Source organism: Listeria kieliensis (assembly GCF_003369925.1).
In the GTDB taxonomy this organism is placed as follows: domain Bacteria; phylum Bacillota; class Bacilli; order Lactobacillales; family Listeriaceae; genus Listeria; species Listeria kieliensis_A.
Genome location: NZ_LARY01000001.1, coordinates 173014 through 288356, shown reverse-complemented (window position 1 = coordinate 288356; position 115343 = coordinate 173014). Strand labels below are relative to the sequence as shown.

The 115343-nt window shown below is 40.3% G+C and carries 113 protein-coding genes, 3 tRNA genes and 1 riboswitch (2 of these 117 only partly in view); of the genes, 25 read left to right on the top strand and 91 right to left on the bottom strand.

What is annotated here, in order from left to right; genetic code table 11:
• The 11 genes from UR08_RS01480 to UR08_RS01430 form a co-directional block, all read right to left on the bottom strand.
• On the bottom strand, positions 1–421 hold the 5' portion of the coding sequence (locus tag UR08_RS01480; RefSeq protein ID WP_205757215.1) for a WecB/TagA/CpsF family glycosyltransferase. It extends 356 nt beyond the left edge of the window; only the first 421 of its 777 coding nucleotides appear in the window; the start codon lies at positions 419–421; its stop codon lies beyond the left edge, outside the window.
• Between the two features lie 2 nt (positions 422–423).
• The gene (locus tag UR08_RS01475; RefSeq protein ID WP_115751898.1) at positions 424–1074 is read right to left on the bottom strand and encodes a sugar transferase; all 651 of its coding nucleotides are present in this window, start codon (positions 1072–1074) and stop codon (positions 424–426) included.
• Between the two features lie 12 nt (positions 1075–1086).
• Complete coding sequence (locus UR08_RS01470; protein WP_115751897.1) at positions 1087–1752, bottom strand: CpsD/CapB family tyrosine-protein kinase; 666 nt, start codon at positions 1750–1752, stop codon at positions 1087–1089.
• Between the two features lie 6 nt (positions 1753–1758).
• Complete coding sequence (locus UR08_RS01465) at positions 1759–2475, bottom strand: YveK family protein (protein WP_115751896.1); 717 nt, start codon at positions 2473–2475, stop codon at positions 1759–1761.
• Positions 2476–2510: 35 nt separating this feature from the next.
• A complete protein-coding gene (locus UR08_RS01460) occupies positions 2511–3761 on the bottom strand; it encodes a nucleotide sugar dehydrogenase (protein WP_115752679.1) in 1251 nt (416 codons plus the stop codon).
• Positions 3762–3822: 61 nt separating this feature from the next.
• Entirely contained in the window at positions 3823–4305 is a 483-nt protein-coding gene (locus UR08_RS01455) for a DUF4354 family protein (RefSeq protein WP_115751895.1), read from the bottom strand.
• A 74-nt stretch (positions 4306–4379) separates the two neighbouring features.
• Positions 4380–6842, bottom strand: coding sequence for an immunoglobulin-like domain-containing protein (locus tag UR08_RS01450; RefSeq protein WP_115751894.1), 2463 nt, complete (start codon positions 6840–6842; stop codon positions 4380–4382).
• A 103-nt stretch (positions 6843–6945) separates the two neighbouring features.
• Positions 6946–8910 (bottom strand): immunoglobulin-like domain-containing protein, encoded by a 1965-nt coding sequence (locus UR08_RS01445; RefSeq protein WP_115751893.1) that lies wholly within the window; start codon positions 8908–8910, stop codon positions 6946–6948.
• A gap of 445 nt (positions 8911–9355) precedes the next feature.
• Positions 9356–9958: a cyclic nucleotide-binding domain-containing protein gene (locus UR08_RS01440; RefSeq protein WP_115751892.1), complete on the bottom strand. Its 603-nt coding sequence runs from the start codon at positions 9956–9958 to the stop codon at positions 9356–9358.
• Positions 9959–10549: 591 nt separating this feature from the next.
• The gene (locus UR08_RS01435) at positions 10550–10852 is read right to left on the bottom strand and encodes a HesB/YadR/YfhF family protein (RefSeq protein WP_115751891.1); all 303 of its coding nucleotides are present in this window, start codon (positions 10850–10852) and stop codon (positions 10550–10552) included.
• Positions 10853–11018: 166 nt separating this feature from the next.
• The gene (locus UR08_RS01430) at positions 11019–11492 is read right to left on the bottom strand and encodes a Dps family protein (protein ID WP_115751890.1); all 474 of its coding nucleotides are present in this window, start codon (positions 11490–11492) and stop codon (positions 11019–11021) included.
• 184 nt (positions 11493–11676) lie between these two features.
• Here UR08_RS01430 and UR08_RS01425 point away from each other — a divergent pair, with 184 nt between their 5' ends.
• The 3 genes from UR08_RS01425 to UR08_RS01415 all read left to right on the top strand — a co-directional run bounded on the left by UR08_RS01425 (position 11677) and on the right by UR08_RS01415 (position 13116).
• Positions 11677–12399 (top strand): SMI1/KNR4 family protein, encoded by a 723-nt coding sequence (locus UR08_RS01425; RefSeq protein ID WP_115751889.1) that lies wholly within the window; start codon positions 11677–11679, stop codon positions 12397–12399.
• 14 nt (positions 12400–12413) lie between these two features.
• The gene (locus tag UR08_RS01420; RefSeq protein WP_115751888.1) at positions 12414–12884 is read left to right on the top strand and encodes a low molecular weight protein-tyrosine-phosphatase; all 471 of its coding nucleotides are present in this window, start codon (positions 12414–12416) and stop codon (positions 12882–12884) included.
• A 70-nt stretch (positions 12885–12954) separates the two neighbouring features.
• Complete coding sequence (locus UR08_RS01415) at positions 12955–13116, top strand: lmo0937 family membrane protein (protein WP_115751887.1); 162 nt, start codon at positions 12955–12957, stop codon at positions 13114–13116.
• 30 nt (positions 13117–13146) lie between these two features.
• On the opposite strand, the gene nfsA is transcribed toward UR08_RS01415, so the two are convergent.
• From nfsA to UR08_RS01370, 9 genes are all read right to left on the bottom strand, one after another.
• Positions 13147–13884: an oxygen-insensitive NADPH nitroreductase gene (nfsA, locus tag UR08_RS01410; RefSeq protein ID WP_115751886.1), complete on the bottom strand. Its 738-nt coding sequence runs from the start codon at positions 13882–13884 to the stop codon at positions 13147–13149.
• Between the two features lie 15 nt (positions 13885–13899).
• Positions 13900–14409, bottom strand: a complete 510-nt coding sequence (gene trmL / locus UR08_RS01405; protein WP_115751885.1) for a tRNA (uridine(34)/cytosine(34)/5-carboxymethylaminomethyluridine(34)-2'-O)-methyltransferase TrmL — start codon at positions 14407–14409, stop codon at positions 13900–13902.
• A 10-nt stretch (positions 14410–14419) separates the two neighbouring features.
• On the bottom strand, positions 14420–15556 hold the full coding sequence (gene queG, locus UR08_RS01400) for a tRNA epoxyqueuosine(34) reductase QueG (protein ID WP_115751884.1): 1137 nt from the start codon (positions 15554–15556) through the stop codon (positions 14420–14422).
• A 94-nt stretch (positions 15557–15650) separates the two neighbouring features.
• Positions 15651–15721, bottom strand: a tRNA-Gly gene (locus UR08_RS01395).
• A 142-nt stretch (positions 15722–15863) separates the two neighbouring features.
• Entirely contained in the window at positions 15864–17345 is a 1482-nt protein-coding gene (putP, locus tag UR08_RS01390; RefSeq protein WP_115751883.1) for a sodium/proline symporter PutP, read from the bottom strand.
• A 257-nt stretch (positions 17346–17602) separates the two neighbouring features.
• The gene (locus UR08_RS01385; RefSeq protein ID WP_115751882.1) at positions 17603–18598 is read right to left on the bottom strand and encodes a lipoate--protein ligase; all 996 of its coding nucleotides are present in this window, start codon (positions 18596–18598) and stop codon (positions 17603–17605) included.
• A gap of 17 nt (positions 18599–18615) precedes the next feature.
• Positions 18616–19347 carry an MBL fold metallo-hydrolase gene (locus UR08_RS01380; protein WP_115751881.1) on the bottom strand — a complete coding sequence of 244 codons (732 nt, stop codon included), beginning with the start codon at positions 19345–19347 and terminating at the stop codon, positions 18616–18618.
• 116 nt (positions 19348–19463) lie between these two features.
• A complete protein-coding gene (locus UR08_RS01375) occupies positions 19464–20135 on the bottom strand; it encodes a class A sortase (RefSeq protein WP_115751880.1) in 672 nt (223 codons plus the stop codon).
• Between the two features lie 54 nt (positions 20136–20189).
• A complete protein-coding gene (locus UR08_RS01370; RefSeq protein ID WP_115751879.1) occupies positions 20190–20801 on the bottom strand; it encodes a DNA-3-methyladenine glycosylase in 612 nt (203 codons plus the stop codon).
• A gap of 195 nt (positions 20802–20996) precedes the next feature.
• On the opposite strand from UR08_RS01370, the gene ltaS reads away from it, so the two are divergent.
• The 4 genes from ltaS (at position 20997) to kdpDN (ending at position 26522) form a co-directional block, all read left to right on the top strand.
• Positions 20997–22997, top strand: coding sequence for a lipoteichoic acid synthase (ltaS, locus tag UR08_RS01365; RefSeq protein WP_115751878.1), 2001 nt, complete (start codon positions 20997–20999; stop codon positions 22995–22997).
• 115 nt (positions 22998–23112) lie between these two features.
• Positions 23113–24354, top strand: a complete 1242-nt coding sequence (locus UR08_RS01360; RefSeq protein ID WP_115751877.1) for a dicarboxylate/amino acid:cation symporter — start codon at positions 23113–23115, stop codon at positions 24352–24354.
• Positions 24355–24457: 103 nt separating this feature from the next.
• Positions 24458–25207 carry an SDR family NAD(P)-dependent oxidoreductase gene (locus UR08_RS01355; protein WP_115751876.1) on the top strand — a complete coding sequence of 250 codons (750 nt, stop codon included), beginning with the start codon at positions 24458–24460 and terminating at the stop codon, positions 25205–25207.
• Positions 25208–25373: 166 nt separating this feature from the next.
• Positions 25374–26522 carry a KdpD-like non-kinase potassium sensor gene (kdpDN, locus tag UR08_RS01350; RefSeq protein ID WP_115751875.1) on the top strand — a complete coding sequence of 383 codons (1149 nt, stop codon included), beginning with the start codon at positions 25374–25376 and terminating at the stop codon, positions 26520–26522.
• A gap of 37 nt (positions 26523–26559) precedes the next feature.
• Here kdpDN and UR08_RS01345 read toward each other — a convergent pair whose 3' ends face one another.
• From UR08_RS01345 to UR08_RS01320, 6 genes are all read right to left on the bottom strand, one after another.
• The gene (locus UR08_RS01345) at positions 26560–27156 is read right to left on the bottom strand and encodes a TetR/AcrR family transcriptional regulator (protein ID WP_115752678.1); all 597 of its coding nucleotides are present in this window, start codon (positions 27154–27156) and stop codon (positions 26560–26562) included.
• A gap of 80 nt (positions 27157–27236) precedes the next feature.
• Positions 27237–28367 carry an ABC transporter permease gene (locus UR08_RS01340; RefSeq protein ID WP_115751874.1) on the bottom strand — a complete coding sequence of 377 codons (1131 nt, stop codon included), beginning with the start codon at positions 28365–28367 and terminating at the stop codon, positions 27237–27239.
• Positions 28364–29086, bottom strand: a complete 723-nt coding sequence (locus UR08_RS01335; RefSeq protein ID WP_115751873.1) for an ABC transporter ATP-binding protein — start codon at positions 29084–29086, stop codon at positions 28364–28366. Before UR08_RS01335 ends, UR08_RS01340 begins: the two co-directional genes overlap by 4 nt.
• A gap of 100 nt (positions 29087–29186) precedes the next feature.
• On the bottom strand, positions 29187–30107 hold the full coding sequence (coaA, locus tag UR08_RS01330; protein ID WP_115751872.1) for a type I pantothenate kinase: 921 nt from the start codon (positions 30105–30107) through the stop codon (positions 29187–29189).
• Between the two features lie 92 nt (positions 30108–30199).
• Positions 30200–31039 (bottom strand): TIGR03943 family putative permease subunit, encoded by an 840-nt coding sequence (locus UR08_RS01325; RefSeq protein WP_115751871.1) that lies wholly within the window; start codon positions 31037–31039, stop codon positions 30200–30202.
• A 15-nt stretch (positions 31040–31054) separates the two neighbouring features.
• Complete coding sequence (locus tag UR08_RS01320) at positions 31055–32140, bottom strand: permease (protein WP_115751870.1); 1086 nt, start codon at positions 32138–32140, stop codon at positions 31055–31057.
• On the opposite strand from UR08_RS01320, the gene UR08_RS12980 reads away from it, so the two are divergent.
• Positions 32129–32302, top strand: a complete 174-nt coding sequence (locus tag UR08_RS12980; protein ID WP_165849931.1) for a hypothetical protein — start codon at positions 32129–32131, stop codon at positions 32300–32302. The genes UR08_RS01320 and UR08_RS12980 overlap by 12 nt on opposite strands.
• 11 nt (positions 32303–32313) lie before the next feature.
• On the opposite strand, the gene abc-f is transcribed toward UR08_RS12980, so the two are convergent.
• On the bottom strand, positions 32314–33909 hold the full coding sequence (abc-f, locus tag UR08_RS01315; RefSeq protein WP_115751869.1) for a ribosomal protection-like ABC-F family protein: 1596 nt from the start codon (positions 33907–33909) through the stop codon (positions 32314–32316).
• 417 nt (positions 33910–34326) lie between these two features.
• On the opposite strand from abc-f, the gene UR08_RS13155 reads away from it, so the two are divergent.
• Complete coding sequence (locus tag UR08_RS13155; RefSeq protein ID WP_276309255.1) at positions 34327–34440, top strand: type I toxin-antitoxin system Fst family toxin; 114 nt, start codon at positions 34327–34329, stop codon at positions 34438–34440.
• 146 nt (positions 34441–34586) lie between these two features.
• Here the strand turns inward: UR08_RS13155 and UR08_RS01305 are convergent, their stop codons facing one another.
• The 6 genes from UR08_RS01305 to UR08_RS01280 all read right to left on the bottom strand — a co-directional run bounded on the left by UR08_RS01305 (position 34587) and on the right by UR08_RS01280 (position 39800).
• A complete protein-coding gene (locus UR08_RS01305; protein ID WP_115752676.1) occupies positions 34587–36023 on the bottom strand; it encodes an NAD-dependent succinate-semialdehyde dehydrogenase in 1437 nt (478 codons plus the stop codon).
• Between the two features lie 84 nt (positions 36024–36107).
• Complete coding sequence (locus UR08_RS01300) at positions 36108–36527, bottom strand: GNAT family N-acetyltransferase (protein ID WP_165849930.1); 420 nt, start codon at positions 36525–36527, stop codon at positions 36108–36110.
• Positions 36528–36588: 61 nt separating this feature from the next.
• Complete coding sequence (locus UR08_RS01295; protein ID WP_115751867.1) at positions 36589–37410, bottom strand: formate/nitrite transporter family protein; 822 nt, start codon at positions 37408–37410, stop codon at positions 36589–36591.
• A gap of 92 nt (positions 37411–37502) precedes the next feature.
• On the bottom strand, positions 37503–38261 hold the full coding sequence (locus tag UR08_RS01290; protein WP_115751866.1) for a flavodoxin family protein: 759 nt from the start codon (positions 38259–38261) through the stop codon (positions 37503–37505).
• 70 nt (positions 38262–38331) lie between these two features.
• The gene (locus UR08_RS01285) at positions 38332–39399 is read right to left on the bottom strand and encodes a DUF5808 domain-containing protein (RefSeq protein ID WP_115751865.1); all 1068 of its coding nucleotides are present in this window, start codon (positions 39397–39399) and stop codon (positions 38332–38334) included.
• Positions 39396–39800 (bottom strand): GntR family transcriptional regulator, encoded by a 405-nt coding sequence (locus UR08_RS01280; RefSeq protein ID WP_115751864.1) that lies wholly within the window; start codon positions 39798–39800, stop codon positions 39396–39398. Before UR08_RS01280 ends, UR08_RS01285 begins: the two co-directional genes overlap by 4 nt.
• A 121-nt stretch (positions 39801–39921) precedes the next feature.
• Here UR08_RS01280 and UR08_RS01275 point away from each other — a divergent pair, with 121 nt between their 5' ends.
• On the top strand, positions 39922–41094 hold the full coding sequence (locus tag UR08_RS01275) for an AI-2E family transporter (protein ID WP_115751863.1): 1173 nt from the start codon (positions 39922–39924) through the stop codon (positions 41092–41094).
• Between the two features lie 25 nt (positions 41095–41119).
• Here UR08_RS01275 and UR08_RS01270 read toward each other — a convergent pair whose 3' ends face one another.
• The 37 genes from UR08_RS01270 to UR08_RS01090 form a co-directional block, all read right to left on the bottom strand.
• A complete protein-coding gene (locus UR08_RS01270; protein ID WP_115751862.1) occupies positions 41120–41794 on the bottom strand; it encodes a histidine phosphatase family protein in 675 nt (224 codons plus the stop codon).
• Between the two features lie 34 nt (positions 41795–41828).
• On the bottom strand, positions 41829–43178 hold the full coding sequence (gorA, locus tag UR08_RS01265) for a glutathione-disulfide reductase (protein WP_115751861.1): 1350 nt from the start codon (positions 43176–43178) through the stop codon (positions 41829–41831).
• 103 nt (positions 43179–43281) lie between these two features.
• On the bottom strand, positions 43282–44781 hold the full coding sequence (gene yjeM / locus UR08_RS01260) for a glutamate/gamma-aminobutyrate family transporter YjeM (protein WP_115751860.1): 1500 nt from the start codon (positions 44779–44781) through the stop codon (positions 43282–43284).
• A gap of 229 nt (positions 44782–45010) precedes the next feature.
• A complete protein-coding gene (locus UR08_RS01255; RefSeq protein WP_115751859.1) occupies positions 45011–45517 on the bottom strand; it encodes a dual specificity protein phosphatase family protein in 507 nt (168 codons plus the stop codon).
• Positions 45518–45576: 59 nt separating this feature from the next.
• Positions 45577–46674 carry an FtsW/RodA/SpoVE family cell cycle protein gene (locus tag UR08_RS01250; RefSeq protein WP_115751858.1) on the bottom strand — a complete coding sequence of 366 codons (1098 nt, stop codon included), beginning with the start codon at positions 46672–46674 and terminating at the stop codon, positions 45577–45579.
• Positions 46675–46867: 193 nt separating this feature from the next.
• On the bottom strand, positions 46868–47941 hold the full coding sequence (locus tag UR08_RS01245) for a Glu/Leu/Phe/Val dehydrogenase dimerization domain-containing protein (protein ID WP_115751857.1): 1074 nt from the start codon (positions 47939–47941) through the stop codon (positions 46868–46870).
• A 277-nt stretch (positions 47942–48218) separates the two neighbouring features.
• Positions 48219–48602, bottom strand: a complete 384-nt coding sequence (locus UR08_RS01240) for an OsmC family protein (protein ID WP_115751856.1) — start codon at positions 48600–48602, stop codon at positions 48219–48221.
• A gap of 25 nt (positions 48603–48627) precedes the next feature.
• The gene (locus tag UR08_RS01235) at positions 48628–49422 is read right to left on the bottom strand and encodes a DUF2653 family protein (RefSeq protein ID WP_115751855.1); all 795 of its coding nucleotides are present in this window, start codon (positions 49420–49422) and stop codon (positions 48628–48630) included.
• A gap of 199 nt (positions 49423–49621) precedes the next feature.
• On the bottom strand, positions 49622–50074 hold the full coding sequence (locus UR08_RS01230; RefSeq protein ID WP_115751854.1) for a hypothetical protein: 453 nt from the start codon (positions 50072–50074) through the stop codon (positions 49622–49624).
• A gap of 17 nt (positions 50075–50091) precedes the next feature.
• Positions 50092–51048 (bottom strand): flotillin-like protein FloA, encoded by a 957-nt coding sequence (gene floA, locus UR08_RS01225; protein ID WP_115751853.1) that lies wholly within the window; start codon positions 51046–51048, stop codon positions 50092–50094.
• Complete coding sequence (locus tag UR08_RS01220; RefSeq protein ID WP_115751852.1) at positions 51049–51345, bottom strand: NfeD family protein; 297 nt, start codon at positions 51343–51345, stop codon at positions 51049–51051.
• Positions 51346–51558: 213 nt separating this feature from the next.
• Positions 51559–51834: an HU family DNA-binding protein gene (locus UR08_RS01215; RefSeq protein ID WP_036072540.1), complete on the bottom strand. Its 276-nt coding sequence runs from the start codon at positions 51832–51834 to the stop codon at positions 51559–51561.
• A 403-nt stretch (positions 51835–52237) separates the two neighbouring features.
• The gene (locus UR08_RS01210; protein ID WP_115751851.1) at positions 52238–53224 is read right to left on the bottom strand and encodes a tyrosine-protein phosphatase; all 987 of its coding nucleotides are present in this window, start codon (positions 53222–53224) and stop codon (positions 52238–52240) included.
• Positions 53225–53399: 175 nt separating this feature from the next.
• Positions 53400–54416 carry an NAD(P)H-dependent glycerol-3-phosphate dehydrogenase gene (locus UR08_RS01205; RefSeq protein ID WP_115751850.1) on the bottom strand — a complete coding sequence of 339 codons (1017 nt, stop codon included), beginning with the start codon at positions 54414–54416 and terminating at the stop codon, positions 53400–53402.
• Positions 54417–54437: 21 nt separating this feature from the next.
• The gene (der, locus tag UR08_RS01200) at positions 54438–55748 is read right to left on the bottom strand and encodes a ribosome biogenesis GTPase Der (protein WP_115751849.1); all 1311 of its coding nucleotides are present in this window, start codon (positions 55746–55748) and stop codon (positions 54438–54440) included.
• A 150-nt stretch (positions 55749–55898) separates the two neighbouring features.
• A tRNA-Ser gene (locus UR08_RS01195) sits at positions 55899–55989 on the bottom strand.
• 10 nt (positions 55990–55999) lie between these two features.
• A tRNA-Asn gene (locus UR08_RS01190) sits at positions 56000–56071 on the bottom strand.
• Between the two features lie 104 nt (positions 56072–56175).
• Complete coding sequence (locus UR08_RS01185; RefSeq protein ID WP_115751848.1) at positions 56176–56652, bottom strand: SprT family protein; 477 nt, start codon at positions 56650–56652, stop codon at positions 56176–56178.
• A gap of 1 nt (position 56653) precedes the next feature.
• Complete coding sequence (locus tag UR08_RS01180; RefSeq protein WP_276309254.1) at positions 56654–58828, bottom strand: Tex family protein; 2175 nt, start codon at positions 58826–58828, stop codon at positions 56654–56656.
• A 59-nt stretch (positions 58829–58887) separates the two neighbouring features.
• Positions 58888–59493, bottom strand: a complete 606-nt coding sequence (locus tag UR08_RS01175; protein ID WP_115751846.1) for a PP2C family serine/threonine-protein phosphatase — start codon at positions 59491–59493, stop codon at positions 58888–58890.
• 2 nt (positions 59494–59495) lie between these two features.
• On the bottom strand, positions 59496–60266 hold the full coding sequence (sigB, locus tag UR08_RS01170) for an RNA polymerase sigma factor SigB (RefSeq protein WP_115751845.1): 771 nt from the start codon (positions 60264–60266) through the stop codon (positions 59496–59498).
• On the bottom strand, positions 60244–60714 hold the full coding sequence (gene rsbW / locus UR08_RS01165; protein ID WP_115751844.1) for an anti-sigma B factor RsbW: 471 nt from the start codon (positions 60712–60714) through the stop codon (positions 60244–60246). The genes sigB and rsbW overlap by 23 nt, the downstream gene beginning before the upstream one ends.
• Positions 60701–61042 carry an STAS domain-containing protein gene (locus tag UR08_RS01160; RefSeq protein WP_115751843.1) on the bottom strand — a complete coding sequence of 114 codons (342 nt, stop codon included), beginning with the start codon at positions 61040–61042 and terminating at the stop codon, positions 60701–60703. Before UR08_RS01160 ends, rsbW begins: the two co-directional genes overlap by 14 nt.
• A 58-nt stretch (positions 61043–61100) precedes the next feature.
• Positions 61101–62117 (bottom strand): PP2C family protein-serine/threonine phosphatase, encoded by a 1017-nt coding sequence (locus UR08_RS01155; RefSeq protein WP_115751842.1) that lies wholly within the window; start codon positions 62115–62117, stop codon positions 61101–61103.
• A gap of 19 nt (positions 62118–62136) precedes the next feature.
• Complete coding sequence (locus UR08_RS01150) at positions 62137–62547, bottom strand: anti-sigma regulatory factor (protein ID WP_115751841.1); 411 nt, start codon at positions 62545–62547, stop codon at positions 62137–62139.
• A gap of 2 nt (positions 62548–62549) precedes the next feature.
• A complete protein-coding gene (locus UR08_RS01145) occupies positions 62550–62906 on the bottom strand; it encodes an STAS domain-containing protein (protein ID WP_115751840.1) in 357 nt (118 codons plus the stop codon).
• A 4-nt stretch (positions 62907–62910) separates the two neighbouring features.
• Positions 62911–63753, bottom strand: coding sequence for an RsbT co-antagonist protein RsbRA (locus tag UR08_RS01140; RefSeq protein WP_115751839.1), 843 nt, complete (start codon positions 63751–63753; stop codon positions 62911–62913).
• A gap of 265 nt (positions 63754–64018) precedes the next feature.
• Positions 64019–64363, bottom strand: a complete 345-nt coding sequence (locus tag UR08_RS01135) for a type II toxin-antitoxin system PemK/MazF family toxin (protein WP_115751838.1) — start codon at positions 64361–64363, stop codon at positions 64019–64021.
• A 4-nt stretch (positions 64364–64367) separates the two neighbouring features.
• Positions 64368–64646, bottom strand: a complete 279-nt coding sequence (locus UR08_RS01130) for a CopG family ribbon-helix-helix protein (RefSeq protein WP_115751837.1) — start codon at positions 64644–64646, stop codon at positions 64368–64370.
• Positions 64647–64862: 216 nt separating this feature from the next.
• Positions 64863–65984 carry an alanine racemase gene (gene alr / locus UR08_RS01125; RefSeq protein WP_115751836.1) on the bottom strand — a complete coding sequence of 374 codons (1122 nt, stop codon included), beginning with the start codon at positions 65982–65984 and terminating at the stop codon, positions 64863–64865.
• A gap of 4 nt (positions 65985–65988) precedes the next feature.
• On the bottom strand, positions 65989–66360 hold the full coding sequence (gene acpS / locus UR08_RS01120; RefSeq protein ID WP_115751835.1) for a holo-ACP synthase: 372 nt from the start codon (positions 66358–66360) through the stop codon (positions 65989–65991).
• The gene (gene hemG, locus UR08_RS01115; RefSeq protein WP_115752675.1) at positions 66353–67747 is read right to left on the bottom strand and encodes a protoporphyrinogen oxidase; all 1395 of its coding nucleotides are present in this window, start codon (positions 67745–67747) and stop codon (positions 66353–66355) included. Before hemG ends, acpS begins: the two co-directional genes overlap by 8 nt.
• A 112-nt stretch (positions 67748–67859) precedes the next feature.
• Positions 67860–68606 (bottom strand): amino acid ABC transporter ATP-binding protein, encoded by a 747-nt coding sequence (locus UR08_RS01110; protein ID WP_115751834.1) that lies wholly within the window; start codon positions 68604–68606, stop codon positions 67860–67862.
• A gap of 12 nt (positions 68607–68618) precedes the next feature.
• Positions 68619–69323, bottom strand: a complete 705-nt coding sequence (locus tag UR08_RS01105) for an amino acid ABC transporter permease (RefSeq protein WP_115751833.1) — start codon at positions 69321–69323, stop codon at positions 68619–68621.
• Positions 69310–70101 (bottom strand): amino acid ABC transporter substrate-binding protein, encoded by a 792-nt coding sequence (locus UR08_RS01100; RefSeq protein ID WP_115751832.1) that lies wholly within the window; start codon positions 70099–70101, stop codon positions 69310–69312. The genes UR08_RS01105 and UR08_RS01100 overlap by 14 nt, the downstream gene beginning before the upstream one ends.
• Positions 70102–70311: 210 nt before the next feature.
• The gene (locus tag UR08_RS01095; protein WP_115751831.1) at positions 70312–71781 is read right to left on the bottom strand and encodes a PH domain-containing protein; all 1470 of its coding nucleotides are present in this window, start codon (positions 71779–71781) and stop codon (positions 70312–70314) included.
• Complete coding sequence (locus UR08_RS01090; protein ID WP_115751830.1) at positions 71774–72256, bottom strand: PH domain-containing protein; 483 nt, start codon at positions 72254–72256, stop codon at positions 71774–71776. Before UR08_RS01090 ends, UR08_RS01095 begins: the two co-directional genes overlap by 8 nt.
• Before the next feature lie 125 nt (positions 72257–72381).
• On the opposite strand from UR08_RS01090, the gene UR08_RS01085 reads away from it, so the two are divergent.
• The gene (locus UR08_RS01085; protein ID WP_115751829.1) at positions 72382–72852 is read left to right on the top strand and encodes a hypothetical protein; all 471 of its coding nucleotides are present in this window, start codon (positions 72382–72384) and stop codon (positions 72850–72852) included.
• Between the two features lie 23 nt (positions 72853–72875).
• On the opposite strand, the gene UR08_RS01080 is transcribed toward UR08_RS01085, so the two are convergent.
• Entirely contained in the window at positions 72876–73355 is a 480-nt protein-coding gene (locus UR08_RS01080) for a QueT transporter family protein (RefSeq protein WP_115751828.1), read from the bottom strand.
• A 7-nt stretch (positions 73356–73362) separates the two neighbouring features.
• Positions 73363–73407: riboswitch (PreQ1 riboswitch) on the bottom strand.
• Positions 73408–73579: 172 nt separating this feature from the next.
• Here UR08_RS01080 and UR08_RS01075 point away from each other — a divergent pair.
• The 4 genes from UR08_RS01075 (at position 73580) to UR08_RS01060 (ending at position 78500) form a co-directional block, all read left to right on the top strand.
• Positions 73580–74068 carry an RrF2 family transcriptional regulator gene (locus tag UR08_RS01075; RefSeq protein WP_115751827.1) on the top strand — a complete coding sequence of 163 codons (489 nt, stop codon included), beginning with the start codon at positions 73580–73582 and terminating at the stop codon, positions 74066–74068.
• Between the two features lie 24 nt (positions 74069–74092).
• The gene (locus UR08_RS01070; protein ID WP_115751826.1) at positions 74093–76693 is read left to right on the top strand and encodes a YhgE/Pip domain-containing protein; all 2601 of its coding nucleotides are present in this window, start codon (positions 74093–74095) and stop codon (positions 76691–76693) included.
• 307 nt (positions 76694–77000) lie between these two features.
• Positions 77001–77729, top strand: a complete 729-nt coding sequence (locus UR08_RS01065) for a DUF981 family protein (RefSeq protein ID WP_115751825.1) — start codon at positions 77001–77003, stop codon at positions 77727–77729.
• Between the two features lie 126 nt (positions 77730–77855).
• The gene (locus tag UR08_RS01060; RefSeq protein ID WP_115751824.1) at positions 77856–78500 is read left to right on the top strand and encodes a DUF1295 domain-containing protein; all 645 of its coding nucleotides are present in this window, start codon (positions 77856–77858) and stop codon (positions 78498–78500) included.
• 80 nt (positions 78501–78580) lie between these two features.
• Here the strand turns inward: UR08_RS01060 and cshA are convergent, their stop codons facing one another.
• Positions 78581–80071 (bottom strand): degradosome RNA helicase CshA, encoded by a 1491-nt coding sequence (gene cshA, locus UR08_RS01055; RefSeq protein WP_115751823.1) that lies wholly within the window; start codon positions 80069–80071, stop codon positions 78581–78583.
• A 530-nt stretch (positions 80072–80601) separates the two neighbouring features.
• On the opposite strand from cshA, the gene UR08_RS01050 reads away from it, so the two are divergent.
• Both UR08_RS01050 and UR08_RS01045 read left to right on the top strand, forming a co-directional pair.
• Positions 80602–82059 (top strand): glycoside hydrolase family 1 protein, encoded by a 1458-nt coding sequence (locus UR08_RS01050; RefSeq protein ID WP_115751822.1) that lies wholly within the window; start codon positions 80602–80604, stop codon positions 82057–82059.
• Positions 82059–83408 (top strand): PTS sugar transporter subunit IIC, encoded by a 1350-nt coding sequence (locus UR08_RS01045; protein ID WP_115751821.1) that lies wholly within the window; start codon positions 82059–82061, stop codon positions 83406–83408. The genes UR08_RS01050 and UR08_RS01045 overlap by 1 nt, the downstream gene beginning before the upstream one ends.
• Here the strand turns inward: UR08_RS01045 and UR08_RS01040 are convergent.
• Positions 83405–84151 (bottom strand): MurR/RpiR family transcriptional regulator, encoded by a 747-nt coding sequence (locus tag UR08_RS01040; protein ID WP_115751820.1) that lies wholly within the window; start codon positions 84149–84151, stop codon positions 83405–83407. The genes UR08_RS01045 and UR08_RS01040 overlap by 4 nt on opposite strands.
• 83 nt (positions 84152–84234) lie before the next feature.
• Here UR08_RS01040 and UR08_RS01035 point away from each other — a divergent pair, with 83 nt between their 5' ends.
• Positions 84235–85140 carry an ROK family protein gene (locus UR08_RS01035; RefSeq protein WP_115751819.1) on the top strand — a complete coding sequence of 302 codons (906 nt, stop codon included), beginning with the start codon at positions 84235–84237 and terminating at the stop codon, positions 85138–85140.
• A 36-nt stretch (positions 85141–85176) separates the two neighbouring features.
• Here the strand turns inward: UR08_RS01035 and UR08_RS01030 are convergent, their stop codons facing one another.
• From UR08_RS01030 to UR08_RS01005, 6 genes are all read right to left on the bottom strand, one after another.
• Entirely contained in the window at positions 85177–85869 is a 693-nt protein-coding gene (locus UR08_RS01030) for an alpha/beta hydrolase (protein ID WP_115751818.1), read from the bottom strand.
• A gap of 37 nt (positions 85870–85906) precedes the next feature.
• Positions 85907–87280 (bottom strand): UDP-N-acetylmuramoyl-tripeptide--D-alanyl-D-alanine ligase, encoded by a 1374-nt coding sequence (locus UR08_RS01025; protein WP_115751817.1) that lies wholly within the window; start codon positions 87278–87280, stop codon positions 85907–85909.
• Positions 87281–87344: 64 nt separating this feature from the next.
• The gene (locus UR08_RS01020) at positions 87345–88457 is read right to left on the bottom strand and encodes a D-alanine--D-alanine ligase (protein ID WP_115751816.1); all 1113 of its coding nucleotides are present in this window, start codon (positions 88455–88457) and stop codon (positions 87345–87347) included.
• Positions 88458–88628: 171 nt separating this feature from the next.
• A complete protein-coding gene (locus UR08_RS01015) occupies positions 88629–88949 on the bottom strand; it encodes a DMT family transporter (protein WP_115751815.1) in 321 nt (106 codons plus the stop codon).
• On the bottom strand, positions 88949–89290 hold the full coding sequence (locus tag UR08_RS01010; protein WP_115751814.1) for a DMT family transporter: 342 nt from the start codon (positions 89288–89290) through the stop codon (positions 88949–88951). The genes UR08_RS01015 and UR08_RS01010 overlap by 1 nt, the downstream gene beginning before the upstream one ends.
• Before the next feature lie 14 nt (positions 89291–89304).
• Positions 89305–89862 (bottom strand): TetR/AcrR family transcriptional regulator, encoded by a 558-nt coding sequence (locus UR08_RS01005; protein ID WP_115751813.1) that lies wholly within the window; start codon positions 89860–89862, stop codon positions 89305–89307.
• A gap of 206 nt (positions 89863–90068) precedes the next feature.
• Between UR08_RS01005 and UR08_RS01000 the strand changes: the two genes are divergently transcribed.
• The 4 genes from UR08_RS01000 (at position 90069) to UR08_RS13180 (ending at position 94506) form a co-directional block, all read left to right on the top strand.
• Positions 90069–90914 (top strand): AraC family transcriptional regulator, encoded by an 846-nt coding sequence (locus UR08_RS01000; RefSeq protein ID WP_205757213.1) that lies wholly within the window; start codon positions 90069–90071, stop codon positions 90912–90914.
• A gap of 94 nt (positions 90915–91008) precedes the next feature.
• Positions 91009–92289, top strand: a complete 1281-nt coding sequence (locus UR08_RS00995; RefSeq protein ID WP_115751812.1) for a PTS sugar transporter subunit IIC — start codon at positions 91009–91011, stop codon at positions 92287–92289.
• On the top strand, positions 92290–93096 hold the full coding sequence (locus UR08_RS13185) for a glycoside hydrolase family 3 protein (RefSeq protein ID WP_338067031.1): 807 nt from the start codon (positions 92290–92292) through the stop codon (positions 93094–93096).
• A 54-nt stretch (positions 93097–93150) separates the two neighbouring features.
• Positions 93151–94506 (top strand): glycoside hydrolase family 3 C-terminal domain-containing protein, encoded by a 1356-nt coding sequence (locus UR08_RS13180; protein ID WP_338067030.1) that lies wholly within the window; start codon positions 93151–93153, stop codon positions 94504–94506.
• 49 nt (positions 94507–94555) lie between these two features.
• On the opposite strand, the gene UR08_RS00985 is transcribed toward UR08_RS13180, so the two are convergent.
• The 7 genes from UR08_RS00985 to UR08_RS00960 all read right to left on the bottom strand — a co-directional run bounded on the left by UR08_RS00985 (position 94556) and on the right by UR08_RS00960 (position 102589).
• A complete protein-coding gene (locus UR08_RS00985; protein ID WP_115751811.1) occupies positions 94556–95326 on the bottom strand; it encodes a hypothetical protein in 771 nt (256 codons plus the stop codon).
• Positions 95327–95493: 167 nt separating this feature from the next.
• Positions 95494–95640: an Lmo0850 family protein gene (locus UR08_RS12975; RefSeq protein WP_165849929.1), complete on the bottom strand. Its 147-nt coding sequence runs from the start codon at positions 95638–95640 to the stop codon at positions 95494–95496.
• 174 nt (positions 95641–95814) lie between these two features.
• Entirely contained in the window at positions 95815–96543 is a 729-nt protein-coding gene (locus UR08_RS00980; RefSeq protein WP_115751810.1) for an amino acid ABC transporter ATP-binding protein, read from the bottom strand.
• Positions 96540–97925 carry an amino acid ABC transporter substrate-binding protein/permease gene (locus UR08_RS00975; RefSeq protein WP_115752673.1) on the bottom strand — a complete coding sequence of 462 codons (1386 nt, stop codon included), beginning with the start codon at positions 97923–97925 and terminating at the stop codon, positions 96540–96542. Before UR08_RS00975 ends, UR08_RS00980 begins: the two co-directional genes overlap by 4 nt.
• Positions 97926–98174: 249 nt before the next feature.
• Positions 98175–98534 carry a hypothetical protein gene (locus tag UR08_RS00970; protein WP_115751809.1) on the bottom strand — a complete coding sequence of 120 codons (360 nt, stop codon included), beginning with the start codon at positions 98532–98534 and terminating at the stop codon, positions 98175–98177.
• Between the two features lie 293 nt (positions 98535–98827).
• Entirely contained in the window at positions 98828–101473 is a 2646-nt protein-coding gene (locus UR08_RS00965) for a cation-translocating P-type ATPase (RefSeq protein ID WP_115751808.1), read from the bottom strand.
• 144 nt (positions 101474–101617) lie between these two features.
• Entirely contained in the window at positions 101618–102589 is a 972-nt protein-coding gene (locus tag UR08_RS00960) for a DMT family transporter (protein WP_115751807.1), read from the bottom strand.
• 120 nt (positions 102590–102709) lie between these two features.
• Between UR08_RS00960 and UR08_RS00955 the strand changes: the two genes are divergently transcribed.
• Positions 102710–103570 carry a LysR family transcriptional regulator gene (locus tag UR08_RS00955; protein WP_165849928.1) on the top strand — a complete coding sequence of 287 codons (861 nt, stop codon included), beginning with the start codon at positions 102710–102712 and terminating at the stop codon, positions 103568–103570.
• 40 nt (positions 103571–103610) lie between these two features.
• Here the strand turns inward: UR08_RS00955 and ygjK are convergent, their stop codons facing one another.
• From ygjK to UR08_RS00940, 3 genes are all read right to left on the bottom strand, one after another.
• Positions 103611–105980 (bottom strand): alpha-glucosidase, encoded by a 2370-nt coding sequence (ygjK, locus tag UR08_RS00950; RefSeq protein ID WP_240616006.1) that lies wholly within the window; start codon positions 105978–105980, stop codon positions 103611–103613.
• Between the two features lie 169 nt (positions 105981–106149).
• Positions 106150–107877, bottom strand: a complete 1728-nt coding sequence (locus UR08_RS00945; RefSeq protein WP_115751805.1) for a pyruvate oxidase — start codon at positions 107875–107877, stop codon at positions 106150–106152.
• Positions 107878–108000: 123 nt separating this feature from the next.
• On the bottom strand, positions 108001–109719 hold the full coding sequence (locus tag UR08_RS00940; protein ID WP_115752671.1) for an ABC transporter ATP-binding protein: 1719 nt from the start codon (positions 109717–109719) through the stop codon (positions 108001–108003).
• Between the two features lie 133 nt (positions 109720–109852).
• Between UR08_RS00940 and psiE the strand changes: the two genes are divergently transcribed.
• Together psiE and UR08_RS00930 are read left to right on the top strand one after the other, a co-directional pair.
• Entirely contained in the window at positions 109853–110263 is a 411-nt protein-coding gene (gene psiE / locus UR08_RS00935; RefSeq protein ID WP_115751804.1) for a phosphate-starvation-inducible protein PsiE, read from the top strand.
• A gap of 172 nt (positions 110264–110435) precedes the next feature.
• Positions 110436–112394, top strand: coding sequence for a fructose-1,6-bisphosphatase (locus UR08_RS00930; protein ID WP_115751803.1), 1959 nt, complete (start codon positions 110436–110438; stop codon positions 112392–112394).
• Positions 112395–112650: 256 nt separating this feature from the next.
• Here the strand turns inward: UR08_RS00930 and UR08_RS00925 are convergent, their stop codons facing one another.
• Together UR08_RS00925 and nifJ are read right to left on the bottom strand one after the other, a co-directional pair.
• The gene (locus UR08_RS00925; protein ID WP_240616005.1) at positions 112651–114993 is read right to left on the bottom strand and encodes a cation-translocating P-type ATPase; all 2343 of its coding nucleotides are present in this window, start codon (positions 114991–114993) and stop codon (positions 112651–112653) included.
• A gap of 155 nt (positions 114994–115148) precedes the next feature.
• Positions 115149–115343: the 3' end of a pyruvate:ferredoxin (flavodoxin) oxidoreductase gene (gene nifJ / locus UR08_RS00920; RefSeq protein ID WP_115751801.1), read on the bottom strand. The gene runs 3540 nt beyond the window's last position; 195 of the gene's 3735 nt are visible here — the last part of the coding sequence; its start codon lies beyond the right edge, outside the window; the stop codon is at positions 115149–115151.

Sequence of the window (115343 nt, the reverse complement as noted above, 5' to 3'; positions counted from 1 at the left end):
CAAAATAGCCATTTCGATATCCTGCAATGACTAAATTGGGATACTCCATTTGATGTTTTTCCACAACAGTTTGGACAATTCCTTCTGCTGCACCAAAATAGTAAACTCGCCATCCTTTTTCAGCTGCTCGAGTAACCAAGCTTTCAAATAAATCGATCCCAGTCACGCGTTCAGGAACCGGGTATCCTAAAAACCTTGCCGCCCAGACAATAGACTGCCCATCGGCATTTACAAGTGGGCTTTCTTCGATAATCGCTTGTAGCTCTTCATTTTCCGCCATCAAATTGATTTTGCTTGCATTAATGACCACGTGTTGACTTGGCTTTTGATTTAAAATCAGCTTTTCAATTTGTAAAAGAGTTTCAGCCATTGTCAGCAAATCTAAAGGACTTCCAAGCAAATGGATACGTTTTCCCTGCATTGTTAGTAAGCACCTCTTGGAATCAGTAGGACGACAAACGTCTTACACAAAATTTTAAAATCGAGTTTCCAAGAAAGATTAGCGATATAGCACAAATCGAGTTCTACCATTTCTTCAAAGCTCAATTCATTTCGACCACTGACTTGCCACAACCCCGTACAACCGGGTGTAATGAGTAAGCGTTGCTTATCGTAAGCGGAGTAAATAGCCACTTCTCGTGGTAAAGGTGGCCTAGGACCAACCAAACTCATATCTCCTTTTACGACATTCCAAATTTGCGGTAATTCATCTAAACTCGTTTTTCTAAGCAAACGTCCCATTTTTGTGACACGTGGATCTTTTTTCATCTTAAACATCGCACCCGCAATTTCATTTTGGCTTAAATATTTTTCAAGCTGTTCTTCGGCATCTGTATGCATCGTTCGAAACTTATACATATAAAAGGTTTGTCCATTTTTCCCAACACGTTCTTGTTTGAAAAAAACAGGTGCCTTCCAGTCTGTGATTTTTATGCTCAAAGCAATCAGAAGAAACAAGGGGGAAAGCAGTAGCAATGCTAGCAAACTTAGAATTTTGCCGACACGCGTTTTCCATTTTATATAGTCTGTACTTTCCTTTTCTTGAAACAATAAATTAGCCTTACTTTGTTCCACGAATCCCACTCCCTAGTAATCATATTTTTTTGCATTCTTTGTACCGTTTAAAATAATGCCCAACAATTTTGTTTTCGAGCGTTGCAATTGAATCACGGCTCGTTTGGCATTTTCTCTTAGCGTTTTGTGATACCTGCACACCAGTATCACCCCGTCTAGCGAATCGATTAAAACGAGCGCATCTGAAACAACTGTGACAGGCGGCGTATCAATAATAATCTTGTCGAATGATCCTCTTAACTTTGTGATTAAATCCTTCATTTTTGTGGAAGCAAGTAAATCATTTGGATTCGGCGGAATGGAGCCACTTGTCAAAATCGAAAGCGATGAATTTTTTAATACTACTTTTTGCAAACTTTCTTCCAAACTGATCGCGCCAGTTATGACATTTGATAATCCCGTGTATAGATTCTTAGAAAAACGTTTGTGCTGTGTAGGTTTTCTTAAATCTGCATCAATTAAAAGGGTCCGCACGCCTTTTTCTGCGTAGGCGACTGCTAAATGAGAAGCAATTGTCGACTTTCCCGTGCCACTTTCTGGTGAAGTAATTAGAATCACTTGTTTTTTTGTGTCAATCTCCGAAAAATCAATGCCCGTTCGAATTAATTTAAACTGCTCACTAATTATCGAATAGTCTTCTTTTAGTTGTTTCTTGCCAGTTTGGTTTGATCGAAGCATGAGTATTTATTCGCCTCCCTTTATGTTTTTAGAAGGAAGATCGTCATTTTGAAATGCACAAACTTCTCCTAACACTGTTAATCCCAAAAACTCTTCAACTTCATCGGATGAAGTAAACGTCCGGTCCAGCAATAATTTGATAAAAACGAAACCGAACGAAAAGAGAATCCCGACAAAAAATGCCAGTGTCATCATTAAAGTCTTCCTTGGAGCGACAGGCTTCTCTCTACCTGAAATTTTTGCTTCTGATAAAGTCGTGACATTATCGATTTTCATAATTTTCGGCAGCTCTTCTGTAAAAATTTGAGCAGTGGAATTCGCAATTTGAGCCGCAATCTGAGGATCTGGATCTTCTACAGCTATATTAATAACCTGCGAATTAGTAGCATTTTTAACTTGTATTTTCTCTGCGAGTTCTTGTGCGTCATACTGATTTCCTAAGTCATGTTCAACTGCATTTAAAATACGCGGGCTTAAAATAATCGCGCTATACGTGTTGACGAGTTGTAAGTCCGCTTCTACAGTTTGTGAATCAAGGCTATTCTTTTTTTCTCTTTCAGACTGATTCACTAAAATTTGGGTGTTTTCTTGATAAATCGGTGCGGCAATATATTCCAGATAGATGAGCATGCCAAGCACTGTAACTCCAATGATTCCAACAAGCCACCAAATGTTTTTTTGTATCGCAAGTATCATTTTTTTCAAACTAATTTGTTCATTCATGTCGTTCTCCTAATTTATCTATCATTCAAATAAATTTATTTAAAAATAGAAATATTCCCAAGATTATAACTTTTATTAAAGGCATCAGTCTCTTTTACACAATTTTTTGTATCAAATAAAATTGAAGTGCGCATACGTGCAATTATTTTTTGCGGTATTTTTTCAAATACATCATGATCTGTTAAAACAAGTGCTAAATCACTCTCATCAAGCGCCGATTCTAAGCTATTCGCACTAGAACTGGCTACAAAAGGATCAAATGTGCGAATCTGATAATTAGTCAAGGCCTTTAGCTTATCTGCAATTTGAATCGCTGGGCTTTCCCGCGTATCGTCCACATTTCCTTTATAGGCAAGACCCAAGATAGTGATCGTTTCACCTTGATTTTCAGCCATAATTGCGAGCACTTTTTGAATGACAAAATCTGGCATCTGTCGATTAATTTGTCTGGCTCTCAAAATGAGCTTTGCCTCTTCCGGCACTTCTGCAGCAATAAAATATGGATCGACTGCTAAACAGTGCCCTCCGACTCCTGGCCCCGGTTGATGAATGTTTACACGCGGATGCTTATTAGCCATTTCGATTACGCTTAGTGCATCAATATCTAGCCGCGCTCCAATTTGAACGAGTTCGTTTGCAAGAGCAATATTGACATCACGGTAAGTGTTTTCCATCAATTTTGATAGTTCCGCAACACTTGCAGCTGTGCCTAGCAACTCCCCTTTCACAAAAGTTCCATACACTTCTTTCCCCTTTGCCGTACATTTTCCCGTCACGCCACCAATGATCCGATTATTATAAACAAGCTCATATAAAATATTTCCTGGTAAAACACGTTCTGGGCAGTGAACTAAAAAGATGTCTTCTCCCACTTGAAAGCCTTCTTTTTCAATCAAAGGCTTGATCACATCTTCTGTTGTACGCGGAGAAATGGTAGATTCAATGATGACAATATTTCCTTTTTCTAAAAGCGGCAATATCCCGTTTACAGCTTTCTTCACATACGTCAAATCACATCCAAATTCACCTGCTACATTAGGCGTTGGGACTGCGATAATAAACACATCTCCAGCTTCTGGCGTGAGACTTGCTTTAAATTTATGCGCCGAAAGAGCTTTGTTTAAATAAGCTTCAAGTCCAGGCTCTTCAATTGGTACGTTGCCGCTATTCAAAAAATCTACTGTTCGCTCAGAAATATCCACACCAACTACATCTGCTCCGTGTTTGGCAAACATAAGTGAAGTTGGTAACCCGATATAGCCGAGGCCAATGGTCGTTATCTTCAACAAAAACACTTCTTCCATATATAAATTAGCCTAATTTCTCCATTAGGAACTTTGCTCTCCGTTATTTGACTTCCCAAGAAGCTAGCACTTTATCTTCTGGTTTATATTCAATTTTTTGTACATTCAATTTTTCAGCTACTGAAAAATAGACTGGTCCACTAATTGCTTTTCCTTTAGAAATTTCATTCCCAAAATTTTCTAATGAATCATCGATTTGAATTTCTTTGTCATCTTTTGTTTTTAAAACAAAATCAATCGATCCTAATCCCGACTTGGTATTCCCAACATTTCTCCCCTTCACGGTAAAACTATAGAGTTTTTTGGTTTGTTCTCCTTTTTTCATCTCACTGCTTTTATTTTGCTTCACCGTAAGTTCGAGTCCATTCACAACAATGGCTTTATTTAAATCACTATTGTTACTTTCCGAGCCACTTTTTACGGTTTGTTTTGATTCAGTTTTATCATTTTTTGTTTCCGCACTATTTGAGCAAGCCGCTAAAAATACTAGAAAAAGCGCACTCAAAGTCATTATCCATTTCTTCAATTTATTTCCTCCAGTCTTTTAAAGGCTAAGCATCAAGTAAAATCCTTGATGCTTAGCTCCATAGCAACATTTCTTTAAGGTAGAATTGTTACATTTTTTGTCGTTAGCAATTGATTGTTTTTGTCATAGCCTTCAATCGTCACATTGTCGTATGCTCGGATTTTATCTCTTCCGATGTAATAGCTAAATGAGCCACCACCAAAAGTACCACCCCACGCTTGTGGTTGACCGTTAACGTAAACCTTCGCAATACTAATGCCTCCACTAAAAGTTCCTTTGATTGTTGTGTCTCCTAGTTTATAAGTTGCTAAAGTAAATGCCCCTGTCAAATTAGAATGAACTGGGACCAATTTGCTATCTAATTTTTTACCATTCTTGTCATAAGCTTCTAATGTAACAATATCGCCTGGTTTAATTTGATCCGATTTTACATAGTAAGAGAATTGACCATTAGCGAAATTGCCGCCCCAAGAAATTGACCTACCATTTACAAAAAGACGAGCCGAACTGATATCACCTGTATAAGAACCTGAGATCATCGAAGTTCCTACCGTATAAGTTACCGGATAGATGGTTCCAGAAGTGCTAGCTGCTGCAACTTGAACATTCTTGCGGTCGAGTTCTTTCCCATTTTTATCAAGCGCAATGATATATACACTATCGCCTGCTTTAATTTTGTTTCCTACATAGTAAGAGAATGAACCATTACTGTTGAAAGTTCCACCAACAGACACATTAGAGCCGTTCACATAAAGCTTAGCCAAAGACACATCGCCTGTATAATAACCCGTTAAAGTAGCTTCTCCAGGTGTATAGACAACCGGATTAATTGTTCCGCGTGTTGATTCTTGAGTAATTTGAACCGGAACATTTTCTTGAAGAAGATTGTTATCTTTATCATAGGCGTTGAACGTTACACGATCACTTGGATGAATGTTTAATCCACCTGCATAGAAAGTAAATTGGCCATTATTAAAAGCGCCACCACTACGAATTGAAGTCCCGTTAATATACAAACGTACCCAAGAAACGTCGCCTGTATAGGCTCCTGTCATGTTAGCTTCACCGATTTTATATGCATTCGGGAAAATGTTACCTTTTGAAGAAGAAGAATTAGAATTATTGGTTACACTCAAGCGGTTAGGGATTAAAGCTCTCTTTTCTCCATTCAAATAACTGACTTCCCCTGAATAAGTAACATTGGTCTTGCCATCCGGCACTCTAGAAGGAGTATGAGAAACTCTCACATCATTGACTTCGCCAATATGCCCTTCTGTAATGTCTTGTTTCGTGAAATAGTTGATAACTCGATCAAATCTTTTTGGTGCGAAATCGTTGAAGTTTTCTCCTTTTTTCACGGTTAATTGGCGATTAAAGATTGAATCTCCAGGTAACGCATTTCTTTGTCCCGGAACCAAATCTTCTTCTGACATGTTCGTATTGTAAGTTCCTTCATTATCCCAGATTGACAAATAGCTATCCCAAGTAGAAATTCCATTTGAAGTTTGCGGATTATCATGTTCATGGCCTTGTTTGACAACCGCATGACGAATATCACCTGTGCCGCCAACTCCAGCCATTAATGAATTCTGATCTAAAAGATTGATTGTAAACTTAGCATGACGTGATTTGTCTGGGAACAAGCGCTTAGCAGTAAGCTCTTTGTTTTTTGTAATATCATCTGTATTCCCACTATATTTTGCCATATCAAATTTTAGTTTTCCTTCAGCCCAGCCATCCATGTTTCCAAGGATACCGCCACCAGGAATTGCGCCAACTAAAGCTAATGCACCTTCTGTTACGAGTGGATTATATTTGTTCCATTCTGCATTTGTTACTTCTGAGCGTTTGATCCCTCTAAGTAAGATTGAAAATTCATTTGGAGCATTTGGATTTAACTGAATCGAAGAGCGATCCCAAGTCAATCCCCAATTCAAATGAATCGGTGTAGGAATCCCAATTGCTTTAATATAAAAGTCGTCTTTTGTACTTGCTTGGGAAGCTGGCCAATCAATTGTGTCAATCATCGCTCTAGCGTCTACCCCTTTAGGGAAAACAAGATTGACCCGTGCGCCATAGTTTCCTTCACGGAAATTTTTGATATGTTCTGCTCCGTTTGTTGGTAAAATACTTCTGTTTAATACATTCCCTTGTAAAGGTACTCTTCCATAAGCAGTCAACGTCCCTGCTTCATATGGACTAGTTTGATTAACTGAAGGCGTGTAAGCAAATTCAGTTTTTTCATTATATGAAGTATTTCGTCGCTGAAGCATCAAAGTTGTAATACTCGTGTCAGCTGTAGAATGCAGAATTCTTGCATTCGCTTGAGCTTCTCTTTTTTGTCCTTCAGTTAACTGAATTTGGGCTGCTTTTGCTTTTCCTTCATCCAAAATTTGTTTTTCAGAAGCCATACTTGGTTGTGAGTGCTTAACTTCTTGTGCAAACCCTGTTGCAGGTAAGAAAGTGCTTCCAACTGTCACAGCAGCAAGTAGAGCTACTGCGCCCTTTTTCACATTGTCCTTATACTTTTTGTGCATAATTTTGACTTCTCCTTTTATTTTGATTTTTGTTATTGAGACTAAACGAATTTTTTGTCTTGATTTATTTTATCTTTTAACCGTTCCTTTACTTGTCATACTTTTACTTTACAAGTCCAGCAGAAGTAAGGACTCCCGATCTGCTTGAATTAACCAGAACTAATTTGCTATCTAATTTCTTACCGCTCTTGTCATAAGCTTCTAGTGCCACAAAATCGCCTAACTTAATCGAGCCTGGTTTTACGTAGTAAGAAAATTGGCCATTAGAGAAGCTGCCGCCCCAAGAAATCGAACGACCGTTAACAAGAAGATGAGCTAAGCTAACGTCCCCAGTATAAGAACCCAAAATCCCAGAACTTCCAACTGTGTATGCTCCTGGATAAATAGCTCCCCCAGTTACGCCTTGTACAATTTGAACCGAAACATTTCCTTGCAGAAGTTTATTGTTTTTGTCATACACATTAAATGTTACTCGATCACTTGGACGAACATTTAGGCCACCTGCGTAGAAAGTAAATTGTCCATTGTTAAATGTACCGCCACTTCGAACTGGAGTTCCATTAACATACAAACGTGCCCAAGAAACGTCGCCTGTATAAGCTCCTGTCATGTTAAGTTCCCCTACTCGATAAGCATTCGGAGAAATATTTCCTTGGGTATTCGAAGAAGAAGAACCATTCGTTACATTTAAATGGTTAGGGATTAATTCCCTTGTTTGCCCATCTGTATACCTTACATTTCCTGTATATTTAACCTCTGTTGTTCCATTGCCTACTTTTGTAGGAGTATGGGAAACTGAAACACTATCAATCAACCCTATATAGCCATTTGTTACATTTTCTTTTGTAAAGTAGTTGATAACCCGGTCGAAACGATTCTTTTTAAAATCATTAAAGTTATCGCCATTTTTCATAGCAATATTTCGGTTGAAAATAGAATTCCCAGGAAGCGCATTTTTCTCACCCGGCACTAGATCTTCCTCTATGGTATTCGTATTATATCCTTGTTCGTTATCCCAAATTGAAAGATAGCTATCCCAAGTAGGAACACCATTTGATGTTTGCGGATTGTCATATTCATGTCCTCCGCGAACTTCCGCTTTACTAATGTTACCTTTTCCAGAAGTTGAAGCAATCAAAGCATTTTGATCTAAAACATTCATTGTATATTTAGCCATGTGATTCTCATCTGGAAAGAGCCGTTTAGCTGTTAATTCTTTATTTTTAGTAACATCATCTGTATTCCCGAGATATTTTGACATATCAAATTTAATTGCACCTTCTACCCAGCCATCCATGTTTCCTAAAATTCCGCCGCCTGGAAGGGCTCCGATAAAGGCTAAAGCACCATAAGTGACAGCAGGATTATATTTTTCCCACTCCGCGTCACTAACTTCTGCTTTTTTAATCCCTCTAACGACGATAGAAAATTCATTAGGTTTTTGATTATTCACAATAACACTTGTTTGGTCAAATTTTATTCCCCAGGTTAAATGCACCGGAGTAGGAATTCCAATTGCTTTGATATAAAAATCATTTTTAGTTGTTTTTTGAGTTGCTTGCCAGTCGATTGTTTCAACCATAGCCTTGGCATCTACACCTTTAGGAAATACAAACTTAACTCGTGCCCCGTAGTTTCCTTCTTCAAAATTTTTGATATGCTCTATTCCGTTTGTTGGTAGTATACTTCTGTTGAATACATTCCCTTGCATTGGAATTCTCGCATAAAGATTTAAAGTTCCCCCATCATACGGACTAGCTGCATTAGCTTTTGGAGTATACGTAAATTCAGTTTTCAAATTAGCCGTTGTATTTCTCTTTTTCAACATTAATGATGTAATTGTATTATCTGCCGTAACTATCGCTCTTGTGTTTTCTTTAACTGCTTTTTCCTCTTTAGCTGACAATTCAAATTTTGCAGCTTTTTGTTTTCCTTCTTCAATGATTTCTTGCTTTGTTAAATTATTTCCCTCAGCTGCTTGAACAGGATATGCGGTGCTAAATCCCACAGAGGCCATTAATAAAGCAATAGCCGTAATCTTACTTGCATGTTTTAATCTACTTTTCAACCTTGTCTCACCTTTTCCATTTTAATTGATATGTGTACTTTTTTAGCATCAAAGTTGTCATGCTTTCATCTGTTGAAAGGCACAACTCATACTCTTTACTGTCAGTTTCTTTAGCTAACTTAGATACTTTTTCTAAAGTTATCTCTCGAAAAGCAAATCGTAGAGGCAAATTGCAACATTCTTTCTAAGGTTCTCAACAGTGTAAGCATGTAGGCTAAGTGGCATTAACTAAGTAAATAGGATTGACTGCGCTTTTTCTTACGATCCCCTTCCTCTACAATCCTTTGTGTATAGTTTTGTGTGTACCTCCTTTCTCCTGTTTTACTACTTTGAATGGATGCTACTTTTTTATCGCCTTAATCAACCACTCCCAATCACAGATATTTAGGTTTTTGGGGCTGGGATATACCTATAAACCCAAAAATTCTTTTCTATCTCTTAGAATTTAAGGTTTTTTCTTCTCCAAACGGTAAATATTAGAACTGATAAAATTTTCATCCACGTTTAAAATCTTTCCAAGTGCTCGATGTGTGAGGCCATGATTATCTTGGTCACCCGTTAAATTCAACACGCCCCACTGCAACCTTTGCAAGCGCGTTCCTTGAAGAACCTGACCTCGTTCCTCATAGTAAACATATTTTTGTACAATATATTTCAGAATAACTTCCGCAAACTCAGAATAATTAGCGCAAAAATTTAATAAATACTCTTTGTCGATCGAAATAATCTCTGTATCTTCCACAGCTGTCATTTTAAATGAAAAGTTCATCCCTATATCAGAAAGATTTTCGATTGCGACTAATTCATTCTCAGAAAAGGACTCATAAATCTCGTTATCCACTTTTCGAGGTGTTTTCATTATTGTCGAGTGCATGATTTTTCGAACTAATACTTGCCCGCTCTCAACAAAATAAACTCTAGTCGGATCTTGAACATAAAAGCTTCTTTTTTTCTTCAGTTGCATTTTCATCATCCAATGCGGCTCAACGCTATTACTCTCTAGGACTGCCATCATTTCTTTGATTTTTGATCCAAGATTTTGTGCCACCTTCTGTCCCCCTTTGCTCCAACTTCCCTTTTGACTGCGTACCCTCAGTATAATTCTTCTTTTTGGTTTAAAAATCCATAAATATAAAGTATCTTTGACGAAATTATGTATAAATTATGAACTAGGTCTTATGTTTCCTTTGTTAGAGCTCATTTTTCAAAAAAGACACTAAAAAAAGAAGCCCCCAAAAACCCAATTCTGATCTTTGTAAGCTAATTTCGCTTATAAAAAAAAAGATTTTGTCTGAACATCGCTGAAATTAAGTCATTTCTTCCTTTATCACTGCAGCTAATCGTATAAAGTTAATCATGCCAACTTCCCTTCGTGTAGCTTTCAATCAAATCCCCCTGGACATGCCCACTCCCCCCTCATATTGTACTCTATTCGCTCAAATTCAAGTATAGATTCTTTTAAAGGGTTTGTATAGCTCACTCGGAAACATTGAGATACTATTTAAAAAACAAATTCTTCATTAATAGATCCTTTTCCGATCTTTCATTCTCTCGATCATAAAAAAGACCCCTTTGATAAAAAATCAAAGGGGTCTTCATTTCATCGCCATCTAGCAAAAAACTAGATAATCCAATAAATTTATTTTACTTTTTCGCGGTGAGAAAATTTCACTTCTTCCGTTTTCGGATCATAATCAATTGCCCAGTCATGATCCTTGAAAAACCAAAAATCATGATCTTCAATAAAAAACTTAAGGTCGCCTTCATTAACAGTCACAACTGCCTCAACAGGTGGTTCAGCAGCTATTCCGATTGAAAAACCGGGATGCAAGGAACTATTGGAACCGCCGTATTTTGCAAATAGACGAATACCATTTTCACCAGAAACATCAAATTCGTCCTTAAACCAGTTGCGCGCTTTTTCCGTCACTTTAATTTCCATATCCTCACTCCTTCAGTTTAATGTAAGATTAGCAGATTCTCGCATAAAAAGCACATTATCTGCTTCCTCAAGTATCCTACATTTTACCACGAAAAAAGATTTTAAAACACGAGGCAAGAAAAAAAGACCCCGATGCCTTTTTGACATCCGAGTCTCTCTTGTCATTTTATTTTTCAAGCGGAGCTTTTCCAAGGAAAGCTTTAAACATCCAAATATGTTTATCAATGCTTGTTTTAAATCCAATTAGCATATCGTTTGAAACATCGTCGCCTTCTTTTTCAGTCAGCTTAATGCCTTGTTGATATTCATCACGAAGCAATTCAAGCGTAGCAACCAAGTCTTCCATCATTTCGTCCATCGTTTTTGGTTTTGTATAAGGTGCTTCTTCTACACTTGCGTTTTCCAAAAATTCTTTAAGTGTGCTGAATGGACTTCCACCAATTGCAAGTAAGCGTTCCGCCACTTCATCCATTTGTTCCCCAAATTCACTGTACAAATCGTCCATTTTTTCATGCATCGTGAAGAAATTGCGACCGCGCATGTACCAGTGAATTTGATGGATCTTCACCGTAAAGACATTTAAATTAGCTACTTGGTGGTTCAAGAATTCTTTCGTGTCTACTGAATTAATGGTTTTCATGTTTATTAGCTCCTTTTAAATTATAATTATTATCATTTAATAATTATTATAGTATATTTTTTCACAGATGTCTAGCCACGATGCCTCACTAGTTCCTTTATACCACATTTTGGATAAATAAAACGTCAATTTGAATTGCATCTTCTGAGAAACTTCGGCATAATAAAAGCGGAGGTGTTACAACATGTGGCCTGACGCAAGTAAAGTAGCGGCAAAAGAAAAATCTATTTTGCAATTTGAAGCGCAAGAAAATATTCACTTACCTAAAAGCTATAAAGAACTCATCCGCCTACAAAATGGCGGCTTACTGCGGAAAAACCTTCTAAAAACGAGTGAACCCACTTCTTACGGTTTTGACTTTTTAGAAATTTACCGGCTTTTCGGGCTTCATGAGCTCATCACAGCAATCCTGTTTCAAGACCAAAATCCACTTCCCGGCAAGAAAATTTATTTTTCTCAAGATAATAATCGTTTTCTTGGATTTGACTATCAAACAAGCGACCCAAGCATTCTTTATGTCGACTTCGAAACGCTACAAGTTTTACCAGTAGCAGAGAATTTCAAGGATTTTCTGGATAAACTTTATGACGCCGAATTTGCAAATGGCGAGCTTTCCACTTATAGCCATGATAAGCTTGAAATCATGCTTCAGAGTCGCTCAGTAATCGCACAGGAAGCCATTCTAGCAGAACTTGAAGACGACGCAGATAAAGAATGGTATTTTTATCAATTAAAGAAACTGATAGCAGCAGGAAACGAAGAGAGTGCTTATCGGCTTTTTGAAAATCAAATTTTGTATTTCAAGCGGAAACTACCAAAAGAAACCGTGGATGCTTTCTTTCCGCTTTTCCATAACCAAACAGAAAAATGGGCATCCTTAAAAAAAGAATGGGAAGATAATTATTAACAGGAGGTTGAAGCATGATTAAAGTCATTTTTGTTTGTCTAGGCAACATCTGCCGTTCACCAATGGCAGAAGGACTATTTAAAAAATTAGTTCAAGATGAAGGACTTGCGGATCAATTTACCGTAGATTCCGCCGCAACGGGTTCTTGGAATTTGGGGAATCCTCCTCACCGAGGAACGCAACAAGTTCTAAAAAAATATCACGTAGATACAAGCGGCATGCGAGCGCGAAAAATTAATCGTGATGATTATTTGACTGCCGACTACATTATCGGCATGGATGAGAATAATCTGGCAGATATTGAAGCTTTACGTGATCCAGCATCGCAGGCTTTTGTAAGTAAACTCATGGATTTCGTTTCAAATCCTGAAAAAACAAACATTCCTGATCCTTACTACACAGGAGACTTTGAGGAAACCGAGCGCCTGATAACCGCTGGCGTAAAAGGACTCCTTGCCACCATTCGACGTGAAAAACAGCTTTAATGTTTCAAAAACCCGGCTTACGGGAAAAAGAAGTGAGCGAATCAAAAGAAGTAAGAATTGAGGGAATCACATGCTTGGAATCATTTGGGGAATCATTGTCATTTTGTTTGTATTTTGGTTGATCGGAATCATCTTCCATATTGCGGGCGGCTTAATTAACATTCTTCTAGTCGTTATCTTAATTTTGATTATCTGGAATTTGATCCAATCCGCCCGTAATAAAAGAAAATAAAAAAAGGTTTGCCGCACTCGGCAAACCTTTTTATTTAAGTCCTAGTCTTTGTTTTTCAATAAAAGCTTTCATATCCATCCGGACGGGTTTTTTCATACCCTCTGCAATTTGATCGGTCCATGTTTCATTTCGAACGCCACCTGTTCGATTCGTGTAGTAATCACTGATCGTCGTATCATAAGCTTCATAAAGCGCTGTTTCTTTCGTTTGATACTCATTTTCATGATAAACAAGTTGATACGGCATCCGTGGCTTCGGTGCTGAATTTTGCTCTGGATAGCCAATTGTAAGTCCAAAAAGTGGAATAGCATATTCTGGGATATTTAAAAGCGCTGAGACGCGCTCAATGTCATTTCGAATGGCACCGATATAACAGATTCCAAGTCCCATTGCTTCGGCAGCAACCGCCATGTTTTGTGCCGCAAGGGCTGCATCGATGACAGCTACGAGCATTTTTTCTGTTGTTTCAAGAGAAGCTGGATTTTCTCTTTTGCTTTCTGCAATTTGTTTGTTTCGGTTTAAGTCGGCTACAAAAACGAAAAGTTGCCCTGTTTTTTCCACATAGCTCATCCCGCCGGAGATTCTTGCCAGTTCCTTGCGAATTTTCGGATCACTGACACCAATAATGGAATAAGCTTGGACAAAATTGGACGTTGAAGCAGCCTGAGCACTTTCGACAAGCAAACGGATTTGGTCTTCTGAAAGTGGCTTATCTAAAAAAGCCCGAACTGAATAATGGCTGAGTAATTGTTCAACAGTTTGATTCATTGTACACGCTCTCCTTTAATCCTCAAATATTTTTCGATCGTAGTGCGGCATCTGATCGAGATCAAGAAACGCTTGCTGTCTTAAAGCTTCGTATACTAAAATGGCCGCTGTATTCGACAAATTTAGCGAGCGAATTTTATCTGTCATCGGAATTCGAAGGGCTGTCTCTTCATGTTTTCGTAAAAGTTCATCTGGAAGTCCTGTCGTTTCTTTTCCAAAAATAAAATAATGATGCTCATTTGCATCGCTATAATCAACGTCACTATAAAGATGGCGTCCAAATTTGGTAATCATATAATAATGCCCATCTGGATTTTTTGCAAAGAATTCATCTAGCGAGTCATAATAAGTCAAGTGAACATGGTCCCAGTAATCCAGTCCCGCTCGTTTCAACATTTTGTCATCCGTGCTGAATCCAAGTGGGCGAATTAAATGCAGATGCGTATCTGTTCCGGCACAAGTTCGCGAAATGTTCCCTGTATTGGCAGGGATTTCTGGTTGATAAAGTACAACATGATTTGGCATAGTTTCTTCCTCACTTTGTCTCTATGATTTTTTTGGCATTTTCAAGTTCCATAAGGACTTCTTCCTCTTCTTCTACCGTAAGCGCCTTGTGGATAGCTTGTTCCGCTTTTTCGCCGCCAATTTTAGCAAGCGCCCAGGCTGAGGTTCCACGGATAACGGGCCGAGGATCGTTTGTTAGGCAATCAATCAATGGCTCTATCGCCGTTTTATCTTTGTAGCGCGCTAGTACGATAATGGCATTTCGTTGAATCGGCTTTTTACCACGCCATGATCCAGCCATATCGCCAAATTTTTCTTTAAATTCACGATTAGAAATTTTGAGCAACGGCTTGAGCTCTGGGCGGACAAGTTCAGGATCCGGCTCCATAGCTTCATGAAAATGGAAATCTTTGCCGCGATTATACGGGCACACTACTTGGCAAGTATCACAGCCATAAAGGCGATTATGTAAAACTTCGCGATACTCTTCTTCAAGAAAGTCTTTAGTTTGCGTTAAATAGCTTAGACAGATTTTGGGATTCATTTTCCCTTCTCCAAGCAGTGAACCCGTTGGACAAGCTTTGACGCACTGATTGCAATCCCCACACAAATCCCCGATCGGCTCATCTGGTGGAAAAGCTAAATTCGTGATCATTTCGCCAAGGTAAACCCAAGAACCATATTCTTTAGTTATAAGTAGTGTATTTTTACCTCGAGCACCAATCCCCGCTCGCTCTGCAACAGCTACATCCGAAAGTTCACCGGTATCGACCATTGATTTCATGACAGCATCCGGAACGCGTTCCTTGATAAATGCCTCAAGGAGCGCTAGTTTTTCTCGCAAAATCGTGTGGTAGTCGATTCCCCATGAAGCCCGCGCAAATACGCCCCGCCTCGCCTCTTTTCGGCTAACTGGACTCATCTTTAATTTGGACGGGTAGCTGAGTGCAATCGCGATGATCGATTTAGGCTCGTTAAAAATACGATCTGGGTAGACACGCTCTTCAAGCACCGGATGTTCAAAGCCGGTTAGCACATCTTCTTTTTCCGCTATTTCAAGGCGCTCTTTCAAAAAGAGAAAGGGATCCGCTGTTGTAAAACCGATTTTTTGGATGCCGATTTCTGTGGCGTATGCCTGAATGTCTGCTTTTAATTGCTCTAAATCCACTGCGCTTCCTCCACCTTTCTTGCCTAGAAAATAAATAAACGCAATGCTTCGCTTAAAAAGGTCGAAACACTGCGTTAGTAACAGTTTTATAAAGAGCGGGTGAGGAGAATCGAACTCCCGACAACAGCTTGGAAGGCTGTGGTTTTACCACTAAACTACACCCGCATCATGACTAGGTTATAAGAGTTGTCCGTAACAACTTTTATATCATATCACCGAATTTTCATTTTGACAAGACTTTTTTATAAATTTCTTCTCATTTTTATTCAAATTTTTAGATGGATGGCTAAAGCCATCCATCTATTTATTATCTTGAAGAACTTTCTAGTATTTCATTTTGATCTTGATGTTGACGTAATACCCCTTTTTGTGGCGCTTTGGTTAACTTGCTGACAATGATAATCGCAAGGCAAGATAATAAGAATCCTGGTACCATTTCATACAGCCAATTCGATAGTCCAGTCGCAATCCAAATTACGACGACGAGACCGCCTGTTAGCATTCCAGCTACGGCTCCTTCTTTTGTCATTCGCTTCCAGTACAAACTGAAAATAATCATTGGGCCAAATGCTGATCCAAAACCTGCCCAAGCGTAGCCAACAATTTCTAAAATCGTTTTATTAGGCATAAAAGCAAGGATTGTCGCTGCGAGGGATACAAGAAGAACTGCTAAGCGACTATATAGCACTTTCTGTGAACTCGATGCTTTTTTCTTGAATAATAGAAGAAACAAGTCATTCACAAGCGAGCTCGATGCAACAAGAATCTGTGATGAGATGGTGCTCATAATAGCCGCAAGCGCACCTGCTAAGATAAATCCAGTTATGTATGGATTAAATAAAATATCTGCAAGCTTTAAGAAAATAGTTTCAGGATCAGCTAGTGTCATGCCTTGCTGTTTAAAATAAAACAGACCCGTCAGGCCGGCTCCCATTGAGCCTAGCATGTTGACAATCATCCAAGAAACACCGTATCTTCTTGCCGATTTCATTTGTTTATGACTCTTGATCGCCATGAAGCGAACGATGATATGTGGCTGTCCTGCGTAACCGAGTCCCCAAGCTAAGTAGCCAATAATGGTCAGAATCGAAACATCTGTTACGATATTAAAGAAATCTGGGTTGGTTCCTACTATTTGATGATAAATTTTGACGCCTTCTCCTTCTCCAATATGTGTTAGGGTCACAATAGGTACAATCACAAGCGCGAGTAAAAGCAATGCGCCTTGTACGAAATCTGTTAAACTGACTGCAAGAAATCCGCCAATAAAGGTATAGATGACGACAATTCCCATCGTAATCAAAACACCTGTTAAATACTGTGATCCGAAGGTGGATTCAAATAGCTTTCCACCTGAGACAATTCCGCTTGTGACATAAAGAGTTGAAAAAACAATCAAAATGAGGCCTGAGGTGACACGTAGAACATTGCTTTTATCTTGAAAGCGATTTTTAAAAAAGTCTGGAAGGGTGAGTGAATCTTTTGCCACTTCTGTATAAACGCGAAGTCGCGGGGCTACAATGATGTAATTTAAGTAACAGCCTAACACAAGTCCAAGTGCAAGCCATGCTGTTGCAAGTCCTGTGCTATAAATCGCGCCTGGAAGCCCCATAATCATCCAGCCACTCATATCTGCAGCTCCTGCTGAAAGAGCCGTTACTGCTGGTCCGAGTGAACGCCCCCCAAGCATATAGTCAGACATATCGTTCGTTTTCCGATACGCATAAATTCCAATTGCGACCATTAATAGCAAATAGACGCCAACTGAAAAATATACTCCAAATTCCATGAAATAAGCCACTCCTTTTTAATAAGCGAAAATTCAAAATGTTCCAATTTCTAATTTTGCTAAGTGATATGTTTTTTACCTTAACATACTGAAAACGGATTGCAAATTGAAAATAGTCCCATAGAATCGGCTCGCTCCCTCTTAGAACTACCTGCAAGTTACAATCGTTGACAATGAAAAATAAGACAAAAGACCTATAACCCTTTCAAAAAAAGCAGCGAGAAGAACTTGCCCTCGCTGCGTTAAAATGATTTTATTCAATAAAGAAGTTCCAAAAATTCTTCTTTCGTAATGTTTCCAAAATAACTTTGAATATCCACATCAGAAAGCGCTTCTTCAAGATCTTCTTTTTTATATGTGATACCTGTTAGTTTTTGTTCAAGTTCAGTCACGTCAGCTACACCAAAGAAATCACCGAAAATTTTAATCTCAGAAATTTGTCCTTTATTCACATTTAAACGAATATCAATCGAACCAACTGGGAATCGCTTCGTGCGTTCTAAATCAAATTTAGGTGATTTTCCGTAATTCCAATCCCAGTTCGCATAACGAGCTTTCGAGATCTCATGAATTCTTTCCCAGTCCGCATCTGTAAGCTTGTATTCCTTCACATCCGCCACGTCATTCACATCAAAAATGTAAAGCAACAATAAATCACGAAATTCTTCTGTTGTCATTTCTTTATCCATAAAGTCAGCAATGTTCGCTACCCGGCTACGAACCGATTTAATTCCTTTTGATTCAAGCTTGTCTTTACGTGGCTTAAGAGAAGCTGCGACATGTTCTAAGTTTAAATCATACATTAGCGTCCCATGCGAGAACATTTTACCTTTTGTTGCAAACTGCGCGTTCCCAGAAACTTTATAACCATCAATTAGTAGATCATTCCGCCCTTTTAGTTCGGCATTTACCCCTAATTTACGAAGCGCTTCCACGATTGGTTGCGTGAATTTCGCAAAATTATGGAAGGAATCGCCATCATCTTTTGTGATAAAGCTGAAATTCAAGTTCCCTTCATCATGGTAAACTGCGCCACCACCAGAAAGGCGACGCACAACGATAATGTTGTTTTTGTCAACGTAATCTGTATTAATTTCTTCTATTGTATTTTGGTTACGTCCAATGATGATTGAAGGCTTATTAATGTAAAACAAAAGAACTGGTTCATCAAGGTTTAACTCAGTTAAAATAAATTCTTCTACTGCTAAATTGATTCGTGGATCTTTTTCGTTGTTATTGTCGACAAAATACATCTGCTTTTCCCCTTTTTCTATATATTTTTTGTAAAGCCTTTTGTTGCAAGTTCAATCGGTCCAGCATAAGTTTCACTTGCTTCTTGCTTCAACTTTTCTAGATCTCCTACTTGCGGTAAGTGACTGAGAAGAAGTGATTTGACATTTGCTTGTTGTGCTAGTTTTCCGACTTCAACGCTCGCCATGTGCACTTTGGATTTACCTGCCATCTCTTTAAAAAAGTTGGTATCCGTAACGAGTAAATCAGCTTGTTTAGCAAATGGAATGAAGCTGTCTTGATAAGCACTGTCAGCCGTATAAACAAATACTTTTCCATTCGCTTCAATCCGCATCGCATAGCAAGGCACGGGATGAATCGTTTTCAAAAATGAAATGGTGAACGGGCCAAGCGTAAGGATATCGCCTTCACGGTATTCATGGGCTTTTGTCACGCCTTCCATTTCGAGATAAGAAAAACCACGCTCATCTTCTTTATGGCCATATACGGGAAGAACAGGCGGTTTTTCTTGACTTGGCGATAACAACCGGACATGTTGTAAAATTCCTAAATCAGCAACATGATCTGGATGGTAATGTGAAATAATCGCCGCATCAATTGTATTTGGATCCACGTAGTTTTGCATGATCGAAACTGCGCTTGCCCCAACGTCAACTAAGAGCTTAAAACCGTCTTCTTCAAGTAAATAACTGGAAGTGCCATCGTTTGCTTTCGGATAGCCACCCCAATGTCCAAAAACCGTTAATTTCATTTAATTTGTCACCCTCTCTTCACCTTCTTATCATACAACAAATTTGCCTCTAAGCCAAAACACAACGTTTCGCCAAACAAAAAACCTTTCTGGATCACTCCAGAAAGGTTTGACGCTTATTTCGCAAAGTATTTAGATTGTAATTTTTTCGTTAGTTTCTCGGTTTTCACAAGTTTCCCGACCACAACAAGCCGTTTACTCGTTTCCGTCGCCTTATCACAGGTAATTAAAGTAATCCGATCATCTCCTGCATCTGCTAAGACACTAACTTCCGTTTCATTCACAATTTTTGTTTCAGAAACCTTATACTCATAAACATTCTTCAAATCTGTCGTATAAATTTTAGCATCTTTTTTCACGTCCATAAGTGGACCGAATAAAACAGATTGATTCCGCATGTGATGCCCTGCAAGTGGGTAATTACCTTTTCCCATTGTTTGGTCAGGAAGCATAGTGGTTGCTCCAGCGATTAAGTTTGCCGTATTGGTTCCCTTTAAAATCATCAAATTAATATCAACCGAAGGCACTGCGATGGAACCTACGACAGCATTTTTATCATAATTGGTCGCGCCTTTAAGGACACTCGACATGGATGGAAGTTCAACGCTATCATAATCAAAAGTAGCTTTCTTTTTATTATTTTTATCGAGATCCGATGCAGAATAACTTGTCAGATCCCCGTGGCTACTCATATATTTGACGATAGCCGTCTTAATAAATGGTGAAAAAATAAGTAACAATCCGATGATCAAAATAATAATGGCAATAATTTTCTTTGTTCGACTCATAGTTTTCCTCCTTAATGCTTTTTCATTATAGCTTAGAGCTTATCTAACTTCAAATCAAAATCCATGATCGCTTCTAATAATTTGCTTTTTCCCAGACAAATAGGGATTCCCATGAACCGTAAATCGCAGTGGGTAATGAGTAGCTAGTCCTTTACCGGGAACACCAATCCTTGGAGACGCATCAATTTGCTTAGGGGTTTCCCCCGTTTCTAGCCAGATATTACTGTCAAAAAGCGTTTTTCCGTAGTCCGAAATTTTCAGTTCAAACGCTTGAGTGAGCTTCCCGGGGCCGTTTGTCAGTTCAAGCCCTTCTTTTCCAGAGCGATTTTCTTGCATGGCTCGCAGTTCCGTGAGTGGCTCGATCGCGCGAATTAAAACGGCTTCTGGCACCCCTTCTTCCATCGTAATGAAATTAAGCAGCACTTGTCTATGCATCTGATACATATAAACCGCACCCGATTTACCAAACATGATCTCCGTCCGCTTCGTTCGCCTATTTGTATAGCTGTGCGCAGCCTGATCTAGAGCTCCTAAGTACGCTTCCGTTTCTACGATGATCCCTTTATAAAGATGTTTTCCCGTATCGTGCACAAGAATCGTTCCCAGCAAATCGCGTGCAACTTCAATTGTATTCTTGTTTTCAAAAAAAGTGGCTGACTGTTTCATTTCGACTACCTCTTTATCTTTTTCTTTTATCATACAAAAAACGATTTCTTTTTTCCAACTTGAGACGCATGTGTTATCATTTCCCTTATGTTAAAATTGTGTTAAAATGTTAGACGTATAGTTTTAACATTTTATGAATTTTTACGACGTATTAAAAAACAATAACTATTAAATAGAGTGTAGGAGAGGTGTAACATGAAGGATGGAAAAGGAAAAATCCAAGCATTCCTCAGCAAGAATTATGGATTTTTTATTCTAGCCGTCATTTTATTCTGGCTAAAATCAGTAATTGCTTATGAAACGCAGTTTAAACTCGGTATAGAAAATGCAATGCAACAATTTTTACTTATTATTAACCCCTTGAGTACCGCTGTATTTTTCATGGGGCTTGCCTTATTTGCAAAAGGGCGTCGTTCCTTTATTTGGATTATTATCATTGACTTTTTACTTACCTTTGTACTGTATGCGAATATGGTCTATTATCGGTTCTTCTCGGATTTCATCACACTTCCGAATTTAAATCCAAAACAAATGCAAAATATGGGCGATATGGGCGGTAGTGTCCTCGCACTCATGCACTGGACAGATGTTTTATTCTTTGTAGATATCTTGTTCTTGATTGGTTTGCTCATTTTTAAATTTGCTAAACCAGATCGTACGGCAAGAATTCGTGCAAGAAAAGTGGTTGGGGTTTTAACACTTGGTGTGGCTATGTTCCTTGCCAATTTGGGGATGGCTGAAATTGATCGTCCGGAACTTTTAACAAGAACGTTTGACCGTAACTATATTGTGAAATATCTCGGTATGACGAACTATCAAATTTATGATGCTGTAAAAAGCACAGAATCGCAAACACAACGGGCGCTTGCTGACAGCAGTGACGTAAATGAAGTTTTAAACTATACAAAATCAAAATATGCAGCCCCTAATATGGAATATTTTGGAAAAGCTAAAGGGAAGAATGTCATCTACATCCATCTTGAAAGCTTCCAACAATTTTTGGTGAACTACAAATTAAACGGACAAGAAGTCACGCCGTTTATCAATTCATTCTTTAAAGATAAAAATACGTTAAGCTTCACAAATTTCTTCCATCAAACTGGGCAAGGAAAAACAGCGGATGCGGAAATGATGCTTGAGAATTCGCTTTACGGGCTTCCACAAGGATCCGCCTTTACAACGAAAGGTTCGAATACCTTCCAATCTGCACCTGCCATTCTTGGACAACAGGGCTATGATTCAGCTGTTTTCCATGGTAACTATAAGAGTTTCTGGAATCGTGACGAAGTTTATAAACACTTTGGTTATAAAAACTTCTTTGATGCAAGCTACTATGATATGAATGACAATGACGTTTCGAACTACGGGCTAAAAGACAAACCATTCTTTACTGAATCTGAGCCTTATATCGAATCGCTGAAACAACCATTTTATGCGAAATTCATTACACTAACGAACCATTTCCCTTATCCAATTAGTGATGAGGATGCAACGATTGAACCTGCAAATACTGGGGATTCATCCGTGGATACGTATTTCCAAACCGCTCATTATTTAGATGAGTCTGTAAAAGCTTTCGTTGATTTCTTGAAGCAAAAAGGTTTGTATGACAATTCCGTGATTATCATGTATGGTGACCACTACGGAATTTCAGATAACCATGCTGCAGCAATGACGAAAATTCTTGGTAAAGATTATAATTCGTTTGAAAATGCCCAAGCGCAACGTGTTCCTCTAATGATTCACGTTCCAGGCGTTGAAGGCGGTATTCAAGAACAGTATGGTGGCGAAATTGATGTTCTACCAACGGTTCTTAGCTTGCTAGGTATTGATACGAAAAACTATCTTCAAATGGGATCAGACTTACTTTCGAAGGAACATAAACAACTTGTACCATTTAGAAATGGCGACTTTATCAGTCCAACTTACTCTTTAATTGGTGGTAAGTACTATAACCAAAAAACAGGTGAAGTCATTGAAACAGAAACACCTGAAATGAAAGAAACAAAAGAAACGGTATCAAAAGAACTTCAACTTTCGGATTCTGTTCTACAAGGTGATCTCTTACGATTCTATACGCCCGAAGGCTTTAAAAAGACGGATCCAAACGATTACAATTACAACAAGAAAACAAAAAAGAAAAAAACAGATGATAAGTCAACATCAAACGGCGCGACAAGCGAAAGTAGTAAATAACGAAAAGCTTCCTAGACCAATTGGTTTAGGAAGCTTTTTATTCTCTTCTTTTCTTTCTTGCTTAATTTTGCTATATTCTTAAGAGGGGTTTTTAATTGAGAAAGGAACGGTTAACATGAAAATTTTACGAAATTATGCTTTTACGATCTGTCTACTATCGGGGATCATTCTTGGAGGGATCGCTGGTGCTATTTTCGGTGAAGCAACGACAGTTGTAAAGCCAATCGGAGACATTTTTCTAAACTTAATGTTTGTCGTCATTGTCCCACTTGTGTTTTTGAGTGTTTCTTCTGCTATTGCAAATATGCGTCAAATGGCGCGGCTTGGAAAAATTATTGGTACGATTTTTATCGTATTTTTCTCAACGGCAATGATTGCCGGTATTGTCGCGCTGATCGGCGTTAAACTATTTAATCCTTTACATAATGTCGATACCTCTTCCCTGCTTGCAAATTTGCCAAAGGTCGATGCTGAAAGCGGCAAAGGAATTGGTCAAGTGATTGTTGACACCTTCACGGTTCCTGATTTCCTAGATTTATTTACGAAATCAAACTTACTGCCACTCATTATCTTTTCTATTTTGTTCGGCCTTGCAACCACTATGTCTGGCGAAAAAGGACGCCCTGTAGCCGATCTACTTCATTCAGCAACAGAAGTCGTTTTAAAAATCGTCCAAGTGATTATGTACGCAGCTCCGATCGGACTCGGCTGTTACTTTGCAGTGACAGTTGGTGAACTTGGACCACAAATCATTAGTGGCTATCTAAATGCCTTCCTGCTCTATCTTGCGCTAACTGTCGTAAGTTTCTTCGGTTTAAATACACTTTACGCTTTTATCGCAGGTGGGAAAACAGGTATCCGCACTTTCTGGAAAAATGTGCTTACACCTGCCATCACAGCCATCGCTACTTCATCAAGTGCTGCTTGTATTCCTGTGAACCTCGTTGCTACTAAAAAAATGGGTGTTCCAGACGACATTGCTGAAACGGTTATTCCGCTTGGTGCCAATACCCATAAAGACGGTTCCGTTATCGGTGGAATGCTCAAAATTGCCTTTTTGTTTACGTTATTTGGAAAAGATATGTCTAGTATTGGAAGCATTCTTACCATGCTTGGCGTTGCTTTCCTTGTCGGTGCTGTCATGGGTGCTATTCCAAGTGGAGGAATGACAGGAGAACTCTTAATTTGTGCGGTATTTGGCTTCCCTGCTGAGCTTGTTGCTACCATCATGATCATCAGTACAATTATTGATGTACCCGCTACTTTACTCAATTCAACAGGAAATACCGTATGTGCTATGCTCGTCGCTCGCTTTGTTGAAGGAAAAAATTGGTTGAAGAAAAAGTTGACTACTTAATCAAGTTTACTCAAATTTGAGCAGTTTAATGGAACTGCTCTTTTTTGTGGTTTATAATAAAAATGTAAGCGCTACACTGAATTTTAGAAGGAGGAAATTCAAGATGAGATTACAAGACAAAGTTGCGATTATTACTGGTGCAGCAGGCGGACAAGGAAAAGAAGAAGCCCTTTTATTTGCAAAAGAAGGAGCCATCGTTGTAGCTACAGATATGCAAAAAGATTTACTTGAAAAAACTGGGGAAGAAATCAAAGCTATCAGTCCTAAATCTGAAGTAATGGTGCACAATGTTGCAAAAGATGAAGATTGGAAAAAAGTAGTGGATCTGGCTATCGAGAAATTTGGGAAGGTTGATATTCTCGTTAATAACGCCGGAATTAGCACTGATCTTAATATTGTAGAAACGAGTCTTGAAAAGTGGGATCAAGTCATTGATGTTAATTTAAAAGGGACATTTCTTGGCATGCGCCACGTTATTCCACACATGGAAAAATCAGGTGGCGGTTCTATTGTAAATATCTCGTCAATCGCTGGACTAACAGGAGGCTCGGGAGCAAGTGCTTATACAGCTTCTAAAGGTGCTGTTCGTTTACTTACGAAAGCCGTTGCAGTTGACTTCTCAAAGAAAAACATCCGTTGTAACTCGGTTCACCCAGGATATATTGAAACTCCAATGACGAAAGAACTCTTTGAAAACGAACAAACACACGATTGGTTCCAATCACTTACTCCTCTCCCACGACTTGGAAAGTCAATTGATATTGCTTACGGCGTCCTTTATCTCGCAAGCGACGAAGCCAATTTCGTTACTGGGATCGAGCTACCTGTTGATGGGGGTTACTACGCACAATAATTCCAGAAAAAGTCTAAAGAAGAGTGGCAATTTGCTGCTCTTCTTTTTTATTCTTCCCCCCTTCTTTCTAAATTGAGATTGTGCTACAATGAATGAAGTGTGAAAAGATGAAACTTCAATCAAGTTTTTAACATCTTCGATCCGATTATTTCTGGAGGTGTATGAGATGAGCAACCATAATATTTCCTTTCATAGAAAAAGTCCGGAAGAGTTGCTGAAACAAATTGAAAAATTAAAGCGAGGAAAGCTGAAAATTTATATTGGCTCAGCTCCAGGTGTAGGCAAAACTTACCGCATGTTAACAGAAGCCCATGAACTGCAAAAGGAAAATATTGATGTTGTCATTGGACTAGTGGAAACACATGGTCGTGAAGAAACAGCAGCGCTTATTCCAGGTCTTGAACAGCTTCCACTTCGTGAAGTCACGTACAACGAAAAAATCTATAATGATTTAGATGTTGATGCGATTATCGAACGTAATCCAGAAGTAGTTATCATCGATGAGCTGGCACATTCAAACATGCCGGGCTCATTCAACGAAAAGCGCTATCAAGATGTCCAAAAAATTCTTGAACACCGTATAAACGTAATCACAGCTGTCAATATCCAACATTTAGAGAGTCTTCGTGGTGTAGTTAGAGAACTTACAGGTGTTTCGGTTCGCGAACGGGTTCCTGATAGTATTCTTGATGCGGCTGACGAAGTGATTTTGATTGATGTCACGGCTGAAACCTTACAAAAACGGTTAAAAGAAGGGAAAATCTACCAAAAAGATAAGATTGAACAATCCCTTGAAAACTTCTTTACAACAAAAAATTTATCAGCGCTCCGCGAAATTGCCCTTCGTGAAGTAGCAGATGATGTGGATGATAAAGCCGATAAAAAAGCAGCGCGCTTACGAGCAGCGATGATGAACGAAAAAATTCTCGTTTGTATTAAAAATGACGCGAATGCAGAAAAACTGATTCGTCGTGGCTTTCGAATTGCCGATCGATTGCGAAGTGAACTTTTTATTTTAACTGCAATTGATAAAGACCTATCGGAGCTACCAGAACAGACACAAAAAGAATATAAAGAATGGCAAGAACTTGCTGAGAAGTTCCATGCCCACTTTTTAGTGGAACCGATTCAAGAACGCAAGATTTCGCAAGTTATTACGGATGTAGCTAATCAAAAACACATTACACAAATCATTTTAGGTCAGTCCGTTAAGTCACGTGTTGAAGAACTTGCCAAAGGTTCCATTGTTAATGCCATCATGAGGCAAACAGATGGTGTTGATATTCATATCGTCGCTAATTCTAGAAAAAGTTAAAAAAGGTGAGAAAAACGATTGTTTTTCTCACCTTTTTTCATTTTAAAATTCCATTCAAAATATAATCGATCGTAAATTCAATTTCTTGCTCATCTTCCCATCTAGCATCTGGCATCACTACAAAACGAGTAATCATGAAACCCACAATATTCGTAATTAAAGCTCGCATAATCGTGCTATTCGGGAAGTCTTTCAACTCCCCCTTTCTTTTATAATAGTCAATCACATGCTCAAATTTATCCTTTACATGCGTCATAAAAACCTCGGAAAACTGCGCGCGAAGCTCATTATGATACATCAGCTCCATAAAATAAATCTTAAGTAATTTCCCATTTTCGCGGGCAAATTCAAAGCGATTTCGAATCAATTGTTCAATAAACGCTCGAAAATCTGGATATTCCTTTTCAAAAACCTCTTCTGTAAATTCTTTTGCTAAAAATGGGATAACCCCGTCAACGAGTGTTGGCATCGTAATCGCCATAAGCAACTCTTTTTTTGTTTTATAGTGCCTGAAAATAGTACCTTCTGCAACGCCCGCTCGCTTAGCAATTTCATTCGTACTAGTTGCGGAAAAACCTTTCTCTGCGAAAAGCTCGGTTGCGGCTTGTAAAATTTTCTTTTGTTTCTCACTCATATGCTGGTCTTTCTCCGTCACATTGAGAATTTGTTTTAATAAATCCGGTTGTTTATTTTCCACTTATTTTCGCTCCTCAATCAAATTTTACGATATTTTTTCAGTGCGAAGATATTTAAAATCAAAAATACGGCTGCAAAGCCAAGCAAGATATAAAAGTTGCTAGCAAACCCAGTGAAGCCTTCCCCGCGAATCATAATATCTTTAAGTGCCTCTGCTCCGTAATACATAGGCATGATATGGGCTAGCCACTGCAACCAGTCCGCCATCCCTTCAAGTGGAAAAATACCACAAAATAAAACTTGAGGGACAATGACGATCGGGATAAATTGAATGATTTGAAACTCATTATTCGCAAATGTAGATAGCAGCATTCCAAGCGCAAGAGAAACCATCGCAAGTGTGAGTGTAATCAAAAGAACATACCAGATTGACCCATTTTGCATCATTCCTAAAATATGGATGGAATATAAGGCGACAAGGACAGACTGGATCAGCGCAAAAATCCCAAAACCAATCATGTAGCCTAGCTCAATTTCAAAACGCCGAATGGGAGTTGTGAGTAGCCGTTCAAGCGTTCCTGTGGTCCGCTCACGCAAGAAAGAAATCCCTGCAATCAAAAAGACAAAGAAAAAGACGAAAAAGCCAATGAAAATCGGGCCGATTGTATCGAAATAGCTTGTATTTTTATCACCGATCACGTAGCTCGCTTTCATTTCCATGTGCGGAGCTTCGCCAGTTAAATTCGCGGCTTTTGATACTTCCACTCCTGCCCCACTTTTTTCCAGTTGTTTCATCGTTTGCTTTAGTAACTGAGCGGCTTGCTTCATTTCTGCTGATTGTTCGGCCATAAATGCTCCCTGTAGCTTCGCATTAATTTGTGTCGTAACGGAGGGGTCGCTATTTTCATAGGTGATCGCAAGCTTTTGGCCCTCTAAATCTAAAAAAGCATCCAGATCATCATGTTTGATCTTTTTCGTGGGCTTTTCTGCAGATTGATATTTTTTAACATCTAGATCTTTATCTTCTAGCGCCGTAATCATACTTTCACTCAGACCACTTACGCCAATTTTGGGGTCAACGCTACTTCCGTTAAACATATAATTAAGGAGCGTGATCAAAAGGAGCGGCGCGAGCATCATCAGCGCAAGCGTTCGTTTGTCTCGTTTAAACTGGTTCACAATTCGCTTTACAATCGCTAAAACTCTCATTCCGTCTTCCTCCCAAATTTAAGAAATACCGCCTCCAAGTTTTGACTGCCTGTTTCTTGTTTCAATTCATCTGGAGTTCCCGCTGCAATCACGCGTCCATCCCGAATCATTGCTAGTCGATCACATTTTTCTGCTTCATCCATCACATGTGTCGTGACAAGGATCGCCTTGCCGCTTTTTTTGAGCGTTTGTAATTCTTCCCAGATGGAAAGGCGCAATTCTGGATCGATTCCAACCGTCGGCTCGTCCAAAATCAATACTTCAGGATCTGGCAATACGGCAATAGCAAGTGACAATCTTCGTTTCATTCCACCAGAAAAAGCCGCTACTTTTTTTCCAAGTTCAGCCGTGAGATTAACAAGACTTGCCGCATATTCGATTCGTTTTTCTTTCTTTTTCCCTTTTAGCCGATAAAGCGAAGCAAAAAAGTCGAGATTCTCTCTAGCCGTGAGGTCCACGTAAAGAGCATCGGATTGTGCCATATAACCGATGTCTTCCATCACAGCGAGACTAGGCATGGAATGCGCTAACACTTGAACACTTCCACTTTGCGCTTTTTCCATACCAATAAGCGTTTTTACAAGAGTAGTTTTCCCAGCTCCTGATGGACCAATCAAACCATAAATTTCACCGCGCTTCACAGTTAGCGATAAATCAAACAGGACTTGCTTGTGCTTAAAACCTACATTTAATTCACTTGCTTCAATTATAGCTTCCATTTTTTTCACTCCTTTAAGTAAAAATGAGTGAGTACTCACTATCATCTTAAAAGAATGCCGATCTTTTGTAAAGCAAAAACCATTTCAAAATCGAAATGGTTTAACGCCGCAAGTAAACATCGCTGATTAGATGATTGCTGCCCTTATGGAGGAGCAAGTCAGCTCGATATTTTGTATGCTCAATATTTTCTTTTAAGTTGGGACCATTGATCGTATCCCAAACTTCGCGCGCATAGGCATCTGCTTTTTGATCGCTATAAGCACTATATTTGTGGAAATAAGAACTTTCATCTTGAAAAGCCGTTTCGCGAAGCATAAAGAAGCGTTCTAAATACCAACGTTTAATATCTTCTTCCGCAGCATCTAGATAAATCGAGAAGTCAAAAAAATCACTTGGGAAAAAGATTTGATCGGAATCCGCTTGTAACACATTGATTCCTTCAACGATAACAATATCTGGATTCGCTAGCTTGCGCGTTTCTTTGAGCACATCATAAGTAAGATGCGAATAAAGTGGTACCTCAACGTTCTTTTTATTGTTTTTCAAATCAATCAGAAAATCCATAAATTTTTTCTTATCGTAACTTTCTGGAAAGCCCTTTTTATTCATGATGCCTCGCCTCTCAAGCTCCACATTAGGATATAAGAAGCCATCTGTTGTGACGAGCTCTACTTCACGCGTCTTTGAAAACCAGCGATCAAGCATCAATTTTAAAACACGTGCAGTCGTACTTTTCCCCACCGCAACACTTCCAGCAAGAGCGATGATAAAGGGTGGCCGATCTTCTTTTTTCTTCAGATATTCCATTTTTTCACCATGGATAAAAATAGCCTCATGATATTGAATCGCAATTAATTTCACGAGTGGCAAATAAATCTCAGCAATATCAGAAAGCGAAATCCGGTCGTTCAAACCGCGAATTCGTTCGAGTTCTTCTTGCGTCAATATTTGGTCTTTGCTAATTTCAAGTTCCCGCCAATTTTCGCGTGGAAAGTGATAATACTGCTTATATTGGTTCATGATCTTAAGCCGTCCTTTTTCCTTTTAGGTAGCGTATGAATTCGTTTACTGAATAAGCATACCTTAAGCCGCCTCAATCTGCAAGAACGAACTTAATATTTTCGGTAGACATAAACATCTTTTGGCTTATCAATTTGTTGATACTTGGAAACTTCGAGTGACGGGATTTTCATCTTAAACGGCGCATAGTATTCTTCTGTGATTGTGCCTGATACGGAAAGCCAAGTGTCATTTTTATAATTTGTTTTCTCAGGCATATCGACGAGCATCCCGAATACACCAGAATCTGCCACACAGTGGATAATCCCAAATCTAAATAAAAACAAATGGGCATCTTTTAAAACGGGATCATTATACACAAAACCAGTAAAACTCATCTCGCGTCCTGTAAATTCACCTGGATAATTATATAAAATTTCCATGGTCATCAAATAGTTGCTATCATCCACTATAATAGGATTTTGTTTTAGCAATCCTTTTTTCTCTCGCTCCATCATCTTTTCATAATCCGATTTTCCAAAATAGCCGCTTGTATCAGGACGTAAAAATTGATTTTGCGCATAAGGATCGTCCCCGGCCGCATTGTTTTTAGGAAAATGAAAGCCTTTTGCACTCACAATTGTCGAATCAAGAGTTGCAATCGGAAACATGAAGCCCGCGATAAGTGGGTAAGTCAGTAAACCATAAACAAAAATTTTCTTCAAAATCGTATTTTCCCCACTATGTGAGTGTCCAAAATGATCGTGCTCTTCTACCTTATCTTCATCTCGGAAAACGATGATGAGCTGAATAAGAGCTAAAAGAAAAGCAGCTATCATCGCTGAAAAAGACAAATAAGAATATTTCATATTAATATATTTGCTAATTTCTCCAGATATATGGAGATACATTAAGTAAAAACCGAATCCAAATAAAATAAAAGCGCGTAGCATGATTTTCCCTCCCGTCTAAATAAGAATCGAATAAAGAAAGACAACAACGGTAACGCTGATAACGATAAAGAATACAAACTTAGCTTTAAAAGAAGCAAGCATCATCATCAGATTTTTAATATCAAGCATTGGACCAAATACGAGAAAGGCCACAATCGACTGTGTCGAAAATAAGCTACGGAACGAAGCACCGATAAACGCATCCGCTTCTGAGCAAAGCGAGAGAATAAAGGCTAGAACCATCATGAGTAAAATCGATAAAATCGGGCCATGACCAATTGACATCAAAGTAGAGGTTTTAATATACGTTTGCATAGCAGAAGCGATCAGTGCCCCAAAAACTAAGTACTTTCCTACCGAAAAAAATTCGTCTACAGCGTGTTTAGCCGTATGCCAAATTTTATCCATAAACGAAAGCTCAGCATGACTATGTTCGCTGTGATGAGCATCATGATGCTCATGGTGGTGCGAGTGCTCATGGACCGGTAACGTTTCTGCACTTCCAAGCCCACTTGAAGCGTATCTAGCTTGTTCGAAACGCACTTTTTCAGGTACGCCTTGTTGAATAGAAGCCGTACTTTGAGAAGCCTGTAAAGCAAGCCCGCCTTGTGTGTCAACTTTTCCTTCCCCGGTAGCAGGCGCGAGCAATTTTTCCTTCAAGCCTTCTCCTTTATAGAAAAAAGCAATCAAATTTCCCACGACAAGTGCGACGACTAAACTACCAACTACTCGCAAAATCGGAATTTCCCAATTGCTTCCAAAAGCCACGTAAGTTGAAAATAAAACAACTGGATTTATAATAGGTGCCGTTAACATGAAGGCAATTCCTGCATGAAGCGGCACACCCTTTTTCAGTAAATTACGCACAATCGGCACGATCCCGCATTCACACGACGGGAAAAGCACACCGATAAAAGAACCGACAACAACCGCCCAAAATCGATTTTTCGGAATCACACGTGCAATAAATTTCTCAGAAACATACATTTGAATGAAGCTCGCAATAAACACACCAATCAGTACAAAAGGAAGTGCTTCAATCAAAATCGAGATAAAAATCGTATTCATTTGCAAAAAAGAGTCCGGTAAATGATTGAACAAAAAAAGAACCTTCTTTCCTTCCAAATCTCCGTTTATTCTATCTCTCTTCCTGCAAGAAATCAAGTTTCATCTCCATCTAAAAAAGCGCCATCTCGCAAGATGACGCTTTTTTACGAAGCCAAATTTCGCTACAACCCGCTAAATTCAGCCTTAACCATTTGATGATTCTACCGTTAATTTTCTTTTAACTTCCGAAGCTTGCGACTGTTTTCAAGATACGCTTCATCAAGACTAGCCTTCTCCGCTTGACTAAGCTTCGGATCCGCAAGCTTAGAAGCAATCTCAGAAAGCCTAAGCTCAATGAGTAAACTATCCTCTTCCACAACTTGTTCCGCAGATTCCTTTTCCTGCGCCACTTGCTGCATTGATTTTCGTTCAAGCTTCATTTTCCCATTTTCAATTTGAAGCACTTCAAGCGCAATATTTCGTACAAAAGCCGTATCATGGGAAACGAATAGCACTGCACCATCAAAAGATGAAATTAGCCCTTCGAGCGCTTCTAAAGCTGCGATATCCAAATAATTAGTTGGCTCATCCAGAACTAAAAAGTTGGCATCACTGAGCAGAATCATGGCCAGATAAAGCTTCACTCGCTCGCCACCAGATAAAACAGAAACGCACTTTTTCAAATCGCTTTGCTCAAAATGTAAACTCCCAAGGACATCCATCGCCATTTGCATGTCATGAGCATTCACTCGGTTCACATTTTCAAGCATCGTTTCATCCACATTTAATCCCTTTAACTCCTGATCGAAATAGGCGATCCTTGTGCTGCCTAAAATCCGGATCGGCGCCTCGTTTTTTAATAGCCACTTTAGAAAAGTCGTTTTCCCCGAAGCATTTTGCCCGATTAAAGCCATTTTATCTCCGATCTTCACTGAAAACGGCTCGATTTCAAACAATTTCTTTTCAGGAACGCTGATTTCTCCTTTTTGAACTTGTACGAGAGTGGTTCCGAGTTTTAATTTGCGTGACTCAGGGAGCGTAATTTTAACAGGCTTAAACAAGAATGGCTTCTCCACATCCGGCAAACGCTCAAGCCTTTTTTGCGTCGCTTTAATCGTTTTATGTTGGCTTTTCTGTTGAGTGCCTTTATACATGTTCCCATAAGCAATTTCTTTTCTGCTCATTCCTTTTTTAAACAATTTTGCCTGACTGGTTTCCATACTCGCCGCAATTTGCTTCCGGTGATTCATCGCTGATTGAAGCTTCCGCTTCTCTGCAACATTGTCATCGTAGGCTTTTTGCTCCTGTTCGCGTTGCTTCTTTTTTTGCGCTGCATAATCCGAATAATTCCCTTTGTAAACAGTGATCGTCTCACGTTCTAACTCCCAAATCTCATCAACAATCGCATCCAAAAAATCACGATCATGCGAAATAATGAGTAACGTGCCAGAAAACCGTTTAAAGTCGCGAATAACATGTTGCGTGCTTGCGACATCTAAATTAGAAGTTGGTTCATCAGCAAAAAGAATAGCAGGCCGTTCCTGCAGCGCGCGCTGAACTTCCTTGCGCGTTTTCTCGCCTCCACTTAATTTTTCTGCTTCGGCTGGGATTTGCTCAATGACACCGACCGTTCCGCTTCGGATAACACTTCCAGTTGTTGCTTCGCGCTTTCCTGAAAGAACTTCAAGTAAAGTCGTTTTTCCCGTTCCATTTTGACCGATAATCCCAATTCGTGCATTTGGCTTAACACGTAATTCCGGGATGTTAAATAAGTTTCGCGCTCCGATTTCCATTGTTAAATCATGAATTTCAATACTAAACATAAAAAAACCTCCTTATCCATTTTCGGATAGGAGTACACAAAAAAGCGTTAATTCTGCTAGGTGTTATCAAGCAAAATAAACATACTGATCCTGTCCGAAAAAAATGGTTTTGCACACTTGCATTCATTTTTTCTTTATCAAACAGGATTAGAATTTCATTGGCCTAAAAAAACACCTCTTTCATTTATTAGCAACAGTATAACAAAAACACATTCTTTTTGGCAAGTTTCAAACAATCGAATCTTTTTTTTAGCACTTCTCTAAGAAAAGCATTTTCACTTGAGTTCAGACGATTACTGGGAAAAAAACGAGATTTTAAGCATCTAAAACCACCGAAAAACGTTGACGCACCAACTCTTCAAACATGTTATACTAAAGAAGTCGTCTATCCCTTTTGCAAAACTCTGCAGATGGGAGGTGCTGCGATTGATTCTTCTTTTTTCCAGTGTTATTGCCCCTCTCCTTGTTGGCATTTGCTTATCGCTTTTCAGGTACTGGCTAGAAACAAGGGGGAATAACAAACGGAAGTAGACGACAAGTTCTAGCCACATAAAAAATCCCGAGATCTTTAGCCCGACTCGGGATTTTTTATGTGCTACAATCGATTCTTTTTTCCTGCGTTCATTATAACAAAGAAAAAGACGAAAGTAAATATCTGGAGTTCACGAGACTTATTTTTATGTCCGGTATTTTAGCGCCACAAATTTCACATTCAAATATTCTTCTATTCCAAAATGTCCATTTTCTCTTCCAAATCCCGAATGCTTTACACCACCAAAAGGTGTTTCAGGATGGGAAATTGCAATATCATTCACACCAACCATGCCATATTCCAGTGCATTACTAATTTCCTCTACTCGTTCTAGACTTTCTGTATAAAAATAAGAAGCTAATCCAAATTCGCTATCATTTGCTAATTTTACTACCTCGTCATCCGAAACAAAGGAGATGATTGGAATAACCGGACCAAATGTTTCTTCATGAAAAATCCGCATTTGCTCTGTAACGCCTGTTAGAACTGTTGGTGCATAGAAGTTCCCTTTTTCATTACCTTCGCCGTCAAGAAGCCGTTCTCCACCAATCAGAATATCTGCACCCTTCTCAGCCGCATCTTTTAGCTGGCGATTAATTTTGTGAATAGCATCTTCTCGAATTAACGGCCCCACATTCACACCTTCCCGAAGACCATTCCCAACCTGCAAATTTCGCACACGTTCAAGTACAAGTTTTGTAAATTCTTGTTCAATTTCTTTGGCTACAAAAATTCGATTGGGCGAAACACAAACTTGACCATTATTCCGAAATTTTGCAGCAACAAGTCCATCTGCTGCGCTTTCAAGATTAGCATCGGAAAATACGATGAAGGGCGCATGCCCGCCGAGCTCCAGCGAAATTTTCTTCAAGGTTTCTCCCGATTCTTGGTATAGTTTCTGACCGACTGCTGTTGATCCAGTAAACGTCAATTTACGTACTATATCGCTCGCTGTTAGTGCTTTCCCAATTTCAGAAGAATTTCCCAGCAATAAATTCACAACGCCTCTTGGAAAACCAGCTTCTTCAAAAATTTCAAAGAGCGCTAACGCCGAAAGTGGTGTTTCACTGGAAGGTTTCAAAATCACTGTATTCCCTGCAGCAAGGGCTGGTGCGAGTTTTCGAGTCGCCATCCCCATTGGAAAATTCCATGGCGTAATGGCTGCCACAACTCCAATAGGTTCTTTTTTTACAATATAGACATGTTTATTGGGTGCCGGAATCGTTTCGCCGTAAATTCGCCGTGCCTCTTCCGCATTAAAACGAAAATTTTCTGCTCCTGTCAAAATTTCCGATTTGGCTTCTGCAAGCGGTTTTCCTTGTTCAATGGTCATAATTTTAGCTAATTTATCTGCCTTTTCTTCCAATAAATGAGCTACACGGTGTAACAGTTCGACACGACTTTGTAGTTCCAACTCACGCCAACGAGGAAAAGCAGTTTGTGCCGCTTCAATAGCTCGCGTAGTATCTTCTGTTTCTGCTTGTGCAACCTGTGCAACGCTTTCACCTGTTGCAGGATTTTCTACTTTTTTTGTTTTTTGTAGTGATCCATCCTGCCAGTTCCCGTCAATGAAAAGCTGCATTTTTACTTTGGGTAGTTCGGTATTCAAAGTTATCACTCCTAAAAAGTTTTGACACTTCTCTTTTCCACGAATCCTATTTTTTAATCATAATAAATATTTCACCAAATAAAAGCGCGTTACTCCATGTTGCATGAAGTTAGCTAATTCCCCAAAAACTTTAAACCCATTTTTTTCGTAAAAACGAGGCGCCTGATAGCTCATTGTTTCCAGGTGAATTTGCGTACACTGATTTTGTTTGGCATATTCTTCCACCTGTTTTAATAATGTTGTGCCTATGCCTTTCCCTTTTTGAGTTGGGTCAACTGCCAGAAGCGAAACATGCATGGTATTCCATAAAATTTCGCCAGTAATTCCGCCCACATATTCCCCGCTTTCATAGGCAGCAAAAGAAAAAATGGACTTCTGATACGGCAAAATAGTCGCTTCTAAACTGGCAGCATCTGCCTCAAGCAACTCAATTAGCCGCTCCTGATTGACTTCCCAATCTATTTCATGAATATCCATTTTGACTTCCTCCTTTATAAAAAAAGATGAACTAAGCATTTCCTCGTTCATCTTTTTCCTTTTATTCGCCAGAAGTTACTGGTTCTTGCACTTCCTTTTCTTTTACTTTAACTGCTTGCGTTGTTCGTTTATAAGCTAAGAAGTAAAACAAACTAACAAAAATGGCGCCACCAACTGTGTTTCCAAGATAAACTGGAATCACGTTCATCCAAAAGTCCATCCAACTATAGCTTCCTGCAAAAATCGCAGCTGGAATGATAAACATGTTGGCGACAACGTGTTGAAAGCCAATCGCAACGAAAGCCATGACCGGGAACCAAATCCCCCAAATTTTTCCAGCAAAATCTTTAGCCGCATATGAAAGCCAGACAGCTAACCCAACAAACCAGTTACAGCCAATGCCAGAAACGAAAGCCACCCAAAATGAGTCTTTGATTTTCGCACCCGCTGTGGCAACAGTTTTCGCTAAAAAGTCCCCTTCAGTTAAGCCAACAAAATGGCCAAAAAAGTAAGCAACAAATAACGCACCGACTAGATTCATGACCGTAACAATCACAAAGTTACGTAGCAGTTTCACAAATGTTATTTTTCGATCGAACCAAGCAAGCGAAACAGCCATCATATTCCCGGTAATCAGTTCCCCACCACCGAGTAAGATACAAATCAACCCTACTGGAAATACAGAAGCGCCGATAAATGTCGCAAAACTTCCCCACTCATGCGGTGCAGTTCCAATTACGCGAATATAAAGCAAATAGCCAAGCGAAATGAATGCACCGCCCAAAAAACCTAACACGGTGAGCGCAAGTGCATTTGAATTTGCTTTTTGAATACCCTTTTCAATCGTTACGTCTGTGACTTCTTGAGGCGTATAATAAGACATTCCTTTCCCTTCTTCCTAATTGTTAACTTCATCACAAAAATGCGCTTTCATTATAGCATAACGAGCATCTATTCACAATATAAATTCGAATTTTATCGTCGTTTATGGTTATGAATCGTGACTAATCGTAGCATTCCCGAAAGAAATAGGAAAAAGATGATCACAAATACCAAATAATTAACCCAAAAGCCATCAGCTGGAATAAAATGAACGACTTGAAGGGCTTTTTGGATGCCCATGACGATGAGTGTTGAAATGGCGAGCATTCCAAATAGTTGTAAATAGCGTTTCAATGTAAATCCTCCTCTTTCTACTCGTTCTACAAGTTTTTCCCCTAAAGCTTTCGCTTCTTCCCGCTTTTTCTGGGGAAGTTCGTCCATTTGAAAGGTCCCAGTCAAAACAAGTTCGGAAGCCCGGTGCATACCGGCTTGCGACATCACCGTATCAATTTGATTAAAAGTTGCATCCGTGATTCCCGCAAGCATATTCTCAAAAGCACTTTTATAACAGGATGTAATCGATACGTAGCTCTTCCCTTTGAATAGGTGAGGAATATTTTCTCCTTTACTTGTAAGGTGCACGAAATAATCACGTAAATGATCAAAAAATTGTTTCATACTGCCACTTACATTGCCAAAATAAGTAGGCGTCGCAAAAATCATACAATCCGCTTGTTTTAACTCTTTTCCGAGCTTCCTGACTTCATCTTGCCTAGTTGGATCAAAACTCTCTTCAAGAACGATGAGACTAGTTTCAGCGCCAGCTCGTTCTGCTCCTCGTAAAACCTCATCTAGTAACTGGGCGGTTAGTCCTTTTCGGTTTTGTGTTCCAAGAATTCCGATAATCTTCATTTTGTTCCCTTCCTTTTGTTGATTCTACTTGTATTTTACTTGTTCGTATCCTTTTTCACAAACAAAATCCTCATGAAAAGAAAAATTGTTTGATTCCAGCTATAACTAACACAATAAGCAATATTAGCCAGATAATTGGTCTTGCTAAATTGACGGTCCACCCAATCCCAAATCTTTTTTCAATAAATAAAGCCGGATCTAAACGGTTAAAGTAAAATATCCCTAGTTTCCAGTAGTGATCATCTTTTTGCACCATTTTTCGTTCTCGTCGAATCCCCATCACTTTGAGCCTACTTCCGCCCTGCCCCACAAAAAAAGTCAGCCAAAAAAACGCGATCAAAAGAAAGAGCCAAAGTAAAATAGACCCTACTCGAACTGTGGTCCAACTCCAATTTAGCAAAAAGGAGCATTGCAAAAAGCCAAAAAAGGAGACCATTAAAAGACTTATCCCAAACATAAACCTGCTATATAAGGCATTCGCACGTTTCATACGTTCTAGCGAAATATCAGGATCATCTAAGTCAATGATTCGTTTGCTTTTCCGAATCGTCAGGTGGATCCCAAGAAAAGTAAGAATTGTAAAGAACTGGGAAGCTGGCCAGATTGATGCACTAACAGGCGTTTTGTCCTTTTCAATTTCAAATACACCATTTAGCTTCCAGTAAGCAGGGAATTTAGCAGGTGCCTGTTTATAAAGCATAAACGTTAAAAAAAGAGTTAGCAAAAAAAGGAAAAAGAGAACGAAATAATACCAACTGGGGAGAATACTTTCCTCTTTGTCACCAGAAGCTTCTACAATAACGGTAGCTTGCTCCTTCAAGTTTCCATTTGCTATTTGCTTCTTTTTCCAAGATTTCGTTCGAAAATGATAAATTAAGTAAAGGCCAAAACTAAAAACGAGATAAAAAATTAATATACCTAAAAACCAAGGAATTATCCATGCAAATAAAAAGAAAACGGCGGCAAATGAGCCCATCAAAAGTAGATATTGTCGCTTCCATCTAAGTAATTGATTGGAATAACTTAATTTGGTTCCTACATTGACACCAAAACATTCTGACCTTCTTGTCACAAAAGGCACAGCACTTAAAATAATGGCTAGTAACCCCAAATTAAAGCTGAAGGTAACAAAATTCATTGGGCTTCATTCTCCCGCTCGCTTGCTTGGAATTCTTCGTAAAGCTCATGACATGTCTGCCTAAAAGTTTGTTCGGAAACAGAACGAGCGATCGCCTCAGCGACAATCGGACGCAATTTTTGGTTTAGGGTTTGTAAACGAGTTACATCTGCTATTTCAACACCTTGTGAAGGAATCGATACTCCTTGTTTACGATGAATTTCAATAAACCCTTCTCGTTCAAGCCGTTGATAGGCCTTGTTAACAGTATGAAAATTAATGCCAATATCAGCCGCAAGTTTGCGCACGGAAGGAAGTTTTTCACCTGGAGAATATCCACCTTTTGCAATTCCTTCAATAATTTGGTTGCAAATCTGCATGTAAATCGGTTCTTCACTTTCTAAATGAATTTGAAGCAACACCGTGCAACACCTTCTTTCTTATTATAATAACGATATAACAGTTCGAAAAAGAAGTCAATTTGAAATAGCCAAACCCCTTAAATCATGCTAAACTAGAATAAAAATAAGAAGGGAGAATGGAATGAAGAATTCACGTTTTCGCGAGAGTAAATTATTCTTTTGGACCGTTGAAATTTTGGCCATTGTAGCGATCGTCTTTTTACTCTTACAAATGAAATACATATTCTCGCCCATTGGGGTGATTATCTCGACGCTATTCTTGCCAATTTTAGTTTCTGGATTTTTGTTTTACATGTTTAATCCGCTTGTTGAATTTCTTGAAAAACGAAAAGTCCCGCGTGTCCTTGGCATTATTTTAATTTTTATTGTGTTTATCATTTTATTCACACTTGCAGTTATTCAAATTGGTCCTGTGCTTGCCAACCAAATTGCTTCACTTGCAAAAGCTTTGCCTGGCTACTGGACAGATTTTGAAAAATGGTTCAATGCGCTTATTAAAGATTCGCCATTCAAAAATTTAGACATCCAAGGTGAACTAAGCAAAGCTAATATTTCCATTCCTAAAATCATGAATATCGTCTTAGACGGTGTTTCAACGGGAATTGGGGCTGTTGCAAGCTTTATTACAAGCTTTGTGATGGTACTTGTCACAGTGCCGTTTATCTTACTTTACATGTTTAAAGACGGGCACCGTTTTATGGATTCACTTGAAAAGTTTTTCCCGAAATTTATCCGTCCAGATGCTAAAAAAATCATTCAAGAAATGAACAAAACACTTTCGACTTATATCAGTTCGCAAGCTCTTGATTGCTTAGTCGTTGGTATTTTGACCTTTATCGGCTATTTAATCATCGGGCAACCTTATGGCCTATTGTTCGCATTTATCGCAGGAGCAACGAATATCATCCCTTACCTCGGGCCAGTTATTGGAGCAGCGCCTGCCGTGTTAGTCGCACTTTTCACTTCGCCGCTTCAAGCTTTGCTCGTAATTATTGTGGTCGTGATCGTACAACAACTAGATGGAAACGTGCTACAACCGCTTATCATGGGCCGTTCGCTCAAAATTCATCCGCTAACCATTATCGTGATTTTACTCGTGGCAGGAAACCTAGCGGGTTTACTGGGAATGGTACTTGGCGTGCCGCTTTACGCGGTCGTAAAAACCATCATTGTCAACGTTGTCAAGCTCATTCAGCTTCGCCGTGAAGGGAAGAAACATTTAGGCGAGGATGATAGTGGTGACGATTCAAGTCCACCAGCTGATGCTACGCCAGAAACTGAATCAAGCAAATAAAAAGTAGGGCAAGCTGCCCTACTTTTTATTCTGCCGCAAAATGCGAAATATCGTTTAAACGTTCTACTTTAAATAAACCTTTTTCATAAACCAATACTGTTACACTTGCATTGTCGAGAACAAAGCTTTCCGTGATGGAAGGCTCAAGCTCATGAACAATATTTCGGATCGTATTGCCGTGCGCAACAATCAAAATATTGCCACCCGTATCACGATGTCGATTGATAACATGTAAAAAGCCTTGTTCAACTCGCGTCCAAAAAGTCATAAAATCTTCCGCGTCTCCTGTTGGATCAGCTTTCTTGGTTGCGTTCATCATGCCCCGTACATCTTCATGTGCCATAAAATCTTCTTGGGAGGCGTAGCCATTCGCCCGAGCAATTTCGTTCCAAGCGACATCACTTTTTTCCCCCTCAAAAGAACCAAAAAAGGTTTCACGAAATTCTTTGCGTGGTTCAAGCTGCAGCCCGAAAGCGTGTTTATTTTCATGGAGCAAAATTTCCGCCGTAGAAATCGTTCGGTGTAAATCACTGCTATAGGCAGCAACGAATTCTGTATCTGAAAGACCACGCCCGCTTTCCCGCACCTTTTCAGCGCCTTCTGGGGTTAATGGTGTATCTGCCCAGCCTTGCATCCTCAAATTTTTATTTAAATACGTTTGACCATGTCTCACAAAATAAAGAGCTAATTTCTCTGGCATGATATCCCTCCTTCAATTTTCTTTTCAACACTATTTAACGCATTGTTACAAATTCTTCTGCGCTTGTCGGATGGATTGCAACCGTATTATCAAAGTCGGCTTTTGTTGCCCCCATCTTGATCGCAACGGCAAAGCCTTGTAAGAGTTCATCCATGCCTGTTCCAATTCCGTGCAAGCCGACGATGCGTTCATTTTTCCCTTCACAAATCAACTTCATTCGGGATGGTTCGCGGTGTTCTGTAATTACCGTATACATCGAAGTAAACGAAGATTGATAAACTTTGATGTCTTTTTCTCCATATTTCTGAATCGCTTCTGGTTCAGTAAGTCCAATCGTACCAATAGGCGGATGGCTGAATACGACCGTTGGAATTAAGTCATAATCGAGATGCTCATCAAGTTTACCGTTAAAGAGTCGCTCAGAAAGCCTTCTTCCAGCTGCAATCGCAACCGGAGTTAATTCCACATGGCCAGTTACGTCACCAATCGCATAGATACCTGGAACATTTGTGTTTTGGTATTTATCCACTTCGATGAATCCCGATTCAGTAAGTTTAACTCCAGCATTTTCAATCGCCATCGTATCTGTCACAGGTTTTCGCCCGATCGCCCAAATGACTTTATCAACTGTTTGTGTCCGTCCGTCTTCCAGTTCAAGCATCAAACTACCATCTTCATTTTTCACAATTTCTTTTGGAACAGCATGTGTATGAAGTGTTGGTCCATTTTTTTCCATAAGTTCAACGAGTGTTTCTGAAATCATTGGATCAAACGAACGAAGCGGTGCATGTTTTCTGACGAAAAGATGCGTCTCCGTTCCAAAGGCATTTAAAATTCCAGCCAGTTCCACTGCAATATAGCCAGCTCCAACAACAGCCACACGTTTTGGCAGTTCTTTCATTGCAAAAAAGCCATTTGAATCGATACCGTATTCAGCTCCTTTGATAGCTGGAATAGCGGGTTTTCCGCCTGTCGCTATCAAAATGTGATCTGCCGTGTAGCGCTCGCCATTTACTTCAATGGTTTTAGCATCTATAAAGCGCGCATAGCCACGAAGAACGTCTACATGATTGCTATCTAGACCTTGTTGATAAAGTCCATGCAAGCGATCAATATATTTCTCACGGTTTGAAACAAGGGTTCCAAAATCAAATGAGACTTCCCCAGTTAAGCCGTAAGCAGGTCCTAACTTTTCCATACCTTCTTTAATATCTGCCCCGTACCACATCACTTTTTTAGGGACGCAACCTACGTTCACACAAGTTCCTCCAAGATGAACGGGTTCAACAAGTGCGACTTTTTTGCCGTGCATCCCAGCTCGGTTGGAAGAAGCAATTCCTCCGCTTCCTCCGCCAATTGCAATATAATCGTAATGCTTACTCATTGTAAAATCCTCCAATCAAAGCCTCTCATGTTTTAAGTGTACTAGAAATTCAAATAAACGAGAAGGAAAAAGCCTCCAAGCGCGGGCTTGGAGGCTTTTTCCTTTATTTCGCGCGACGTTTACGCAAATCATAATTCTCATAAATTAAAATAGCTAGAATCGAGAAGGTAACGGGTCCTGCAATCATCCAAATGGTATCACTCCAATTCCCAGTTGTGATAACCGGTTGGATAATGGTAAACACATTCGCAAAACCGACCACGACTGCGATCACAGCAGTGATTAGGTACGCGCTCCACTTAGTTTTATAAGCCACGAAAGGTCGCTCAAGGCCCTCGCGATTTTTAAAGAATGGAAAAGCGAACGACAAGAACAAATATGGAAGCGTCATGGAGACATTCGCCATCAGCGTCAGTTTATTGTAGAAGGCTGAGGCATTGCTTCCGCCAAACGAAGCGATCAAGATAATTACGACAACGATGAAGCACTGAATCCACATCGCAAACTCCGGCATTCCTGCCTTGTTGATCTTCGTCACTCGTTTTGGCCAAAGTTCTTTCGGTGTTCCTTGAATAATGGATTTTAGCGGCGAATAGATCAGTGTGAAAAATGCACCTGTATAAGCAAGGAACATGGAAAGTCCAGTGATTCGCGCAAAAATAGAAGCCACAGTTTGTGCCGTTTCAGCTGAAGCATGAAAGGCATTCCCGAGTTCAAGTCCTAAGTTGTACATCAACACATACGTGATGTTTCCAAGGTTCGTCGTTTCTCCGGCAAGGACTTTCATCCAGTTTGTACTTACGCCCCACATTAAAATCCCGATCGCATAACCGACAGAAATAACGACAGCAGCAATCATGATTCCTTTCGGAAAAGTTTTTTTCGGATTTTTCGTTTGGTCAACAAGTCCCGCCACAGCTTCTGTTCCGCCATATGCAAAAATCGCAAACACACAGAAACTCAAAATGGAAATCGGACTCAGGTAGTTTGGATTTGGCGAAACAAGAAAATCTTTTACGCCGTCAATGTTTTGCTGGAAAGCTCCACCATTTAAAACAAGAATGATTGCACTGACAAGAATTAACACGACATTGAGCCCCATAACGGCAAAGCCGCCAATCGTTGTAACTTTAGTGATTTGGCGAAGACCTTTTGATGCAAAGAAAGTCACAACAATCATCCAGAGGACACCCAAAATGCCAATGGTTTGTGTTGGAGTAAGCGACAGGATCGTCCATTCCTGCGTTTTATCTGTTCCAAATAGGAAAGTCGAAAACGGAATCCATACTTTTGATGCAATTCCGACCATCCAAATAATATACGAAGTGAACCACATGAAAGTGACGATAAACGCATAGCGAGGTCCGACACTGTCATTCATCCACGAATAGATTCCCCCTTGTTCTTTACGATAAGCGGAACCATATTCGGCCATCATAAGCGCAAATGGTATAAAAAACAACACAGCGGCTGCGATATACCATGGGATTGCACTGTAGCCCATCAAATAAAAGCCCACCGGTCCATTAGCAAAGCCGAACACGGAAGTGAAAATCATTAAGATTAGGCTGAATAACCCCATTTTTTTAACTTCATTTGTCATAAATTCATTCCTCATTTCAAGAGCAGTCATTGCCTCTTATTTTAACTTGTGAAATACTTTGGACGATTTTCCCCCACGTCATTATAACATCAAAAATCCAAAATCCTTTTTAAAAGAACAATCTTAATAGCACGCAAACTCAGATATGTGAGATTTGTCTAAAAACAGTGGTTTTTTTTACAAAAAAAGAAAGAAAAAACCCCCAAAGTGAATTTGGAGGTTGCTTTTATTAATCTTCTGGCAAATATTTTTCACCACGCATGATAGCAAGAACCCGCGGATTGGGTAAATAACGTTTAATTTCCCTTAACTTTTGCAGGGTATCTTTGTCATGATAGTGCTCCGCAATACCCATCGCAACGGCGCTACTGCGGCTAATTCCAGCATTGCAATGAACCACAATTTGACCATGATCTGGGTTGCGATCAATAAAGTCATAGATAATTTCGGCATGCCTTTCATTGAACAGCTTCATTTCTTCTTTTTCTTTTTGACTGAGTCCCCAGTAGTCATCGGCTTCGTTGATATCATTAAAATGAATTTCAAGAATGTCTTGATACGATTCAAGATGCTTTAGCTTCGCAAAGTCTTTTCCTTGATCCGCAATTCGGATGAGTAATGCTCGCTCTGTTTTTGGCTCGAATGAAACCGCGATCACTTCTGGCAAAGCAATAACTGGTAGTTCAAATGGATCAAAATCAATTGCTCGTTTTTCTTTATTAATATAATTCGCCATACGTGCAAAATCCCCTTCTTGAACTCTCTCCTTCATTTTAACACATCCGATTGGATTGTCTAATTGGAAGAAAGACTTTGCGCGTATTCTTTTTCATATCGGCTAACCGCGAGCAGGATGCCAATTGCGATGAAGTTTCCAAGCACGGAAGAACCTCCATAACTAATGAAGGGAAGTGGGATTCCAGTAAGAGGCATCAGCCCGATCGTCATCGCGATATTTTCGAAGATGTTGAAGGCAAAGTAAACGGCAAAACCGGTGTAGATGTACACTGAAAAGCGTGTTTTGGCATCAAGTGCGAACCGGATTAAGACTTGGATAAACAGCAAGAATAAAAATAACAAAAGGCTCGCGCCAATAAATCCGAATTGGTTGGCAATCGTGCTAAAAATCATATCGGTGTGGCTTTCTGGGATATAAATTTGGCCAGATCGGCCGCTCATTCCGCCTGAACCCACCGCGACTAAAGAAAGGTTGACTTGATAGGAAGCACTCGGATCACTTGATGGGTCGATCCAGCTTAGGATGCGTGCAAATTGATAGGGTTCAAGTCCAACTACGCGGAGCCATTCTAGGTGATAAAAAACGACATAGAAAATAGCACTAAAAACGGTAAAGGCACTCAGGAGTAAAGTGAAAATCCATTTTCTGGAGGCATTTGCGATGAGTAAAATGGCGAAAAACGTCACAAAATATACAATTGTACTTCCTAGGTCGGGTTCGCGAAAAATCAAAAATAAAATGGGGACAGCTGTAAGTGTAAGCGCAAGAATCTGCTTGGCTGGTTTTTTCTCGTATCGTACGGCTACGGCGGCAAGCGCCAAAATAAAGAAGCTTTTGAGAATTTCAGTGGGTTGGAAGGAGAAACCGAGTAATTTGTACCAGCGGCGGGCTCCGTTTGTTTCGGTTGTAAACTGCAAGCCGATCAAAAGGAGAATAAAAATCGGATAAATGAGCCATAGCCATTTTCGAATGGACTGAAGAGGCCATTTAGACAGAACAAAACATACAACACTTGATATAGCAAGAAACAAGATTTGCTGGAAGAGAAAATTGGTGCTATATTGTCCTGTTTGTTCGGCGAAGTAAATGGCAATACAGCTTGCAATACTTAGAAAGAATAAAAGTTGAAGTAATATTTTCTGATTCGTTGTCACTCGTTCACGCTTCCTTTCGTGGCTGTTTTCATGTTGTTAAGCGTATTTCTTCTTTACTTTAGCACAGCTTATTAGCTCTACTCAATACTCTTTAGAAATATTTAGGTTTTTCTTAACCATCTTTAGTTTTTGCTTCCCGTCAATACAAAAACGAGAGCCCGAATTCGGACTCTCATTTTCCCTTTTATAAATCTTACGAACGAGCAAAGAAAGTACTGTGGACTTGTTTCATAGTTGCAATGCGCTCTTCGGCCATATGATCGGCTGCTTCCGCAGGGATAATTCCCTCGCGTGCTGAAATTTCATACACTTTGCCGATTTGCCCATAAATTTCATCAATTTTTTGTTTGGCACGTTCTGCGTTATAAGTATTTAACTCATCGGCTACGTTAATGACTCCCCCTGCATTGACGATATAATCAGGTGCATATAAAATCCCACGTTCGTGAAGCATTTCCCCGTGCCGTTTAATATCTAATAACTGGTTATTGGCGCTCCCACAAACGGCTTTCACTTTGAGCTGTGGAATTGTATCATCATTTAAAATGCCACCAAGCGCACATGGAGCAAAAATATCGGCATCTACTTGATAAATCTCATCCGGCTTTACAGCGGTTGCCTGAAATTTCTCTACCGCCCGATCCACCGCTTCTTGGTTAATATCTGTAACGGTAAGTTTCGCACCTTCTTCAAATAACATTTCGCATAAGGCAAACGCTACGTTTCCAACGCCTTGAACGGCCACTTTTTTTCCTGCCAAGGAATCGCTTCCAAAAACTTCTTTGGCAGTCCGCTTCATCGACGCATAGATACCACGTGCTGTGAGCGGGCTTGGATTCCCTGATGAGCCAAAGCTTTCTGAAACACCTGTAACGTGTTTTGTTTCTTCGTGCATGTAATCCATATCTTGAACGGTCGTGCCGACATCTTCTGCAATAATATAACGCCCATTTAAGCTTTCCACATATCTTCCAAGAGCGCGGAATAGGGCTTCGCTTTTATCTTTTTTCGGATCCCCGATGATGACTGTTTTTCCTCCCCCTAAGTTGAGTCCCGCAGCTGAGTTTTTATAAGTCATGCCACGCGCTAACCGTAAAACATCTTCCAGGGCTTCTTCTTCTGTTGCATATGGCCACATTCGGCATCCCCCAAGCGCAGGACCAAGCGTCGTATCATGAATCGCAATGATCGCCTTTAGTCCAGAAGCCTCATCATGGCAAAAAACTACTTGCTCATAATCATATTTCTCCATTTTCTCAAACAACATCTAAAACTACCCCCTTCATATTGAAAAACATATAATCATCATGCTCTACCTTCATTATACGTATTTTGAAAACGCTGTAAAAGTTTTTATATTATTTAAGTCGAATTTCATACTTTTCGGCTAAATAAAAAACTTTTGAACTAGTTTTATTGTATGCGCTTTCATTCAAAAAAGGACTTTTGATTTAGATGTTATGGCATAATTCTAATGAATATTTAAAAATTTCTGGAGGATAAAAAGAAGATGCGTAGATTTATGCTACGCACCTTCTTTAGAATTAATTCGAAACAAACTTTACATGTTCCGTGATTTGAATCTCTGGATTTAAACTTTGCACAACGGGGCAACCTTTTTTGACGAGCTTCAAGCTTTTCTCAGCTTGCTCTTGATGCTCAGCTGCTATTGCTAGCTCGAAATGAATATCGATCGACTGGATTACATGTACGGCTGCATCCAAATTTTGCGTATAGTCCACTTCTATTTCCAATTTCTCATATGGAATTCGCTTTTTCTTCAAAATCTTAGCGTAGACGTAACCACTGCAAGCAGCCGCTGCCGCCACAGTCATTTGAATGGGTGAAAAGCCAGTTTCTTTTTTGAGTTTCCAGTTTCCATCCTCATGAAAAAGCTCAATCGTGTCTCCTTGCTTCGCTAAATGCATCCGTCAGTCATTCCTTTCGAAATTATTATTCTGTTACCACTGCATAAATCCCGTCTTGTTCCGAGTACTCTAGCGTTAAGCCCATATTTGGATCCATATGCGCAAAATGTTCTGCCCAGTAACGAATCGCTTGAATGAGCGAAAAGTGATCAAGTGATTGGATAACTTGGTCATTTTGGATAACATCTGCTCCAAAGCCAATTTTATCATCGTATGTTAAAACAACTTGAACATCATCAAGTGATAAGCCTTTTTCATTCGTAAAGAACGCAATCACCGCATTGGAAATATTCCCTTCATCGAGGATTTGTTCACGCGTTGTCGTTTCTGTCCCAGCTTGGATAGTTTCGTGTCGTGCCGTATTAAACGAATCACGGCCTGTACTTTGTGCAGCTGGTTCTGTTCCGTGATTTTTTCTTCTTTGGAAAAAGAACATGATCAAACGAATCACTAGGAAGATCGCCAGTAAATTAATGATCAAACCAAAAATGTTACCAAAAACACCCATATTGCTAAGCAGTCCGCCAAAAAGTAATCCAGCAAGTCCCCCAAGCATTAAACCGCCCATTAAGCCACGACCGTTAAAGAAACTATTTTTTCCTCTACCCATCATGTTTTTATTCATTTGCGAACGGTTAACATTAGAACGATTGATACCATTGTTATTGGATTTAAATGAACGCATAGGTGCGCGATAACCTCTCGCATCTGCTTCTTTCACTTGTTCATATTTAGTCGGCAATACCATGTTTGAAACAGTTCCCCCAAGCGGACTAAATACTAATCCAGCAGCAAGTAAGATTGAAATAAATTTTTTCACTGTTTTCCTCCTTTAACTTGATACAAAAAGACCTCACGAAAGAAACGTAAGGTCTTGCAAACAATTTTCAAATTGCTAACTGCGCCGGAGAATGCTCTCGTATTGACGACACAGCTATTTCTGCTACTCCCCTTAAGCGGGTCAGTTTGTATGAATTTACAATATAACTATACTATAAATGGTCCTCACCATGCAAGCGTTACTTCTTGCGTAAAGCCACCGGTTTGTCCAAAACCTCTTTCATCACCATCGCTCGCTTCAAATCAAGCCCATTTAGAGCATTCTTCGCTCGTTTCTTTGGCTTTGGCTCACTGACAACAACTGGAGTTTTAGACACTTTCTGGCGTCGCTCTGCTTCTTCACGATAAACATCTCGAGCCTTTGGCGTATCGGCTTGCACAACTTTTTGAGCAGTTTGTTTAGATTTTGCCTCTCCCGCTTTGAAGGTTCCAGAAGAAACAGGTTGTCTCCACTTCTCCATACGAGTTTGGAGAGACTCCACCGGGTTTTTCTTGGGCGCTTGTTTGTTGTTCGTACCGGTTTTTTTCTTTTCTTGTTTAGAGAACAGAGACAAAATAGCACCGCCGATAATAATCAAAACGGGAATAAACCCCGAAATATTATCAAAAAAATCTTCTAAATTAAATGGCATGTGAGACACCTTCTTTCTTACTCATGAAATTCTGGCTTATTGTCTCCAGCAATAGAATCACGCATATGTGTATCTGATTGCACGTTTTCCATCTTATAATAATCCATCACACCAAGCGTACCGTTTTCAAAAGCCGTTGCAATCGCACGAGGTACTTCTGCTTCTGCTGCGACAACTGCGGCACGGTTTTCTTGTTCAAGCGCAATCGCTTCTGCTTTACGTTTCGAAGCTGCTGCTTGAGCCACTTCCATATCCGCATTCGCTTTTTCGATATCTAGTTTTGCTTTGATATTATCACCAATGCGCATCTCTGCAATATCAATCGAAAGAATAGTATAAGCTGTTCCATCTCCAAGCCCTTGTTCTTGGACTTTTTTAGAAATGCTGTTTGGGTTTTCAAGAACATCTGTGTGTTCACGTGTTTCCCCAACTGTCGAAACAACGGCTTCCCCAACACGGGCGATAACTGTATCTTCCCCAGCACCACCGACGATGCGTTCGATATTGGATTGAACCGTAATTTGCGTAATAACTTTTACTTCTACCCCATTTTGAGCCACCCCAGTAAATTCTGGTGTCCGAATGACTTTTGGCGTAACCGAAGTTTGAACAGCTTCTAGCACGTCACGTCCTGCAAGGTCGATCGCAGCAGCACGACTAAAATCAAGCTCAATATTTGCTCGGTGCGCAGCAATTAGCGCGTCAACCGTATTATCAACATCCCCACCAGCTAGATAGTGGCTTTCTAGTTGATTCACTTCCAGTTCAAGTCCAGCTTTAACTGCTTTAATGAGTGGTTTTACAACGCGTGAAGGAACTACGCGACGTAAGCGCATCCCAATTAACGTCCCGATTCCAACAGGTACTCGAGCGGAAATAGCACTAATCCACAGTCCGATTGGGACAAGTGAAAAGAATACAATAAGAAAGAGTATAACAACTACAGCAATAACAATAAACGATCCTGAAAACATTTACTTCGCCTCCATTTTTAATTCTTTTACTAACAAATAACCAAAATCAATTCCAATAACCGTTACCGGCGTACGTACATCCAAGTATCCGTTTTCAAGTCGTGCTTCATAAATTTCTCCTTCTATTTCAACACGTCCGATAGGTTTCATGGTAGTCACAGCAACACCGTTTTTACCGTACACTTTGTCTCGCAGCGCTTTCATTCTTTCTATTTCGCGATCTTCTAAAACACCGCGGTGCACAAGCCCCCAAGAATCCCCGTAAACGATTTCATCTTCTGAAAATTGATCTGTCATGTTTGCCACCCACTTTCAAAAACAAGCCTTACCCCTTATATTAACAATAACTTAAATGAATGCGTTTTACAATTCTTTTATGTATTTTTAGTGAAAAAACTGAAAATTTCTCTTCACCAAATTTGTTCCCATCCAAGTCGAAATTAGCCAACAAAAAAACCCGCTTGCACAAACGTGCAAGCGAGCAGCTAGTTGGCTTAAAGTTGTATGTAATTATTTCACAGCATCTTTAAGCGCTTTACCAGGTTTGAATGCTGGCACTTTGCTAGCTGGGATATCGATTTCTTCTTTCGTACGTGGGTTGCGACCTTTACGAGCAGCACGTTCACGAACTTCAAAGTTACCGAAACCAATTAGTTGAACTTTTTCGCCTTTAGAAAGTTTTTCTTGAACAGTTTCAAAAACAGCTTCTACAGCTTTAGCAGCATCTTTCTTAGAAAGTTCCGCTTTTTCAGCTACGCTATTTACTAAATCAGTTTTGTTTGCCATTGTTTATTTCACCTCCCTCAAAGGATAATCCAAAATAATCAGGTCTTAATTATTATTTGGTTTTTATATCTTTTCCAAATTATCTTCATCTGCAAGAAATTTTCTGTTCCATTAAGACCAAAACGGCTCTAAAACAAGCTTTTACAGTATTTCTGATAAAAGATTATCACATAATCATTGATACTGCAAGGTTTAACCCCAAATTGACACCAAATCTTCACATTAACTCGCTTAAAAATAAACGCCTAAACGTGATAGTACCAACCTGTTACCCAATATACTAACTGGGAAGTCCTCGAATAGCAAGCAAAACCACCTTTTCGCGAAAAAATGGTTCTTTTTTCATAAAAAATGCACCAAAAATGAGTTCATTACCTGAAAACTATAGGTTTCTGCGCCTACTTTATTCTAACAATTGTGCTTGTAAATTTTGTTTCATTTCCCTTGTAATTCCTACTTCATTTTCCAAAAAAAGATCGATGGAACCAGAAGTTCGCTTCATCTCATCAAAAGCAATCGTCAAATAACTTGGACGTGCTTCTGCCATCGGTCTGAAAGTTTCAAGCGCCATTTGTTTCTCTTGCCCCGAAAATGAATTTGCAAGCGCCCCCACTTCTTCGAGGATTTGCTCCGTAAAGTGATTGGTGATCGCGTAATCCTGAAAGATCATTTCTTCCGGAATATCTAACAAATGGAGCAAAAGCGCAGCAAGAATTCCCGTCCGATCTTTTCCAGCTGTACAGTGAAATAAAAAAGGAGTTCCTTGCGGCTTGAGTAATGCATTAAAAATAGTAAAATAATCACTTGTAGAGTGAACAAAAACCTTATAACTATCTCCCATAAGCGGCTCATAAACCGTCTCATCAGCAGGAATCTCCAGTTTGGTTTCTTCACTTAGTTCGTTTTTGGCTGCGCCGATAGGAATATTTTTATTTAAAATGCCCGAAATAGCCGGTGTTGGTGCAGTTTTCACTTCTGCCGTGCTGCGCAGATCGCAAATCCAGTGGATTCCAAGCTCCTTCAACTGATCTTCACCCGCTTTTGTAAGTTTAGCAAGGCTACCAGAGCGATAGAGTTTTCCCCACTTCACACTTTTCCCAGCACGGTTTACATATCCGCCTAAATCGCGAAAATTAAATACATCTGGCACATCTAGCACTCGTTCAGCTGCTATTTTTATTTCCCCATTCGGCTTTTCAAGTATAAAATACATCCGCTTCTCGGGCTCAATCATCGCTTGAAAGGAGTTTTCTCCATTTTGAATGACTGCTAGCTCGTTTGCCGTTTCATCTTTCCTAGGGTGAAAGCTCCCATAAAGCACGGTTCCAGTAGGCGCTTCGTCCACTTCCCAAGAAATCAGATAGTGATTATCCTCTCGTGTTACATTCATGTTTAACAGCCTCCTTCATTCTTTTTCATTTTAGCATAATCCTATAATTTTTTTCATAAACGAATCAAAATTGAATGATAAAAATACACCTTTCTTAGCCTCTTTGACACAACTTTGACAAATCTTCATCCATAAAAAAACCTTTCACGGCTCGTAAGCCTTGAAAGGTTTTAAGTTAGAAAGATTCTTTTTCTTCTTTTTTCTTCCGTCCCATTAGTGAATCCACAGCTTCAGCAGGATCCTTATCCGAAAATAGGACTTCATAGATAGCTTTTGAAATCGGCATATCGATCTTGAGCTCTTTAGCCCAACCAAACACAGCTTTAGCCGTCCGAACGCCTTCAACAACCATTCCCATGTCAGCGAGGACCTTATCTAGTTTCTCACCTTGTCCAAGCTTATTCCCAGCTCTCCAGTTGCGAGAATGGACACTTGTACAAGTGACAATAAGATCACCAATCCCTGTAAGCCCATAAAACGTTTGTGGATCGGCACCAACAGCAACACCAAGACGCGTGATTTCAGCCATTCCTCGGGTCATGAGTGCTGCTTTCGCATTGTCTCCGTACCCAAGACCATCAGAAATCCCAGCGCCAAGCGCAATAATATTTTTCAAAGCTCCTCCGATTTCCGCCCCAACAACATCTCGATTCGTATAGATTCGCAAGTTGTTATTGATAAACACATCTTGGACAATACCCGCAAGTTCATCATTTTCACAGCTTGCACAAAGTGTGGTTGGATGTCTTTCAGCCACTTCTTCCGCGTGACTTGGGCCAGAAAGAACGACGATCCCCTTCCGTTTCTCTGGGGAAATCTCTTCAGCGATCACTTCAGACATGCGTAGATTAGTTTCAGGCTCAATTCCTTTACTGACATGTACAATGATTTGTGGCTCAGAAAGAATCGCGTCCACTTCACGTGCCACTTCACGCATGGCGCTTGTCGGAACAGCTAATACGACTAAATCCGCACCAGCTAGTGCTTCTGTAAGCGAAAGCGTTGCACTAAGTCCATTTGGCAATTGAATTTCTTTTAAATAGTGTGAATTGTGATGTTCTTGGTTGATTTCATTTACAATCTCTTCACGATTTCCCCAAAGCACCGCATCATGCCCGTTATCACTTAAAGCCATTCCAAGCGCTGTTCCCCAGCTTCCAGCTCCCAAAACGGCTACTTTTTGTTTCGTCACGAAAATCATCCTCCTAAAAGCTTACTTGCGTTTACGTGGTATTACACGAATTGGAGTTCCTTCAAACGGAAATGCCTCACGAATTCGATTTTCCAAAAAGCGTTCATACGAAAAGTGCATTAGTTCAGGTTCATTCACAAAAACAACAAATGCAGGCGGCTTCACCGCTACTTGTGTCGTATAGAAGATTTTTAGTCGCTTACCCTTGTCCATCGGAGCTGGATTCATAGCAACCGCATCACTAATAACATCATTCAGCATGCTAGATTGCACTCGAAGTGAGTGATTTTCGCTTACTTGGTTAATCAGTGGGAAAATGTTCGTTAATCGTTGCTTTGTTTTAGCAGACACAAAAACAATCGGTGCATAATCCAAAAACTGGAACTGCTCTCTGATGTCTTCTGTAAAAGCCTTCATTGTTTTCTCGTCTTTTTCAATTGCATCCCATTTATTTACAACAATAATGATCGCTCGACCGGCATCGTGCGCATAACCCGCGATTCGTTTATCTTGTTCGCGAATCCCTTCTTCGGCATTTAAAACGACTAAAACAACATCTGAGCGTTCAATTGCCCGCATGGCCCGTAGTACACTGTATTTTTCAGTAGTTTCATAGACTTTGCCCTTTTTCCGCATTCCTGCTGTATCGATCATCACATATTCTTGCCCGTCAAAGCTATAGCTCGTATCAATCGCATCCCGCGTTGTTCCAGCAATATCAGACACGATCACGCGGTCTTCCCCAAGAAGTGCATTAACAAGCGACGATTTTCCAACGTTCGGGCGACCAATCAAGGAAAACTTGATCACATCATCGTCATATTCCGTTTCTTCTTCACTCGGAAAGTGCTTCCGTACCTCATCTAGCAAATCCCCAAGGCCAAGCCCATGCGATCCCGAAATCGGATAAGGCTCCCCAAAACCAAGCGAATAAAAATCATATACTTGATCGCGCATTTCAGGATTATCGACTTTATTCACTGCCAAAACAACAGGTTTTTTCGAGCGATATAAAATTTTTGCCACTTGCTCATCCGCATCCGTCACGCCTTCGCGACCATTTGTGATAAAAATAATGACATCTGCCTCGTCAATCGCAATTTCTGCTTGGGCACGTATTTGTTCTAAAAACGGTTCATTCGAAAGGTCGATCCCTCCCGTATCAATAATATTGAACTCTTTTCCAAGCCATTCAGCCGTATTATAAATTCGGTCTCTTGTCACTCCCGGAACATCTTCAACGATCGAAACACGCTCTCCGACGATCCGGTTAAAAATAGTAGATTTGCCGACATTTGGACGGCCTACAATCGCTACTACCGGTTTAACCATCTATGTTCACCTTCTTTTTCATTCCTAGTTTATTAGACTTTCTTAAGTGTATCAGTAAATCGGCGGCACCGCAACGTAAAACTTATCTTTTAGTGGCGCAACTAAAAAGCTTTACCTCGAGACAGGCAAAGCTTGGTTTTACATGATTAATGGCGGAGAAAGAGGGATTTGAACCCTCGCGCCGCGCGAACGACCTACACCCTTAGCAGGGGCGCCTCTTCAGCCACTTGAGTATTTCTCCACAATAAAAACTCCACAGGTAGGACTCGAACCTACGACCGATCGGTTAACAGCCGATTGCTCTACCACTGAGCTACTGTGGAATAAATCTACTCTCATTATAATAATGAATAATTAAAAAAGCAAGAAAAAGTGCTGTCCCTTTGAGCTAAAAAGCTCGCAAAAACAACCTTCTTCTTGCCAAATTTTACTTTTCATTGAAGCTCCCTTGCATAACCACTTTCCTGCCCAAGTAAGCAAGCTTTCCGCCGCATTTCCCACAACGATAGCGACTTTCATTCATTTTACGTTGCCGCATAAACTTAGTTTCGCATTGCACACATGAATATTCATGCCATTTCGTTTCCCGCTCAATGGGCTTGCAAAACCGCGGCGCATCCACTTGACGTAGTAAATTTCGAAAATCCGCATCGCGATGCTTATATCCCCGGTTTTCCAAATGGAGATGATAATGGCAGAGCTCGTGTTTCATAATTTGGATGAATTCTGTCTCGCCAAACGCGCTGAGGTAGCTTGGATTCATTTCAATGTCATGCGAACGAAGTAGATAACGCCCACCTGTTGTGCGCAGGCGTGCATTAAATCGTACTTGATGGCGGAAAGGCTTCCCGAAATTTTCTTGCGAAACGCTTTCCATCAAAGCTTGCAGTTCCGCATTTTCCATTTTATAACGCATCCTTTGGCGCAACCATCGAAAGGGCAATCCGATTTTTCTTCAAATCCACTTCCTCCACCCAAACGGTTACGATATCGCCAACAGAAACAACATCCATTGGCCGCTTCACAAACGATTTGCTCAGTTTTGAAATGTGGACGAGCCCGTCTTGTTTAACGCCAATATCCACGAAAGCTCCAAAATCGACCACATTTCGAACGGTTCCTTCAAGCTGCATCCCAGGTTTCAAGTCTTCCATCTTGATGACATCTTGCTTGAGCATTGGTTGCGGCAATTCATCACGCAAGTCACGCCCTGGCGCAATCAAATCCTGAATAATATCCTGCAGGGTTTCCTTTCCGATTTCAAGCTCTTGCCCCACTTCGAGAGCATTCGCTTGCTGTAGTTTAGCTTTTAGCTCAGCCGTCCCAATCGCATCAAGTGTAAACCCGAGTTTCTTGATCAACTGTTCTGCCGCTTTATAGCTCTCTGGGTGAATCGCGGTTTTATCGAGCGGGTTCTTTCCTTCAAGAATTCGCATGAAACCAATACTTTGCTCGTAAGATTTTGCACCAAGACGCGGCACTTTTTTGAGTTCTGTTCGAGCGGTGAAAGGACCATTTTCTTCACGATATTTACGAATATTTCCGGCTACCGTTTTATTTAAACCGGCCACATATTGTAAAAGCGCCGCTGAAGCCGTGTTCACATTCACGCCTACTTGGTTAACAGCCGTTTCTACAACAAAGGTTAACGCGCCGCTCAGTTTTTTCTGAGAAACATCATGTTGATACTGGCCGACACCAACCGATTTAGGATCAATTTTCACAAGTTCTGCCAGCGGATCTTGGAGACGTCTTCCAATCGAAACCGCACTCCGCTCTTCCACTTGATAATCAGGAAACTCTTCACGAGCAATTTCACTCGCCGAATAAACACTCGCTCCCGCTTCATTAACAATCGTATAAAGCGCGTCGCTCCCCGTTTCATGTAGCAAATCCGCAATAAATTGTTCCGTCTCACGCGAAGCCGTACCGTTCCCAATTGCGATCACTTCGACACCGTAGCGCTTCAAAAGCTCCGTCACTTTAGCTTTCGCCTCTGGTACACGCCCTTTTCCAGTGTGTGGGTAAATCACGCCAATTTCTAGAACTTTTCCGGTAGGGTCAAGAACCGCGAGTTTGCAGCCGGTCCGAAAAGCCGGGTCGACGCCAAGAATCACCTTCCCTTTAAGCGGCGGTTGAAGTAGCAATTTTCGTAAGTTCAGCGAAAAAATTTCAATAGCATGATCTTCTGCTGTTTCTGTCAGTTCCGAACGAATTTCACGTTCCACAGCTGGCGCAATAAAACGCTTATAAGCATCCCAAATCGCTTCCCGCACAAGCACAACCGATTCATTTTCTTTCTTAGGTAAATTATGTTCTTCCAAGTAAGCATGAATTTTAGTCGCATCAATTTCAATCGAAACGCGAAGCACGTCTTCTTTTTCCCCGCGATTAAAAGCGAGCACACGATATGGCGCCGTTTTTTGAATCATTTCCTGATACTCATAATACATTTCATAAACCGCTTTTTCATCCACAGCATTTTTCTTTTTCTCCGTATGAATCATCCCAAATTTCCGTGTAAAGTTCCGAATCCATTCCCGGTATTCCGGCTGATCGCTAATTTCTTCCGCAATAATTTCATGTGCCCCAAGTAGCGCTGCTTTCGTATCGACTACTTCTTCAGACAAATAGCCTTTTGCTTCTTCTTCCACACTCGCATCCGAAAAAGTCCATAAAAATTGGGCAAGCGGCTCAAGACCTTGCTCTTTTGCAATCGTCGCTTTAGTTCTTTTCTTTTGCTTATACGGCCGGTATAAGTCTTCTAGCTTTTGTTGTTGATCCGCCTTTATGATTTGTTCCCGCAACTCATCCGTCAGCTTCCCTTGCTCTTCAATCAGCCGTAAAACTTCTTCTTTCCGTGTTTCCAGTTTCAACACATAGTCATATGTCTCCTCAATTTCACGGATCGCCACTTCATCTAAACTGCCCGTATTTTCTTTCCGGTAACGCGCAATAAAAGGCACCGTATTCCCATCTTCAAGTAATTTGATAACTGCATCAATCTGTGATTTTTTATGTGTTAACTTTTTATAAATAAAAGGCATCACTCTTTGTTCCATTTCGATTTCTCTCCTCATTTCTATTACAGTACTATTCGTGAAGCAAAAAACTGCCACTTATCCGTGGCAGTTTCGAATCAATCTAAAAATTTTCCAACAACAAAACTCACATCATCTTCGGGCACGCTTGCAATTTGACGCTCAATACGATGCCCCGTATGCAAAGCATTCAGTGAGCTATCTAAGTAAGACCGAACTTTTCGAAGCTTGAGCCCATCCGAATGAATCAGAAACTTACTGCCCGGCTGATATCGGAATTGCTTGAGTTTAAAAAGTTGCTTCCGTCCTGACAAGAAACCCATCGTTGAAAGTGGAAAGCTCATTTTCCCTGTCACTTCCATAAAATAAAAGCGAATATTTCCGGTACCAGTGTATGTAAGTGTCTGTTTAGCAAAATTAACCCGAATCATAGCAACAGCAGCTCCTCTAAGCCCAGAAACTGCTTGATTACACTTTTCCATCAGCAAATCAAGTTCTTCAGACGGATCGCTTTTCACAGCATCAATCACTGCTTTGGCCGATTGATGTGCTTCAATTCCGCTTCCAAGGCCATCTGCTAAAACACATAAAAATTCATTGTCAGGTAATTCAGTGAAAAAATACATATCGCCTGAGTACTGCTGCAAAGCTTTGGATCGCTGGAATGCAAACAATTCAACATGTGTTTTGATAATGCTCGACATAGTTAGTCCACTTCCTCATTTTGCAAGGCTGCACGCAACTTTTTAATAGCTTGTCGTTGAATTCTCGAAACATGCATCTGTGAAATATCAAGCAGTTCACCTGTTTCTTTTTGGCTACGGTTTTCAATAAATGTATATTGGAGAATTTTTTGTTCGCGACTGTCCAAAATAGGCAATACCTTTTCAAGCAACATACGCTGATTCACCTGCTCGAACCCGTCATCATCATTTCCGACAACATCAAGAAGTGTAATCGTACTCCCATCCGAATCTGCTTCAATGGAGTGATCAACAGAAAGCGCTTGATAACTTTTCCCCATCTCCATAGCTTCAAGTACTTCTTCTTCTGAAGCGCCAATGTAAGCAGCTATATCCGAAATTTGCGGAGAATCTTGCATTTCTCGTGTTAATTCTTCAACTGCGTTTTTGATTTTAGGGCCAAGCTCTTTAATTCGCCTCGGTACATGAACGCTCCAAGTTTTATCACGCAAAAAGCGTTTTATTTCACCAACAATTGTTGGCACAGCGAAAGCTTCAAAGCTCTTACCAAATTCAGGATTATATCGCCTGATCGCACCAAGAAGTCCGATATTTCCTACTTGAACGAGATCTTCATGGAAAGATTTTCCTTGTGAATATTTTCGTGCAATGGATTCGACTAAATTTTTATAATGAACGACAAGTTGATATTGGGCTTCTTCATCCCCTGTCTTCTGAAACGCTTCGATCCACTCATAAACTTTTTCCTTATCAGGTTGAGACACTTTCTGCATTCTCCTCCACCTGCTTTTCATTAATATATTTAGTCATTAACACGGAGACCCCGTCTTCCGAATAAAATTTCACATCATCCATTAAAGTTTCAATCAAGAAAAGTCCCAGACCACCAATTCGCATTAAATTCGCATCTTCATCAGCTTCATAAGGACCGCCTTCTTTTCTTTTAGTTTCAAGGTCAAAGCTTTTTCCTTTATCGCTTACAATTACATCTAATTTATCTGAATATATATGGAACTCGATTTTCACTTCCCCATCTGGTTTTTCCTTGAATCCATGGCGAATAGAATTCGTAATGGCCTCGCTGACTGCAATTTTCAGGTCTTCAATCACTTCATATGAAAAACCTGCTTGGCTAGCAATTCCAGAGAGGGTTAGCCTCCCAAGACTTACAAATTCAGGCTTGGCCGGTACATTTAGCTCGATCTTATCATATGTTGCCATTTGTTTCACCTTCTATATTTTTGATTTCAATGATTTCTGATAGCCCAGTAATTTCAAACAAACGATACAGTCGCTCGGAAAGCCCCATAAGAACGAGTTCACTATTTTTTGTTCGTAAATTCTTAAAGAGACCAACAAAAACGCCTAAACCCGTGCTGTCCATATAACCAACATCAGATAAATCAACTTTGAGTGTAAAATTCTCTTTATTTTGATAGCCGTCAAGTGCTTCTTTCAGTTTGGGTGCTGTGTAGGCATCTATTTCTCCTGAGATAAAAGCTTCAGCTTGTTTATCGCTTTTATCTAGAATTTCGATATTGATCTTCATTTTTTGTCACCTCATTAAAATTGGTTATACGAGTGGCATTACCCGCTCTCAGCAATGCTCAAACCTCTTTTTTTCGCTTAATTACAATTAAAGTAAAATCATCATGAAGCTTAAAGTCTTGTAGTTTGAGAAGGTATTCATAAATTGCATCAGCCATTTCTTGCGCTTCTAGCTTCATATATTTTTCAAAAATAGCCAGTAATTCTGGTCGTTCTAAAAAGCCCGAATCGGTTCTTGTTTCTGTCACGCCATCTGACATGATAAAAATCACATCTTCAGGTGCGACTGCTTTTTCAAACTTTCTGTACTCGACTTCTTTGTTAATACCAAGTGGTAAGCCACGTGCATATAAATCGGAAAAGCGATTCGTTTTTGCTTCATAGAAAACACCTACCTCGTGTCCAGCAGAAGCATATTCAAATCGATGTAACGCTTTTTGGTAAACTCCATAAAACATCGTAATAAACATATTATCATTAATGTTTTCTTCCGCCACTTTATTGAGCATCTTGAGCACATAACTTGGATCAGCATGTTCTTCAGCAATTCCTGGAAGTGCATATTTAATCATCGAAATGCTAAAAGCTGCTGGGATTCCCTTTCCGATGACATCTGAAAGGGCGATGCCGATATTTTCTTTTTTACCATCTAAGTCCAAAAACGCGTAATAATCGCCACTCATTTGTCTAGCCGCTTTACTTACAACACCAAAGTCAAGCTCTGTTCCGGTCGGCAAATCAGCTTGAAGAAGTGTTTTTTGCATTGATTCCGCTTGTTCAATTTCACTTTTTAAAGCACGTTGTTCAGTTCGTAAACTGATATGTTCTAAATAAGCAAGTCCATAACCAACCATTGTTTCTAACAAAACATCAAATGATTTTTTGACATAATCAGGCATGTTCTTGTCGTATTTTTCAAGGGCAGAACGATGAATATTAATAATTTCTTCAGGCGGAATATTTTGATCCATTGCTTCTTTTGTTAGCTTCTCACAATCGTACAAAATGGCTTCATCTTGATGTTTTAAGTAATCCATTAAAATTTCATCGTATTTCGCCTCAAATTGCTCGTTCATCCCTTAAAGCCTCCCATTATTACCGTATCCATTTCATCGCTGTAATAATCGTTCCCTTTTCTTCCCCGCTTGTTTTAGATTCGATATCAAAGCTATCCATTAGTCTTTTAACACCTGGAAGGCCTGCTCCAAGTCCACCTGATGTCGTGTAACCGTCTTGCATTACTTTTCGAATATCTAAAATCCCTGGGCCCTTATCTTTAGCAACTATCTTTAAACCAAGTCTTCCTGCTTCATTAATTTTCAAGATGCAAATCTCTCCCGTTTTAGCATACAAGAAAATATTTCGGGCTAGTTCGCTAATTGCCGTTGTAATCCGTGCTTGGTCTACCGTACCAAACCCAATTTCTTTGGAAATGTTCCGCCCTAATTGTCTAGCAGAGACGATGTCCCATTCATCCGTTATTTTTACACAGGATTGGAATGTCATTTTCATTCCCCCAATTCCTGTTTTAATTTTTCTAAGCCACTTTCTAAGTCCATAGCCGAAAGAACTCCTTCAAAAGTAATCCCGAGCTCAACCAGCGTAATTGCAACAGCAGGTTGTATCCCCGTGACAACTACACGCGCTCCCATAAGTTTTGACATACTGACTACATCACCCAGAATCTTTGCAATAAAAGAGTCGATAAAATCAATTGAGGTAATGTCAATCACAACACCGCGTGCCGATGTTTCATGAATTTTCGCAAGAAGATCTTCCTGAAATTCAACTGCAGTATGATCATCAAGCTCACTTTGAATTGAAATGAGTAGGCATTCACCTAACTTTAAAATTGGAATCCCCATAGTTTCACCCCTCTTTTTGTGCTATTTCTCTATTTGTTAAAGCAAGCGCTCGCTCCATCCCCTTCTGCAGGGTATTTGTCGTAATCAATTGCTCTAAGTTAATCCCGAGGTTGACAATCGTTTGAGCAATTTCTGGCCTGATCCCAACAAGCATAGGTTTAGAGCCGACTAAACGGACAGCTTCTGCTGCTTGAATAATATGATGGGCGACCATCGTATCTACAATGGGAACACCCGTAATATCAATTAGCACCACTTCTGAACGGTGCTTCACAACACCAACAAGTAAACTCTCCATAATTTGTCTGGCGCGATCTGTATCTATTGTACCTACAAGCGGCATGACAGAAATGTTATCAAAAATCGGCAAAAGTGGTGCCGATAATTCTTGCAAAGCTTGTCTTTGTTGCGATACCGTTTTTTCCCAAGTTTCTGCATAAGCAGTTACAATTTTGTTATAGATCGAAGCGAGCCACTTTTCAAAGCGATAGTAAGCATCATCTTCTGGATTGTCTTCGCGTTTAAAGAAAAGTTCTTTTCCACGCATGCCTTTATAAGTAAGCAAGGCAAAATTATGAATACTTGCCGTAATGAAGTGGATCGGCCAACCAAGTAGCACTATTTTTTCAGCGAAGTCTTTCAGTTTCCCATGAAATTCGGCTTGGTTTTCTGTCCCGTCTAATTTGCTTACCAATAGATCTATGAATTCTCGTGTTGTTTCTTCATACATTTCGTCAGTTGCAACGCTTGCAATTTTAGGATCTTCCTGCTTTTTCATTTCTCTGACCCAAGCCTCTAAAAGTTCGGCTTGGTTTTCGCGAATAAAATCGGCAAAATCTGAATACATGCTGTTCTGCTACGCCTCTCTTTCTTCCCTCATTACTGTTTTTTGTTTGAAAAAACCTGACAAAAGAAAACAAGCTTATCTGAACCTAAAGTTCTTGTCTCTTATGTCAGGTAAATCAGACATTTATTATGTGAGCAAATCTAAAATATGTACTTAACCCGAATAAAACCTGTCCATTCAAGAGTTCCCTACGCAGGTTCCGCCCTTCTTCATCATTCTCATTTGCATTTTCCATCCTTCAAGACAAATGAATAAGGTATATTATCTAAAATTCGATCATCCCTAAACTAATTTCTAGGGCATGATTTACCTTCTCCATTAATTCATCATCTAGATGTGTGATCTTGTCTGTCAACCGCTGCTTGTCGATTGTTCGGATTTGTTCAAGCAGAATCACAGAGTTTCGATCAAAGCCATCTTTCTTAGTAGCTTCAATGTGCGTCGGTAGTTTTGCTTTTTGAATTTTCGCAGTAATGGCTGCAACAATCACAGTTGGACTGAAACGATTTCCAATGTCGTTTTGAATGATGAGAACAGGCCTTGTTCCCCCCTGCTCGCTTCCGACCACGGGGGAAAGATCTGCGTAGTAGACATCACCACGCTTAACCAAGGGCCTAACCTCCTAATATTTCGATATTCCTATTTTCCGCTTCTGACTCAGCATGGGTGCATTCGCAAGCAATTGCAAAATTAATTTTTGCCATTTCAATGTAGCCTTGTTCCATTTCTACACGAACTTCGCGCGCTTTTTTACGCTTCAAAAATTCTTGCGTCGCTTCCATGATTACTTCACTCCGCTCCACTTTTTCTTTTTGCACAAATAAATCAAGTTCTTCAAGCAAATCTTGTGTTAGAGATACAGAAATCTCTTTTTGTTGTTTTTTTTCTAACACCTCTTACACCCCCAAAGTTGCATTGATACCATCTTACTCCATGCATCTATCGTACCATTCTAAGAGTTATTAGAAAAGCAATTTCTTGTTTTTTTTCAGCCGAAAATCAAATTTTTCAACCATACATTCAGGTGTTCCGACTAAAGAAGACACGCATAGACGGCTCTTGCCTCTTCATTATAAACGCCTTTTACTAGAAAAGCACGGATAGCGGTTTTAGTCCAAATATTTTCTTGGGACACGAGTCGAAAACGCGCAGGTAATTTCATAATTAATGGTCCCAAGATATTCTGCAGCGTCTGTTGCAGTTCGTTTCAAAGAACCACTTTGCCCAATGATTGTAACAACCGTTCCTACTGGATAATAATCATTTAATCGAACAATAATTTGATCCATACATACCCGACCTATAATTTCAGCAGGATGACCATTTACTAATACTTGATAACCGCTAAACCGGCGAAGCAGTCCATCTGCATAACCAATTGGAAGCGTTGCAACCCATTCTTCCTGTTTGGCTTCGTAAGTTGCCCCGTAGCTCACATGATCACCTGGAAGTAATTTTTTCACCTGTGCTATTTCTGTATAAAGAGACAAAGCCGGTTTAAGTTCATAAGGAAGTGAATCCTCAATTTCAACAGACGGCGTAAGACCGTACATCGCAATGCCCAACCGAATCATATTGAAATCTGCTTGCACGTGAAGTAGTGCTGTCGCCGAATTGGCAGCATGCACATAGCGTGGTTTCTGATCCAACTGAAGCAGAACTGAACGAAACTTTTGTAGTTGCTTTTCAAAGTAACTCGTTTCTTTTTGATCTGCCGTGGCAAAATGCGTATAGATTCCTTCGAATTGAAGCCGAGGATCTGCTGCAATTTGTTCCACTGCGAGAAGAACTTCCTTTTCTGTTTGAAATCCGAGTCTGCCCATTCCAGTATCCACTTTCACATGTAGTTTAAGTGGCTTATCTGGGAGAGATAACCCTTCAAAAAATTCTTTGTTATAAACTGTAATCGAAATATCTTGTTCGGCTGCAAGTGCTGCATCTGCTTTAAAAATCGCACCAAGCACTAATATCGGACACGTAAAGCCTGCTTCACGCAAGTAAAGAGCTTCATCTAAAATCGCTACGCAAAAACCTGTTGCGCCTGCCTGCTCTGCGGCTTTTGCCACTTCTAAAATCCCATGTCCATAGGCATTGGCTTTGACAACTGCAAAAATTTCTGTTCCAGCGGGCAAAAGTTGTTGTTCATTTTGAATATTTGCTTGTATAGCCTTTAAATCCACTTCTATCCAAGTTGGACGATGTACACCCGTGTAAGTTCTCAGTTCACTCATGATCTTAGCTTCTCCTTTCGTTTGCCTCGATAATCACTTGTGCTGCTGCTGACCTCCCTGTATGTGTAATGCTTACAAAAACAAACTCCTCTGACTTCCTTGGCTGCATGAAACAAGGCTCCCCATTTTCCCCCGTTAAAATTTCAACATCTGTGAAACTCAAGTCTTTGCCGAATCCAGTTCCACTTGCTTTTGCGTAGGCCTCTTTCGCGGCAAAACGCCCTGCCAGAAATTCAATTTGCCTAGACCCCCTGTAGCCCTGAAAAAGCGCTTCTTCTTTTGGGGTCAAAATCCGTTCAACGAAGCGTGGGTTCCGTTCCAGAACCGCCTTCACTCGATCTAAATCTATCATATCGAGTCCGATCCCTTTAATCAACTTTATTCACCTCTTCAGCCATTTGTTTGGCCGCATTTCTTGCTTGTCTGATACAATCGGGAATTCCTACGCCATCATAGCTCATCCCAGCAACATGGACACGAGGATAGTTCGTAGCAAGGTTGTTTTTAAATGTCGCAAGTCGCTCTAAATGCCCCACATCATATTGTGGCATCGCGTGCGGCATCCGGCTCACTTCCGCAAACAAAGGGGTTTCCGTTAGTCCCATCATTTCTTTATAATCAGCCAAAACCATATCGATTAATTCCTGATCTGATGTCGTTTCGATCCAATTTTCGCCAGCTTTTCCGATGAAGCCACGCAATAACATTTTCCCATCTGGAACCATGTGCGGCCATTTTTTGTGTACCCAAGTACATGCGGTCGTCCGGTAATCGCGCGTACGCGAAACTAAGTAGCCCGTTCCTTCTTTTAAAGAAGCCACGTCAGCACTTTCATAAGCAAGTGAAATCGTCGCAAGTGTAGAAAGTGGGCAATTTTCAAATGGAGCAGCCGTATCCGCATCCAGAAGCTTAAGCACCACGTCGTGCGTTGCCGCAATCAAGACGGCATCCGCTTCTTCCCGCGAACCATCTGCGAACAAAATGCTGTAGCCAGTCCCCTTTCGTTCTAGCTTGAGCGCTTCTTTCCCAGCATGCAAGGAATCACTTGGAAGTGCCTTGACAAGCGCATTCGGCAGTTCAGAAAGTCCGTTTTTTAAAGTCCTAAAAGCGCCCACCGTATTTTTCGTTCCCGTTGTTTGCATATTGACTTGTGACGGCTCCTGTAAGCCCATCATTAAACTGCCACTTTTTTCAATCACCTTCTCAAACTGCGGAAAAGTCGCTCGCAAACTCATATTATAGATATTTCCTGCATAAATCCCCGATAAAAGAGGTTCGATCAAGCCTTTTACAAGCTCTTTCCCAAAGCGCGCTTCAAAGAATTCTCCCAGTGAAGTATCGTTTTGAATCGGCTGATACGGGCGTGTTTTTTCTTGTAGGGCGTATGCTTTTCCAGCCTCTGAAATTAATTTACTCGCAGCAAGCGCCGCTTCATCCGTCGGAATCCCCATAACCGAGCCTTCTGGAATCGGAAATAACCCGCTGCCGTTATAAATAAAGGACCTCCCCGTTGCATTTGCGATGAGTTCGTCACTAAGTCCCAGTTCGTCGATTAACTGAACCCCTGCTTTTTTTCTTGCAAGAAACGAGTCAGGGCCTTTCTCAATTAAAAACCCGTCACGTTTCACTGTTTCAAATTTCCCGTTAAAATGTGATTCTTTTTCATATAAATCAAAACTTATATCTTCTTGTCCCATCTTGTGAAGCGTATAAGCCGCCGATAAACCGGAAAGTCCACCGCCAATAATCACTATGCGTTTCATTCTTTTCAGCACCTCTCTGTTAACCATTTTTGCTCTCCTATTTTAGCACAAAAAAAAGAAAGCCTACAAAGAATAGCCGTGTCAAGCTAGTTAATTTGTGAGGCTTTTCCCCTTAAATTGGATCTAAAATCCGCTCTAAAAACTGCTTCGTTCTTGGTTCCTTCGGTGCGCTAAAGATGTCTTCAGGTTTTCCTTGTTCACAGACAACTCCTTGATCCATAAAAATAACTTCGTCAGCCACTTGCTCTGCAAATTTAAGTTCATGTGTCACAACAATCATTGTCCAGCCATCACTTGCGAGACTTTTCATGACCTTGAGCACATCCCCAACTAGTTCTGGATCTAAGGCTGATGTGGGTTCATCAAATAAAATCAATTTAGGTTTCATCGCAAGCGCACGTGCAATCCCAACTCGTTGTTCTTGGCCACCTGAAAGCTGATACGGATAAAGATCCGCTTGTTCTGCTAAATTTACTTTTTCAAGCAATTCTAGCGCTTCTCGGCGAGCTTCCTCTTTAGACATTTTCTTCACTTGAACAGGGCCTTCCATAACATTTTCAAGAGCTGTTTTGTGCGGGAAAAGATTATAATTTTGGAAAACCATCGTCGATTCTTTTCGAAGATCTGTAATTTGTTTTTTAGATAATTTCTTTGAAAAATCAATTTCCAAATCGTCGAATCGCAGCGAGCCAGATTCAGGGATTTCAAGAGCATTGAGCGATCTTAAAAAGGTGGTTTTGCCAGATCCTGAAGGCCCGATAATAACCGTTACTGTTCCTTTTTTGACGCTTAGATCAATGCCACGCAAAACTTGATTTTCTCCAAATGCTTTTTCAATATTTTTAGCTTCAAGATACATAGCTTCCACTCCTTATTTCGCGATATAGCGATCCAACCGTTTTTCGAGACGCCCTTGTAGCGCCGATAAAAACACACAAACAATCCAGTAAAGCAGTCCCGCTTCCATATAAACAAGCAAAAACTCGTAACTCGTTGCTGCAATTTCTTGTGCTTTACGGAATAGCTCAGAAACAAGTACAAGTGAAGCTAGTGAAGTATCTTTAATCAAACTGATGAATGTATTAGAAAGCGGCGGAACTGAAACACGAGCAGCTTGAGGGATGATGATCCGAAACAATACTTGCGTATAGCTCATGCCAATTGTGTAGCCCGCTTCCCACTGACCCTTAGGAACTGACTGAATCGCACCGCGCACAATCTCTGCACCATACCCACCAATATTCAGTGAAAAAGCGATGATTGCGGCCGGAAAAGGATCAAACTTAAGACCAATTGTTGGCAGACCGTAGAAGATAACAAACAGTTGAACAAGAAGCGGAGTCCCGCGAATTAATGAGACATAAAAGCGACCGATTCCACGAAAAATTTTCGAACTTGAAAGACGGAAAAGTGCGATTACAAGTGCAATGACCATTCCAATAATAAAAGATAAAAGCGTAAGCGGAATCGTATACTCGATTCCGCCCTTTACCATTGGCCAAAACGCTTCTTTCAGCACATCAAAGTTCAAATTATCAAGCGAAACAGCACCTAAAACGAAGTTATTCAGAAACATCTTGTCCAAACCATTTTTCTGAGATTTGTTTTAAAGTGCCGTCTTTTTTCATAGCTTTCAGTTCTTTATCAAAGGCTGCTTTGATGCCAGAATTCTTACGAAAGGCAAAAGCACTGCTGCTCGTTTCTTTGTTCAATTCAGCTGCGATTTTCACTTTATCATCATTCGTTTGCTTCATATAATCTAACACGGCGAGCTTATCATTAACGGTAGCATCTGTCCGACCTTGTTTAATCAGTGTGAGCGACTGTGATAGCCCGTCAACCGATTGAATATCCGCACCCGCTTCTTTCGCGATTTTCCCGTAATTACTTGTCAGACTTTGAGCGACTTTCACGCCTTTTAAGTCTTTGGCAGATTTAATTGAATCATTGTCTTTGGCTGTTACGATAACAGCTGTGCTTTTCGAATAAGGCACTGATAGATCATATTTTTTCTCACGGTCTTTATTGATTCCAACTTGGTTAGCAACCACGTCAAAGCGAGAAGAATTAAGTCCGGCAAACATGGAATCCCATTGTGTTTCTTCAAATTTCACTTTTAGATCTAGTCGTTTCGCAACTTCTTTCACGACATCAATATCAAATCCAGTTAATTTATTCGTTTTCGAATCATGAAAAGTAAAGGGGCGATAAGTACCTTCTGTCCCAACTGTGATGGTTCCCTCTTTTTCGATTTTTTTCATGTCATTATCCTTTGAAGAGTTTCCGCTCCCACCGCAAGCAGTTAAAACTACCGCCAAAATTGAAGTCAGTAAAAACGCTGCTATCTTTTTCATGTTTTCGTTCTCCTTTTGTTCTTTTTCTTCCTTAATTATCGCAAAACCTATTATTCCGATGAAATAAGGAGGATTAATAGTCACAGTTTGTTCACTTTGCCACACGTTCTATGCTTTGTATATTGTAGGAGAATCCCACTCAATTTGCAAGCAAGATGCTTACTTTGGGTAAGTAAAAACTGTACCCCAGATTTTGGAGTACAGCTTTCTTTAATTATTTGGGCGATACCATTTGTAAAGTCTCTCTGTTTGTTCCCCTGCAAGATACCGTAAAAACGGAGTCATTTCCGAATTCCCAGATTTTAAAGCAACACTTAAATGATTGGTTTTCGTACGCTCCATCCAAATACTTCTTGAAACTTTCATGGACTGGATTCGTTCTTTTCTAATCAAATAAGTCGTTTTAGAAAGAAACGGGCGCGCACGAAGCAAAAGTGTTCCTGCACTTACGCTAAAACCTGTTGCACGAAAACTTGCCACGGCTTTTAACCCACCAAGAAGAGGAAGAAGTACTGCGATAAGCCCATAGGGGTAGAAAAACGCACTTAAAATAAGAAACGGAATCAGTGACCAAACAAGATAAATCATCAAAAAGCGCGCTCGATTTTGCTTTGGCAACTTCTCAATCTTTGTTTCTTCAAAGTGATAATCCGGTAACATCTCTTTAATTGTCTCAAGTGCAAGCTTCTTTTTCATGATCGGGATGAGCAAAATGTCGCCCGATTGTTTCTCTTCATCGGCACCTCCTGCCGTGATGATCTTCACGCTCACAAGTCGAAGCATCTGTCGTAATGGAGATTCTGCAATTACAACTCCTTGGATGCGTTCATATTTAATCGTTGTTGTATCTCGCTCAAACAAGCCCTTTTCAATCATAAGATGGTCTTCAAATTGATGCAGTTTGAATTGGAAAAATTTAAACAGAGTTAAAATGATGGAAAAAATCCATAAAACGATCAACAGTAAAATCGCTAAAATAGCAAACAGTAAAACGCCTAATTGGATGGCTTGTTCAAAGCCTGATGCAAGCCAATCTTTTGGAATAGCATCCCAGATTTGAGACACAAATGCAATAACAAGGACAAAACTTCCGAACACACCACTTGATGTCACGGCCATAAGTAGTAGTTCTTTTGTTTTTAGTTCTACTGTCCGAATGCTTGTCTCGGATTCATTATGTACACCTGAATAGTCTTGTGTGACTTGTTCATCTACATTTTCTACTTTTTTGCCATCTCTTAAATCTTTGAGTTCTTGCGCCACACTTTTTGGCACCGCACTCAAATCAGCTTCCGCTTTCCCGCTCGTTCCTGCCGTTTCAACAAGAATTTGAACCACCCCAAATGGAATGAAGAAAAACCACTGCTTCTGCTGAACGGTCTGAATTCTTTCATATGGAATAAAAATGTTTTTTCGGAAAATTAAACCGTATTTGATGCGCAGCCCTTTTTCTTCAAGCGTATAGCAATAAGTCCAATATTTGACCACTGCAGGAATAAACATAGCAAAGACAGCGATAACAATAAGAACAGGCAAAAGCCACATTAGAAGCCATTGATTATTTTTGATTCCTTGAAAAACTGAAAATAAACCGACAACTACTGGGACGATACTCTTACGCAAATTATCAAAGAGCTCTTTCAAAAGGGCAATTGGATGCAATCTGCGTTCGCTATACATCTTCTTTCGCCACCTTTACAAGACTGAGGATGTATTCCCGCAATTCATCAGATTCCGAAGCATTCACTGCCTCAATTTCCTTTGCCCCTGCTGCCGTCGTAATCGAAAGTGAGACCAAATTTTGTTGCCTAAGTAGTGGACCTTGCGACGTTTCAATATGTTGAATCCGAATCATCGGAATGAGCACGCGTTTCCGAAAAATAATGCCATGTTGAATTTCGATTTCATCATGCTTAATTTGATAGCTCCATCTTGCCCATCGAAACGGGATAATAAAGCCATAAACGATAATAAAATAAAGCAATGCGACTACGACTATAATCGCACTAAACCAGAGATTCACATCTGTTGCTGAAAAAATAAAGTAGCTTGCAATAATGGCTAAAATTAAAAGACTCCCCACAAATCCATAGGAAAGCTGCCAAACTCTTTTTATTTTTTCAGGCAATTTCTTTTCTAAATTGGTAAGTTCCATAATACCCTCCCTTATTTTATTTCAAAAGTTAAGATGTTATTCATTTTTTGTTCATCATTTCGTGCTATGCTAAGTATAACATTTTTTGAGAGGAGAAAGAAGATGCAAAAAAATGGGTTTATTGAGTGATTGCCTGTCTGCTTTTCTCGGTGGCAAGCTTTTCTGCTCCGACTGCAAAAGTGATGGCCACACCAGAAACAGAAGTTTTGCAGTCTAACCAAACCTCAGAAGACTTGACTGATTTATTTCTGGCACGCGACTATTCGATTGGAGCGCCACTTGTTACCGTTCAAAATAATCAAGTGAAAATTCAATTCACCTCAAAAGAACTCGCTCGCATCACTTACACTACTACTCACGAAACGTTTGCTATACAAAAGCTGACAACTGAACACAAGCTTATTCTTCGTGATTTTATAAATGGTGAAAATTACTTAACTATCGCTGAAATAAACTCAGAAGGCAAGAAAACTGAGCTTAGGCTTCTTATCACTTTGTCAGGGCTTACTCCGAAAAAATCTGAACACAAAACCGTACAAGCAAGACTGAAGGTTCTTGCTTCACTACGTGACATAAAAAGAGCTGGAACAGATTAACGTTCCAGCTCTTTTTCAAATATTTAAAGCGAATCCAGTTTCATTCGCTTATTTAACATATACATAATCGGAATGCCAATCCCCATCACCGTGAGTTCTCCAATGGCTGAAAATAGCCAGCTTGCGAAAAACGGTGCATCGAATGCCAGATAAAGCTCAAATGCGACCATAAACATCGTCAACGAGAAAACTAGCGTATTCGCAATCATTCTTGCAACTTGCCCTTTCAAATAATGCATCACGATAAACATGATGAGCATGGAAATAACGGACTGTGAAACACCGAAAACAAGGTCATACCAACCAAGTGGCGAAAACAGATTCGTTATAAAAACGCCGAGTATAATTCCCCAGAAAAATTTCTTGTTGAACACAATCAAATGATTGAACAGTTCTGGAACACGAAATTGGACAGCTCCATAAACAAGCGGCTGAACAATAAAGCCCATGACCACATAGAGGGCTGCAACAATCGCATTCGTTGTAATCCACTTCATTTTCACTATTAATCTCTCCCTAGTTTTTTTACGTAGGATGGTTTCGAACTACGTTTTTTAAAATCACATTATTATAGCGCAGTTTTAAAAAAATGAAAACCCCTTCAAGAAAAAACAAGATTTAGAGCTTGCTTTTTTAATGGAAATCATTATAATTGTCATAGATAATGAGTATCCATAATAGATATTTGTTATCTCTAAAGCGTTTACCAAAAAGCGAGGTGAATCTGTTGAGACTAACACGAAGTTTAGAACAAGCGGTTTGTATCATCACACTACTTTCTACGCAAGATAGTTCGGCGCCACTTGCGTCGGATGTGATCAGCGAACGTTTGCAAGTTTCTTCTTCTTACTTAAAAAAGATCATGCGAAAATTAGTCGTTAAAGAAATCATTCGCTCCGTTTCTGGAAACAACGGTGGATTTTCTTTAGCCAAAAGTCCGAAAAAAATTTCGCTGCTTGAAATCGTAGAAGCCGTTGAAAGCGACCTCTCGAGTTATCCGGATACTGGGCTTATTAAAACGGTGTTTGGAGATATTCGTAAAAATGTGGCTTCTAAAGGAGAAAGAAAAGTAACCGAAACTTTTCAAAAAGCAGACGCAGCTTGGAAAGAAGTGCTTAAAAACCATACTGTCGCAGATTTATTGCTTGAAACGCTTGGTCAAGAGGAGCTTCCGTTCAAAAACTGGAACGAAAGTCGTCCAGAATTAAATTTTTAGATTGGTGTTGATTAGAAAGTGAATATGTTAAAAAACGAATGGATGCAGTTCGGGAAAAATAAAATCCTGCTGATTTCTTCCATTGTTATTTTATTCATTCCGATTTTATATGGCGGTTTCTTCTTAAAATCGGTTTGGGATCCTTATGGTAAAACAGGAGATCTTCCTGTTGCAGTGGTCAATCACGATCAGAAAACCGAATATGGCGGGCAAACACTCGATGTCGGAAATGAACTCGTGGATAATTTAAAGAAAAACAACGATTTGGATTGGCATTTTGTCAGTCAAAAATCAGCAGAGCAAGGAATTAAGGATGGCAAATATTATATGGTTGTCACCATTCCAAAAAACTTCTCGAAAAACGCCTCGACTCTGCTTGATAAAAACCCTCAAAAAATGAACTTATCTTACAAAATCAATCCTTCGCAAAACTACGTTGGCGAAGTGGTGACAGAACAAGGGGCAAATCAATTAAAATCGCAAGTAGCAACAAGTATTACAAAAGAATATGCTAAAAGTGTTTTTGCTCAAATTAAAGAAGTTGGTAAAGGCATGTCGACTGCTGCAAATGGCGCTAAAAAATTAGATGACGGTAGTGCGAAGTTAGCAGATGGAAATAAAACGATCACAAATGGGTTAAATACACTTGCGGATAGTACACTCACTTTTAAAGACGGCACTTCGCAAATTCAAGTTGCCGTAAATGAAGCTTCTGCTGGGACGAAAAAATTAGCTGATGGTGCTAAGTCCCTTAGCGCTGGTGAAAATGAGTTCAGCTCAAAACTAGGGTCTTATACAGACGGCACAAAAAAATTAGCTGATGGCTCAGCTAAACTTTATCCTGGTTCTAATCAAGTAACTGATGGACTTACAAAGCTTAAAAATCAAGTTCCCGCTCTTTCTTCTGGTGCTACACAACTAAATGGCGGTGTACAACAGTTAAATAGCGGCATCACTGAACTTAAGCAGAATGTGGATGCGGGACTAAAAGAAAGTAATACACCCGCACAAAAACAAAAGTTGCAAGAACTGAAAAACGGGGCAAATAGTCTAGAAACGGCTGTTGCACAGTTAAATCAAAATTTAAATAAATCCGTTAGTTCTTCAAATGAAATCAATCAAAATGAGCTAACAGCGGGCTTAAATCAAGTTCAAGCTGGGGTTGCAAAACTTCAAGCAAGCAATAAAGAGTTCAATTCTGCAATTGATGCTGGAATTGACAGTGCTGTGAAGAAAACGGGTGTAGACCTTTCAACTCCAGAAGTAAAAAAAGTTATTGAAGCAGCTAAAGATGGTGCTAAAGGTGGCGCTGAACAAGTATTAGATAGACAATCTAGTGCTTATACAAATATTAATGCTGGGATTGATCGATTAAAAGTAAGCAGTAATACAGTAGCTGATGCTATCTACAAACTGAATGCACAGGTGCCTACACTTGCGAGCGGTACAAATGAGCTTGTTGGTAAAACAGAAACAACTATAGGTACATTTAATCAAATTTCTACGGCACTGGGTGCTTTATCTAATGGCGGTACTAAACTGGCTTCTGGTACAAACCAACTTACATCGTCCATTCCAACTCTGTCAAATGGTGTTGATGCGCTCTACAGCGGCTCCAAACAAGTAACAGACGGTATTGGATCTCTAAACGGCGGGCTTCAGACACTTACTAGTAACAACGCAGCATTAAATACTGGCAGTGCTACACTTGCAAGTGGTGCAAACGAGCTAACTGGTGGTTTGAACCAAATGAACAACCAACTTCCTCTTTTAAATAATGGAATTGGTCAATTAGGAAATGGCGCTTCTGAAATTAATAATGGCGCTAGCAAACTAGCAACTGGATCTGCTGATCTTGGAACAGGCATCAAGCAAGTTGGGGATGGTTCCAAAGAGCTTGCTGGGAAGCTAAAAGATGGCGCAGAACAAGTAAACGATACAAAAGCTTCGAATAAGACATTCAATATGTTCGCATCGCCAACTAAATTAACGGAACACAAAATGAGCGAAGTTCCTGATTACGGGCATGGTCTTGCACCTTATGTTCTTTCGCTCGGTCTGTATGTTGGGGCGCTTGTCTTTAACTTTATCTTCCCGATTCGACGTCCCGCAGTGGATCCAACAAGCGGGATTTCATGGTGGCTTAGCAAGGCTTCTATCGGAGCTTCTGCGGCTGTCCTTCAAGCGCTTATTTTGGATTCAATTATGTTAATGCTTGGTCTACATGTAGATCACGTTGGTGCCTTTATTTTAACGTCTGTTTTAACTTCATTAACCTTTATGTTCCTTGTTATGTTCCTTGCGATTACACTTGGAAATCCGGGTCGATTCTTTGCAATGGTACTTCTCGTACTTCAACTTGGTGGAGCTGGAGGAACTTTCCCAATGCCACTTACCAATGGATTCTTTAACGCAATTCATCCATTCTTACCGATGAGTTATACCGTTTATAGTTTCCGTGATGCGATTTCTTCTGGACTTGGAATTTCTGTGTACTTGCACAGTTCCTTGATCTTGCTTTCGATTATCGTAGTCGCAAATGTACTTCTCATATTGGTACTCACACTGCGACACAACAAACGGTTCGCACTTGAAAACCAAACGCTAATCCCTGGAGGGGACTAAGCTAAAATCTGGAGGGGAAAATTTCCTCCAGATTTTTTGAATTTCACCGAAATCTATTTTTAAATAATTAAAAGCCTATTTTGCGGATCACAAACATCTCAAAACTTCTAATATACAACCGCCAAACTTATTATTTCATTAAATTCAAAGGCTTTTATCAGAATTTTGCTGTTGAACTTCATAAAAAAACTAGCCAGATATTGTCTCTTTTATTTACTTGTGCACGATTTCCCAAACAGAACAGAAGAAAACCCTTTCAGATGGTGTTATAGTAATAAATGAATCTATTCAAAAAGGGGGAGTAACAATGGTTATTGATTGGTCGAATACGGCTGTTTACAATACCATCATGTCCGTTACAACAGGGATTGCTTTACTGCTTATTTTACAATTTGGGAGAAAACTTCAAAAAGAGGAAATCGGTCAGCTCGATGGCTGGGTTGTTGGCTTCGCTATTCCGGGCTTCATTTTAACACTCACAGGTGCCCACATGTCACTCACCTGGCCGCTTTCCAAAATCGGCTTTCCATTTGACGACATCATTTTTGGCGAACCGGTACTCGCATTCGGCGTTTTGCTTCTTGCTACAGCGTATTTACTTCGCAGACGCAACCAAGTTTACATGCGTGAGGAAAAACTGGACGCAAGAAACGACAAGGTTATCGCTAAACGGCTTCAAGAGGATTTGCCTGGCCTCTTAAAACCACTTTCCTATTTTGGGGCAGCTATGGGGCTTGCACTTATCGCGATTGGCATTGCCGGCGTGACATTCCAGCTTTTCGCCGCACCGAAAGAAGAACCTATTTCTGGGCTCCTTGCTGATTATCCCCTTGTTGAAGCTAGCTTCATTTCGCTACTTTATGCCATCACTGGGCTTGGTGCCGCACTTTTCCCACTCATCTTGAAGAAAAATCCTGCGGCCGGGCTAGTAAAAACCGTGAAAACACTTTGGCTAATCGCAGGAATTATCTTTGTAGCGTTCGGTGTTATGAATTACTTTACACATATTGGTTTAATCGTGAACACCATGAAATAAGCCATTTAAAAGCAAAAAGTGCCTAGGAATCAAGCTAGGCACTTTTTTCATTTAGTGAGCCCTCCTTCTTTTCTATTGATAATTTCCTTTTATTGTGACAAACTGGAAAAAAAGGAGGATAAATTTATGTATGGAATCAAGCAAAAAACGCTTGGATCAAAGATATTTACATTAATCATCCAGCTTGTTTATTTGACGCTTGCTTTCTACTTAATCGCAAGCTCAGATTTAACGAATGTTGTGAGTTACACGCTTTATTTCTGCTTACTAATCACGTTTATTCGCCTCAACGCCATGAGTTTTATTTGGCTCCCTAGAGGAATTAGTTGGAAAGAAGCGCTCGGAAATAGCACTGCATTTGCGATTTATTATATTGGATTTCCATTATTTGCGATCTATCATCATAGTTCTTTCAGCATGAGCATGTACCTAATTGGCATTGCTCTTTTTTTAATTGGGAGCTTTATTAATACCGCCTCCGAGTTACTTCGAAAACCCTTTAAAGATGACCCAGCCAACAAAGGAAAACTATATACAGGCGGACTATTCAAATATGCGATCCACATTAACTATTTTGGCGACGTGCTTTGGGTAGCAGGATTTGCTCTTGTGACGTTAAACTGGTGGGCCATGATCATTCCTATTTTTCTGCTCTTACTTTTTATGTTCTCTTACATTCCAAATGCAGACAAATATTTACTTGGTAAATATGGCAAACAATTTGAGGCTTACCAAAAAATTACTAAAAAACTGATCCCCTTCATTTGGTAATCCGGATTTAGTCCAAACAAAAAGCAGTAATCTGAGAAAACTTTTCTTCAGATTACTGCTTTTTACTTTATACACAACAATTATTTATTGTTATTTGATTTCTTATAGTAATTACCTTTTCCGCCGCCGCGACGATCACGTGAACCATTGCTTGATCCACGTCGACCTTTGCCGCTGTTGTTGCGATCACGATAGTTCCCTTTGCCGCCACCACGGTAATTACCTTTGCCTTTTCCGCCGCCACCGCGAGATGGAAGTGGACGCTCTTCTGTGATGTGAACTGGCGTTTGATCCGGTTCTTTTGCAAGCATTTTAAGCATTGCTGCTGCAATATCAGTTGCATCATAGTTTTCAAGCAATTCACTTGCAACTGCTTTATAATCCGCTAGATTTTCTTCTGTAATAATTTCTGTGATTTTTTCTGTCGCAAGACGAAGTTGCCCAGCAAAAGCCTCATCCCAAGTTGGTGGCTTAAGAGGTTGCATTCTTTTCTTCGTTGTTTGCTCCACTGTACGAAGGTAACCCATTTCGCGCGGTTGTACGAAAGTAATCGCCATACCTTCTTTCCCAGCACGACCAGTACGACCAATTCGGTGGACATAGCTTTCTGGGTCTTGCGGAATATCGTAGTTATAAACGTGTGTAACGCCTGAAATATCTAGTCCACGAGCCGCAACATCTGTTGCAACAAGAACATCGATTTTTCCTTCTTTAAATTTACGTAGCACACTCATCCGTTTCGCTTGTGTTAAGTCACCATGAATTCCTTCAGCCACATAACCACGCATATCAAGTGCACGCGAAAGCTCATCGACACGACGCTTCGTCCGTCCAAATACAATGGCAAGCTCAGGCGATTGTACATCTAGTAAACGACTTAAAACATCAAATTTTTCTTTTTCATGCACTTTAATAAAGAATTGTTCAATCAAAAGTGCTGTCATTTCTTTCGCTTTAACACGAATAAGTTCTGGGCTATGCATGAAGCGTTCTCCAATACGACGAATTGGATCCGGCATCGTTGCAGAAAATAGTAAAGTTTGGCGTTCATCTGGGACTTCTTTCAAAATGGATTCAATATCATCAATGAATCCCATGTTAAGCATTTCATCTGCTTCATCAAGCACAAGTGTCTCAACGTGATCTAGCTTCAGCGTGCGCCGATTAATATGGTCAAGAATACGACCTGGTGTTCCGACAACAATTTGCGGGTTTTTCTTTAACGAACGAATTTGACGGCTAATATCCGAACCGCCATAAACCGCAAGTACTCGTACATGCTTGTCATAGCTTAACTTGTACAGCTCTTCCGAAACTTGAATCGCAAGTTCGCGTGTCGGTGCAATAATTAAACCTTGTACATTGGAATTCTTTTGATCAATTTTTTGGATCATCGGAAGACCGAACGCAGCCGTTTTTCCCGTCCCTGTTTGTGCTTGTCCAATTAAGTCTCTTCCTTCAAGACCGATTGGAATCGTCTTTTCTTGAATCGGTGTTGCCTCTTCAAATCCCATTCTTTTAACAGATTTTACAATTTTTTCGTCCAGACCAAACTCTGAAAACTTTGTCAATGTCATTTCTCCTTTATCTTCTTAAAGTTTTTTCAGGAGAGCTTTATCCTCATCATACGCTTATGATGAATCTTTACGATCTACATAAAAAATGAAAATGATTGACTCACTTTCATTCTTCCAGTTACTAAACTATGATTTCTTTTTGAATTATTCACCACTTGGTAATTTCCAAAACGCTCTGAAATCGACAATTCGACGTATCAAATAAAAAAAGCCCTCTAACTCACTAGGCTATACATACAAAACCTAATAAACATCTAATAGACATCATAACATGAATTCATCCTCATTTCAATCTGAAAACCCAGTTTTTACGACGTTTTTGCGAATAAAAAAAAGAAAGCGAATTCAAATATACGGAAAAACCAGTAAATTTTACTTTTCTCAATCGTTTTACCTATAGAATTTCTGTTTTTCTGTTTCAAATTCCTGAAACGCGTTGCACAAATCAAAAAAAGCGCTTACATTTTCAAAAAGAATCTTCTATGATGAAAAGGTAATAAAAACCGATGAAGAGAGGAATGACCATGAAACACAAACACTTAGACGCCTTTCCAGCTGATTTTTTATGGGGAAGCGCATCCGCCGCTTACCAAATTGAAGGTGCTCATGACGCAGACGGAAAAGGGGAATCCATTTGGGACGTTTTCGTGAAAAAACCTGGAACGACTTTCCAAGACACCACTGGCGACATCGCAGTTGACCATTATCACCGCTACCTAGAAGACGTTGCCTTAATGGCCGAACAAGGACTGAAAGCTTACCGATTTTCTGTTTCTTGGGCGCGCATCTTTCCAAATGGCAAAGGAGAAATCAATCAAGCCGGACTGGACTTTTACAACGCGCTGATCGACGAATTAGTAAAATATCAAATCGAACCTATCGTGACGATCTATCACTGGGACTTGCCGCAAGCATTACAAGATGAGTATGGCGGTTTTGAATCTAGAGAACTTATCCAGGACTTTACGAACTATGCCAAAGTGCTCTTTGAAGCTTTCTCAGATCGCGTTAAATACTGGATTTCTTTAAACGAACAAAATGTTTTCATCACGCATGGCTACCTGCTCGGCCTTCATCCGCCGAAAGTAAAAGACTTGAAACGCACGCTAAGTGCCAATCACATTGCGAACCTTGCAAATGCGTCAGTTATCGCCGCATTTCGTGAAGGAAACTATCCCGGACAAATCGGTCCAAGTTTCAATTTTAGTCCCATTTACGCATTAAATGCCGATCCTGAAAACGTGCTCGCTAAAATGGATACCGAAGAACTGATGGATTTCTTTTGGCTAGATGTGTACGCGCGGGGCTATTATCCTCGCACAGTTTTAAAACAATTGATTGAACAAGGGCTAATGACAGAGCCAACTAAAGCCGATTACGCCCTTCTCGCAAAAGGAAAGCCAGATTTCATTGGACTGAATTATTATCAATCCGCCACCGTAACAAAAAATGATGCGCTCTCTTTATCCCAAGAAGGCATGCAGATGAACCATTCTGGCAAGAAAGGCACAAGTCGCTCCATTTCGATTCCTTCCGTGAGCAAATTTACGAAGAACACATATCTTGAGCAAACGAACTGGGATTGGACCATTGACCCGGTTGGGATTCGCTCCGCTCTTCGCACGATCGAAAGCCGCTATGCGCTACCCGTTTTGATTACTGAGAACGGTCTTGGCGAATACGATCAATTTGAAAATGGCGAAATTGACGACTCATACCGCATCGACTATTTAAAGCAGCACCTAAAGCAAGTTCAAGAAGCGATAACCGATGGCGTGCAAGTTTTAGGCTATTGTTCGTGGAGCTTCACAGATCTGCTTAGCTGGCTAAACGGCTACCAAAAACGCTATGGTTTCGTCTATGTCGACCGCGATGAAACCTCAGAAAAAACACTAAATCGCTACAAAAAAAAGAGTTTTTATTGGTACCAAGAAGTAATCGCAACAAACGGCGCCAGTTTAACAAAAAAGGAGAATGACTGATGGAAAAATTGGAACGTTTCTTAAACAAATTTATTGGCCCTGTAGCTGCCCGAATGAACCGCAGCAAATTTTTTAGCGCTCTAGCAGAAGCCTTCATGCGCACAACTCCCATTACACTGGGCGTTGCTCTCCTAATGATCATTGGAAATTTCCCGATCCCTATTTGGATTGAATGGCTGAAAAATATCGGTCTAACGCCCCATTTCAATGCTGCACTTGGGGCAACCATCAATTTGCTTTCCGTCTATGTAGTGTTCAACTTTGCTTACATTTACGCTAAAAAAGATGGCCATGATCCCATGCCAGCAGGTTTACTTGCGATAGCAGCGTTTTTCCTTCTCATGCCACAAGCAATTCAAACCTACATCCTAGGCGAAAACGTGACGAAATTCCCAGCACAAGCGCTCATCAAATCCAGTTCGAATGTGGAAGCCTTCCAAATGCTCTATACAGGTGGATCTGGACTTTTCGTTGCCATCTTAGTTGGCTATGCCGTCGGTTTACTTTATTCCTATCTCATCAAGAAAAACATCACCATCAAAATGCCCGATTCCGTTCCAACAAACGTATCCGAATCCCTAAGTCCAGCCATTTTATCCGGCATTATTCTTGTCATTTTCTTCATTGTCCGCGTATTATTTTCTTATACACCCTTTGAAAATATCTTTGCCTTCATCACCATGCTCGTTCAAGCACCACTACAGCATTTAACCGCGTCTCCCATCGCGATTATCTTGATTTTCACAATCGCGAACTTGCTTTGGTTCTTCGGTATCCATCCCAACATGGTTTACGGCGTTGTGATGCCGACACTAACCGCAAATATGACAGCAAACATGGTCGCTTTCCAGCATCATCAAGAACTGCCTTACCTTGCCATGGCCGTTGTTTCTTATGTTTGCGGAAATGGCTTTGGCGGTCAAGGCGCAACTTATGGACTCGTCATTTCCATGTTCCGAGCAAAATCAGCGCGCTATAAACAACTTTTCAAATTAGCTGGTCCTCCTGTCATCTTCAATATCAATGAACCGCTCATTTTCGGGATGCCGCTGATGTTAAATCCATTTTTCTTCATTCCAATGGTCATTTCCCCCGCCTTAATGGGCGGAATCGCTTGGGGAATGATGTCGTTCCTAGATTTTTCGAAGTACAACCCACTAATTGCCATGCCTTTTACAACGCCTGCGCCTATTGTGATGTTCCTAAAAGGTGGGTTCCCGTATTTCCTTGTTTTCATCGTGCTACTTATTGTCAACATCTTAACATGGTATCCGTTCTTTCGAATGGCCGACAAAAAAGAATACCAACAAGAATGCTCACTCGAACAAGAAAAAGCAGCAGAGAATTAATTCTCTGCTGCTTGTAAGTGATAGCAATATGCCACTAAGTATTCAATCAAAGCAACAACTGGGACTTGCGAAGATAAATCGAACTGATAAGGTAAACGTTGCTTTTCCGTGTAATAACACAAATTGATAGAAGACAAATTCGCAAGCAAATTATCGCCTGAATTCGTCACGCTGATAATCGTCTTGTCATAAGACTTGAGCAGCTGCGCGAGCTCGACCATTTCGCGTGTTTCACCAGAACTTGAAAAAAGCAGGACTACATTCCCATTTTCTTTCGCTTCTCGCTTTAAAAACGGCGCATAAGGTTCATTAGAAGAAAGCGCCTTAAAACCGATCATATTGAGCTTCCGTGCAGCATATTCAGCCATAATGCCAGAAGAGCCCATCCCGATACAACAAATCCAGTCAGCCGCTTGAAAAAGCTCACCGACTCGTGTAATTTGCTCATTAATATCGGCTTCGAATACTTGGTCGACAAAAATCTGTTCCAAGAAAATCCGCTTCGTCATACTCGTTCCCGTCATGTTTTCGACTTCATTTCGAATATAAATTTGGAAATCACGAAACGAAAGAAACCCACATTTTTTCACAAATCGTGTGACAGTCGCAGACGAACAAGGAATTTTAGCGGCAATTTCTCGAGCAGAAAGCTGGAAAATTTGCGCTGGATTTTTAAAAATAAAGGTGCGCAAGGCTTCATCTGAATCTGACAACTGCTGCACCATCGAAATTTTTTCTAGCATCGCGATCTTCTCCCGTCAAAATCATTGCATTTATTATATCAAAAAGTCATCAGAAATCCATATCTTGCGAAGGAGGCAAAATAATGTCCAATATTCTTGTTTTCGACATCGGCGGCACATTCGTCAAATACGCAATCGTCCAAGCAGGAAAACTCGGAAACGTCCACAAATTCAAAACCCCAAAAACGAAAGAACAATTTAAACAAGAACTAGTGGCGACCCTTGAAAACGTGCCTTGTGCACTTTCCGGCGTCTCGATTTCCATGCCGGGCGTGATAAACCCTGAAACCGGCTTTGCCCTTCACGGAGGTTCCTTACGTTTCATCCATAAAGAAAATCTACTTACACTCTTCAGCTCCTATTTTAACTTGCCTGTAGCCGTCCATAACGATGCCAAAGCTGCAATCATCGGTGAAATGAACGAAGGCCAACTGCGAGGCATCCAAAATGGAGCGATGATCGTGCTTGGAACAGGCGTTGGCGGCAGCATTATGCTAAACCGAAAAGTCCTATCCGGCACGCACCAATCTGCGGGCGAACTTTCACTGCTTAAAACGAGCACCGATCTTGAAAAAGCGGACTTTCTCGTCGCCCGAAACGGCATCCACGCGCTGCTCCGTCCTTTCGCTAAAGCTAAACAACTCGATCCAGAAAAACTATCCGGTGAACTTTTCTTTGAAGTCCTGAAGCAAGGCGATCCAGATGCCATCTCGATCATGAAGCGTTTTACAGATTCCCTTGCCGTTCAAATTTGGAATCTCCAAGCGACTCTTGATCTCGACAAAATTGTCATCGGTGGCGGCATTAGCTCACAACTCCTTTTGCTTGATTACCTGCAAGCGAGCATGAAAAAACTCGTTGCGCCACTTTTGCATCTAGATAGTAGCTTTCTTGAAAGCATTCAACCTGTCATTGAATTAAGCAGCTTAGGAAACAATGCCAATTTACTGGGTGCCTATCATCATTTTAAAGCCAACCACGCCAAGTAAAAAGTGAGCCGCTGCTTGATCAGCAACGGCTCACTTTTAGCTTTCCTTCAAGAAACCTAACAAGTTTTCAAACAAAACTTCCCGGTCTTTATCTTGGCAAAGTAAGTGCCCGGCTTCTTCCATGATGAGTAAACGCTTCGGACCTGGAATCGTCTCCATCAAGTAATCTACGCTTTGCTTTGCAGAAATGACTGCATCCATCCCACCTTGCGCAATAAAAGTCGGAATCTCAAGATGGGCAAGCGCTGGCTTTGCTTGCATCACCATCTTCGCAAACTGCGCTTTTGACTGACTTGGAACATCCGTGAAGCGTTTAAAACAGCGACTAAAAACCGAACTATTCTTGAGTTTTTTGTCTTTTACTTCGACAAACATTTGACCTTGGTTATCCACCAAATTAGGCCAGTCCAAATAGTGCACAGAAGTACTAAGAAGAGCCAGCTTTTTCACCTCAGGATGGTGTCTTGCTAGCCAACCAGCAAGAAGACCGCCCATCGAAAAACCAATCAAATAAACTTCATCATCTTCTTTTAAGAGCTGCGTCAAAATGCTTTCCATGAAAATAATCCAGTCTTGATAAGTCGCATTTCGTAAATGATACGGCTTATCATGGCCAGGAAGCGTCGGTGTTAATACATCCCAATCGGTATGCTCTTTTAAATAATCAGCGAGTGGTTTTAACTCATCTGGCGTTCCCGTATAACCGTGAATACACAAACATGCAACCATTTTGATTGTCAACTCCTGTTTTCATCGTAAAGTCATCTTACCCTATCATAAGTTTTTCTACGACATCTTTCAAGCCCATTCCATAAGATCCTTTAAAAAGAACCCATTCGTCTCCTGTTACTGCTTGAAGTAAAGCCTTTTCCAGTTCAGCTTTAGAAGTAAAATAATGAACATGTTCTGCGCCGATTCGTTTACTAGCAGCTTCCGCAAAAGCCTGCATCGCTTCTCCGTAAGCAAAAACTTCATCCAGTTTTTGCGCTTCGATCACTTCCCCAGATTCGCGATGAAATTTCTCGGTATCTTCTCCAAGTTCCAACATATCCGCTACAACAGCTATTTTCCGTTTCCCTGCTGCATCCATATTCATAAAGGTTTTAAGCACGGCCTTTAAAGCAGTTGGACTTGAGTTATAAGAATCATTCAAGATTTTTGTTCCTCGAGGAGATTCAAGCCACTCTAATCGACTTTTAGATCGTTCCATTCCACTTAAAGCCACTTTTGCATCTAGAGAATCAATCCCTAGTTTGCGCGCAGCAAGCAAAGCCGCCATCGTATTGAACACATTATGTTCGCCAATAATCGGCACATAAAGGGAAGTTGCTGGGTCCAAATTCGTGGTAAACTTAGTCCCTTCCGTTTCCGTAGTAATCTGAAGCGGGTAAATATCCGCCGTATCTTCTCGCCCAAAGGTTTCCGTTTGTACATCACTTGCTAGCTGTTGCTCAATTAATGGCTCTTCGTGTGGATAAATCAAAAGTCCATCTCGCTTTAGCCCGAGCACGATTTCAAGCTTTGCCTTCGCAATTTCTTTTCGCGATCCCAAGTATTCGATATGTGCTTCACCAATATTTGTAATGATCGCGATATCTGGACGAGCAATTTTCGTTAGTTTTTCAATTTCGTGGCGGTGATTCATGCCCATTTCTAAAATCGCGACTTCTGTGTCTTCTGGCATCGTTAAAATCGTATATGGTAAGCCAATGTGATTATTGAAGTTGCCACTTGTTGCGTGCACCTTATAACGGCTACTCATGATGGCTCGCGTGATATCTTTCGTGGTCGTTTTCCCGTTACTGCCAGTAATCGCCACAACTTTCGGTGCGACTTCCGCAAGATACTTTTTCGCAAACAACTCAAATGCATCCGCCGTATTTTCAACAAGTAAAAGCGGCACATCGTCTGGCGGATTCGGTACATCCATTTGCCAAAAACTTGCAGCGGCTCCTGCTTCAACGGCTTGACGAACAAAAGAATGTCCATCTCTTGTTTCCCCAACAAACGGAACAAACAAGTCCCCTTGTTTTATTTGACGAGTATCAAAGCACACTCCCGTCACTTTCGTTTCATTAAATGTAGCTTGATTTAATTGCGCATCAATCAAAGTCGCAATCTCCAAAAGCGTTTTTTCCATTTCGCCCCAACTTTCCTTCTTGAAAAAAGCAGTTTGAATAAATTCAAACTACTTTTTTCTGGTTTTAATCTTCTAAACGGTATTTCAACTGATTTTTCGCTTCATGACGTTCGAGTCCGAGTTCCACCAGCTGTTCAATCAGCTGGCTATAAGAAATGCCACTTGCTTGCCAGAGTAGCGGATACATGCTAACAGGCGTGAAGCCTGGCATCGTGTTAACTTCATTTAAAAAGATTTCGTTTTGCTCTGTCACAAAAAAGTCTGCGCGAACAAGACCGCTTGCATCAAGACCAAGAAAAGCTTGAATCGCGTATTCTTTTAATTTATTTTCTACTTCTTCACTGACTTCTGCAGGAATCACAAGCGTCGTATCATTATCTTGATATTTCGCTTTATAGTCATAAAAAACAGCTTTTGAACCTTTTGGTAAAATTTCGCCAGGAACTGAACAAGCTGGCGTGTCGTTTCCAAGTACCGCCATTTCAATTTCGCGAGCAACAACTCCTTGCTCAACAACAACGCGGCGATCATACAAGAAAGCTTCGTCCATCGCTTGATAAAGCTCATCCCGATTTTCCGCTTTGCTAATCCCAACGCTTGAACCTAGATTTGCTGGTTTAACAAACATGGGATAAGTGAGTGCCTCTTCCATATCCGCAACCATTTCGTCGCGGAAATTTTTCCAATCAATCGAGCGAACGGCTACAGCCGGAAGTTGCGGAATCCCTGCATCTGCAAAGACTTTTTTCATGACAATTTTATCCATCGCTGCCGCTGAAGCAAGTACGCCGTTTCCTACATATGGAAGATTCAAGACTTCAAGAAGCCCTTGAACTGTGCCGTCTTCTCCGTTTGGTCCGTGTAGCAGTGGGAATACAACCGTATTTTCTCGCTCTTCTGTCACATCAGCTGGACTAATTAAAAATCCTGAGGAAATTTCGTTTTCTTTTTGCGCTAAGCAAAACTGCTCTTCAGGCGAGAAACGCAGCTGGTCTGAAAAATCCAATTGATGCGTAATCTCTGGGCCCTGAATCCAGTCACCGTCATTGGTTATGTATACAGGTAGCGCTTCGAATTTATTTAAATCAAGTGCATTAATAACAGAAAGTGCCGTTTGCAACGATACTTCATGTTCGGCTGACTTTCCGCCATAAAGTAAAATTAACTTTGTTTTCATGGTATCCCTCCGGATTCTTTTCTGTAGTCTATTTTACCACGTTTCTGTTAGATTAAAAGCAATTTCTTAAAAATGGCGCGACGTGAATCATTTTAACGCCTAATCAAAAAGCAGCAAAAACTTTTGAAGCGAACTCACATGTTCCCATTCAAAAATTTTTGCTGCTTCCTTTTATGCCCCTGCAGATAATTTAAGTCCAATCACTCCAGCAATAATCATGGTAATAAAGAAAATTTTCATGACACTTTTCTTTTCTTTAAAGAGAAGCATCCCCATGATGACACTGCCAACTGCTCCGATTCCTGTCCAAATCGCATAGCCTGTTCCAATTGGGATGGTCTTTAACGCGTGTGAAAGCAAGAAGAAACTGCCACACATGAAAACAATCGTTAAAACAGAAAACCAAAGCTTTTTAAAACCTTGTGAAAGTTTCATGGTAACAACAAAGCACATTTCGCAAAGACCAGCGATCACTAAATAAATCCATGCCATTATTTTTCTCCTTCCTTTCCGCCGCCATCATCAACAAGTTTCAGTCCAATAATTCCTGAAATCAATACAATTAATGAAATGATTTTAAGCAGCCCAGCCGGTTCGTTTAAGAAAAGGATTCCGACAATCGCCGTTCCTGCAGCTCCAATCCCCGTAAATACAGCATAGGCTGTTCCAATTGGGATGGTGCGCATCGCTAGAGCGAATAGGCCGAAACTAACAATCAAAAAGGCAATTGTAAGCAAACTGAAATCCAATTTTGTAAATCCGTGTGATTCTTTAAGTCCAAAAGCCCAGACGATTTCAGAGAGTCCGGCTAAAACTAAATAAAACCATTGCATAACTATCTTCTCCTTTAATTTAAGAGTAAAACCAAAGCTTCAAAAGCTGATTCTCTTCGTTTTTCAAATTCTGTCAAGTCGTAAAGTTCATGTTCCACACCAAGACCATCTAAAAAAGCATAGAAAACTCGAATCCAGCGCGTTTTTTTCTCTTCATCGTGAGTCACTTCATCAAGCAACACGGCAATTTTTTCAAAAGCTTGTGTCTCATACCTTGTTACCTCTTCCTGCATTTTCTCCTTTAAGGAAACAGGCGGATAGTAAACCGATCGCTGGAAAAAGCGTCGTACTTCAGGATCTCGTTCAAAGTCTGTCGCGGCATAAAAAAAGGCTTTGAGATATTCTTCAGCCGTTTCGTAATCTTCTCGCTTCTCTGCTTTGACATTTGCCAATTCTTCTTGCATAACTTCTCGGTAAATCGTCAAATAAAGTTCTTCTTTAGATTCAAAATGTGCATAAATCGAAGGTGTCTTAATTCCTGCTCTTTTAGCTATTTCAGAAAGAGCTGTTCCGTCATACCCTTTTTCTGAAAAAAGTGTCAGAGCCGCTTTTTTTAGCGTTTCTTTGGACATCTCGATTCCTCCTTGTTTAAATTAACTAACGTTCGTTAGTTATAATATAACAAAAATGAAACCAAAGGTAAAGGGGTTTATTTTACATGTTACCAAAAATATGCCTAAAATTGTTTTTCACCTTACTTCTGTTTATAATTTAAAGTGGAGATACGGCAGCATCAGTTCACTTCAGAATTTACTAATGACAAATAGAGGTGTAAAAAATGCTCGAAAAAAACAGTATATATCATGAAGCCATTGTCCCGACTATGAATTTTCCATTTAAAATTTTTATTTTCCATACTAAAAGTTCAGACCGGCTAATTCCGCCTCATTGGCATGCCAGTGTAGAACTTTTATTTTGTCTGTCTGGAAAGTTAGATGTTCAGTTTCCGAATCAACACATCTCGTTAGCTCAGCAAGATGTGTTGTTCATCAATTCCAACATGATTCATTCTTCACAAAGTCCAGCTCCTGGAAAATGCTTAGCCATTCAAATTCCACTTGATTTTTTAGCAAGTGCCACGGAAAACCAGTATGGTCACCAATTTCTGTACAAATTGACTCCGCAAAACGCGACTCCGGAAGTGAAGGCAATACTTATGCGGATAAAAGAGCAGTTAACGAAAGAAAACTTGTGGGACCGCTTGACGACAAAAGCAAGCGTCTATGAACTAATAGCGGAGCTTACCAAAAACTTTCGCACACCACTTGCAGGCATTAAAGAAATTGAGAGCGCCAAACACCTTCCCAAGTTAAAAAAAGTAAATGATTATATTGCAGCACATCATAAGGAACATCTCTCGCTTACATCTGTAGCAGAACATTTCAATTATAATCCTTCCTATTTTTCACGTTTTTACAAAAAATTTATGGGGGTTTCTTTTAGCGAATATTTGAGTTCTGTCCGTTTATTAGAAGCTTACTTCAAACTAAGAGATACAGACCATACGATTCTTGAAATCGCACTTGATAGCGGTTTTTCAACAGTCAAGTCTTTTTATAATGCGTTCACAAAACATTACGGTATATCCCCTCAGCAATATCGGAAAACATACTTCAAAAAGTAAAATTCTTTCCGATTTCATGTCAAAAAACGACGCGAAATGAAAACGCTATCTTTTATATAATGTGGCTATAGAAGTCCAAACAGGGGGTTTAGTAATGAAAGAGAAAATCATTCACTTTTTTAACAAAATCAATCCATGGTTCGATAAAATGGGGAGCAATGCTTATTTGCAAGCGATTTCCGGCGCCATGATGTCTACACTCGGACCGATTTTCATCGGTTCCATCGCTGTTTTAATCACTGTTTTAATGAACATGGTGCCTTCCCTTAAACAATTAACACAAGTCACTGACTTACTTGCCAAAGTCAATACTGTCACAATCGGGGCAATGGCCATCTACGTCGTTGTTCTTATGGCTTATCATTTAGTACGTCGGCTTGACCGGGATGAAGATCCCATCTCAGCAGGCATTATCGCTCTAATGAGTTTTCTTTTGATCACGCCAATCGGTCAAACAGCAGACAAGGTTTCTGCCATTCCTTCTACTTGGCTTGGCGCACAAGGCGTATTTTCCGCACTCATTATCGGGATCGTTAGCGCTCGGCTTTATTTATTCATTAAACATAAAGGCTGGACGATCAAAATGCCTGCTGGGGTGCCGCCGATGGTTACGCGGATGTTTGAATCTCTTATTCCAACCATTTTAATTGGTCTCCTTTTTATCCTCATCGACTTTTTATTTGGACTAACTGGATTTGGCAGCATGCACCAATTCGTTTACTCGATTATTCAAGAACCGCTGAAAGGAATTGGCGGCACAATTGGCGCTGTTATCCTCCTAAGTTTGATTCAGCAAATTTTATGGTTCTTCGGGATTCACGGCACCAATGTGATGTTGCCACTTGTAACACCGCTATGGCTGTCCATGGATGTTGAAAACTTAAATGCGATTCAAGCGGGACAAGTTCCTCCAAATATTGTTGGGCTAGCTTTTTTCAACATTATCACTTTCGGTGGAATGGCACTTGGGCTTATTTTGCTCATGCTACGAGCGAAAAGTAAACAGTATCGTGAAGTGGGTAAAATTGCGATTATTCCTGGCTTATTCGGAATTACAGAACCTGTTATTTTCGGGACACCGCTTGTTCTTAATTTCAACCTTGCGATTCCGTTTATTACAAACAATACGATTGCACTCATTCTCGCCTATGTGCTTACAAAACTACACGTTGTCGCTCAGTTTACGGGAGTTCAAGCAATTTTCGGATTGCCACTTGGCTTTCATGCTGCGGTTCAAGGAAGTATCTCGATTATCATTTTACAATTATTTATTCAACTGATTTTGTCACCGATTCTTTGGTATCCGTGGTTTAAACGATTGGATAATAAAACTTATGAACAAGAACTCGCAGCTGCAAAAGAGGAGGAAAAATAGATGAATGAAACAGATTTGAAAAAGATCTTAAAGGATTTAACTTGGCAAGAAAAAGTTGGTCAGCTAATTCAATTATCTGGAGACTTTTTTAGTAGCGAAGATGCCTTAACGGTTGGACCCAAGCAAAAGTTAGGGATCACGCAAGAAATGGTCGATTTAGCGGGCTCCGTTTTAAATGTTGCTGGTGCTAATAAGACAAGGCAAATTCAAGAAAAGTGGCTTCAAAAAAGCAGGCATAAAATTCCACTTCTTTTCATGGCCGATATTGTATACGGCTACCGAACCGTTTTTCCCATTCCACTTGGGCTTGGCGCGACTTGGAATCCAGAATTAATTGAGCAAGCTTACAAAGTGACGGCGGCAGAATCGAAAGCTGCCGGGGTGCACGTGACTTTCGCGCCAATGGTTGACCTCGTGCGAGATGCTAGATGGGGAAGATGCCTAGAATCGACTGGGGAAGATGCGACACTTAATGCGGCTTTTGCACGCGCGATGGTTACTGGATTGCAACATATGGAAACTGGTAAAATCACGGGGATTGCATCCTGTGTTAAACATTTTGCTGCGTACGGGGCCGCAGAAGGCGGACGCGAATACAATACAGTCGATATGTCTGAGCGACGATTGCGGGAGGATTATTTACCGGGCTATCAGGCAGCCGTTGATGCGGGAAGCGAACTCGTGATGACATCTTTTAATACCTATGATGGGATACCTGTTACAGGAAGCGAATTTTTGCTTAAGCAAATCTTGCGAGAAGAATGGGGCTTTGATGGCGTCATCATCTCGGATTATGCTGCCGTGTAGGAACTTGTAGCACATGGGATTGCAGCCAATGAAAAGGAAGCCACTCTTCTTGCAATGAAGGCGACGAACGATATTGATATGAAAACAGGATGTTACGCTAAGCAACTTGAGCCGCTTGTTCAGGAAGGAAAGCTTGATCCTGGCTTAATTGATGAAGCGGTATGGCGCGTTTTGAAGTTGAAAAATAAACTTGGCTTATTTGAAGATCCTTATCGCGGGGCATCTAGCGAGCGGGAGCGAAAAGCGCTTTTGACGGAAGAAAATCGTGATTTGGCGTATCAAGTCGCCGCTCAGTCGATGGTCTTATTAGAAAATAAAAACAACACCCTCCCTCTTGCTAAAAATGAACAAAAGATTTTGCTTGTCGGTCCTTATGGCGATAATCAAAATTTAATTGGCTTGTGGGCAATTCACGGAAACACAAGCGACGTCATCACGATCAAAGAAGCGATCAGTCAGCATGTTTCTGCTTCAAAATTCAGCTATAGCGCGGGTTGCGAGATGTTGTCGGATTACCATTTCCTCGGGGAATTCGGCGGAAGCAAGGAACAACTTGAGCGAATGCCTCTAGCTGAAAGGAAGCAAGCGCTCGCAGAAGCACTCGAACAAGGAAAACAAGCCGATGTGATTATTTATGCGATGGGTGAGCATACGATGCAAAGTGGTGAAGCAGGCAGTAGAACGGACATCACACTGCCAGATGTCCAAAAAGAATTCATTCAAGAAATGCTTGCGCTCGGGAAAACGAACATTTTAGTGACTATCAGTGGGCGACCGCTAGTTTTAACGGAAGAAGCCAAACAGATGGATGCAATTTTACAAGCTTGGTTTCCTGGAACGGAAGGCGGACGTGTGATTGCTGACATTTTATTTGGTGAAATCAATCCTTCGGGTCGTTTAAGCATGAGTTTTCCTTATACGGCTGGCCAGCTTCCGATTTATTACAATGGCTTTCAAACGGGGCGTCCACTGAATAGCGAGACACATAAAGGCCGGTTTGTTTCCAAATACTTGGATAGTCCGAACGCTCCGCTCTATCCATTCGGATACGGATTGAGCTATAGCGATGTTGAACTTTCGAGTTTAACATTAGATACAGAGGAAATGGTGGATCAGCTACACATCGGTGTGCAAATCAAAAATAACTCCTCGCGCGGCGGATTCGAAACGGTCCAACTATACGTGCAAGATATCGTAGGATCTGTCGTTCGCCCGACTCGAGAGCTGAAAAAGTTCAAAAAAGTTTATTTAAAAGCGCAAGAAAACACCGCGATTCATTTTACATTAACGCGTGAAGATCTCTTCTACTATACGAAAAAGATGGACTTTACAGTTGAGCCAGGCGATTTCAATTTATTTGTCGGCTTAAATTCGCGGGATACACTTTCAGCATCATTCACGCTAAAATAACAAAAAAGCCCTGTGCAAACTGGTTTGCACAGGGCTTTTGAATTTCAAGTTACTTTTCAATATAGATCCATTCGCTTCGTTTCAAATCATAAACAAGCTCAGCCGCTACTTCATTATAAGTCAGTTCTTCTGAAGAATCTTCGAGTTCGGACAAATCCTCATCAAAATCAATCCCAATTGGAACACGAAGCTGTGTACGCGATTTTTCTGCATGCGCGAACGAAATGCAGGCTCCTTCTTTAAAGTATTTCATCATTTTCTTTAGTAAATCACTTGGTGGTACGGCAACTCCTTTTCGCCTGTTAGGCATCAAAAAGCTTTTCTCATGAACGATTTCTTCCGTTTTGCGTGTAATCGCTTGGCTGAGAACTGCATAAAAGTGATTCATATTTCGATAATAAACTTTGTTATATCTGCCATCTTTCTTTGTCAAATAAACAAAGTTATTTTGTAATTTGTAATAAAATGGTGATCGTAAATGTCTTCCTGTATGCGCTAAGTAAAGTAACTCTGCTACTTCTTGCGGGGATAATTGATTGACAAGTTCCACGTCTTCAAAATCTACCCAGCAAAAATTATTGAACTTCATAAGCGGGGCTTGTTTTAATTGCTTTAAATCGCTTGATTCTAAGTAGTGAAAAGCCGTATGCGCATTATATGAAGTATCTTTAAAATGATGCTTAATGAGTAAGATATTTTCAGGCGGTGCAGGAACGCCTTGCATAAAATCACAAAAAGTAATGCCGCTTGTCACAACATTATTAATGACATTATCCATATGAATATAAATTGACTTTTGGTTTGAAAGTTCTTTTTTCATCAACTCTGCCTCATTTTTCTCACAAATTTCACTTTGCCGCTATATAATTTAATCATACACTATTTTAGTAGCTTTTGTATAACAATAAAATCAAAACTAAATTACTTTCTGATGACAATAAAAAAAGAGCCTCGGAAAAACTTCCGAGACCATGAAAAATACAATTATTAGCGTAAACTGAACTCAACTTGCGGCAACGGATTTAATTGTATCGTCTGCCAGAGTTCCTTACGAGATTTTGTTTTTTCAACACTAATTCCTTTCGATTTGAGATTTTGAACAACCTTATCCATCTTTTTAGGGTCTTTACTCATCTTCTCAATCACTCCGTTTCCAGAAAATGGTTTCATTCATTCTTTTAAGCGTTTTCTTTCTCTATGTCCACTCTAACACAAAAACGACAATAAAAATAGCTTTTTTTACAATTTTATTTATCATAGAAAAAACCCGCCATTTAAGGAAATTCCCGAAAATAGCAGGTCTCAAACCTATAAAACTTTATCTAAGAAACTTTTTGTTCGTTCATGTGTTGGATGATCAAAAATCGCTTCTGGTGAACCTTCTTCGACGATGTAACCACCATCCATGAAAATCACGCGGTTCCCCACTTCGCGAGCAAAACCCATTTCATGCGTCACAACAATCATCGTCATGCCGTCTTTAGCAAGTTCTTTCATAACATTCAAAACTTCCCCGACCATCTCGGGATCAAGCGCAGAAGTAGGCTCATCAAACAACATGATATCTGGATCCATCGCAAGCGCACGCGCAATGGCTACCCGTTGCTTTTGACCACCGGAAAGTTCACTTGGATAGCTCGCTGCTTTTTCACCTAAACCCACACGTTCAAGAAGTTTTTTCCCAAGTTTATTTGCCTCAGCTTTGGAACGCTTTTTTAATTCGACGGGCGCAAACGTGATATTTTCAAGCACCGTTTTATGCGGAAAGAGATTAAAATGTTGAAAGACCATCCCGATATTTTCACGAACCTTATTAATGTCGGTTTGTTTATTCGTCAAGTTGTAGTCATCTACGATCACTTCGCCAGCTGTAATTTCTTCAAGCTGATTTAAGCAGCGTAAAAAAGTACTTTTCCCGGAACCAGAAGGACCAATCAGACAAACTACTTCGCCTTCTTCGATTTCAATGTTGATATCTTTTAATACTTCATTTGCTCCAAAATTTTTCTTTAGGTTTGTTACTTTTAGCTTTGTCATTTGCCAAGTCTCCTTTCAAGCACATTTGAAAGTTTCGTAAGCGCAGTAATCACAACGAGATACATGATCGCAACAACCAGCCAAATGCCCGATGTTTCAAATGTACGTGCGATGATGATTTTCCCGGATTGTGTGAGTTCAACAATGCCGATAATACTCATAATCGATGTATCTTTCAGCGTGATAACAAACTGGTTAATGAACGATGGAACCATCACGCGAACAGCTTGTGGCAAAATAATTTTCATCATCGATTTCCCGTATGGGACTCCAAGTGAACGAGCTGCTTCCATTTGCCCTTTATCGATCGCAAGAATACCACCACGAATGATTTCAGTGATATAGGCTCCCGCGTTCAAACTTAAGGTAATGATCGCAGCGAGATTTGGATCCATTCGGAAATTAAAAGCTTGTGGAATCCCGAAGTAGATGAAAAACGCTAAGACAATTAGTGGAATCCCACGGAATATATCCACATAAACCGTTGCAATTCCGCGTAAAAGTTTGCTCCTGCTTACTTTAAGGAAACCAAAAACAAGTCCAAGAAGAGCTGCGAACACAAGCGAAATCACGGTTAATTTAATCGTATTCCAAAGTCCCATCAAAAGGGCAGGAAAACTACTTACAAGCGTATCCCAAAATGTATCCGGTTCAGCATCCGAACCAATATACTTATCTAAGATCTTTTGATATTCGCCACTATTTTTAATATTGACAAGCCCTTTATTGAAGGCTTCAAGAAGTTCTTTATTTTGGCCTTTTTGAACTGCAAAGCCGTACTGACCACCGCGTTCCATATCTGTTACGATTTTAAGACCATTTCCTTGCTTAACCCCGTAGGCCATAACCGGATAGTCATCAAAGCAAGCAACCGAATTACCGCCTTTTACATCTTCATACATACTTGCAGAGTCATCAAACGGAACAAGCTTGTAGCCATACTTGTCTTTATTTTTATCAGCGAAAGCATAACCTTCCGTTCCTGTTTTGACAGCAACTTTTTTTCCTTTTAAATCCTTATAAGATTTAACAGTATCGTTATCTTTTTTAATGGCCATAACGACACCAGAATCAAAATATGGGTCCGAGAAATCAAATTTATTTTTGCGTTCATTTGTGATACTCATTCCCGCAATAACACCATCTACTTGACCACCTTCAAGCGCTTGAACAGCCGCATTGAAGCCCATCGGTTTCATTGTATATGTAAACCCTTGGTCCTTTGAGATCGCCTTTACAATATCCATGTCAATGCCGATTAGATCGCCTTTGCTGTTTTGAAATTCAAACGGCGCAAACGTCTCATCTGTTGCAATTTCATAATGCTCAGCATTCGCTTTTACCGGAAGTCCAAAACTTCCAAGCAGAACAGTAGCAAGCATAAGTAGCGGTAGTAAAAATTTCAATCGCTTCACTGTTTTCTCCCCTGTCTATCTAAAAAATTGCCGTTTGCACATACCATGCAAAACTTCACCTTTAAAATTTTACCATAAGGGAAGGTTATTGACCATAATTATTTATGATAAGTTTTATAACACACAAAAAACAGCTGCCGAAGCAACTGCAAGAAGGCATTTTCCAGATTCAGTTCACCGCCTGCGCTCGGCAAAAGCAAGCTGCGCGCACTTGTTTTAAAACCGCCCTTTCTCCGTTTGGACTTGAAGCAGCCGCTTGCCGACCATGGCTTTTTCCGCCGTTAGCTGCCCGAGAAAAGTGCTCAAATATTTCTCGATTTGCTCAGAAGAAACGATGTGCTGATTTTGATAAATCTCATCAATTCGGCTTGCTAAAATTTTGGTACGCGGTGCCTCAAAAGCATCTTCAAGTGAGCCGCCCGATGCTGATACAAAATTACCAGCTAGTAGCATTTCTTTTAAAGAACTAAATTGATCGAATTCCCATTTCAACATATGAAGTTCTTTCTTCAATTTTTTCTCTTCATTTTCAAATCCCATTCGTTTTTCTTCCAAGTTTGGATCTTGGTTGTTCATCTCAAATTCCTCCATGAATTATATTCTTATCTTTCTATTTATTATTTTACCACTAAACAACTGTGAAAAATGTGACAATCCAGTGAATATTTCTGAAGATTTCACAAAATAAACACATGAAAATATATACGTGTATTCAAATAAAACTGTGCAAAATGAAAAGATTTGTGTTTCTATCCAAAAAACTCATATCTAAACTAAATGGCCTTCCGAAAATTAGACTGTTTATCTAATATTCGGAAGGTCATTTTTATGACGAATCAAAATTCACAAAGCCTGGTTTTTTCACTTATTCATTTTGCGATTCGGTTGCTGATCAGTTTCACGACTTCCATTAAGAGGACTGCAGATACAGCAAGTAATGTCGCGATTCCCCATTCCGATAGGCCGAAACTTGCTGGGATGGAAAATACTTCGCGGACGCCTGGTAAGACTGTGATGGCATACAAGACAAAGCAAAGTCCAACGGCGCCAAGTACGTATTTATTTTGGAAAAAGCCTGCACCAAAGGCGGTTTGAGTATTCGAGCGTGCTGCAAAGGTTTGTAAGGTTCTTGCTAGGATGAGTGTTGTGAAGGCCATCGCAACGCTGATTTCTGGACTGATAGTAAGACCGATAAATTGTGATATGATGACGGCCACACCGATTAGGATACCCCTTGAGAGGACAGCGCGCATCGTGCCGCCAGCGAAAATTCCTTCGTTCATATCTCTTGGTTTGCGTTTCATGACGTCTGGCTCTGCTTTTTCCATGCCAAGGGCAATCGCTGGAAGGGAATCGTTCACGAGATTGATAAAGAGCAGTTGCAAGGCGGTGAAAGGGTTCACCCAGTTCATCATAAGCGCGAATAAAATTGCAATAATCGCCCCGAGGTTTCCTGCAAAAAGGTAGCCAATCGCTTTTTTGATATTATCGAAAACGGTTCGTCCGACTTCAACGGCACTAATGATCGAAACGAAATTATCGTCGGTTAGAATCATCGCAGAAGCATCTTTTGCTACATCTGTGCCGCTTCCCATCGCAATACCAATGTCCGCTTGCTTAAGGGCTGGCGCATCATTCACGCCATCGCCTGTCATCGCTGTTACTTTTTCTTTTTTCTGCCACGCACGCACAATGCGAATTTTATTTTCTGGCGAGACGCGTGCATAAACAGTGATATGACTCAACTTTTGTTCGAGTTCTTCTTCGCTCATTCGGTCGAGTTCTTGCCCGGTTACCGCAAAATCGCCTTCTTCTACAAGACCGATGTTGCGTCCGATCGCTTCGGCGGTTGTCTTGTGATCGCCTGTAATCATCACGGTATGGATGCTCGCTTTTTTCGCTTCTTCAATTGAAGCATAGACGGCTTCACGTGGCGGGTCAATCATCGCCGTTAGTCCAACTAAAACGAGTTCATTTTCATCTTCATGGGTCAGTGTCGCTTGTTCTGCGGGCATTCGTTTATAGCCGTAAGCAAGAACGCGCAAGGCTTCTTTTGAAAAGGTTTCATTGGTTTTTTCAAGCTCGCTTAAAAGCTCAGTGGAAAATGGAACTTCTTCTCCGTTTAAATAGAGAAATTTTGCCCTACGAAACATCACATCGGGTCCGCCTTTTGTGAGCATGACTTTTTCATTATCAAATTGATGCAGTGTTGACATTAATTTTCGTTCGGAGTCAAAAGGAAGTTCGGCAAGCCGTGGATAGGTTTTCCGAAGCTCGCTTGGATCTTGGTTGCTTGACTTGCTGAATGCAAGTAGGGCTGTTTCGGTTGGATCGCCAAGCTCCTCTCCGTTTTCATTGATCGTTGAGTCATTACAGAGTACCGCGATATTCATCAAGCGTCGTTCTGATTCTTCCCAACTAGCAGGTTCATTTGGAAAATTCTTTTTTACACCGTCTGGAAGGTAGTAATCAACGACGGTCATTTTATTTTGTGTCAGCGTTCCCGTTTTATCGGTACAAATAACACTCGTAGAACCAAGCGTTTCAACGGCTGGGAGCTTACGGATGATCGCGTGGCGCCTTGCCATTTTGTTGGTTCCAACAGATAGGACAATGGTGACGATCGACGATAAGGCTTCTGGGATTGCTGCTACAGCGACAGCAACGGCGAACATGAAGGCGTTTAAAATTGCTTGTGTCGTGTCTGTTTCTGTGCTCGTTCCTAAGAAAATTCGCCCAGCTTCGACGGCAAAGATGAGGATACAAAGTGCCAGAATCGCGATCCCGAGTTTCTTGCTAAAGCTTTCAAGTTTTTGTTGGAGTGGCGTTTGTTTCGCTTCCGCCGTTTCGAGAAGTCCGGCGATCTTTCCAATTTCGGATTTTTCGGCGGTCGCGGTGACAACAAAGCTGCCTCGCCCATACGCCACGAGCGAACTGCTGAACACCATGTTGATCCGGTCGCCAAGGGCAACTTCTTCTGTGATTGGGTCGATGGCTTTTTGAACGGTTTCGGATTCCCCGGTCAGCATCCCTTCATCGACTTTAAGCGAGCTACTTTCAAGCAAGCGTCCATCTGCTGGAACATAATCGCCTGCATCAAGTAAAACAATATCTCCCGGCACGACATCGCGGGCATGGATGGTTTCTTTTTTTTCATCACGCAAGACTTTTGCCTCTGGAGCCGACATTTCTCGCAAGGCATCAAGGGAACTTTCTGCTTTTTTCGTTTGAATGACACTGATCAATGCATTCACGATTAAAACAACAAAAATAATGATCGATTCAATGACTTCACCGAGCGCTAACTGGACGAGCGCCGCAATCACGAGCACGATTACCATTGGATCTTTAAACGTTTCTAGGAACAGTTTCCACACAGGGATTGTTTTATTTTGCTTTAACTCGTTATAACCATATTTTTCAAGGCGCTTCCGAGCCTCTTCGCGTGTTAGCCCCTTTTCGCTTGTATTTTCTTGCTTTAAAACCGCTTCTGGCGTTTCTTTATAAAATTCCAAAAACTGAACAGCTCCTTTCCCCACTCACTTTGCTTTACCAAAAGTATAGCAAACCTATATGTACAAAAACGAACAAAGTCTACAAGGTTTACAAAATCTTAACAATCTTTTCCCCTGTTTCTTGCAAAATAAAACCGCTCTTTTTCAAGAACGGTAAGGTGGATTTTTTTCTTTTTCGGCAATGATTTTTGGCACTTCGCGGTTGGAAATAAAGGTGATGAGCGAGCCGAGCAAAAGCACGAGAATACCAATGGCGGTTTCAAGCGGAATCGCTTCGCCCAAAATGAGGAATGCAAGAATCGGTGCGAGCGCGGGTTTAATGAAAAACACGAGTGAAGCGAGCGATAAACTGGTTTCTTCCATCGCAAGAAAATAGCAGGAAAAACCGATCCCCGTGACGCCGACCCCAAGATAAAGCAACATCGGCAAACTATGCAACGAAACGCCTGAAAAAAGCGGAATTTCACTGAAAAGAGCGAGCCCATGATTTGCAAGAAACGTGGCAAAAGGCGTAACGTGACTGATTAGCATAAGCAGTAAAAGTTCGGCTCCACCAATTAGAAAGGAAAAACAAGTCGTCTCAATTCCGCCGTAACGCCATTTTTTCGTCCCATAGCGGCTGATCACGCTATAAACGGCAAAGAAAACGGCTGCAAGGACCGAAAGTGTGACGCCAATTGGATCTGCGAGCGAAAACGGATTAATGATAATCAGCATGCCCGCTAAGCTAATCGCAAGCGAAAGTACGACAAGTTTCGTCATTTTTTCTTTTAAGAAAATGGCTGCAAAGAGCAATACAAAAACGGGGTTTAAGCTGAATAAAATGGCCACTGTGGCAGCTTTCGTATAGCCAATTGCCAGTTGGAAAAATGTCATGCTAATCACGATGCAAAAAAAGCCTGTCAGTGCAAAAAAGCCCAGTTCATGCCAGCCAAATTTCCGCTTTGCTTTGCGCCATCTAATGATTGCGAGCGGAAGTAAAATAAATCCGCCAATGAAAAAGCGCAGAAAGTTGAGTTCGATGGGATGAAAAGTGCTGCCTGAAAGCTTGATGGCAATTTCCATTGTGCTAAACAAAAAAGTCGCTAAAATAATGTAAAGGTAACCTTTTTTCATAAAATTCGATGCCTCTTTATTTCAAAGTCTTATTCTTTTATTGTATACTCAATTTAACTTGCAAACAAATCATTAATCAGAATGAATTTATGCATTTCTTACATAGGTGGTGATCCAAAGATGGATTTTAATCAATTGCATTATTTTATTATCACGGCTGAAACCGAGCATTTGACGCTTGCTGCTGAAAAGCTAGCTTTATCTCAATCTGCTCTTAGCCGCTCGATCCAAAATCTCGAAAAAGAATTGGGATTACCGCTTTTTGATCGTGATGGGCGCGGTATTCAGCTCAATCAGTTTGGAAAACAATTTTATCAAGATGCTTTAAAACTCACAGAAATTCTTGCAAGTTCAAAAAAAGAAATCCAAACACTTCTTGACCCTGATTCTGGCTTAATAACACTTGGATTTACGCATACACTCGGATTTTCTTTTGTTCCACAACTCTTAAAATCATTCCGAAAACTATATCCAAAAAATCGATTTCATTTTCACGAATCACGTACAAATGAGTTATTAGAGAAGATTCAAAGTGGCGAGCTAGAAATTGGGCTAGCGGTAACAAAACCACAAGATCCCGTTTTCTCAAGTTTTCCAGTAGCAACTGAAAAGATGATTGTTCTTTTTTCAAAAAAACATGCACTTGCACAAAAAAAATTTTTCAATCTGTCTGATTTAATAAACGAAACTTTTTTTCATTTCAACAAGGGGACACCAACACGAGAAATCATCGACCAATTTCTACAGCAAAATAATCTCATTCCTCACTTTTCAATCGATGGCCTTGAGATTGCAAGCATTCTTGGTCTTGTTGAAGCAAATCTCGGCATCGCTATTGTCCCTGAATCAGTTGCAAGATCGCTCACAAATATCTGTACTTACCCGCTGCCGCTTGAACGAACAATATTTGCGATCCACAAAAGGCAGGGTTTTCTGTCTAGCGCTTCTAAACGATTTTTATATTTTCTGCATAAGTCATAAAAACGCAATGAGTTCTTTTTTAACTCATTGCGTTTTTTATTCATTTTAATTCTGTTTGACTGGTTGTTTGGTTGTCTAATAATGTATGCTGATACATCAAATAGTAAGCCGCTGCAGACCAACTAAAATTACTAGTGCTAAGCCCTTCGCCTGTAAGTGGATCGTAGTTTTCATGGATTGGTCCATTCCCCATCAATCCCTCTGTCTGATTAAATAACTTTTCAGCCATGAACTTCGCTTCTGCTTGATAGCCATAATTCTGTAACGCTTCTACACCAAACAAAGCTTGATCTAGCCAAACTGGTCCACGCCAGTATTTCGTTGCGCTAAATTTTTTATTATCTCTTGATGCTGTTGGGAACGGAACATGGGTATTAAATTTGGCTTGACTCATCATATTATTTCTGACTTCTTTTGCTCGATCCTTGGAAGCTAGATTAGCCCAAAGCGGCAGCCAACCCTCTGTCCCCTTCCCACGGTTGACGAGTAGCTTTGTTTTATTGTTTTTAGATGTAATTTGTAGATCGTAATAATAACCTGTTTTTTCATCATACATGTTGTCTTCTACGTATTCTTTAACTTTCTTCGCTTCCTTTTCGTATTGCTTGGCTTCTTTTCCTTTATCTAATTCTTTCGCGATTGAAGCTAAAAAGCCCTTTTCCGCATAGAGATATGCATTTAAATCCACAGATTCTTGGTTGATAGAATAACCCACTAATTTATCATTCTTATCTTTATTTTCAAGAACAAGAACACCTGGATCATCTTTTCCAACCCCATCTTTATCGAATCGTGTCGCATTATCCATTCCACTTTCCCACGCTGCCGCTTCAATAACGGCCTCATCATCTAATTTAGGTTTTCCATCTTTCCCTTTAATAATTTGATCCTGATCATCTTTTTGCCAATTTGCATCACTAATCATACTACCGTATTCTGCAATACCATTTTGATTATGATCTCGATTTTTATACCACCATTCATGGTACTTCACAAGTTTAGGATACATTTCTTTTAAGAAATCCTTATCTTTCGTTTGACTGTAAATGTTCCAAACTGCCCAAGCCGATAGTGGCGGCTTCGAATTTCGCTCATTCCAGTTTCCACCAACTCCGCCACGCTCTGGTGTTGGATTATAAAATATAGCATCAATAATCGCACCTTCATCTTGAGGAATCACTTTATCATTTTCTTTGATTTGATAATCAAACAAAGCACGAACACTATTTTTCGCAAGTTCCGGATTAAAGTTCGTCACCGCTACAGCTTCTTTCCATGAATCCCAAGCCCAAAGTCCGATAAACCACTTATACGACATTGATGGAATGATTCCATCATGTTTAATTGCCCCTGCAGGACTGCGCCAGTTTGTAGTTAAAGTTTCCATTGTTTTGACAGCAGCATTTTTGTATTCGGGATGACTCTTTTGCTTTTTATTGGCAAAGGTCTGATCTAGATAGCCTTGCCAGCGTTGTTTATTTTCTTTAAAATATCGATTTGCCTCTTTTACAAAACGGTCGTGTTTTTCTTTTTCAAGTTGAAACTCTTTATTTGTAAACGTATAACTTTCAGTCGAATTTGTTTCAAACTGTTTCCGAGGTGCAATTTTTACAACTTCTTTTAACTGTGAACGATAGCTATCTCCTGCCACCGTTGTTTGAACAGGTTTATCATGACGAACTGCAAATTTTGTTTCTTTCGTCGAAAAGAATGCCCAAGTTTCCTCTATATCTGAAAAATTCACTTCAACACCATCGTTTGTTCCAGTTAGCGTTTGATGTAAAGAAAGTTTTGTCCCTCCATCATCAAGTTGATTGAGCAATTTTCCTTTCCAAGTTAGTGACAATTCCAATGGTTTATCCGTATTATTTTCAATAGTCGTTTGAACGAGTGCCGTTCTTTCACTTACAAAAATCAAGTGTAGCTCAAGCGTCAAGTCTTCTAATTTATAACTTTGTACAAGTTGACCAGGATAGTAAGCAAAATCAGTGCTTGCTTCACTTAGCGAGTAAGCTTTTTTCGTTTTATGATTCATAATTTCAATTTGGTCAAACGTTGTTGCTAAATTAGCTGGATATTCCTGTCCTAAAATCACTGGACCTGCAAAACCACCAAATAGCTCTGGCGCGCTTTTAGCTGGTAGATAATAACCATGCCATGCACCTAAATCTGCAAAATTCGTAAATTTATTGGTTTCATAATTTCCATAAATTTGTGCAGTTGGCTTAGCTGAAATATCAAGTGTATTTTTGAAATCCTTGATTTTAGGTTTAGGTTCAGCTTGCTCTAATTTTTCTATTTCTTTCTGACTTGCAGTGTCTCCCTTTTTTACTGAAAAACCGATAGCTACAAAAACAATAATAACAACCACAATTAGTGCAGCTCCCCATAAAATACCTTTCTTTTTCAATATCCTTTCCTCCCTCGTCTCGTCATCAATTGATGACGTTTTCAAAACTCAACAAATTCATTATATTAAATTTCTGACAAAAATACTAGTCTATTTTTTTTATTTTTAAAACAATGCGCAAAAGCCCCTTAGGAAGAGCTATCTCTTCTTAAGGGGCAACATCTAAATTTTATAAAAAACGACGTAAAATTGTTTTTAGTGGTGGCATTTTAGCCAAATGATGTTCTTCAAGTAATTCGCCACTTTCAAAAGCGAGATAACCTTTCGCTTCATCCCAAACAATTTTTCCAGGAAGTGGAGCCGCATTTGGATCAACACGAACATCAATCAAAACAGGAACTTGATCATCTTTAGCCGTTACAAGCGCTGTTTCAAGTTCTGCACGTGTTTCTACGTGATAACCTTTGCCACCACAAGCTTTCGCAAAAGCAGCATAATCAATATTAGGCAAATCAATCGCATAATTTAATTCACCAGCAGATTGTTGTTCATATTTAATAAACGAAAGCTCCTGGTTATTTAGCAAGACAACAACCATTGGCATTTCGTAATGCACGGCTGTAACAAAATCTTGCATCACCATTGAAAAGCCACCATCTCCAGTGATCGCAATTGTCTGACGTTCTGGAAAAGCGCGTTTAGCTGCTATAGCCCCAGGCAATGCACAGCCCATCGTACCAAGCCAAGCGGAGGTTAGAAACTGATTTTGTTGCCCTAGGTGTAAATAACGTGTGCTCCAAACCGTTGAAGTTCCAACATCAATTGAAAAAATCGTATCTGGCTGAGCAATTTTGCGAATTTCCGCCATCACTGCTTCTGGAGCAAGTGGTTCTCCCGTTTTTGCTTCATCTTCCGCCATCCACTTATTCCAGTTTTCCATATTATGTTGAACCGCTTTTAAAAATGGTCGTTCAGAAACCGTTTCCCCTGCTTCATTCCACTTCGCAAGCACTTCTTTCATATCCCCTACAATTTCAACTGTAGCTGGATAGCGCTTGCTCATGATGCTCGGATTAATATCTACTTGAATACATGAAATCGAATGTTTCGGTAAATAATCTACATAAGGATAATCATTTCCAAGCATTAGTAATAAATCCGCTTCTTGCATCGCTTCATAAGCCGGTTTTGTGCCGATTTTCCCGATATTCCCTAAGTAGTTGGGATGTTCATCAGAAATCACGCCTCTTCCGCGCAGCGTCACAATCACAGGAATATCATACGCTTCTGAAAAGCGCTCTAGTTCTTTCTTGGCACCGAGTGTTCCTGCTCCTGCAAGAATCACAGGTTTTTTTGACTGCCCAATCAGCTTTTTCGCCTGCTCGATTTTCGCTTCATCAATTTGTGGGCGAACCGGATGATACTCACGCTTTTCAAGCGTTTTAGCTTTGACTTGTTTAGCCAAAATATCATTTGGAATCGTAAGTACTGCGACACCTTTTTCTCGGTAAGCCGTTTCAATCGCTTGATCGACTACTTCCGCAATATTATCCGCTGACTCAATCAATTTATTATATACGGCAACATCTTCAAATAAAGTTGGCAAATCAACTTCTTGGAAAAATTTCGTATTGGCAACATCCGTCACCACTTGCCCCGCTAGAACGAGCATCGGAACACGGTCCATCTTGGCATCATACATCCCATTTAATAAGTGAATAGCTCCAGGACCACCAATTGCAAGAGCCACACCGATTTTCCCTGTCAATTTGGCATAAGCAGAAGCGGCAAGTGTCGCAACTTCTTCATGCCGAACATGGATAAAATCAATGGCTTCCTTTTCCTTCCGGAGAGCTTCAACGACCGTATCAATCGAATCTCCTGGCAACCCATAAACATGATCCACATTCCAATTTTCAAGTACCTTAACTAATACATCACTGCCTCTAGTTTTCATTTCAACTGTCCTTTCTCGTTATCTAAAATTCTGCTACTCCTAATCAGTTTCCGAAAATGGTCTATTCCAAACCTAAAAAGTAAAAAAAGCTCATTAAAAATGAACTTTTTTTACTTATTTTCATCAATCAAATCCAAATTGAGCTTCATAAAGCCGCTTATAAACGCCATCACGCTGCATTAAATCCGCATGACTTCCCTGTTCGCTAATCCCTGCTTTTGTCACTACAACAATTCGGTCGGCATGCTTAATTGTTGCCAATCGGTGCGCAATAATTAGTGTCGTTCGCCCTGCCGCAAGCTTATCCAGAGACGCTTGAATAATCCGTTCTGTTTCCGTATCAAGCGCAGATGTCGCTTCATCTAAAATTAAAATTGGCGGGTTTTTGAGAAACATCCGAGCAATCGCAAGCCGCTGTTTTTGGCCTCCGGAAAGTTTGACTCCCCGCTCACCAATTACCGTATCAAGCCCCGCTTCCATGGCATTAACCACTTCTTCTAAATTCGAAAGGCGCAAGACTTCCCAAATTTCTTCGTCTGTTGCATCTAATTTACCATAAGCCACATTTTCACGGACAGTTCCTGAAAAGAGAAAAACATCTTGTTGCACAACACCAATCTGTTCTCGCAAAGACTGTAGCGTAAAACTTTCAATGTTTTCCCCATCCACTTGGATTTCGCCTTCTGTCGGTTCATAAAAACGCGGAAGCAAATTGCAAAGCGTCGTTTTCCCAGCACCACTTGTCCCAACAAAAGCCACCGTTTCACCTGCTTGAATAGAAAGCGAAATATCCGCTAAAACTGGATGCGCCTCGTCATAACTAAATGATACGTGTTGATAAGCAATTTCGCCTTTAAAAGCTGGCGCTTCTTTGGCATTTGTTCGGTCAAAAATTGTTGGCTTCGTGTCAATAATTTCTAGGAAACGTTTAAAGCCTGCAAAACCTTTTGGATAGCTTTCGATAACTGCATTAATTTTTTCAATAGGGCGGATAAAAACATTTGTCAGCAGGATAAAACCAACAAATTGCCCGTAACTGATTTCGCCACGAATGGTATAATATGAACCAAATAAAAGTGCGAACAATGTAATTAAACGCATTAACAAATAGTTAAATGAAAAGCTTAGCCCCATGACTTTGTAAAATTGCAATTTAGATTTCCGGTACATTCCATTTAAGCCAGCAAAACGACTTCTTTCATGCTCCTCATTGGCAAAAGCCTGAACTACGCGCACTCCACTTACTGCATTTTCAACACCCGCATTAAATTCAGCTAAATCGCGAAAAATCCGCGCATTTACTTTCGTCATCTTTTTATTGAAAAATACGATAATAACTGTCAAAATCGGCACCAGAATAAAAGTGGCCACTGCAAGTTTCACGTGGATCGTGAGCATCAAGAAAAAAGCGCCAAACAGCGACATGATGGAAATGAAAACATCCTCTGGCCCGTGGTGTGCCACTTCACCAATTTCAAACAAATCGGTTGTCATGCGCGAAATCAATTTCCCTGTTTTTTGATTGTCATAAAACTCAAACGGCTGCCTTTGCAATTGTGCAAACAAATCGCGACGCATATCGGTCTCAATGTTTAATCCAAGCATATGACCAAAATAGGTCACGATATATTGCATCCACGTATTGACTAAATAGAAAAATAATAAAGCTAATGCAGCCGTTACAATGAGTCCCCAATCCTTTCCAGGCAAAAGCTTATCGATCACCGCATTAACAGCGACTGGAAACGCGAGCTCAAGCAAAGCTGCAAAAACGGCACAGCCAAAATCAAGCGCAAATAGTTTTTTATATGGTGAATAATAGCTAAAAAATCGTTTTAACATCGAAACGCTCCCTTTTTTCATTGAAACTCCATTATAATATAAATCAATTTAGTCTGCAGACTTCTTTTTTTCTTGACGGAACAAAGTAGCGCCGATTAGACTAAAAGTAGTCACACATTAAGGAGGAATTTTATTGAAGTTACTGAATACGTTAACGCGGATCGTCCCTTTGTTTCTCCAGTTCATTTTAAATATCGGACTAATCTTAGTTGGCTTAACACTTGTTGCCTTTTTAATCCGTGAAGCTTACATGATTTTTAACAATCTGTTCATCTCAGATACGGTTACTTCTTTTTACGATATGACCGAGGATATTTTGATTTTCTTTCTCTACTTTGAATTTATCGCCTTAATTATCAAATACTTTCAGTCTGGTTATCATTTCCCACTGCGCTATTTCATCTATATTGGAATCACCGCGATCGTACGTTTAATTATCGTCGATCACACAGATGCGCTCGCAACACTTATTCTTTCAGGTGCAATATTACTTCTTGTCATCGCTTTGTATCTTGCTAATACCAAATTATTAAAACGTGAATAAAAGAGTTAAAAGGAGCAGAAAGACTTTTCGAGGTCTAAACGGATGCTCCTTATTTTTTTGTATAGACCAATTCATTTTTTAAAAATCTCATTTTGTTGATATAAAGCTTTTTATACGTTATACTATCTCCAGATATAAACAATACCAATTATTTTCTGGGGGTTGATGAAGTTTGGATCAAAATGAACTGAAATATTTGCGCTTGCTCGCAAGGAATTATCCAACAATCGCGAAAACAGCGACTGAAATTACAAATTTAGAAGCGATTTTAAATCTTCCAAAGGGAACTGAGCATTTTCTAAGTGACATTCACGGGGAATATAGCGCTTTTGAACAAGTCTTACGCAATGGTTCAGGCGTCGTCAAGCGCAAAATTCGTGATTGCTTTAGCGAAGAAATGAGTGATAGCGAAATCAATACTTTAGCAACACTCGTTTATTATCCTGAGCAAAAAATTGATTTATTGCTCGAAGAAGTGACAGATCCGTGTGCCTTTTACAAAGATACCTTATTTCGACTCGTGGAACTTTGTCAGTATGTTTCGTCCAAATACACTCGGTCCAAGGTGCGCAAAGCGATGCCGGAGGATTTTGCTTACATATTAGAAGAGTTGCTTCATGAAAACTACAACGAAGACGATAAAAAACTTTATTATGAAGAAATTCTAGAAAGCATTATCGAACTTGACCGGGCGAAGGAGTTCATTGCGGCATTGTCCAAATTGATCCAGCGACTCGTTGTCGATCACTTACATGTTGTCGGCGATGTTTATGACAGAGGGCCTTATCCTGATAAAATCATGGATACGCTGATGAATTATCATTCGCTTGATTTCCAGTGGGGCAACCATGACATGCTTTGGATGGGGGCTGCGGCTGGATCTGAGGTTTGCTTGGCAAACGTTGTCCGCATCTCGGCACGGTATTTAAATTTAGATATTTTAGAAGATAGCTACGGGATTTCGCTACGTCCGCTTGCTCTTTTTGCGGATGCTGTCTACGGGGATGATCCTTGTGAATTTTTCCAACCGAAAAATGAAGAAGGCTTGGAATACAGCAACGCCGAGATCACTCAAATTGCGCGGATGCATAAAGCCATTTCGATCATCCAATTTAAGCTTGAAGGCCCAATCATTGATCGCCATCCAGAGTTTGCAATGGAGAGTCGTAAAGTGCTTGACTTCATCGATTATGAGCGAGGCGAAATCAATTTGAAAGGCAAAACTTATCCCCTTCTTGACCAAAATTTCCCGACGATCGATCCGGAAAATCCTTACGCGCTCACGAAGGAGGAAGCAGAAATCATCCAAAAACTCGTGGCTTCTTTTAAAAATTGCGAGCGGTTGCAAAAACACATTTTATTTTTGTATTCCAAGGGGAGCATGTTTTTGACTTACAACGGCAATTTGCTATATCACGGTTGTATTCCACTCAACTCAGACGGAAGTTTTATGGAGCTTGAACTTCACGGCAAAAAATACGCTGGAAAAGATTTATTCGTTCAGTTCGAGCAAATCGCCCGAGAAGGTTATTTCCGGAATGCAGGAACGAAGGAAAAAGAATATGCACTTGATGTGACTTGGTATTTATGGACGGGGCCTGTCTCATCTTTGTTCGGTAAAAGTGAAATGACAACGTTTGAGCGTTATTTCGTGGCCGACAAAGCGACCCATCATGAGGAAAAAAATCCGTATTATAAAATGCGGAACGAGCCAGAAACGTGTGACATGATCTTGAAAGAATTCGGATTAGAAACTTGTGGACATATTATAAATGGGCATACGCCTGTTAAAGAAGGGAAAGGGGAAAGTCCGATTAAAGCAAATGGAAAGATGCTTGTTATTGATGGTGGCTTCTCTCCTGCTTATCACAAAACAACGGGACTTGCCGGCTATACGCTACTCTTTAATAGTTACGGTCTTCAACTAGCAAGTCATCAGCCGTTTACATCGACTGAGGAAGCAATCAAAAATGAAACGGATATCTTATCTACGCGTCAAGTAATCGAAATGGAAATTGAACGGAAGCGAGTACGCGATACGGACAATGGCCAGGAACTCGTACGTCAAGCAGAAGAACTGAAGCAACTTTTGAATGCTTACCGTAAGGGTTATCTCAATGAACACAGATAAATGAAAAATTGTCATAAAACGTTCACAAATCGTGAAACATTAGTATCCATGCAGATTCAGCGGGTTTTATCCGAGATGACGGCAGAAATTCAGATGCATCTTTTTGGAAATTCGTTATAATAGTATTTGTAGTTAGTCATTTCTCATTCTCGTGAAAAGATTATCTATATACAAATCCCCGTCGCCTAAGATTCCCACAGATCTTAGGCCACAGAAAAAAGCACTCGGGCGCTTGCGTCCGAGTGCTTTTTTTATTTTATTTCACAAACCGGAGCATGAAAGCTCGGATGAAATGGAAAAACGGATAGACACTTAAAATAAGTGGTACGTAAACCATAATCATGTTGACGTTTAGCAAGGAAGCTAAGTTGAAAATCGAACCTGTAAATAAGAACAACATGACAAAAGCTGTCATTAAAAGTGTAATCAAAATTTTAATTTTAAAATCGAAAGGTTTAGCCACAGCAATTAACGTAGTGAAGCAAACGGTTCCTGTAAGCAAAACACTTAAAGTTGATGTTTGCGCAAAACTTAATCCCGTTAAGCCGCCAAGCGCATTAATCACGAGCACGTAAGTCACAACGCAAAGCGCAGCTGGCAAGGCATTATGAAGCACTTTCTTCAAAAATTCTCCTTGGATTCGTTTGTAGTTCGGCTTAATCGCAAGGAAGAAGGATGGAATCCCAACGGTCAATGAAGAAATTGGACTAAGCTGAATCGGCTGAAACGGATAGCGACTCGATAGAAACGTATAAATCACTGTCAAAATGACCGAATAAATCGTTTTGATTAAATAAAGTGATGCCACTCGTTCGATGTTGTTAATCACACGGCGCCCTTCTTTTAGCACACTAATCATTGAATCGAAGTTATTGTTGATCAAAACAAAATCAGCCACACTTTTTGAGGCATCACTTCCCTCTGCCATCGCAATACTACAATTGGATTCTTTTAATGCGAGCACGTCATTGACACCGTCTCCCGTCATGGCGACAGTATGACCTTCCGCTTGAAAAGCTTGCACTAGATGCTTTTTCTGATGCGGAGTCACTCGACCGAAAACGACGTAATTTTGTACGAGTTGCCCATAATCTGGATTTTTTCCAACTTGGCTCATATCTACGTAGCGATCGCTGCCGTCGATTTCGGCTTGAAGTGCCACATTGGATACAGTAGCAGGATTATCCCCTGAAATGACACGAATCGAAACACCTTGTTCTTTGAAGTAGTGAAATGTATCTTTCGCTTCTTCCCGTAATTCATCCGTAATTAACACCAAGCCAACAAGTTCAAGTGTATGTTCGGAATCTTCAAATGCACCTTTTTTCTTAGCCAAAGACAGTACGCGGTAGCCTGACTTAGCAAATTCATCAATTTGTTGTCTTTTTTCTGCTGGTAAAGTTTCGAAGACAAATTCTGGTGCGCCAATGATGTATGTACCACGATTTCCAAAAGAAGCCCCACTCCACTTTTTATCCGAAGAAAATGGAAAACGAGCGGTTGCTTCCCAGCCCGGGTCTTCTGTAAAACTCCGCTCAAGCGCAAGGCTCGTCGAGTTTTTGTCTTGTAAGGTATAAATGATCGCCGAAATGCCTTCTTCCACATCTGCTTGCGTAAAGCCTTTTTCAGGCAAAATTTCTGAAACTTTCAAATTACCACTTGTGATCGTCCCCGTCTTGTCAAGGCAAAGAACATCCACGCGCGCAAGTGTTTCGATTGCTGGCATCGTTTTGACCAGCACCTTTTGACGTGCTAAATTGACAACCCCAACCGCAAGCGCGATCGAAGTTAACAGGACAAGCCCTTCTGGAATCATCCCAATCATAGCAGCCGCAGTTCCTAAAATGGCAGCATTGATATCTTGAGACTGTGAAAGTTGTGAGAAAAATAAAATCACACCCAGCGGTACGATTACAAAGGCGAGTATGCGAATAATCATTTTAATTGAGCGTAACAATTCACTGTAAGCCGTTTTTTCTTGTTTTACTTCAAGAGAAAGCTTGGAAACAAAACTGTCTGCTCCAATCGCTGTTGCTTGAACGTGTGCGGTTCCACTTAAAACGAAGCTTCCAGAAAACACGTCATCTCCTTGCTTTTTAATGACCGCATCGGCTTCACCCGTCAGCTGCGATTCGTCGACTTCAAGCCCTGTCGTCTCTAAAACAATACCATCCGCATAAGCCTGATCCCCGCGTCGAACTAGCATGACATCATCCAAAACTAGCTCTTCTTGCTCGATTTCAATTTCCTTTCCTTCGCGGATAACTCGCACCTTACCTTCTGTTAAAATCGTCAGCTTATCAACTTGACGCTTAGCGCGGATTTCCTGAAAAATCCCCATTGCCGTATTGCAAAGCGCAACGCCAAGGAACAATAGATTTTTATAACTTCCTGTGTAAATAATAAAACAAGCGATCGTAAAATTAATTAAATTAAAAAGCGTTAACGTATTATCTGCAAAAATCCGCTGAATACTTCTCGTAAGCGGCTTTAAAGCATGATTTTTCAAGCCAAGACGATCGCGTTCGTCTACTTCCTTCTGGGTAAGACCAAGATATGGATTTAGACCTTCAAGCGGTTTTCGTTTATTCTCTTCCAAATCCATGCACTTCCTTTAGTATGTGTATACCCTTTTAATATAAAAATAGCAGATTCTCGCGCAGTAATCTAACTTTTTTGCTCGTAAATTCAAAATCTTTTTGGCAAGAAACAAAAAAGCCCCCTTGAATCCAAAAACTCAAGAAGGGCTTCCCTTTATTCATTTTCCTTTTCATTTAAACGTGCTTGTTTTCGCTCCATCCGAGCTTTGCGACGCGCTTCGCGCTCCGGATCTTCCGAACGCTCGCGTTTCCGTTTCTCACGTTCGAGTTTGCGTTGTTCCTTCTCCGCTTCACTCAATTTTGGTTTTGCAACCTCTTCTTTACTAGCTTCATTTTCATCTGGAAGAAT

Bases quoted from the DNA above. Each gene is read 5' to 3' on its own strand.
- UR08_RS01335 (WP_115751873.1), bottom strand. From the start codon at position 29,086: ATGGAAGCTATAATTGAAGCAAGTGAATTAAATGTAGGTTTTAAGCAC.
- UR08_RS00995 (WP_115751812.1), top strand. From the start codon at position 91,009: ATGAAAGAGAAAATCATTCACTTTTTTAACAAAATCAATCCATGGTTC.
- UR08_RS01295 (WP_115751867.1), bottom strand. From the start codon at position 37,410: ATGTCTTATTATACGCCTCAAGAAGTCACAGACGTAACGATTGAAAAG.
- UR08_RS01355 (WP_115751876.1), top strand. From the start codon at position 24,458: ATGAGATTACAAGACAAAGTTGCGATTATTACTGGTGCAGCAGGCGGA.
- UR08_RS01140 (WP_115751839.1), bottom strand. From the start codon at position 63,753: ATGTATTCAGATTTTGCCGATTTTATTCGCGAAAACCAAGCCGAACTT.
- der (WP_115751849.1), bottom strand. From the start codon at position 55,748: ATGGTTAAACCGGTAGTAGCGATTGTAGGCCGTCCAAATGTCGGCAAA.
- UR08_RS01285 (WP_115751865.1), bottom strand. From the start codon at position 39,399: ATGAATTTTGTTACCTTCAGCTTTAATTTGGGGTTACTAGCCATTATT.
- UR08_RS01270 (WP_115751862.1), bottom strand. From the start codon at position 41,794: ATGCCAGAGAAATTAGCTCTTTATTTTGTGAGACATGGTCAAACGTAT.
- UR08_RS01215 (WP_036072540.1), bottom strand. From the start codon at position 51,834: ATGGCAAACAAAACTGATTTAGTAAATAGCGTAGCTGAAAAAGCGGAA.
- yjeM (WP_115751860.1), bottom strand. From the start codon at position 44,781: ATGACAAATGAAGTTAAAAAAATGGGGTTATTCAGCCTAATCTTAATG.
- UR08_RS01425 (WP_115751889.1), top strand. From the start codon at position 11,677: ATGTGGCCTGACGCAAGTAAAGTAGCGGCAAAAGAAAAATCTATTTTG.
- rsbW (WP_115751844.1), bottom strand. From the start codon at position 60,714: ATGGCAACATATGATAAGATCGAGCTAAATGTACCGGCCAAGCCTGAA.
- UR08_RS01000 (WP_205757213.1), top strand. From the start codon at position 90,069: ATGCTCGAAAAAAACAGTATATATCATGAAGCCATTGTCCCGACTATG.
- UR08_RS01450 (WP_115751894.1), bottom strand. From the start codon at position 6,842: ATGCACAAAAAGTATAAGGACAATGTGAAAAAGGGCGCAGTAGCTCTA.
- UR08_RS01300 (WP_165849930.1), bottom strand. From the start codon at position 36,527: ATGGATATTCATGAAATAGATTGGGAAGTCAATCAGGAGCGGCTAATT.
- floA (WP_115751853.1), bottom strand. From the start codon at position 51,048: ATGTTTTCAGGATCGTTTATTGTTATTGCTGTAGTTGTTATACTCTTT.
- UR08_RS01100 (WP_115751832.1), bottom strand. From the start codon at position 70,101: ATGAAAAAGATAGCAGCGTTTTTACTGACTTCAATTTTGGCGGTAGTT.
- UR08_RS01290 (WP_115751866.1), bottom strand. From the start codon at position 38,261: ATGAAGATTATCGGAATTCTTGGAACACAAAACCGAAAAGGACTAACC.
- UR08_RS12975 (WP_165849929.1), bottom strand. From the start codon at position 95,640: ATGAGTAAAGACCCTAAAAAGATGGATAAGGTTGTTCAAAATCTCAAA.
- UR08_RS01105 (WP_115751833.1), bottom strand. From the start codon at position 69,323: ATGTTTCTGAATAACTTCGTTTTAGGTGCTGTTTCGCTTGATAATTTG.
- UR08_RS01415 (WP_115751887.1), top strand. From the start codon at position 12,955: ATGCTTGGAATCATTTGGGGAATCATTGTCATTTTGTTTGTATTTTGG.
- UR08_RS13185 (WP_338067031.1), top strand. From the start codon at position 92,290: ATGAATGAAACAGATTTGAAAAAGATCTTAAAGGATTTAACTTGGCAA.
- abc-f (WP_115751869.1), bottom strand. From the start codon at position 33,909: ATGTTTAGTATTGAAATTCATGATTTAACAATGGAAATCGGAGCGCGA.
- UR08_RS01040 (WP_115751820.1), bottom strand. From the start codon at position 84,151: ATGCTAGAAAAAATTTCGATGGTGCAGCAGTTGTCAGATTCAGATGAA.
- UR08_RS00945 (WP_115751805.1), bottom strand. From the start codon at position 107,877: ATGAAAACTAGAGGCAGTGATGTATTAGTTAAGGTACTTGAAAATTGG.
- sigB (WP_115751845.1), bottom strand. From the start codon at position 60,266: ATGCAGAAAGTGTCTCAACCTGATAAGGAAAAAGTTTATGAGTGGATC.
- putP (WP_115751883.1), bottom strand. From the start codon at position 17,345: ATGGAATTTGGAGTATATTTTTCAGTTGGCGTCTATTTGCTATTAATG.
- UR08_RS01030 (WP_115751818.1), bottom strand. From the start codon at position 85,869: ATGGTTGCATGTTTGTGTATTCACGGTTATACGGGAACGCCAGATGAG.
- UR08_RS01360 (WP_115751877.1), top strand. From the start codon at position 23,113: ATGAAAATTTTACGAAATTATGCTTTTACGATCTGTCTACTATCGGGG.
- UR08_RS01095 (WP_115751831.1), bottom strand. From the start codon at position 71,781: ATGTATAGCGAACGCAGATTGCATCCAATTGCCCTTTTGAAAGAGCTC.
- nfsA (WP_115751886.1), bottom strand. From the start codon at position 13,884: ATGAATCAAACTGTTGAACAATTACTCAGCCATTATTCAGTTCGGGCT.
- UR08_RS01185 (WP_115751848.1), bottom strand. From the start codon at position 56,652: ATGGAAAATGCGGAACTGCAAGCTTTGATGGAAAGCGTTTCGCAAGAA.
- UR08_RS12980 (WP_165849931.1), top strand. From the start codon at position 32,129: ATGATTGAACAAAAAAAGAACCTTCTTTCCTTCCAAATCTCCGTTTAT.
- UR08_RS01240 (WP_115751856.1), bottom strand. From the start codon at position 48,602: ATGCATTTAGCGAAGCAAGGAGACACGATTGAGCTTTTTCATGAGGAT.
- UR08_RS01090 (WP_115751830.1), bottom strand. From the start codon at position 72,256: ATGGAACTTACCAATTTAGAAAAGAAATTGCCTGAAAAAATAAAAAGA.
- kdpDN (WP_115751875.1), top strand. From the start codon at position 25,374: ATGAGCAACCATAATATTTCCTTTCATAGAAAAAGTCCGGAAGAGTTG.
- UR08_RS00955 (WP_165849928.1), top strand. From the start codon at position 102,710: ATGGATTTTAATCAATTGCATTATTTTATTATCACGGCTGAAACCGAG.
- UR08_RS01180 (WP_276309254.1), bottom strand. From the start codon at position 58,828: ATGAGGAGAGAAATCGAAATGGAACAAAGAGTGATGCCTTTTATTTAT.
- UR08_RS01385 (WP_115751882.1), bottom strand. From the start codon at position 18,598: ATGTATTTTGTCGACAATAACAACGAAAAAGATCCACGAATCAATTTA.
- UR08_RS01380 (WP_115751881.1), bottom strand. From the start codon at position 19,347: ATGAAATTAACGGTTTTTGGACATTGGGGTGGCTATCCGAAAGCAAAC.
- UR08_RS01430 (WP_115751890.1), bottom strand. From the start codon at position 11,492: ATGAAAACCATTAATTCAGTAGACACGAAAGAATTCTTGAACCACCAA.
- UR08_RS01150 (WP_115751841.1), bottom strand. From the start codon at position 62,547: ATGACATTCCAATCCTGTGTAAAAATAACGGATGAATGGGACATCGTC.
- UR08_RS01465 (WP_115751896.1), bottom strand. From the start codon at position 2,475: ATGAATGAACAAATTAGTTTGAAAAAAATGATACTTGCGATACAAAAA.
- UR08_RS00940 (WP_115752671.1), bottom strand. From the start codon at position 109,719: ATGTTAAAACGATTTTTTAGCTATTATTCACCATATAAAAAACTATTT.
- UR08_RS01275 (WP_115751863.1), top strand. From the start codon at position 39,922: ATGAAGAATTCACGTTTTCGCGAGAGTAAATTATTCTTTTGGACCGTT.
- coaA (WP_115751872.1), bottom strand. From the start codon at position 30,107: ATGAACCAATATAAGCAGTATTATCACTTTCCACGCGAAAATTGGCGG.
- UR08_RS01005 (WP_115751813.1), bottom strand. From the start codon at position 89,862: ATGTCCAAAGAAACGCTAAAAAAAGCGGCTCTGACACTTTTTTCAGAA.
- UR08_RS01160 (WP_115751843.1), bottom strand. From the start codon at position 61,042: ATGAAGATCAATATCGAAATTCTAGATAAAAGCGATAAACAAGCTGAA.
- UR08_RS13180 (WP_338067030.1), top strand. From the start codon at position 93,151: ATGAAGGCGACGAACGATATTGATATGAAAACAGGATGTTACGCTAAG.
- hemG (WP_115752675.1), bottom strand. From the start codon at position 67,747: ATGAAACGCATAGTGATTATTGGCGGTGGACTTTCCGGTTTATCGGCG.
- UR08_RS00960 (WP_115751807.1), bottom strand. From the start codon at position 102,589: ATGAAAAAAGGTTACCTTTACATTATTTTAGCGACTTTTTTGTTTAGC.
- UR08_RS01045 (WP_115751821.1), top strand. From the start codon at position 82,059: ATGGAAAAATTGGAACGTTTCTTAAACAAATTTATTGGCCCTGTAGCT.
- UR08_RS01145 (WP_115751840.1), bottom strand. From the start codon at position 62,906: ATGGGGATTCCAATTTTAAAGTTAGGTGAATGCCTACTCATTTCAATT.
- UR08_RS01015 (WP_115751815.1), bottom strand. From the start codon at position 88,949: ATGGCATGGATTTATTTAGTGATCGCTGGTCTTTGCGAAATGTGCTTT.
- UR08_RS00980 (WP_115751810.1), bottom strand. From the start codon at position 96,543: ATGACAAAGCTAAAAGTAACAAACCTAAAGAAAAATTTTGGAGCAAAT.
- UR08_RS01020 (WP_115751816.1), bottom strand. From the start codon at position 88,457: ATGAAAACAAAGTTAATTTTACTTTATGGCGGAAAGTCAGCCGAACAT.
- gorA (WP_115751861.1), bottom strand. From the start codon at position 43,178: ATGAGTAAGCATTACGATTATATTGCAATTGGCGGAGGAAGCGGAGGA.
- UR08_RS01470 (WP_115751897.1), bottom strand. From the start codon at position 1,752: ATGCTTCGATCAAACCAAACTGGCAAGAAACAACTAAAAGAAGACTAT.
- UR08_RS01370 (WP_115751879.1), bottom strand. From the start codon at position 20,801: ATGAAACAGTCAGCCACTTTTTTTGAAAACAAGAATACAATTGAAGTT.
- UR08_RS01305 (WP_115752676.1), bottom strand. From the start codon at position 36,023: ATGCAGCTTTTCATTGACGGGAACTGGCAGGATGGATCACTACAAAAA.
- alr (WP_115751836.1), bottom strand. From the start codon at position 65,984: ATGAGTGAACTGAGAACTTACACGGGTGTACATCGTCCAACTTGGATA.
- UR08_RS01435 (WP_115751891.1), bottom strand. From the start codon at position 10,852: ATGGAAATTAAAGTGACGGAAAAAGCGCGCAACTGGTTTAAGGACGAA.
- UR08_RS01340 (WP_115751874.1), bottom strand. From the start codon at position 28,367: ATGAGAGTTTTAGCGATTGTAAAGCGAATTGTGAACCAGTTTAAACGA.
- UR08_RS01025 (WP_115751817.1), bottom strand. From the start codon at position 87,280: ATGGAAAAAACGCTTTTGGAGATTGCGACTTTGATTGATGCGCAATTA.
- UR08_RS00975 (WP_115752673.1), bottom strand. From the start codon at position 97,925: ATGCTTGCTACTGTTCTGCTTGGAAGTTTTGGACTTCCGGTAAAAGCG.
- UR08_RS01010 (WP_115751814.1), bottom strand. From the start codon at position 89,290: ATGCAATGGTTTTATTTAGTTTTAGCCGGACTCTCTGAAATCGTCTGG.
- UR08_RS01070 (WP_115751826.1), top strand. From the start codon at position 74,093: ATGTTAAAAAACGAATGGATGCAGTTCGGGAAAAATAAAATCCTGCTG.
- ltaS (WP_115751878.1), top strand. From the start codon at position 20,997: ATGAAGGATGGAAAAGGAAAAATCCAAGCATTCCTCAGCAAGAATTAT.
- UR08_RS00970 (WP_115751809.1), bottom strand. From the start codon at position 98,534: ATGAACAACCAAGATCCAAACTTGGAAGAAAAACGAATGGGATTTGAA.
- UR08_RS01210 (WP_115751851.1), bottom strand. From the start codon at position 53,224: ATGAATGTAACACGAGAGGATAATCACTATCTGATTTCTTGGGAAGTG.
- UR08_RS01345 (WP_115752678.1), bottom strand. From the start codon at position 27,156: ATGAGTGAGAAACAAAAGAAAATTTTACAAGCCGCAACCGAGCTTTTC.
- UR08_RS01220 (WP_115751852.1), bottom strand. From the start codon at position 51,345: ATGACAGATCAATTTTCAGAAGATGAAATCGTTTACGGGGATTCTTGG.
- UR08_RS01420 (WP_115751888.1), top strand. From the start codon at position 12,414: ATGATTAAAGTCATTTTTGTTTGTCTAGGCAACATCTGCCGTTCACCA.
- UR08_RS01175 (WP_115751846.1), bottom strand. From the start codon at position 59,493: ATGTCGAGCATTATCAAAACACATGTTGAATTGTTTGCATTCCAGCGA.
- UR08_RS01060 (WP_115751824.1), top strand. From the start codon at position 77,856: ATGTATGGAATCAAGCAAAAAACGCTTGGATCAAAGATATTTACATTA.
- UR08_RS01245 (WP_115751857.1), bottom strand. From the start codon at position 47,941: ATGTTGTTTGAGAAAATGGAGAAATATGATTATGAGCAAGTAGTTTTT.
- UR08_RS01375 (WP_115751880.1), bottom strand. From the start codon at position 20,135: ATGAGTCGAACAAAGAAAATTATTGCCATTATTATTTTGATCATCGGA.
- UR08_RS01035 (WP_115751819.1), top strand. From the start codon at position 84,235: ATGTCCAATATTCTTGTTTTCGACATCGGCGGCACATTCGTCAAATAC.
- UR08_RS01050 (WP_115751822.1), top strand. From the start codon at position 80,602: ATGAAACACAAACACTTAGACGCCTTTCCAGCTGATTTTTTATGGGGA.
- UR08_RS01110 (WP_115751834.1), bottom strand. From the start codon at position 68,606: ATGTATCTTGAAGCTAAAAATATTGAAAAAGCATTTGGAGAAAATCAA.
- UR08_RS01155 (WP_115751842.1), bottom strand. From the start codon at position 62,117: ATGAACGAGCAATTTGAGGCGAAATACGATGAAATTTTAATGGATTAC.
- UR08_RS01065 (WP_115751825.1), top strand. From the start codon at position 77,001: ATGGTTATTGATTGGTCGAATACGGCTGTTTACAATACCATCATGTCC.
- UR08_RS00985 (WP_115751811.1), bottom strand. From the start codon at position 95,326: ATGAAAAAAGAACTTTCAAACCAAAAGTCAATTTATATTCATATGGAT.
- trmL (WP_115751885.1), bottom strand. From the start codon at position 14,409: ATGCCAAATCATGTTGTACTTTATCAACCAGAAATCCCTGCCAATACA.
- UR08_RS01255 (WP_115751859.1), bottom strand. From the start codon at position 45,517: ATGGCGAATTATATTAATAAAGAAAAACGAGCAATTGATTTTGATCCA.
- UR08_RS01325 (WP_115751871.1), bottom strand. From the start codon at position 31,039: ATGCTACGCGCTTTTATTTTATTTGGATTCGGTTTTTACTTAATGTAT.
- UR08_RS01230 (WP_115751854.1), bottom strand. From the start codon at position 50,074: ATGCCATTTAATTTAGAAGATTTTTTTGATAATATTTCGGGGTTTATT.